The organism is Paraburkholderia sp. UYCP14C (assembly GCF_004197395.1).
In the GTDB taxonomy this organism is placed as follows: Bacteria; Pseudomonadota; Gammaproteobacteria; order Burkholderiales; family Burkholderiaceae; genus Paraburkholderia.
Map to the genome: position 1 here is coordinate 226350 of NZ_SELS01000001.1, position 114960 is coordinate 341309.

Here is a 114960-nt window from a genome sequence, read left to right on the forward strand (position 1 = left end):
GATCGAGGCCGCGCGCGACGCGGCCGGCGGCAAGGTGCCGGTCGTCGCGGGCGTCGCCGAGTTCACGACCGAGTTCGCGCGGCAGACGGTGCGCGAAGCGGCGCGGGTCGGCGTCGACGGCGTGATGGTGATGCCGGCGCTGGTCTATTCCGCGAAGCCGCACGAAACCGCCGCGCATTTCCGCTCGGTCGCGAGCAGCACCGATTTGCCGGTGATGATCTACAACAACCCGCCGATCTACAAGAACGACGTGACGCCGGACGTGCTGATCGCGCTGCAGGACTGCGAGAACATCGTCTGCTTCAAGGATTCGTCGGGTGACACGCGGCGCTTCATCGATCTGCGCAACGCGGTGGGCGACCGCTTCGTGCTGTTCGCCGGCCTCGACGACGTGGTGGTCGAGAGCATCGCGGTCGGTGCGGAGGGATGGGTGTCGGGCATGTCGAACGCATTCCCGAAGGAAGGCGAGACGCTGTTCCGCCTCGCCAAGCAGAAGCGTTTCGATGTAGCGCTCGCGCTGTACAGCTGGTTCATGCCGCTGTTGCACCTCGACGCACGCCCCGACCTCGTGCAATGCATCAAGCTGTGCGAGGAACTGCTCGGCCGCGGCAGCGCCGTCACGCGTCCGCCGCGTCTCGCGTTGCAAGGCGACACGCTCGCCGAAGTCAAAGACATCGTCGCCAAGGCGCTCGCCAGGCGGCCGACGCTGCCGGACGTCGGTCTCTAAGCACAGCGCTTCAATACGAGCCCAAAAAAACATCGGCATCCTGTCCGCCGCGCAGGCGGAACAGGATGCCGAGACACCAATCGCAAGCGCGCCAGTCTCAGCTCGCCGTCAGCACCGGCGCAACCGCCGCCGGATCGCTGATACTCGGCCGGCCGTTCTCGACGTGACCGGCAAGGCGGCGCGAGAAGCTCGCATCGTCTTTGCTCGTCACCGTCAGGTCGTACCAGTGATGGCTCGACGCCAGCACCCACCCCTCGTCGATACGCGCATTGGCCGGCACGGCCACGTTGCGCGGGTGTGCGCCGTACGCGTTGTCGATCACCGTCAGATGCGCGACGCCAGCGCCGCTGTTGGTGAACTTCAGGAACACGTTGCCATTCGCGACGTCGTATTGCGCGGTCACTTCAGGCTGAGCCGGCTTGTTGTTGCCATGACCGTTGCCATGCCCGTTCTGCGTGCTCGCCTGGGCGTTGCCCGCGAACTTGCGCACGAAGCCGTTCGGGCCGAACACGTCGAACGCGTACACGCCGTTCGTCGTGCTCAGGTCGAACGTATCGCTGAGCGACTTGCCCGCTTCGACCGTGTAGCGCCACGGACCGTCGGTGCGATTCGTCGCGTACACGTAGAAGTGCGCGCCCTGCTCACCGGTGTTGCCGATGGTGATTTCGAACGTGTCATTGCCAGCGTTCGCCGCGCCGTTCACATGCAGTTCATACGGCAACGCGCGCGCGAAGCGGATGCCGGCTTCCTGCGCGTCGACCGGAGTCGGCGTCGCCGGCACGGTCGGCTTCGGCTGCGTCTTGCACTGGTTGTCGGCCATGCTCATGTAGTTGCTGGTGTCCGGCAGCGGCGGCATCTTTGAATCCGGTGTGCGGAAGTCGAACGCGGTGGTCAGGTCGCCGCACACCGCGCGACGCCACGCCGTGATGTTCGGCTCATGCACGCCGAAGCGCGTTTCAATGAAGCGGATCACCGACGTGTGATCGAACACCTGCGAGCACACGAAGCCGCCCTTGGTCCACGGCGACACGATCGTCATCGGCACGCGCGGGCCGAGACCGTACGGATAACCGTCGGCGGTATAGCTGCCGCCGCGTAGCGGATTGACGACATTGTGGATCTCGCCGTCGGTCGTCACCGTCGACTTTCCTTGCGTGGACGTCGTCGGCGGTTGCGGCGGCACCAGGTGATCGAAGAAGCCGTCGTTCTCGTCGTACATGATGAACAGCACGGTCTTGCTCCACACCTCGGGATTCGACGTCAGCGCGTCGAGAATCTGCGACGTGTATTCGGCGCCGTACGCGGGCGTGTAGCTCGGATGCTCCGAGTACGCGGCCGGCGGGCACAGCCACGACACCTGCGGCAGCCGGTTCGCGAGCACGTCGGCTTTCAGGTCGTCGATCGTGCGAACGGTTTGCGCGCGCTCGTAGAGCGGCGAGCCCGGCTGCGCGTTGATGAAGTTCGTGAAGTTCTGCAGGATGTTGGTGCCGTAGTTTCCGTTCAGCGGATCGACACCCGTCGTGCCCTGCTGATAGATCTGCCACGAAATGCCCGCGGCCTGCAGACGCTCCGGATACGTGGTCCACGACAGCAGCTGATAGTTCGGCGGACCATCGCCGTCCACCCAGTCGTTGTTGTCGAGCAGCGGGCCGCCCATCGTGCCGGTCGGGTCGACCATGCCGGTCATCAGATACGCGCGGTTCGGGTGCGTCGGTCCCGGCAGCGAGCAGAAGTACGCATCGCAGATCGTGAACGCGTCGGCGAGCGCGTAGTGGAACGGGATGTCGCTACGCAGGTGGTAGCCCATCGTCATGTCGGTCTTGTTGGCGGGCCACTGGTCGTAGCGGCCGCCGTCGATCGCGTAGTGGGTCTTGTACCACGTGTGATCGAGATCGCCGACGCACTGTGCGCTGGTCGTGGCGGTGTTCAGATGGAACGGCAGCACCGGCCTGGTCGGGTCTTCCTTCGACGGCTGATTCCACACCGGCAGGCCGCTCGGCAGCGGAATCGGGAAGCGGTCGTTGTAGCCGCGCACCCCGCGCAGATGGCCGAAGTAGTGGTCGAACGAGCGGTTCTCCTGCATGAACACGACGATGTGCTCGACATCGTTGATCGTACCGGTGCGAGAGAACGCCGGCACGGCGAGTGCGCTGCGGATCGACTCGGGCAACGCGGTCATCGCGGCGGCGGCGCCCGCGGATGAAGCCACGGTTTGCAGGAAACGGCGACGGCTAGTTGATGTCATCGAATATCACCTTCTGCGTAGGGGAAGAATAGCGCGGGTGAACGCGCCGTTGGGATCGTTTCGGTGTCGGTTACGGGTTGCTCTGGCCGATCGGTTGCGGGCTAGTTGTTCGCGCTGTCGCCGGGCGCATAGCGCATCACCGGCGCGACCTGCTGGCTGTCGGCCGCGAGACTGGCCTGCATGTTTTGCGTGATCGGGTCGGTGGCGGCCGCGCCACTTGTCGCGTTGCTCGCCGTGCTATGCGCGGTGTTGTTCGCCGTGTTGTCCGCGAACGGCGCGGAGGCATTGGGAACGGCCGCCGCCGTGGTGGGCTGTTGTGCCGCGTCGTTCGGCGCAGTGGCGGTTGTCGAGGCGTTGCTCGCGGAAGGGGAGTCGTCCGCGCCGCAACCGTTCAACGCTATCGTGGCGAGCACCAGCCATGCGGCGCTCGCGATGCACGTGGTTCTTCTCATGTCCGCATCCGGTTCGATGAAAGCGGGTGCAGTCTCCATATCTTTCAAGAAATAATTGTGAAACGTTTGCGCGCGGCATAACTTTCGATAAATCGTCAGTTGATCGAAAGAAAATGGAAAGTATCGGGAAGGTCGATGTTCATGGGGATGCCATCTGCGCTATGTTTGGTGCTTCAAGGTTCGCGCAAGAGCACGATTCAATGACTCGTATCGATTCACCCATCGACATCTCGCGACTCGAAGACGAATGGCTCGAAGCCGACGGCTTCGGCGGCTTTGCGTCTGGCACGGTCGGCACGCTGCGCACGCGTCGCTATCACGCGCTGCTGCTCGCCGCGACACGCGCGCCCGGCGGGCGCATGGTGCTCGTCAACGGCATCGAGGTATGGGTCGAGGCGGGCGGCCAGCGCTTCCCGTTGAGCATGCAACGCTATGAACCTGACGTGATCTATCCGGATCTGCGCGGCAGCCTGGCCAGTTTCGATACCGTGCCGTGGCCGACATGGCGCGTTCAACTCGATACGCATACTGCGGTGATCGCCGACGCGTTCGTCAGCAGGGCGACGTGCGAAACGGTGTTGCGCTGGCGGCTCGAAGGCGGCGAACTCGATGCGCCGGTGTTGAAGGTCAGACCGCTGCTGTCGGGCCGCGATTATCATGCGCTGCATCACGAGAATCCGGCTTTCAATTTCAGCGCTCAGGTCAGCGCCGACCGATCGTGCGCGAGCTGGCAACCGTATGGCGGGCTGCCGGTCGTGCGCGCGGCGACGAACGGCGCCTATACGCATGCGCCCGACTGGTATCGCAACTTCTGCTACGTGCGCGAGCAGGAGCGTGGCCTCGATTGCAGCGAAGACCTCGCGACGCCCGGCGTGTTCAGCTTCGATCTCGCCGCAGGCGAAGCGGTGATGATTCTGAGCGCGTCGGGTGCTGCCGCCACGGAAAGCACGCACGACAAATCGCAAACCACCACCCACGCCGCCGGCCTCGCCGACACCGAACAACAACGCCGCGCCGCGCTCGGCTCGCGGCTGCAACGCTCGGCCGATGCCTACGTCGTCACGCGCAACGAAGGCCGCACGATCCTCGCGGGCTTCCCATGGTTCACCGACTGGGGCCGCGACACCTTCATCGCGATGCGCGGCCTGCTGATCGCGTCGAACCGTCTCGACGACGCCGAAGCGATCCTGCTCGAATGGTCCGGCACGCTGTCCGAAGGCATGCTGCCGAACCGTTTCCCCGACTATTGCGACGCGCCCGAATACAACTCGGTCGATGCGTCGCTATGGTTCATCGTCGCCGTTCACGACTATCTGGTGACGCCGCACGCGAGTTCGCAAACGCGCGCGCATCTGCAGCAAGCGGCCGAAGCGATCCTGACCGGCTACACCAACGGCACGCGCTTCAAGATCGGCGCCTGCGCCGACGACGGCCTGCTGCGCGCCGGCATGCCCGGCGTGCAACTGACCTGGATGGACGCAAAAGTCGGCGACTGGGTCGTCACACCGCGCATCGGCAAACCGGTCGAAGTGCAGGCGCTGTGGATCAACGCGCTGCGCATCGCGTCGGCATGGAACCCGCAGTGGCGGCAGGCTGCCGAGCGCGCGACACTCGCGTTTCGCCGGCGCTTCGTCGATCCGGCCACGCAGACGCTGTTTGATAACGTCGATGTCGATCATGTACCCGGCACGGTCGACCGCGCGATCCGGCCGAACCAGATCTTCGCGATCGGTGGCCTGCCGTTTCCGTTGCTCGAAGGCGAGACGGCGCGCGCGGTGGTGGACCATGTCGAGGCGCAATTGCTGACGCCGCTCGGCTTGCGCTCGCTCGCGCCCTCCGATCCGGCCTATCGCGGTCACTATGGCGGCGCGCCGCGCGAACGCGACGGCGCCTATCATCAGGGCACCGTGTGGTTATGGCTAATTGGCCCGTTCGTCGAAGCGTGGCTGCGGGTCAATGGCGCAAACGCCACGAATCTCGCGCAGGCGAGGGCGCGCTTTCTCGCCCCGCTGTACGTGCATCTCGATCACGCGGGCCTCGACCATCTGTCCGAGATCGCTGACGGCGACGCGCCACATGCGCCCGCCGGCACGCCGTTCCAGGCCTGGTCGCTCGGCGAATTGCTGCGCGTCGAAAGTCTGCTTGCCCGATTGGAGCGCAACGGCGCGTAAACCGCGCTACGATGTGGGTCCCACCGCCAGGCCTGTTGCAAGGACGTTCTCATGCCTCCGCTGCGCGCTGCCAATCTGCTTGCCACGATCGAAGGTTCCCGCCTGCATTCGGCCGACTGCGGCCACTGGCAGCGCTGGGGGCCGTACCTGAGCGAACGCCAGTGGGGCACGGTGCGCGAGGATTACAGCGCGAACGGCACCGCGTGGGACTCGTTTCCGCACGACCATGCGCGCAGCCGCGCCTACCGCTGGGGCGAAGACGGTATCGCCGGTTTCGGCGACGACCGGCTCAGCTGGTGCGTTTCGCTCGCGCTGTGGAACCGCAAAGACCCGATCATCAAGGAGCGTCTGTTCGGCCTGACGAACTCGCAGGGCAATCACGGCGAGGACGTGAAGGAGCTGTACTTCTATCTGGACGGCACGCCCACGCATTCCTACATGCGCATGCTGTACAAGTATCCGCAAGCGGCCTATCCGTACCAGGACCTGATCGACGAAAACGCGCGCCGCGGCGGCGATATGCCGGAGTACGAAGTACTCGATACCGGCGTGTTCGACGATCTGCGCTATTTCGACGTGCTGGTCGAATACGCGAAGCACACGCCCGACGACATCGTGATGCGCGTGACGATCGAAAACCGCGCGGACGAGGCGGCGTCGCTCGATGTGCTGCCGCAGATCTGGGCGCGCAACTCGTGGTCGTGGCGGGAGAACAATGACAAGCCGAAGCTCGTCGCGGGCACCGATCATGACGGCGCAGTGCATCTGCTGGGCCATCACCATGTGCACGAGCCGATCGTCGTGACCGCCTGGTCGAAGGACGCGCCGCAGCTCGCATGGCTGTTCTGCGAGAACGACACCAACGTGAAGCGGCTGTTCGGCGTGGACGGCGTGGGGCCGTTCAAGGACGGCTTCAACGATTACCTCGTGCACGGCGACGCGAACGCGATCCGTCGCGATGCGGGCACCAAGGCCGCCGCGCATGCGGCGCTCGAATTCGGGCCGCATGGACGCGCGGTCGTCTATCTGCGCTGGCGCCCGCAGTCGGCGGCCGATGAAGCGCCATTCGACGCCGACGCGTTGATCGCGCGCCGCCTCGCCGAGGCCGACGAATTCTATGGCGCGTTGCAACACGAATTTACCGATCCCGATGCGCGACTCGTGCAGCGTCAGGCGCTCGCCGGGATGCTGTGGTCGAAGCAGTACTACCAGTACGACGTGCAGCGCTGGCTCGACGGCGATCCGCTGCAACCGAGCCCGCCCGACTCGCGCAAGCAGGGGCGCAATACGGACTGGCGGCATCTGTGCAATGCGGACATCGTGTCGATGCCGGACAAGTGGGAGTACCCGTGGTACGCGTCATGGGACCTCGCGTTTCATGCCGCCGCGTTCGCGCTGATCGATCCGGCCTTCGCCAAGAAGCAATTGCTGCTGCTCGTGAAGGACCGCTACCAGCATCCGAACGGCCAACTGCCGGCGTACGAATGGGCGTTCAGCGACGCGAACCCGCCCGTGCATGCGTGGGCCGCGTGGCGGGTGTACGAGATCGACCGCGCGCTGACCGGCAAGGCGGACCGCGATTTCCTCGAACTCGTGTTTCACAAGCTGCTGCTGAATTTCTCGTGGTGGGTGAACCGTAAGGACGCCGATGGCCACAATATCTTTCAGGGCGGTTTTCTCGGGCTCGACAACGTCGGCATCTTCGACCGCTCGTCGCCGCTGCCGACCGGCGGCCACATCGACCAGGCCGACGGCACCGCATGGATGGCCGCGTATGCGCTCGACCTGATGCGTATCGCGCTCGAGCTCGCGTACGCGAACCACGTGTTCGTCGATATCGGCGTGAAATTCTTCGAGCACTTCCTGTACATCGCGGAAGCGGTCAGTTGCGACGACGGCTGCGAGACGGGCCTGTGGGACGGCGACGACGAGTTCTTCTACGACAAGCTTCGGCTGCCCGACGGCAGCAACATCCCGATGCGAGTACGATCGATCGTCGGACTGATTCCGCTGTTCGCCGTGCACGTCCTCGAGGAGCGTCTGCACGGCGGCTTGCCGGGCTTGCGCGATCGGCTCGTGTGGTTTCTCAGGCATCGGCCCGATCTCGCCGGGCTCGTGTCGCGCTGGAACGAGCCCGGCAAGGGCAACACGCTGCTGCTGTCGCTGCTGCGCGGGCATCGAATGAAAGCGTTGTTACGGCGCGCGCTCGACGAAAGCGAATTTCTCTCCGATCACGGCGTGCGGGCGTTGTCGCGTTTTCATCGCGATCATCCGTTCGTGTTCCAGCACGACGGCAACAGCTTCTGCGTGAAGTATCTGCCGGCCGAATCGGATACCCGCGTGTTCGGCGGCAATTCGAACTGGCGCGGGCCGGTATGGATGCCGGTCAACTATCTGCTGATCGAATCGCTGTACGAGTTTCACCGCTATTACGGCGATAATTTTCGCGTCGAGTATCCGACCGGTTCGGGGCAAAAGTTCTCGTTAAGCGAAATCGGCGACGAACTCGCGCGCCGCGCGACCACGCTGTTCCTGAAGGACAAAAATGGCGAGCGGCCGGTGATGGGTGCATATCCGCTGCTGCAGGCGGACCCGCGTTCGCAGGATCTGGTCCTGTTCCACGAGTATTTTCATGGCGACAACGGGCGCGGCGTCGGGGCCTCGCATCAGACCGGCTGGACCGGGCTCGTTGCGTTGCTGTTGCAACCGCGCGCGATGGCGTTGTCCGGCAACGTGCCGCTCGCGGGGGAACCGGCTCCGGCGCCCGCGCCGATTCCGGTGGGCGCGGTGCCGGCTTCCGTATCCGCAGCGGCGGTGACGCCGGCGGCAGCGAAAGAGCCAGCCGTGGCCACGACGACGAAGTAAGCAACCCGCACGCGTTTGCGCGAACGGGATTGAACTGTACAGCTGTGGCCGTGGTCTTTCACGTATCGCCACGGTCGTCCTATCGGCTTACCCAGGTCCAAGTGAATCCCATGTCGACTACACCGAACCCTTCCGCCGCTTCCGATCAACCCGATGCGACCCCCCCGTTGAGTTGCAAGCTTGGCGCGAACCCGCAGGACGCGCCGCCGTCGCCGGCCGGCAAGAAGCCCGCGCCGCCGTGCACGGTCGTTATCTTCGGCGCGGCTGGTGATCTGACCAAACGCTTGTTGATGCCGGCGCTGTACAACCTCGCGGTCGATGGCCTGCTCGACGACAGCATGAAGATCATCGGCGTCAATCACGGCGAGCGCGAGACGCGCGAATGGTGCGACGAGCTGCATACGGCGATGCAGCAGTTCGCCGCCGACAAGGCCAGCACCTTCCATGCCGGCAAGCTTGACGACAACGCGTGGAACTGGGTCGCGCAGCGCCTCGAATACATGGCGGGCGAGTTCGAATCCGACGACACGTTCGCGAAGCTGAAGCAAAAGCTCGATCAGTCGACTGGCGGCAACGCGATCTTCTACCTCGCGGTCAGCGCGCGATTTTTCAAACCGATCGTCGACCGCCTCGGCAAAGCCGGCCTGCTGAAGGAGGGCGACGGCGCGAACGGCCGCTTTCGGCGTCTCGTGATCGAGAAGCCGTTCGGCACCGATCTCGCGTCGGCGCGCGATCTGAATGCGCACATCCTGTCGTATGCGCGGGAACCGCAGGTGTACCGAATCGACCATTTTCTCGGCAAGGACACCGTGCAGAGCATTCTCGCGGTGCGCTTCGCGAATGCGATGTTCGAGCCGCTCTGGCGGCGCGAGTACATCGACTTCGTGCAGATTACGGCGGCCGAAACGATCGGCGTCGAAGGGCGTGGCAGGTTCTACGAGCAGACCGGCGCGTTTCGCGACATGGTGCCGAACCACCTGTTCCAACTGCTCGGCATCGTTGCGATGGAGCCGCCGAATTCGTTCGACGCGGAAGCCGTGCGAAACAAGAAGGCCGAGCTATTCGACGCGGTCCAGCCGCTGGCACCCGACGACGTCGTATTCGGCCAATACGAGAAGGGGCCGGCGGGTGTGGGCTATCGCGAGGAGCCCGACGTCGCACCCGGCAGCACCACGGAAACCTATGCGGCGGCGCGCGTGTTCGTCGAGAACTGGCGCTGGGCCGGCGTGCCGTTCTATCTGCGCACCGGCAAGCGGCTCGCGGTGCGCCGCACCGAGATTTCGGTGCAACTGAAGCCGGTGCCGTTCCGCCTGTTCCGCGATACCGCGGTCAATGCACTGACGCCGAACGCGCTGACCATTCGCATCGATCCCACGCACGGCTCGAGCTTCGATCTCAACGTGAAGGTGCCGGGGCCGGTGATGCAGATCGGCGCGGTGCAGTCGTCGTTCGACTATGACGACTTCTTCGCCGAGACCGCGAACGTCGGCTACGAGACGCTGCTCTACGACTGCATGCTTGGCGATGCGACGTTGTTCCAGCGCGCGGACGGCATCGAGACGGCCTGGTGCGCGGTCGACGACGTGCTGCATCCGAAGAGCGGTGGCGCGGTCCCCGTGCACGGCTATGCGGCCGGCAGCGAGGGTCCGACCGAAGCCGACGCGCTGCTCGCGCGCGACGGCCACGCGTGGCGGCCGTTGCAGCAGAAAACGCCCGGCGGCAAGTCGTAACGACGCCTTTGAACGGATGCCTCGAACCAGCACGCAGACACGCAACGCAACCGCCTCAACCCAATCGGGGGAAATCGTGACGACACGCAAGAAGAGCACAGCAAAACAGAGCGCGCCGAAAAGCGGCAGTGAGAACATTCTCTCGATCGACGTCGGCGGCACCGGCCTGAAGGCCGCGATCATCGACGCTGATGGGCAGATGAAAACCGAGCGTGTGCGCGTCGCGACGCCGCATCCGTGCACGCCGGATCAATTGGTGGACGCTCTCGCGGAACTCGTTGCGCCGCTCGTCGAGCAGGCGCCGCCGGCCCGCATCTCGATCGGATTTCCAGGTGTCGTGCGCGATAACCGCATTCTGACCGCACCGCATTTCGGCGTCGAAGGCTGGCACGACATTCCGCTCGCGGATTCGCTCGCGCAGCGCCTGGGCGGTCTGCCCGTGCGGATGATCAACGACGCCGAAGTGCAGGGCTTCGCGGCGATCGAAGGCCACGGCCTCGAATTCGTGCTGACGCTCGGCACCGGCGCGGGCACCGCGATGTTTCGCGACGGCGAGCTGATGCCGCACCTGGAGCTCGCGCATCATCCGGTCAGCAAGAAGGGCGTCGCGTATGACGAATACATCGGCGAGGCCGCACGCGAGCAGGTCGGCAACAAGCGCTGGAACCGGCGCGTCGAGAAGGTGATCGGTATTCTCGATTCTCTCGTCAACTACGACAAGCTGTGGATCGGCGGCGGCAACTCGGCGCGTATCAAGTTCACGTTGCCGGCGAACGTGGCCACCGTATCGAACGACGCGGGGATCGAGGGCGGCGCGCGCTTGTGGCATCCGCTGTCGGTGCGCGAGACGCGGCAGTATCCGGAAGCGATGCAAAAGACCGGGCGATTCAAGCCGAAGTGACGGGTCGCGCTCCTTCCCATTCCCTCAGCAACCCCCCAAGCCGGAAACGCTCAATGACTCGCATCCACCTGAATCTCGCGCGGCGTCTGCTCTCCGTCAGCGCATGCGCGCTGCTCGCCTACGCGAGCGCGCATGCGTACGCGGCCCAGGCCTTCGCAGTGTCGTCGCCGGGAATGGCCGATGGCGGCACGCTCGACGCGCGTCACGCGGCGAGCGCGAACAACTGCGGCGGCGGCAACGTGTCGCCGGCACTGCAATGGCATAACGCGCCGGCCGGTACGAAAAGTTTCGCGGTGACGGTCTTCGACCCCGACGGCGCGAAAGGCCTCGGCATCGTGCACTGGATCGTGTACGGCATCGCGCCGGGCGCGACCGGACTCGCCGAGGGCGAAGCCGCGCCGCCGGGCAGCGTCGCCGGCACGAATCGCACCGGCGGCCCCGGTTATTACGGCCCGTGTCCGCCCGTCGGTGAGGTGCCGCATCACTACGTCGCGCAGGTCTATGCGCTCGATCTGTCGCCCGACGCGTTGCCGGCCGGCTTGACGCGCGACGCGTTTCTCGCCGCGATCAAGGATCACGTGCTTGCCGCGACGAGCACCGTGCTGCGCTACGGGCGATGAAGCAGCGCGGCCCGATGCCGGGCCGCGCCTGACTCGATACGCCGCGCGGAACTAGCGCGCCGCATCTCCCCAGCGATACTGCACGCTCGCTTCATCGAGCTGCGTTTTGATCGCGTCGTCGAGCGTGAACTCGGCGGCCGCGAGCGTATCGCTCAACTGTTCCGCGCGGCTCGCGCCAATGATCGCCGACGTGATCAGCGGATTCGCGAGCACCCACGCAAGCGACACCTTCGCCAGCGACTCGCCGGTCGGCGCGGCGATCGCCTTCAGCTTTTCGATCGTGTCGAATTCGGGCTGATGCCAGTAGCGCTGCTGATACATCGCGCCAGCCTTGCCCACGCTTTCGGTGAAGCGCCCTTCGGCGGGCGTCGCGTCGAGCCGGTGCTTGCCGGTCAGCAGGCCGCCCGCGAGCGGGTTATACGGCATCACGGCTAGCTGCTCTTCGGCGGCCAACGGCAGCAGTTCGCGCTCGATCTGGCGAAACAGCAGGTTGTAGCGCGGCTGGACCGACACGAAGCGCGCGACGCGCAGCACGTCCGCGCGACCCAGTGCGCGAGCGAGCCGGTAAGCGAGAAAGTTCGACACGCCGATATAGCGCGCCTTGCCCGAGCGCACGATCGCATCGAGTGCTTCGAGCGTCTCGTCGAGCGGGGTTTTCGCGTCGTCGGAATGGAGCTGGTACAGGTCGACGTAGTCGGTGCCGAGGCGCTGCAAGGACGCGTCGATCGCATCGAGCAGGTGCTTGCGCGACGCGCCCTGGTCCCACGCGGCGGGCCCCATCTTGCCGACCGCCTTGGTCGCGACGATGAAGCGCTCGCGCTTACCCTTCAGCCAGCGTCCGACGATTTCCTCGGTGCGCCCGGCCTGATTTTCGTCACCCCCGAGCGGATAGACGTTCGCGGTATCGATGAAATTGACGCCGGCGTCCGCGGCCGTGTCGAGGATGCGGTGCGAAGCGGCTTCTTCGGTTTGCAGGCCGAAGGTCATGGTGCCGAGACACAGGCGCGAAACGGTCAGGCCGGTGCGGCCGAATTGGCGATATTGCATAAAGTCGACTCCAGAGGGGGACGAAAGTGCTTGCCGGGAGGGCGGGACTGCAGTGTTGTATGCAGTGTTGTAAAAAGGATAAACGGACTCGCGATTCGATGTGCGCGATCATTTGAACAATGCGTTATTCAAATGAAAGAAAGTGTGTAAGGTTGGTTTGGCTCATGAGCCTGTCAGTAATATGCTTTTTGCAAGAATCCAGTTGCGTTCAGTAATAAATCTGCACGAAAAACGGACTTCAAATTACAGTTGCCTTTCGTTGGTAAAAAAGCGAAACAAATCCCTTACGCGAAGTAAATGCACGCCGCGATTGATGCCTCCTTATGCGTGTGGAATGATAGCGATTCTCATTTAAACCTAGCCAGCCATCCCGTCATCTCCATCCCACACAACGGAGAGCGGCAGCCAGCCATTTGCGGCTTTGTCATGAATTCGACGTCAGCGATGCGAATTTGACAGGCGCATTTCTGACGGGATTTCCATGCTCAATCACACGCCGCTCGCGACGGCGCTGGCGCTCGCTTTTGCCATTCCTTATGCGCAACCGGCGCACGCGCAAAGCGCACCGCAAAGCGCGTCGCAACCGGTCGCCTCCAGCGCGCCGCAAAACGCACAAACCAACGCTCAGAACAACGCGCCCGCCGCCGATGCGCAGACGCTGCCGACCATCGGCGTGCAGGCTCAGGCCGTTCAGCAGGACTTTCAGGCGGAGAGCGCGACCATCGGCGCGAAGACGCCGACTGCGTTGCGCGACATTCCGCAGACCGTCACCGTGATCAACCGCGACCTGCTCGCGTCGCAGGGCGCGACGTCGTTTACGGACGCGTTGCGCAACGCGCCCGGCGTGACGATCGGCGCGGCCGAAGGCGGCCAGATCGGCAACAACATCAACCTGCGCGGCTTCACCGCGCAGAACGACATCTACCTGGACGGCTTTCGCGACCGCAACCAGTACTACCGCGACACGTTCGACCTTGAATCGCTCGAGGTGCTGTACGGTCCGTCGTCGATGCTGTTCGGCCGCGGCTCGACCGGCGGCGTGATCAACCAGGTCAGCAAGAAGGCGAACCTGACGGACTCGGCGGAAGTCTCCGGCATGATCGGCACCGACGACCGCTACCGCTCCACCGTCGACGTGAACCACAAGCTCACCGACACCTCGGCGATCCGCCTGAACGCATTCGGCCAGAGCCTCGGCTCGACGCGCGACGTGATGAAGAACAAGGACTTCGGCGTCGCGCCGGAACTGCGCTTCGGCATCGGCACGCCGACCGAAATCACGCTGTCCGCGCTGATCCAGCATAACCACGACATGCCCGACTACGGCATCCAGGCGCTGAACGGCCGCCCGTCGCCGGTGCCGAAGAACACGTTCTACGGTTTGACCAGCGACCGCACGATCCAGGACGTGCAGATCTTCAACGCGGCGATCAAGCACAAGTTCTCCGCCGACCTGACGCTGACGAACCAGACGCAGATCTCGCACTCGATGACCGACGCGCGCGAAACCGCGCCGCAAGCGGTACTGACCGGGCCGCTGGCGTCGAGCCCGGCGCTGAGCAACGGCAATTTCACGACGCTGTCGCCGTCGCAGCTGTTCATCAAGCTGCAGAGTCATGACCGCGTGATCGAGAATCATGCGATCTACAACGACACGATGCTCGAATACAAATTCGACACCGGGCCGATCAAGCACGATTTGATCGCCGGTGTCGAAGTGGGCCACGACAGCTATACGAACCAGGCGTACACGCGCAACAACCTGCCGATCGTGCCGATGCTCAATCCGCCGATCATGGGCACGCCGTCGAACGTAACGACGACGGTCGGCAACTACGCCGATTCGAGCTCGAACGAAATCGCCGCTTACCTGAACGACACGATCACGCTGACGCCGCATTGGAAGCTGATCGGCGGTGTGCGCTGGGATCGCTTCTCGGCGGAGATCCACAACACCGTCAGCTTGCCGGCTTACGCGAGCCAGACCAACTACTTCACGAGCGTGCGCACCGGCGTCATCTATCAGCCGACCGACTGGCAGTCGTACTACGTGTCGTACGGCACGTCGTTCAATCCGTCGCTCGAAAACCTGACGGTCACGAACCTCACGCAGAATCTCGCGCCGGAATCGACGAAGTCGTATGAAGTCGGCGGCAAGTGGGATCTGTTCGGCGGCAACATTTCGCTGACCTCGGCGATCTTCCGCCAGGAAATGGACAACGCGCGCACCCAGGTCTCGCCGACCGAATACGAGCTGGCCGGCGACATTCGCGTCGACGGCTTCCAGGCGGGCGTGACCGGGCACATCACCGACAAGTGGCAGATTTTCGGCGGCTACACGTACATGGACGCGACGATCCTGAAAGCGGCCGACGGCACGCAGGGTCACACGCCGGCCAACACGCCGCGCAACACGCTGACGTTCTGGACCACGTATGCAATCACGCCGCACTGGGAAATCGGCGGCGGCCCGATCTATATGTCGCCGCGCTATGCGTCGAATACGAACTACGTGAAGGTTCCGGGCTACACGCGTTGGGACGCGACCGCGGCCTATCACGCGAAGAAGTACGACGTGCGCCTGAACCTGCTGAACCTCACCAACAAGTACTACTACGACGCGTTGATTCCGTCGGACGGCGGACGTTCGGTGCCGGGCATCGGCCGCACGCTGCTCGCGACGTTCGATTACCGCTTCTGACAGGCGCTTTTGCGACGCGCTGAGCGCATGCGTTAGGCTTGCCGCTTTGCAAACGGCAAGCCGACTCGAAGGACACACTATGCTGCTGCACATTCCGAAGGTACTCGACGCCGAGCAATTGCGCTTCGTGCGCGAGCGGCTCGATCAAGCCGGCGACGCGTGGGTCGATGGTCGCGCGACCGCGGGCTATCAGGGTGCGCCGGTCAAGCGCAATCAGCAGATCGCCGAGCACTCGGCAGTCGCGCGCGAACTCGGCGACGTGATTCTCGCGACGATCGAGCGCAACCCGCTGTTCATCAGCGCGGTACTGCCCAACCAGGTCTATCCGCCGCTCTTCAACCGCTACGAAGGCGGCATGCAGTTCGGTAGCCACGTCGATGGTGCGGTGCGCGTGTTGCCGAACGGCGTGAAGCTGCGCACCGACGTGTCGATCACGCTGTTTCTGAGCGCGCCCGACGAATACGACGGCGGCGAACTCGTGATCGAAGACACCTACGGCGTGCAGCAGGTGAAGCTGCCGGCCGGCGACATGATCGTCTATCCGGCGACGAGTCTGCATCAGGTGACGCCGGTCACGCGCGGCGCGCGCGTGGCGAGCTTCTTCTGGGTCCAAAGCCTCGTGCGCAGCGACACGCATCGCGCGCTGCTGTTCGACATGGACACCGCGATTCAACGGCTCAATGCCACCCATGCCGACGAGGCCGCGCGACGCAGCCTCGTCGGTTGTTATCACAATCTGCTGCGTACCTGGAGTGATACGTGAGCGTATCGGACACCCTCGACATTCAACCGCCCGTGGCCGGCGAACAAGACGTACACACGCCGCCGCGGCTCGATGGCGATGAGCTGAAATCGCGCCAGCAGCGCTCGCGTCGCGCGACCTTCATCAAGTGGCTGCGCAAGGTGCACGGCTGGGTTGGCCTGTGGGGCGCGGCGCTCGGCCTGCTGTTCGGCACCACGGGGTTCTTTCTGAACCATCGCGGCGGGCCGCTGCGCGTGTCGACCGGCGAGCCGCAGGTGTCGGTGATGCAGGTGCCGCTGCCGCAACCGGCACCGGAAACGCCGCGCGAGCTCGCGAAGTGGCTCAAGCAGGAGCTGAAGATCGCCGGCACTCCGGGGCGCGTGCAGAAGGAACCCGAGCATCCGGTGGCATGGGGCGATCGCAGCGTCGTGCAGCCCGAGCACTGGCAGCTGAATTTCGCGTCGCCGAAAGAAAACACCTCGGCCGAATACTGGGTCGGCAATAGCACCGTGACGGTCAAGCGCAGCGCCAACACCTTTCTCGCGATGCTGACGAACATGCACAAGGGCGTGGGCTTGAGCGTCGGTTGGGTGCTGCTGATCGACACGCTTGCCGGCAGTCTGATCCTGTTGTCGCTGACAGGCGTGCTGTTGTGGACCGAGTTGAACAAGCGCAAGACGGTGGGGCTCGTGCTCGTGGCGGGGTCGATTGCGGCGGCGGTGGTGTTGGGGACGATGTAAGGGCGCGACGCAACGCTTCGAGCGAAGCTTGCGCGCTCGCAGGCAAGCTTCCAGCGGTAAGCGCTAGAATCGTCGCAGATCCACTTTGCTGGCTCTGCCGCCATCCGCCGATGACCTCTTCCGCGAACCCCGTCGACACCGCGCTGACCACGCGGCGCTCGGTGCGCGCCTTTCTGCCGACACCAGTGCAGCGCGCCGACATCGAAGCCATTCTCGAAGCCGCCAGCCGCGCGCCGTCGGGCACCAACACGCAGCCATGGAAGGTGTATGTGCTGACGGGCGAATCGCTCGCGCGTCTGTCGCGCGATCTGCTCGCGGCCTACGACGATCCGCAGCGCGACGAGCTGTACCAGGAAGAGTACGCGTACTATCCGCGCCAGTGGCAGTCGCCGTTCATCGACCGGCGCCGCAAGGTCGGCTGGGACATGTATGGCCTGCTCGGCATCGAGAAGGGCGACAAGGCGCGCATGCACGAGCAGCGCTTGCGCAATTTCCGTTTCTTCGACGCGCCCGTCGGCCTGCTGTTCACGATCGATCGCAGCCTCGAGCGCGGCAGCTGGCTCGACTACGGCATGTTCCTGCAGGCGATCATGACGGCCGCGCGCGGACGCGGCCTCGACACCTGTCCGCAGGCGGCGTTCACGAAGTTTCACCGGCTGATCGCCGAACATCTCGGCTTGCCCGAGAACGAGCAGTTCGTGTGCGGCATGTCGCTCGGCTTCGCCGACCCCAACGCGCCGGTCAATACGCTGCGCACCGAGCGCGAAGCCGTCGAGCGCTTCACGCGCTTTCTCGATTGAACGCAGACCTCCGTCCCCACCCAGAGGCAAACCAAAATGAAAGTATCGCGCCGCCATTTCCTGCTGGTCAGCGCGGGCGTCGGCTCGTCGCTCGCGCTGTCCCGCGTCGCCTTTGCCGCGACCGTTCCCAATGCGTTGAGCGAGAGCGATCCGCAGGCACAGAAGGTCGGCTATACCGAAGATGCGTCGAAGGTCGACAAGGCCCGCTTCCCGAGTTTCGCGGCCGGGCAGTCGTGCGCGAACTGCTCGCTGTTCCAGGGCAAGGCGTCGGACGCGTACGGCGGCTGCACGCTGTTCGGCGACAAACAGGTCGCCTCGCGCGGCTGGTGCAGCGCGTACACGAATATGTGAGCACGCCGCCGCACCTTTCGCGGCTGCTACAACAGCGCCTTCAGCACGAGCTCGTGCGAGTGCCCGATCCACACGGCGGCGTCGCGATGATCGCGCAGCGCGTCGCCGGTATTCGGATGCAGAAAGACATCGAGCGCGCCGTGATTGAGCGTGAGCCAGCCGACCACGTCGGCGAACTGCGCGTGCGCGAACGCCAGCTGATACGACCACATCGGATGCGGGCCGACCGGCCGTTCGTGAAAGCGCCCGATCTGCAGTTGGTCGCTCCAATGCGCGTCGATCTGCTCGCGAAACGCCCAGGCGGCGTCGCGGCTCGCCGCGTCGAAATAGATGTGCGCGTGCCAGCTTTGAATCGCTGAAGCATCGCGAAAGGTCGTATCAGAGTTCATTGCCAGGCTCGTTCCGTATCAGTCTTTATCCGACATTCGTTCTGCTTCGCTTTCCGCCGACGCGCGCGCTGCAACGCGCATGTGAAACTGTGTCTGATCCTCGCCGACGATCTCGAAGCCAAGACGATCGTACAGCCGTTTCGCGGGATTGCCCTTGAGCACCTGCAAGCTGACCGGCAGCGCTTCGGCCGCCGCGGCGCGCAGGATCGTGCGTAGCACCTGCTCGCCGATGCCGCGTCCCTGCAGCGCCGGCGCGATTTGCACCTGTACGACGAACCATTCGTCTTCGTTGCGATGCGCCTTCAGCAGACCCGCGGGCGCGCCATCGATGCAGATCACCTGGGCCGCGTCGTAGCGATGCAGCAGGCGCGCGCGATGGGCGTCGTCGTCGATCGGCTCGCCGGCGCGCGCCAGGTGTTCGGTCATCGTCGTCTTGCGCAGTTCGAGCAGGAAGGCTTCGTCGGCGGCTTGCGCGGGGCGCAAGGTCAACCCGGATCGTTGGGCAGGCAGTTGGACGGACATGTCGGCAAGGTCGTTGCGCGTGATCGGGCACGCGAGGATCGTGCGAAGCGCGAGTAAGAATTGTCGTCGATTGTCGCGCGGGCTGCGCTTTTTTACCACGCGGCTATGTTGCCGCCGATGCGCACGGCTTCGTCGCTGCCCGATCGGCTAGCCGTCGCCTTGCGCGTTGTGTGGCATGCGCTTTGCTAAAGCTTGCTTCGCGCTTCGCTGGCGCGGTCGTCGGCTCATCGCGCTCGCGCTATGCGTACCACCGTACGAACAGACAAAACGAGGCCACCTACGATTGGCGTGACACATGCGCGACGGCACGTCCGCCGCACGTGTCGCCCGACGCGCCGCGCGTGGCCGCCGGTGCGAGCGTCAGACGATTTTCCGGGGACGTTCGCGTCATAGGGCGAGCGTCGTAATCAATGTTGCGAGGTGGGGTATGACGATGATCGAGGCGGTACCCAGCGTCTCGGCAGATGGGCTGGCGGTGATTTTCCAGCTTTCGTCGCGGGGACGAGACCTTGAATGCGCGGTCACGCGCGAGGCGCTCGAACAGCACTTCTGGCTGCAACGCGGCGCGGGCGAGGCGCGCGTTCTGAAGACGTTCGCGGATGGACGCAAACGTATCACCGCGATCGCCGAACGGAAAATACTCGCGCGTCCCGGTGAGAAGGTCTTGCTGACGATCGACGATTTCGCCACTCCCGGGTGACCGCGTGGCGCGGCGCGCGTCATCGCTCGACGCTGCGCACGCGATGACGCCGGCGCGACGGCACTGACCTCGCTCATTCTGAACGCGGCCGGCTTCGCACTTCGCGGTTGTCCTTCATGCTTTTGCGGCACCGTTTCGGTGCGATCGCTGCTGTCACATCGAGCCTTTCCATTCCTGCCATATCCGGCGAAAACCGGCTGTTACATCGATTCGCCAAATTAGCCCGCCAAAGCGCCTCGCTTCGCGCAATTGCCTTCGCGCGTGCGCGACTACACTCTTTTCCATGGAGCGACGAATCACCGAACTCCATCGATGCGATCTTCCCCTCGTGTCGGATTTGAACCGTACCGTTGATGAGTAGTCTGCAGTTCGCAGTTCGCAATTTGTAGTGAGTAGCTGGCAGTCGGCAGTCGGCAGTTGACGCAATACAACCGCGCAATGCATCGAGCACGAGCGCGAAGCAACAGGGGTAGCGGCCAGGTGTAGCAAGTAACGAGGACCGGCCCACATGCAGTCGCAATTGAAGTGGTGGTTTGAATCGACAGTTTGAAGGTTGCTGTCGAGCGGTAGAATTTGCCGGTGCAGTAGACGTAAGCAAAAAGCTTTGCAGGTTAGGTGGTTATAGGTTGGTAGGGCATCCACGCGCCTCCCGACTGTTCCATCCTGTCAGCCCTGTTCCTCGCGGAACAGGGTTTTTTTTCGTCGCAACGAAGCGGGCTTCTTGTTTCTGGCGGGTTCGAACCGATATGCGGGCATTGCGTTCTTCGATAGGTTCGAAGAACGGACGCATCGCATAGCGTGAACTGTCGGGCGCGAAATGCGTCGGACGATTGAACGCGGCGATTGCCGCCGTCGCGTGCCGAAGTCCGGGCGCGCTGCCGCAAGAAGGAGATTGAATCGATGCCCAACAAATCGCGAGTTCGCAAGCCCGGCCGCACGGCCATGTCACCGTTGTTGCGTTCCCTGACCCAGAGCCGCACCGCGCACGCGCCGGTCACGCAGACCATGTTGTTGCAGGCCTACGGCGCGCTCGATGCATTGCGCCGCGGCCGCGGCGCGCGGATTCTGCACACGACGCTGAGCCGGCATTTGCTGGTGTCGCAAGAACTTGCGCGCGTGGGGCTGGGCGACGACGTGCGTGCCGACATCGAAAGCGCGCATGCGGCGATGGTGCGACTCGACGTGCGCGAGCGCGACACCGGCCGCTGGTCGCTCGAAGACGACGACTACGCAAGTCTTTGCACGGCGCTAGCGATTTTCGACGGGCAGTTGGCGGCGGCGTCGCTGAGCGAGCTGGCGAGCGCGGAAGCGAAAATGATCGAAGGTTTGATGCGCTCCGCGCAGCTGCGGGCGCTGGCCGAGGCGGCGGTTTGAGCGGCACGCAAAGAAGCGCCCCGGTGGGGGCGTTTTTCGCATCTGGCGGCGCGCATTTCGAAAGAAAGCGCGCACAGCAAACGCTAGTCGTTGTACTGCGTGATATCGAGGTACACGGTCCCGTTGCGTCCGCCGCCCAGCTGAATGAGCCGTGAGCCGCCCGTCGTCAATGCGGGGAACGGGCAGTTCGTGCAGGCTTGCACGCCAGCCGAATTGACGCCCGCATTTACCGTCGCCTGATATTGCCCGACCGTCGTGTTGTTGGCGGGACCCACCGCGAACCCGTTCACCTGCTCGACACCCGCCGAAATTTGCGCGGTGGCCGCGATCCCCGTCGACGTGACCGGATACGCGAGACTCAAGCCGACGTTCCCGAGACTCGACCACGTGACGCTCAGCGCGTACTGCACATCGGCGAGCGCCGTGCCGGGCGTCAGGAACTGCGTGGTTGCGTCGTTCATCATCAGCGTCGGCCACGGGATCGAACTGCCCGCCACCGCATTGAGCGGACTGCCGGGGTTGATGACCGACGACTGGCCGAGCTGCGCGCCGTTCATGTCGTAAAACGTAACCGTGTAGGTCGAATAGAGCGGCACGCTGCTCGCGTCGAGCGATTGCGCGGCGTAAGAGCCCGTCGAGGCGGGCGGCGTGAAATTCGCCGTCGACGATAGCGACTGCCACGACCAGCGATACTGCGAAGTGTTGCTGGCCGTCGTCGCGGGCGTCACCGGCGGCGCGCTCAATGCGCTATCGGCCAGACCGAGCGAGTGGCTGCCCGCTGAGATGCGCGGCATCAGCCACACGGGCGCGGCAAGACCCGGCCCTGTCACCGACGCCGAATACACGCTCGGGTTCGACGCGGTCGGGATCGTGATATCGAGCCCGGACTCATAGCGGTTCACGTCGTTCAGTCGCGTATCGAGGAAGGTGCGGCGTTGAATGTTCGACATGATCGCCACCGCGAACGACGACTGATCGCCGATCAGATTCCAGCCGAGTTGCGTGCCGTTGGCTAGCATGACCGGCGTCGCGAGCGGCTGCGCGATGCTGTATAGCAGACCCGGCGTGCCGCTCGCGAGCGTGAACGGCAGTTCCACGAGTGCGAGCTGCTTGCCGTTGCGCGTGAAAAACGCGAGCGTCTTCGGCGAACCGAACACCGCGCCGGTCATCGCCGATTCGGTCAGGCCGTGTGCGGTCGCGAGATCGGTCGAGCCGCTTTCCTTGAATCCGGCGTCGATCGCGGGCGAGCACGATGTGTTGTTCAGCGTGCCGTTCGCCGCGCATGCGGTGAGCAGCGACGCGAGCGGCTCCAGATAGTTCGCGGCGACCTGTGGTGCGGCCAGCACGACGCCCTGAGCGGTCTTGTTGTTCAGTGCGATGGTCGTGCCCGGCGCCGCGTTCGATACCAGCATGCGGCCCCCGTTGGCTGCCGTGGGGACCGATACCGAGTCGATCACCGCATCGGCGCCCGTGTGATTCGGCGTGAACGCAGTGCCGACCGGATCGAAGCCGGCCGTCTGAAGCCCGTTCTGCTTGAGCAGGTTCGCGAGGATCGTGTCGAGCGTGATGGTTGCCAGCTGGACCGACTGCAGCGTCAGCTTGGCGAGCGTGCCGCTCGAAGCGAGTTCGATCGGATTGCCCGAGGTGGTCAGCATCGCGGCGAGCGCGGTGGTGAGTGTGGTCACGTTGACCACGGCGGGCGCGGTGCCGGTGGGCAGCCTCGCGATCACGGACGACAGCGGTGCGGAAAGGCCGCCCGCGTCGCTCGCGATGATGAAGAACGGCAAGGTCATGCCCTTCACCGAGATGCTGTATGCGCCTTGCGTATTGGTCGTCGCGGTGGCTTGCGCACCGGTCGCGTCGATCAGCGTGACGTTCGCGCCGACGAGCGCGCTGCCGGCCGCGACGGTGCCGCTCACCGACGTCGTAGTTGCCGGCGACGTGCTGGACGAGCCCGAGCCGGAATCGCCGCCGTTGCCGCACCCGCCGAGTTGAAAGAGGATGCAGGCGCCGGCGGCTGCGATGCCGCTGCGCACGATCGGTCGATGCATGAATTTCCCCGCTGCTCGAATAATTTGAATGATGCGTTCGTCGAACGGCTGAAACGGCCGTTTCAGCGCGGACGTGAATGGATTCCGGAGAATACTTGAAAGCGACACCGACGTGTCGCGAACGGCGCGCTCGATACGCCCGGCGCGGCCGCTTACGAGTGTCCGTAGAGGATTGCGCGCGCCGATCCGCGTGTGCCCGCAGAACACGCGAGCAGCCCCCGTACCCCCAGCTGGGCGCGTTTGCCGCTGTCTTTCCCGCTTGCTAGACTGCGCGTGCTTGCTACCTGAATGCCATCTGTCATCTGCCTGCCGTCGAAGCCAGGCGCCGCCGGCGTCGGTGCGATGCCGACCCGCGCAGACAACCGAGCCCTATCGGAGACGCCATGTCCTACATGCTGCTGATCGTCGAACCCACGGAGCAACGCGAGGAGCGCGGCGAACCCGCGGGCCGCGACCTCTACGACCAGATGGTGCGTTTCGCCGGGAATCTGAAGGAGCGCGGCAAGCTGCTCGCGGTCGAGTCGCTGACGTCGCAGAAGGACGCCGTGCGGGTGCAGGTCCGCAATGGCCAGTCGAAGCTCGTCGATGGGCCGTTCGCCGAGGCGAAGGAGATGATCGGCGGCTTCTTTCTGCTGAACTGCGACAGCCGCGAAGAGGCCGTGGCGATCGCGCAGACCTGCCCGGCGGCGGCGTGGTGCACGGTCGAGGTGCGCAAGATTGGACCGTGCTTCATCTAGCCACGCGACTCCCACCTCATCTGCTTCGGTGTTTTCCCTGGGAGGCCGGGACCGCCGTGCGTGTCGATCCGGCCGTGCATCGCGCGTCGTGCGAGTAAGGGGCGAGCCGGCGTGGCGCCCTCGAGCGATTCACACGAATCCACTCACGACGAAACCCTAACAACAGGGAGCAACGACATGCGATTCATGATCATCGTCAAGGCCACGGCCGCGAGCGAAGCCGGCGAGATGCCCGAGCCGTCGCTGATCGCCGCGATGGGCGCGTACCACGAAGAACTCGCGAAGGCCGGCGTGCTGCTCGACGCGACGGGCTTGCAGCCGAGCTCGAAAGGCTGGCGCGTGCGCTATAGCGGCGGCAAGCGGAGCGTCGTGGACGGGCCGTTCACGGAAACCAAGGAGCTGATCGCGGGCTACACGTTGATCCAGGTGCGCTCGCGCGACGAGGCGATGGAATGGGCGCGGCGTTTCCCGGCGCCGTTCGGCGAGCATGCCGATGGCGAAATCGAGGTGCGGCAGCTGTTCGAACTCGACGACTTCGAGCCGGGGCCGGAAGTCGAGCGCTTTCGCAAGCTTGAAGAAGATCGAGGCTGATTTCATGGTCCTGAATGCGCAACCGTCGGCAGCAGGTGAAGGCTAGCGCCGTGACGATACAGGCCACCCATCGTGCGATCGACGCTGTCTGGCGGATCGAATCCGCGAAGGTCATCGCTCACGTCGCGCGGATCGTGCGCGACGTGGGGCTCGCCGAGGAACTCGCGCAGGACGCGCTGGTGGCCGCGCTCGAGCATTGGCCGGACGCGGGCGTGCCCGACAACCCCGGAGCCTGGCTGATGACGGCCGCGAAAAACCGCGCGCTCGACCGCCTGCGCCAGGAAGCGCTGCATGCGCGCAAGCGTGAGGAGCTCGGCCACGATCTCGACGCGATCGAAGCGCACGTGGTGCCCGATTTCGTCGATGCGCTCGATGCCGCGCGCGCCGACGACATCGGCGACGATCTGCTGCGGCTCATCTTCACCGCGTGCCACCCGGTGCTGTCGACCGATGCGCGCGTCGCGCTGACGCTGCGTCTGCTCGGCGGCCTCACCACCGACGAAATCGCCCGCGCGTTTCTGGTGCCCGAGCCGACCATCGCGCAGCGGATCGTGCGCGCGAAGCGCACGCTGTCGGCGGCGCGCGTGCCGTTCGAGGTGCCGCAGGCGGACGCCCGCGCGGCGCGGCTCGCGTCGGTGCTGCAGGTGATCTACCTGATTTTCAACGAAGGCTATTCGGCCACCGCCGGCGACGACTGGATGCGCCCGGCGCTATGCGAGGAAGCGCTGCGGCTCGGGCGCGTGTTGAGCGGACTCGTAGCCGACGAAAGCGAAGTCCACGGTCTCGTCGCGCTGATGGAGATTCAGGCGTCGCGCACCCACGCGCGCACCGACCCGCAGGGGCGTCCGGTGTTGCTGCTCGAACAGGACCGCAGCCGCTGGGACCTGCTGCTGATCCGCCGTGGCCTCGCCGCGTTGGACAGCGCGCATGCGCTCGGCGGCGCGAGCGGGCCGTATGCGTTGCAGGCGGCACTCGCCGCCTGTCATGCGCGGGCGCGCCGCGCCGAGGACACCGACTGGGTGCAGATCGTCGCGCTCTACGATGCGTTGGCGCAGGTCGCGCCGTCGCCGGTGGTCGAGTTGAATCGCGCGGTTGCGGTAGGGATGGCGTTCGGGCCGGCGGCCGGACTCGAGATCGTCGATGCGCTCGCCGCCGGTTCGGCGCTCGCGAATTATCACTGGCTGCCGAGCGTGCGCGGTGATCTGCTGGTCAAGCTGGGACGCGTCGACGAAGCGCGCGCGGAGTTCGAGCGCGCCGCGGCCATGACGCGCAATACGCGCGAGCGCGAGCTGTTGCTGGAGCGTGCGCGCGGGCTCGCGCATTGAGATCCGCGCGTACGTCAGTACCGCCTCACCGAATCAGCTGGCGCAGCCCCAATGCAACGATCAAACCGCCGCACACACGATCGACCCACATCTTGCCGCGCCGATACGCCGACGCGATCCGCTCATGCGACAACGCGAGCGCGACGAACCCATACCAGCTGCTCGCAACGACGAACACCATGCCGAGCATCGCGGCAAACGTGCCGGTGCTCACATGCGCGGGCGCCGCTGATGAGAACACCGCGGCGAAGAACGCCATCGACTTCGGGTTCGCGATGTTGGTCGCGAAGCCCTGCGCGAACGCTTGCCGGAAGCCACCCGCCGGTGCCTTGACGAGCACCGCTTGCCTTGCCGCCGACGAATTGAAGATCAGCCGCCCGCCGAACCACAGCAGATAACACGCGCCGACGATCCTGACCACCAGCGCGAGCCACGGGAACGCGGCGAATACGATGCCGACGCCGAGAATCGCGCAGCTCGCCCAGAACAGATTGACGAGCACGATGCCCGCGACCATCGCGAGCGCTTCGATGCGCGTCGCCGAAGCGGCCTTGTGCGCGACCGCGACGAAGTTCGGCCCCGGACTCACCACGCCCGCGATATACACGGAAAACACGCCGACCACGGCGGACCCATCGATCACGACACACTCCCTGCTGCAACGCTCTGGCTGAAAGAAGACATCCGATACATCGCGCTCATAGCCCGAAAAATGCCGCGCCCGCGGTCAGGACGCCGGCTCCCGCGATGCAGTACGACAGATTGCGCAGCCAGTTCTTGCGGGTGAGCAGCGTGATCGCGCACAGCGCAATCGCGACCTGAATCAGCAACGTCGCCTGAGCCCAGCGATGATGGCCGTGCAGCAGCCCTTCGCTGCGCGTGTCGGCGGCGACGACCTGTTTCTCGATGGCTTCGGCGTTCGCGCGGATCGGCTCTTTCTGCTGCTTGTATTTCTCGACGTCGGCGACGAACTTCGCGTGCGCGTCGCTATTGGGCGCCGACAGCGCCGCGCCGAGTTCGGCGAGGTTTTCCTTCTCGCCCTTCGCCTGGTAGTAGCTCCACTGGTTCGACGCTTCGGTCTTCTTGATCGCCGCTTCGTTCTTGTAGAACAGCGCGAGGTTTTCGGCGTTGCCGCTCTGGTACGCGCACAGCGCGCCGATCGTCGCGAGGATCGCGGTCATCACGGCCATGCGGCTCGCGAACGGATCGGCGTCGTGATGCCCGGCTTGGCCGGCGTGTTCGACGGCATGGTCGTGCGGACCATGCACTTCATATTCTTCAGACATCAGATTCTCCGAGGCAATGCTTTTATCGTTCTCGCCGGGCGGCGCGGGCACCCGGCGGCCTCAATCTTAGCGTGTCGCGGGCGGCCTGAGGCCGCGGCTTCAGTGCAGTGTCGATGAAAGCCAGGTGCGCACGAACGGAATCAGATGCTCGCCGCCGACCATGCCGAGCAGGCCGACGAGCGCAACCGTCGGCGGCGCGGCGACCTCACGGCCATCACGTTGTAGATCACCCCGACCAGCACGCCGGCACCGAGCGACAGAACATACGCTTTCGTGTTGCGGATTCCTGTGTGACAGAGGGACGGTTATTGCATGCGAATCACGACGCGCCCGCGCGTGCCGGCGGCGACCGCCTCGTAGGCTTCGCGCGCGCGGGCGAGCGGGAATTCCTGCGCGATCGCCGGGCCGCTCAGCTTGCCGTCGTCGAAGCCCTGGACGAGCGCCGTCATCAGCGGCGCCGATTCCGCGACGCCGAGCTTCGCGCTGTCGACGCCGAGCAGTTGCGTCTCGTTGTGATAGAAGTCGATCAGATCGAACTCGACGCGGCGCTTGCCGGTCGCGCTGATTTCGAGCACGCGGCCGCGCCGCTTCGCAAGGCTCAGCGCGGTCTCGAACGCGACGCCGCCGACCGAGTCGTAGACGACTTCCGCGCCCGCGCCGCCGGTGAGTTCGCGCACGCGTTCGGCCGCGTGTTCGTCGAGCGGCACGTAGGCGTCCATCAGGCGGCCGGCGGGTGAGGCCGGATCGAGCGGCCGGCGGTCGACGGCGATCACGCGCGCGCCGCGTGCTTTCGCGATCTGCACGACCGCGCCGCCGACACCGCCGCCCCCGCCAAGCACGGCGAGGGTCTCACCGGCCTGCAACTTTGCGTATTCGACGGTGCCGAGCCACGCGACCACGAAGTTCACGCCGATCGCCGCCGCCTCGGCGTGGCTCAAGCCGGCAGGCTTGCGCGACAGTGCCGCGACCGGAATCCGGATGTATTCGGCGTGCGTGCCGTCGCGCGTGAAGCCGATGTCGCCGCCGGTGCCCCACACCTCGGCGTTCAGCCACCCGGCCGGGCCGTCCACCACCACGCCGCTGAAGTCGCGCCCGGGTATGCGCGGCAGCACCGTGTGCTCGAAATGGCCGGACACGTTCTTCACGTCGCTCGGATTGACCGAGGCCGCCATGACCCGCACGAGCGCATGTTCCGCGTCGGCTTGCGGCGTCGGCAGATCGACGTATTCGAGCACTTCAGGGCTGCCAAAAGTCTTGAACTGGATCGCGTTCATCGTGCGTGGCTCCGGTTGGTCTTGCGCCGCGCTGCGCGGCGAATGCGAATGCACCGTAGTCTAGGTGACGCGCGAAAAGGCATCAGGACAACGGCTTTCGAATTTCGGACAACCCGCGCGCCGGGTACGCAAACACCCAGGCCTAACCCGCCTGACCCGCTTCGCCGGCCTTCGGCGCCTGCGCATGCCGCTGGTGATCCGCAGCCAGAAACATGTACATCGCCGGCACCACGAACAACGTGAACAGCGTGCCGATCGACATCCCCGTGAAGATCACGAGCCCCATCGCGTTGCGGCCCGCCGCGCCCGCGCCCGACGCGATCACGAGCGGCAGCACGCCGAGCACCATCGCCGCGGTCGTCATCAGGATCGGGCGCAGCCGCACGCCGGCGGCTTCCTCGACCGCTTCGCGCTTGGTGCGGCCCGCGCGCTGCAATTCGTTGGCGAACTGCACGATCAGAATGCCGTGCTTGCTGACGAGCCCCATCAGCGTGACGAGGCCGACCTGGGTGTAGATGTTCAGCGTGGTCAGGCCGATGTTGATGAAGATCAGCGCGCCGAACAGCGCCATCGGCACCGAGATCAGGATCACGATCGGATCGCGGAAGCTCTCGAATTGCGCAGCGAGTGCGAGGAACACGATGATCGTCGCGAGCAGCAGCGTGATGACGAAGCCGCCCGACTCCTGCACGAACTGGCGGGACTCTCCCGAGTAATCGGCCGAATAGCCGGCCGGCGCGACCTGCGCGGTGGCTTTGCGCAGAAAATCGAGCACCTGGCCTTGCGACACGCCCGGCACGATCACGCCGGAGATCGTCGCCGAGTTCAACTGCTGGAAGTGATTGATCGATTCGGGCACGACGCTGTGCCGCAGATGCGCGACCGTCGAGGCGGGAATCACACTGCCGTCCGGTGTGCGCAGATAGTAGTCGAGCACCTGCGACGGATTGAGCCGGTCGGTCTGCAGCACCTGCGGAATCACCTTGTACGAGCGTCCCGCAATCGAGAAGTAGTTGACGTAGCCGCCGCCCAGCGCCGAACCGAGCGCCTGTCCGACGTCGCTTTGCGACAGCCCGAGCGAGGCCACCTTGTCGCGGTCGACGACGAGCACCGCTTCCGGCTTGTCGATCTTCAGGTCGCTGTCGACGAAGAAGAACATGCCGCTCTCGCGCGCTTTTTCGAGCACCGCTTGCGACACCTCGTTGAGGTTTTCGAACGGCTCGGTCGTGCTGATCACGAACTGCACCGGCAAGCCCTGCGAGCCCGGCAGCGGCGGAAACTGGAACGCCGCGACGCGCGCGCCGGCGATCTGATTCCACTTCTGCTGCAACTCCTGCTGCAGCACGGTCGCGTTCTTGCCGCGCTGATCCCAGGTCTTGAACAGCACACCGCCGATGCCCTGGTTGATGGTGGGCGAGCCCGTCAGCTGGAACATCTGCGAGTATTCGGGCAGCGACTTCGACGCGTCGAACACCTGGTCCGCGTAGGTCTGCATCTGCTGGATCGTCGCGTTCGGCGGTCCGATGATCTGCGACAGCACGACGCCCTGGTCTTCCTGCGGCGCGAGTTCCGACTGCGAGGTCATGAACAGATACACGGTGCCGCACAGCAGCAGCGCGCCCATGATCACGAACACCGGCCAGGTATCGAGCGTCGCATGCAGCAGGCGGCCGTAGCCGCGATGCACGCGCTCGAACTGGCGGTCGACGAAACGCGCGAAACGCCCCGACTCCTGCTCGGTGCGAAAGAAGCGCGAGCACATCATCGGCGACAACGTGAGTGCGATCACGCCCGACACCGTCACCGCGCCCGCGAGCGTGAACGCGAATTCGGTGAACAGCGCGCCCGTCAGCCCGCCCTGGAAGCCGATCGGCGCGTACACGGCGATCAGCACGACGGTCATCGCGAGGATCGGGCCGCCGAGTTCGCGCGCGGCGATCAGCGCGGCGTCGAACGGCGTCTTGCCTTCGTGCTTCATGTGCCGATCGACGTTCTCGACGACGATGATCGCGTCGTCCACGACGAGCCCGATCGCGAGCACGAGCGCGAGCAGCGTCAGCAGATTGATCGAATAGCCGAGCGCCTGCATCACGAAGAACGTGCCGATCAGCGACAGCGGCATCGCGATCAGCGGCACGATCACCGCGCGGAAGCTGCCGAGAAACAGGAAGATCACGATCGTGACGATCACGAGCGCTTCGACGAGCGTCTTGATCACTTCCCTGATCGCGGTGTTCACGAAGTCGGTCGCGTCATAAACGATGTCGCCCGTCATGCCGGTCGGGAACTGCTTCTGCAGATCGGGGAACACAGTTTTCACGCGCTTGGCCACGTCGAGAATGTTCGCGTCGGGCGCGACCTTGATACCGATGAACACCGAGCGCTTGCCGCTGAACGCGACGTTGAAGTCGTAGCTGTCGGCGCCGAGCACGACGTTCGCGACATCCTCGAGACGCACGATCGAGCCGTTCTTCTGCTTGACGACGAGCTGCTTGAAATCGTCGACGGTATGCAGGTCCGTGCCCGCTTCCAGGTCGACGCTGACCATCTGCCCCTTCGTCGTGCCGAGCGTCGCCAGGTAGTTGTTGTTGCCGAGCGCGGTGTACACGTCGCTCGCGCTCACGCCGTGCGCGGCGAGCCGCGCCGAGTCGAGCCACGCGCGCATCGCGAACTGCCGGCCGCCGAGCACTTCGGCGGTCTGCACGCCCTGGATCGAATCGAGCTTCGGCTTGACCACGCGCAACAGGTAGTCGGTGACGTTGTTGCTCGGCAGCACGCTGCTGTAGAAACCCATGTACATCGCATCGGTAGTCTGCCCGGTCTGCACCGTCAGCACCGGCTGCTGCGCCTGCGGCGGCAACTGGTTGCGCACCGAGCCGATCTGCGTGTTGATCTCGGTCAGCGCGCGGTTCGCGTCGTAGTTCAGACGCAGCGTCGCGATGATCGTCGACACGCCCGTGATGCTCGTCGACGACATGTAGTCGATGCCCTGCGCCTGCGCGATCGCCGCTTCGAGCGGCTGCGTGATGAAGCCGGCGATGGTGTCGGAGTTCGCGCCGTAGTAGGCCGTCGTGATCGTGACGACCGCGTTCTCGGTCTGCGGATACTGGCTGACTTTCAGCACCGCGAGCGCACGCACCCCGAGCACGAGGATCAGCAGGCTCACGACCGAAGCGAGTACCGGCCGGCGGATGAAGATGTCCGTGAACATGATCGGGCGGCCTCGCTTATTGTTCCTGCGGCGTCGGATTCGGACTGTCCGACGGCTGGACGCGGTTGTCGATGATCAGCGGCGTGCCGTTCTTCAGCTTGATCTGGCCGCTCGTCACGACCTGCGTACCGTCGTCGACACCCTTCAGAATCGCCACCTGGTCGCCGCGCGTCGGCCCCGGCGTCACGAACACCTGCTGCGCGACGGGCAGCGTCTTGCCCTGCGCGTTGGGCTGCGTGCCCGGCTTCACGACGAACACGGTCGCGCCGTACGGGTTGTACGTGATCGCCGTTTGCGGCAGCGTCAAGTGGCGCTCCTCGGCGCCCGAGTCGATCTTCACGTTCGCATACATGCCGGGCAGCAGCTTGCGCTCGTGATTGTCGACGCTCGCTTCGATCTGCACGTTGCGCGTCGCGCTGTCGACTTTCGGGCTCATCGACTGGATCTTGCCGGTGAAGGCTCGTCCGCTGTACGCGTTGGTATCGACGCTGACGGTTGCGCCGATCGCGAGCTGGCCGAGCTGCTGTTGCGGCACCGAGAAGTCAGCGTAGATCGGATCGATGGCCTGCAGCGTGACGATCGCATCGCCGGGATTCAGGTATTGCCCCGGATTGATCGTCGTGATGCCGAGGCGTCCCGCGAACGGCGCGCGAATCGTCTTCTTGTCGACGAGCGCCTGCTGTGCCGCGACCTGGGCCTTCTTGCCCTTGAGGTCGGCCGCGTCGGCGTCGAGTTGAGCCTTGGCGATCGCCTTGATGTCGTACTGCGCGCGGTCGCGCTCGTAGACCGTCCGCGCGAGTTCGGCCGCGGCCTGCAGCGATTGCAGCAGCGCGACGTCGCCGTCGGCGTTCAGTCTGACGAGGATCTGCCCGGCTTTCGCTTCCTGCCCCGACACGAACGCGACCTCGCGCACGAGTCCGGCGACTTCCGTCGTCACGTCGACGCCGCGCACCGCGCGCAGGCTGCCGACCGCCGTGAGCTGCGGCTGCCACGACTGATAGCGGACCACCACCGCCGATACGGTCGCGGGCGGCGCGGTGTTGCCCGCCATGAACTTCGCGAACATGTGCGCGCGGAACAGGTTGAAGCCGACCAGCGCGGCGAGCAGCAGGCCGACGCAGATCAACATGATCACCATCCGCTTCGTCATCGGTTTTCTTTCGGCCATCGTGATGTCCTTGCTCGGCTTGGGGCGAGGGCTGAGGGTTGCGTCAGGGCACGGTCAATGTGGCGTTGCGGCGGTTGCTGTGGTTGCTGACGACGAGTTCGATACGGTCGCCGACGCGGCCGCCGGTGCGGCCGCCGACTCGGGCGCCGCGGCATTCCACCAGCCGCCGCCGAGCGCCTGGAACAGCGCCGCCGTATCGGCGTAGCGCGCTGCCTGCGCCTGCGCGAGACTCACGACCGTTTGCTGATACTGGCGTTGCGCGTCGAGCAGCGCGATGTAGCTGACGCCGCCGACGCGATACTGGCCACGCGTCAGTTCGAGCGAATCGCTCGCGGCGCGCGATGCGTCGGTTTGCGCCTTGAGTCCGGTCGCGTCGTGTTCGAGCGCGCGCAGCGTGTCGGCGACGTTCTGGAACGCGAGCAGCACCGTCTCGCGGTATTGCGCGCCGGCCTGCTCGTAGGCGGCTTCGGCCGCGCGCTTCTGCGCGCTCAGCTGGCCACCGTGAAAGACCGGTTGCAGCAAGCCCGCGCCGATGCTCCAGATCGTGCTGCCCGCCTTGAGGACGTCTGCCGGCCCTAACCCCTCCGCGCCGTAGCTCGCGGACAGCGTGATTTGCGGATACATCGCCGCGGTCGCGACGCCGACCTGCGCGCTCGCCTGATGCAGCGTGGCGTCGGCGGCGAGGATGTCGGGGCGCTGGCGCACCAGCGACGACGGCAGGCTCACGGGCAGCGTGTCGGGCAGCGAGAACATGTCGAGCGTGAACTCGGGCACGCCGGTGTCGCTGGGCAGCTTGCCGGCGAGCACCGCAAGCTGATGGCGCGCCTGATCGAGCTGCTGGGCGAGCGGCGGCAGCGTCGCGCGGGTCTGCGCGAGCAGCGTTTCCTGCGCGAGCACCGCCGCGCGGCTCACGCCGCCGAGCGAGAATTGCTGGTCGAGCAGGTTCAGCTGCTGCTGTTCCTCGGTGGCGATCCGCTCGGTCGCGTCGATCTGCGCGCGCACCGACGCTTCCTTGACCGCCGCGGTCACGATATTGGCCGAGATCGCGAGCCAGGCGGCCTGCAGCTGGAAGCGCTGATAGTCGATCTGCGCATGCAGCGCTTCGAGTTCGCGCCGCGCGCCGCCGAACACGTCGAGCTTGTACGAGACGTTGACCGACGCGTTGTAGAGAGTCAATTCCTCGACGAGGCCGGGCTCGCCGAACGAGATGCCGTTCAGCTTTTCGCGCGTGGCGCCCAGTTGCGCGTCGACGCTCGGCAGCAGGGTGCCGCCCGCCTGCGCGGTGTAATTCTCGCGGGCCTGGCGCAACGCGGCCTGGGCCGCGGCCATGTTCGGACTATTGCCGATGGCCTCGCGGATCAGTGCGTCGAGCGGCTCGCAATGAAAGAGCGTCCACCACGCGGCGGGAATGTCCTGGGCCGGTGCGAAACGCTGCGGCAGGCCGGCGGGGCCGGGCGCGGAGGCAGTCTGGTCGGGCAGTGGCGTGGCGGTGAAGGTGTCGGTGGCCGGCGCGGGCGGCGCGTGATAGTCGGGGCCGACCATGCAGCCGGCCAGCGCGACACAGCCGCACAGCGCAACGTAGAGGCGCCGCCAGACAATACGCTGACTCACGTCGATCATCGATCTACCTTGTATCGCCAGTGGCGGGTGGACCGGACGGAGATGTTCAGGTCACCCGAACGTTCTTGGAGTTGTCTTGCCGACGCTGGAATTTACCATGCACGGCGCGAACCGCGCTTGGCCTCGCGTGCGCTGGCCGACGAAGGCGGATACGAGATCACGTAGGAGGGCGGTGAGGCCGGGCGGCGCTGCCCGCTGTCTGTCGCGACCGGCGGGCATTCAGGAAAAATTTACGGTTTCGGGCGCGCTATATGAACTCGCTCGAACCGGCGCCGGCGGTCGTCGGGTCTGGTGTGATGAATCTGATCGGCGTGCTGGTCGGCGGCATTTCGGTGGCGTTTGCGCTCGTCACGATTCCGCCTCCCGACGTATTGACCCCGTGGCGCCCGAGCCCAACGTCACCCCCGGCTCGAACGCGGTCGGCGCCGCGCCCAGTTCGCGCCGGAACATATCGTCGCGCTACGCGCTGCGCCGGGATCGCGGACCGTTCTGGTCCGTTTGCGAAGCATAGCGCGGCGGCCGGACGGACCGCATCCCGCCCTCAGCTTTGATGCCCCATCAGCATGAGCAGCAACGACAGCGTCACCACCGAACCGATCGTCGAGAGCAGGATCGTGCGCGACGTAATGTGCGCTTCGCGCTGATAGAACTCGGCGAGCATGAATGGGCCGGTGCCGGTCGGCAGCGCGGCGAGTACGACGGCCATTTCGACCAGCATCGGCGCAAGCCCGAATACGCGAGCCGCGAGCCACCATGTCAGCGCCGGCTGCACCACCAGCTTGACGCCGGTCAGCAGCAACGAGATGCCGCCGGCGCCCGCTTCCGGTTCGGTTTGGTTCGGACGCTTTTCCGCAAGGAACAGCCCGAGGCTCACGAGCGCGCACGGACTCGCGGCGCCGGCCAGCAGCTTCAGAAATGTCTCCGCGCTCGCGGGCAGCGTCACATGCAGACTCGCGACCGCGACGCCCGCGAGCGGCGACACGATCAGCGGATTGCGCGCGAGCGAACCCAGCACCTTCAGGCCGAGCTTGTGCGGCGTGCGCTCGGTCTGCAGGCCGATCTCGATCAGCACGATCGCGACCGCGAACAGCACGCAAGCGACGAGGATCGTCGCGATCGTGGTCGGCGTCAGGCTCGCATGGCCGAACGCGATCACGCCGAGCGGAAAGCCGATGTAGCCGGTGTTCGGATACGAGGCCGCGATCGCGTCGACGCTGGCGTCGGCCAGATGCCGGCCGCTCAGAAGACGCAGCGCGAGGATCAACGTGAACACGCTCACGCACGCAATCGAAAATGTCGCGACGAAAGCCGGCTGATACAGCTGGTGCCATGTGGCGTGCGCCATCGTGTCGAACAGCAGCGCGGGCAGCGCGAGCCAGACGACGAAGCGATTCAGTTCGGACGCGGAGTTCGGTCCGAGCACGCCGCGTCGACGGCACGCGAAGCCCGCGAAAATGAGGCCAAAAACGGGAAGCAGGATTTCGAGCGTGGCTAGCATCGGTGCAAAAGGGGACGTTCGGGCGTGCGCGGAACGGGCACGGAACTGAAGACCCGCCAGCGTAGCGAATTGCGTTGATACAATCCAATACTGTGTTGAGGGGCCGACAATACCTTTTTTGCATCGTCAATCCACGGGGGTGTCGTGATCGATGTCAAACCACTGCGCTACTTCGTGACGCTCGCCGACACGCGTCATTTCGGCCGGGCGGCGGCGCGGCTCAATCTGTCGCAGCCGCCGCTGAGCCGGCAGCTCGCGGCGCTCGAAGCGAGCCTCGGCGTCACGCTGATCGAGCGCAGTCCGCGCAGCGTCACGCTGACCGCGGCGGGCGAGCGCTTTTACGCGGATGCGAAGGCGATTCTCGCGTCGCTCGAACAGGCAGTCAGTAACGCCAGGGCCGCCGCGCACGGCGAGGCCGGCAAGCTCGAAATCGGCTTCACGATGTGCTCGGCTTACAGCGTGGTCCCCGGCTATGCGCGAGTGTTCGGCGCCGCGTATCCGGAGGTCGAGCTGAAGCTGCGCGAGGTCGTATCGAACGATCTGGCCGCGCAACTGCTCGCCGGCCACATCGACGCGGCGATCATGTTCCCGACCGTGCCCGACAAGTCACTCGCGACGCGCACGGTGCTCACCGAGCCGCTGTGCGTCGCGCTGTCGCGCAGCCATCCGCGCGCGCGGGCGCGCCGCTTGAAGATCGCGCAGCTGGCGGGCGAGCCGTTCGTGCTCGCCCTGGAAGAAGTCGCGCCGGGACTGCGCGCGACGATTGTCGAGCATTGCCGCTCGGGCGGCTTCGAGCCCGACATCCGCTTCGAAGTGCAGTTGCAGCAGACGGTGCTGAGTCTCGTCGACGAAGGCGTGGGGGTCGCGCTGGTGCCGTCGTCGATGCGCAAGGCGCAGCTTGCGGGCGTGGTGTTCCGGCCGCTCGCCGACGCGCCGCTGATCGAGCAGGTGCTCGCGTGGTCGCCGGCGAATCGGAATCCCTGCTTGGCGAGGTTTCTGGAATTGGCGTGAATGGGGCGCTGGCGCAGTCGGTCACGCACGCGCCGGCGAACTCGCGGGCGCGGGCTCGTCGGCGGGATAGCGCTGCGCGTCCTGTTTGATGCGCCGGCGAATCAGGAACGTCCACAGCGTCAGCGCCCCGTACACACCGTAACGCAGCGCCATGGATGCGAGCGCCGAGCGCGGATCGTTCGGCCATTGCAGCACGATCGCGCTGCGCACGATGTTCTCGCCGATCATGCCGACACCCCACACGAGCGTCATCAGACGGATATAGGCGGCGAGCGTCGGACGATTCCGCCAATGTTGCTCGAACAACTCGGCGCTGCGATGGTCTTCGCGCGACATCGTCGAGCGCGCCAGGTAGAACACGATCGGCTTGCGCAGCGCGAGCGACGCGAGAAACGTGATGCCGATGAAGCCCGACACCATCGGATCTTCGATCAATAGCAGACGCGCGTCGCTGAAGACGAGGCTCGTGGCAAGCGCCGGCAGCACGCCCGCGAGCACGAGTGCGCTCAGCGCGTCGACATGGTGATAACGCAGCAAATCCACCGTCATCCATGCGATCAGCGGCAATGCCGACGCGGCGAGTGCCCCCACCTGCCCCCAGTGCGGAAATGCGAGCCGGTAGGCAAGCCAGGGTAGCGCGACGTTGACGAGCAATGCGCTCAGGTAGCGCAGGCGGGATTTCATCGGCTGGGCTGTAGCGGTATGGAAGAAAGCACGCGTTGCGCATGCTGGTGCCGCGGTGAAAATCGGGTCGGCACGGGGGCGCGAACGTATGTGGGCAGTGTAGGGCGAAGTTGCTTTGGCTGCCGGGGTTGGCGGCGCGCAGCGAAAGGCTGGCGGAAGCGCGCTTCGCCGGGCGCGCGTCGTTATCGTTCGGATCCCGTAGCATCGGGGCGTCCGCAGGGGCGCGCCGCGTGCGGGTGCATCGGCGGCGCGCTGATTCGGTCGTCTGGTTTTAGCGGGCCTCGTCCGCCGCGCGACGCTGCGCGATCAGATCGGCGAGCCGCTCGACCTGTTGCCCTTGCGCATCGAAATTGCCCGCGTCGAGCCACTGCTCGTAGCACGAGCGCAACGCCGGCCATTCGCTGTCGATGATCGAAAACCATGCCGTGTCGCGATTGCGCTCGCGGTAGACGATCGCCTGGCGAAAGATTCCCTCGAACGTGAATCCATAGCGCAGCGCGGCCTTGCGCGACGGTTCGTTCAGCGAATCGCACTTCCATTCGAAGCGCCGGTAGCCGAGCTTGTCGAACACTTCGCCGAGCAGCAGGTACATCGCCTCGGTCGCGATGCGCGTGCGCTTGAGCAACGGCGAATAGGTGACGTGGCCCACTTCGATCACGCCGTTGGCCGGATCGATCCGCATCAGCGACAACGTGCCGACCGGCTTGCCCGTCGCGAGGTCGATGACCGCGTAGTGCAGCGGATCTTTTGATGCAGCCATCCGCGTCAGGTGCTCGCGATAGGCCGCGAGGCTGTCGAACGGGCCGACCGCCAGATAGGTCCAGTCGCGGCCGTCGGCGGCCGAGCGGTACGCGTCGAACAGGTCGGCCGCGTGGCGCGCGACGTCGACCGGCTCCAGTCGGCAATAGCGGCCGCTCAGCGGCTCGCGGCCCGGCGGCTGCGCGCCGTGCCAGCCCGGCACGGGCTTGCCGATCGCCTGGCCATAGTCGTTGCGTGTGGGTTCCATGTCTGTTCTCCTGTCGATGAATGGGCGATGCCGGAGGATGCCGATGCGTGTCGATGCGGGAACGATACGGCAAACGTGGTATGTTCAAAAGATCCACGACACGCTTATTCGATAGGTCCAGCCACCATGATCGAAATCATCGGACCGCTCGTCCATGCGGACGACGTCTTCGCCCCGAGCGGCGCCAGGGGGGCCACGCGGCCCGCGCCGCTGCAAAAGCAGCTGATCGAACGTCTGCAGCAGGCGATTCTCGCCGGTCGTCTGCCGGCCGGGTCGCTGCTGCCGTCGTCGCGGCTGCTTGCCGCCGAAATGGGCGTGTCGCGCAATACGGTCGTGATCGCTTACGAGCATCTCGCCGCGGTCGGCTATGTGATCGCCGATCGCCAGGGCACGCGCGTGAGTCCGCTGTCGAGCCCCGCCGCGCGCGGCGAGCGGGCCGCGGCGTCGGCCGCGCCGGAGGTCGCGTACGCGGCGCGCGTCGAGCAGTTCGCGGCGTCGCACAATCACGCCGACGACGCGTATGCGCTGACCCCCGGCACGCCCGCGCTCGACCGTTTCCCGCTCGCGGCATGGCGGCGCGCGCTCGAACGGGCGATGGAGCGCGCCTTGCCGCGTGCGCTCGGCTACGGCACGCCGGCTGGGGAGCCCGCGTTGCGCGACGCGATCGCCGCGCATCTGCGGATGGCGCGCGGCGTGCGCTGCGATGGGACGCAGGTCGTGATCACCGAGGGCGCGCAGGAAGCACTGAACCTGTGCGTGCGGCTGCTGACCAATCCCGGCGATATCGCATGGGTCGAGGACCCCGGCTATCGCGGCGCGAAGGCCGCTTTCAACGCCGGCGACTTGCGCATGCTGCCGATTCCCGTCGACGCCGAAGGCATGGCCGTGCCGGCCGACGCGTGGCGCACGCATCCGCCGAAGCTGATCTATACGTCACCAGCGCATCAGTATCCGACGGGCGCGGTGCTGTCGGTGGCGCGGCGGCTTGCGCTGATTACCGAGGCACGGCGCTGCGGCGCGTGGCTGATCGAGGACGATTACGACGGCGAGGTGCGCCACACCGGCGAGCCGATCGCGAGCATGCAGGGACTCGTCGACGGGGCGCCCGTGCTGTACGTCGGCTCGTTCAGCAAGACGATGTTTCCGGCGCTGCGGATCGGCTTCGTGGTGCTGCCTCGCGCGATCGCCGCGCACGCCGCTGTTGCGCTGCAAGAGATGCTGCGCGGCGGTCATCGGCTGGAGCAGCTGGCGCTCGCGCATTTCATCGAAAGCGGCGAGTTCGGGCGGCATCTCGGCCGAATGCGTCGGCTGTACCGCGAGCGCCAGCAGGCGCTGCGCGACGCGCTGGCCGAGCATTTTCCGGCGGCGACGATTCTCGGCGGCGATTGCGGCATGCATTTGACGCTGCGGCTGCCAGCATCGCTCGACGATCGCGCGCTCACGGCGCGGGCGCAGGCGCGGGGGCTCAGTCCGCGTGCGCTGTCGGGCTTCGCGATGGCGGCGTCGGAGCAGACGAATGGGCTCGTGATCGGGTACGGCAATACGGAGGCTGAGCGCCTGGGACCTGCGGTGGAAGCGCTGGCGGAACTGGTGCAAGAGATGCAGGGAGAGGCGCGACCGGCTGTGAAGCGAGCGGCGAAACCGAAGGCGAAACCGGCGGCGAAACCCACCGGGCAAGCCGCCGGAAAACCCGGCTCCCAGCCCCGCAAAAAGCCCACCCCGCAACGCCGTACGTCCGCCAATCCGGACATGTAAGTTTTACGTTTGTCCGCCTGGCCCATGTCGCGCTATCGTGTCGTATGCGCGGCGAATTCGCAGTTCCGATGTGCTGGTTTGCCCGCATGTGCCGCGGTTGGCCGGCCCGTCGCGGGGCGTGCCCGCGCGACAGGCGGAGCGCCCGCCGCGTCGTGCGCGTAGCGCCGGCGATGGGCACGAACAATGCATTGACTGTGGTTATCGATGACGATCTATCCGACCGGAGACGACATGAAGGAAATCGAACCGACCCCGTGGTTTGACCTTGCCATCCATACGCCCGCACGCGAAGGCTGGTACGAGGTGCAGTTGGCGAGCGGGGACACGGCGTTTGCAAAATTTGGCGACGGCGTGTGGACCGAAAAGCCGTTGCTCGTATTCACGCATTGGCGCGGCCTGTCCGCCGATCCGTCGAAAGCCGCGGACGGCGCGGCCGAATCGGTCAGCGCCGAAGCCACCGCGGCGCAGGGCGTGCGTGCCGCCTGGAACGCGTTCTTCCCGGGACTCGGCGACGAGCAGCACAAGCCGCTCAATGCGGTGCCGAACGGCAAGGCGCATCATTGAGGGTGCCTTGAAGTTCGCTTGAAGTCTGGTCGGGCGGCGGCTTGGGGCTGCTGCCCGGCAGCTCGATTCGTCCGTCATTCGCGCGCGGTTTCGCGGTTCGATTCGCCCCCGGAGTCACTTTCTCATCGCTCGGCCTTGCGCCGCACCGCATTTGTCCTGTCCCGCTACAATCGGCGTCATCCCTCCGACGCAAATCACGATGCCATGAACGCCACCCGAGAACCCGTGGAACTGTCGCGCGCGACTCAACTGCTCAATCACGGACCGGTCACGCTGATCACGAGCGCGCACGCTGGTCGATCGAACGTGATGGCCGCGTCATGGGCGATGCCCCTCGATTTCAATCCGCCGAAGGTGGTGGTCGTCGTGGATAGCCGCACGCTGACGCGCCGCCTGATCGAAGCGAGCGGCGTGTTCGGGCTGCAACTGCCGAGCCGCGGTTTTGCCGCGCAAACGCTCGCGGTCGGCTCGCACCCAGGTATCGAACTCGACAAATTCTCCGCGTTCGATCTCAAGACCTTCCCCGCGCAGGAAATCGACGTGCCGATGCTGGACGGCTGCATCACGTGGATGGAGTGCAAAGTGATTCCGGACGACAGCCAGCGGCACGATCTGATCATCGGCGAGGTGGTGGCCGCGTATGCGGATAGCCGCGTGTATTCGCACAACCGCTGGCATTTCGGCGACGATCCCGATCTGCGCACATGCCATTACGTGGCCGGCGGCACCTTCTTCGCGACGGGCGATGCGTTCGAGGTGGCGCCCGTCGCAGCCCCGGTGCGGTGAACGGGCTTAGGTGCTTCGTTCGGTTTCGCCTTCGGCGAATGCTTTGAGCGCGTCGCCCGCGAGACGGTAACGCACCCATTCGCTCTGCGGCTCCGCGCCGATCGACTTGTAGAAGCCGATGGCCGGCTCGTTCCAGTCGAGCACGCTCCATTCGAAGCGGCCGCAGCCCGTTTCGCAGGCGATTTGCGCGAGATGGCGCAGCATCTGTTTGCCCGCGCCGCTGCCACGCGAGGCGGGCGAGACGTACAGGTCTTCCAGATAAAGCCCCTGCTTGCCGAGCCACGTCGAATACGAAAAGAAGTACACGCAAAAACCGACGGGCTCGCCGTTCATTTCGCAGATCAGCGCTTTCGCGGGCACGCCCTCAGAAAACAGGCTCTTCTCGATGTCTTTGACGCCGGCGACGACTTCGTGCTCGGCTTTCTCGTAGATCGCGAGTTCGGTGATGAAGTGCAGGATCAGGGTGGCGTCGGAAGCGGTGGCGGGGCGGATGTGGATCGTCAAGGCTAAGTGCTCGGTGAGTTCGGTGGTGACTCCTGCCGGCTGGCGGTACGCGCCAAATGCGCCGGCGTCGGAACAGACTCACATCGTAGCAAAGTGTCGAAGGCCCCGCCTCGAACGGACGGGGCCTGGGGGTGTTTCCTACAGACCCGAAGGCTCGCATTTGGTGTAGTAGGCAATAAGAGTGCAGCAATTCCAAGTCGGGAGATCGAAGCGGCTCCCGCCCGCTTCATCCTTTCGGCAACTCAGACTTACCGCGCCGCTTTCGTGGCTTGGGCTCCACGCCCACGCGCGGATCACGCTGCAGCACGAGCGCCGTGAGCTGCTCGACAGAGTCTTCGAACGAAGGATCCTCCTGCGGCACATAAAGCCATTTCCCGAGCACCGGGTGAGGCCTCAACGCAGGCATCTCGGCAATCAGAGCCGCGTGGCGATCCTGCGACGTACAGACGAGCAGCCCATTCCACGGCTTGTCGCGATCGGCGGCAACCAGACACAACAGGCCGTCGATATACGCGGCATCGCTACCAAACATCCGCCGACGCACATAAGTCGGATCGCGTTCGAACGCGTCGAAGATCCAGAGGAGCGAATTGCTGATCGAAGAGGGCATCGGCGGAAAATCTCGGGCAGCGGGTGGAATGAAGACGAGTTTACGTAATTTCTCCGAGCTCGGCAGCGAGCCGATTGAAGATCGAGCAAGTGCGGCTAGGTAAGATGTGCCCAACCTCGGCGACCATATCGGAACTCGCACGATCCAGACCATGCTAGCTCACACAGACGCCACCGCTGCCTACACGAAGCGCTTCGAAGCCGTTCTCGCCTATATCGACGCAAACCTCGACGGCGATTTGTCGGTAGACGCGCTAAGCCGCATCGCAAACTTCTCGAAGTTCCATTTTCATCGACAGTTTGCCGCGTACGTCGGCGTGCCGGTCGCACGCTACGTGCAATTGATGCGCTTGCGTCGCGCGGCTCGCCGTCTCGCGTCGCAGGCGTCCTGCTCGGTTCTTGATGCCGCGCTTGACGCGGGCTTCGACAGTCCCGAAGCCTTCAGTCGCGCGTTCAAGCGTGTGTTCGGCATGTCGCCGAGCGCGTTTCGACGGCATCCGGCATGGCATATCTGGAGTGCGAGTTTTATCGTTCCCTATCTTTCGAGGAAACTGACCATGCAAGTGAAAATCGTCGAATTTGCGGAAACTCGCGTTGCCGCGCTCGAGCATCGTGGTTCACCTGGACTCGTCAATCAGAGTGTGCACAAGTTCATCGATTGGCGGATTCAAAGCGGACAATCTCCAGTGGAGTCGAGCAGGACCTTCGGCATTCCGCACGGCAATCCGGACACGTTGCCAGCTGAGGAATTCCGCTTCGATATCTGCGGGGAGATCGACGTACCGGTCGCGCCGAATGATTACGGCGTGCGCGAACTCGTGATTCCGGGCGCACGGTGCGCGGTGGTTCGGCACATCGGATCGACCGATCACATCGGCGAAACGATCTACCCGATCTATCGCGACTGGCTGCCTTCGAGTGGAGAAGAGTTGCGGGATCAGCCGCTGTTTTTCCACTACCTGAGCGTCTATCCTGAGACGCCGCTGGATCAGTGGCAGACCGACATCTACATTCCGTTGATGTGATTGAGGGGTGGGGCTAATGTCCGAAACCACAGTTAGTTCGAACTCCAATTCAATTCTGACATCGGTATCAGTTGCATTGAGGTGATGAATGCTGAATTGCTCATTCGGAAAAAAATGCAATTGCGAAATGTACCTTGGGAATAGGGCCCCGGTCTCTGCGAATAGTGCGTCGAATACGGGTTTATATCGATCCAGGCTCAAGGCCATGACAGTAGCCGAAAAGGCGGTTCCGCTTTGCACACCTTGCGTCATCACTGGAACCACCCAATACACGCACATGTCAATAAAAGATGTCACCCTTCCATTTTGGGGAGATATCAAATGGCTGCCACGCAATCTGGGGCAATGTCCCTCTCCGATGCGGACGCTCGGCGCCAGTTGCGCCGCGCTGTCATTGCCAGCACGATCGGTACCACGATCGAATGGTATGACTTCTTCCTGTATAGCACCGTCACAGGTCTGGTATTCGCGAAGCTGTTTTTTCCTGAATCGGACCCGCTCGTCGGCACCTTGCAGGCTTTTCTAATTTACGCTGTCGGCTTTATTGCGCGACCGGTGGGCGCGGCGATTTTCGGCCACTATGGCGATCGCATCGGACGTAAAGCCACGTTAATCGTGACGCTATTGCTGATGGGACTCGCGACGTTTGCGGTGGGTTTTGTTCCGACCTACGCGACGATCGGCATCTGGGGGGCAATCGCGCTCACGGTGCTGCGTTTCATTCAGGGTGTGGGCGTAGGAGGCGAGTGGGGTGGATCGGTGTTGATGTCGATGGAATGGGCACGCACCAACAAGCATCGCGGTTTCGTCGCGTCCTGGCCGCAGTTCGGCGTACCTGCCGGATTGTTCCTTGCGAATCTGGTGGTGTTGGCCACGAGCCAGATCTCTGGCAGCGCGTTTCTCACGTGGGGCTGGCGGGTGCCGTTTTTCCTCAGTATCGCGCTCGTCGCGATCGGCCTATATATCCGCTTGAGCATCCTCGAGACGCCGATCTTCGCGAAGCTTCTCGCCGAGCACAGAATCGAAAAGGCGCCGATGCGCGAAGTATTGCGCCGGCAGCCTAAAGACATTCTTCTGTCGGCTCTTGCGCGCATGGCGGAGCAGGCGCCTTTCTATATTTTCACGGCCTTTATCTTCACCTATGGTGTGATGAGTCTGGGCGTCACGCGCGATCTGCTGCTCACGGCGGTGCTGGCCGCTTCGGTGCTGGAATTCGCCATGATTCCGCTGTTCGGCCACGTGTCAGATCTGATCGGCCGTCGGCGCATGTACGTGATCGGTGCAGCTGCTGTCGGGCTATTCGGCTTCCTGTACTTCTTTATGGTCGGAACGCGTAACCCGATGTGGATCTTCGCGGCCATCGTGCTTTCGCTGGTGCCGCATGCAATGATGTATGGTCCGCAGGCCGCGTTGATCGCCGAATCGTTCACCGGGCGCTTGCGCTACAGCGGCGCGTCGATGGGTTATCAGTTGGCTTCCGTGATCGCTGGCGGTCCGGCACCGTTGATTGCGACTGCGCTCTATGCTTACTTCCATTCAGGATTTGCGGTGGCGTGGTATGTGTTCGGGTGTGCGGTGATCAGCGTGGCCGCTGCCATGCGATTGGGCGATTACACAAATAAAGACATTTCGCAGGAATACGACGACGTGCATGCGTTGCATGCCCATAGACATGCCACTCCTTGATCGATCGAGCGGATGGCCGGTCATAGCGGCCATCCGCCGAATCAACCATCAACTTTTCAGCGGCAACCAGACTTCGACTCCACCCATTCCCGTCACCGGATCGAAATGCTCGCCATAGCGTTCGAAATGCGGTGCATCGGCAGGCACGTGCCCCGAGGCGGGCAACCACTGATTCCAGATCGTGTTCATCGTGCGACGAATGCCCGAGATATGCTCGCGATGACTAAACACCGCGTAGCGTTGCGCGGCGATGCGCACACGGCTCAACTCCGGCGGCAACGCCGAAAAATCGCTGACTTCGACGCCGCACATGTAGTCGAAGTTGCCCAGTTCATCGGCGTTATAGCCAACGCCATAAGCGACCTTGCCGACCTGTCCCGGCACCCTGCCGTACCAGGCGCCAAAGCGCTGCCATTGGGATGGAATCGCCTTGCTGCTGTCGCACGTATAGCGCTCGCTCAGTCCGGCGATGAGAAACGGCTTGCCGTCTTCGAAGCGCGGCGGTTCCAGATGAGTCAGAAGGGTTTCGTCCATTTTGATCGGCTCCACGATGCTCAGGTTGTCGAGATGACCCCGCGCGCGCAGCGCGTCGGGCGTGAGCCCGAACTGCTCGCGAAACGCACGCGTGAATGCTTCGTGAGAGCCGTAGCCGGCGTCGATGGCGACCGCGAGGATGTCGGGCGCACCATCGGCGAGACCTCGTGCTGCCTCGCTCAAACGCCGTGCGCGAACGTAGCGCATCACCGGCATTCCGGTGGCCGCTTCGAACGCGCGCGCCAGATGAAAGCGCGATACGCAGCCGCAGCGGGCGATGTCATCGAGCGTCACCTCGCCGGCGAAGTGGCTTTCGATATACCAGAGTGCTTTTCCAACCGGGTTCATCTCGGCTCTCATGTCAGCATGAAGCCAGCATAGTGGGCGGCGAACTTACGCATTTGATCGCGCTTGCGGTTTTGCAGTCGCGGCGGAGGGCGCAGCCGAATCCGCCACGTCACCGTGCACGCTCGCAGCGCCACCCGCCTGCCCCGTTCTCAACAACGCTCCACCCAATACGCCGGCCGTCGCCGCAAAAACCGCCCCGAACAGAAACGCGGCGTGATACCCGCTGTTCAGCGCAACCGCCGCGCTCGACGACGTCAACATCGTCTCGGTACGCGCCGCGGCAACACTCGCGAGCACCGCGAGCCCGAGCGCCCCGCCCATCATGAACGACGTATTGACGATGCCGGAGGCGAGGCCCGAATCTGCGGGATCGACGTCGCTCATCGCGGCGAGCAGCAGCGGATTGAAGGCGATGCCGGCACCGAAGCCGAGCAGGATCATGCCGGGCAGCACGTCGGGCACGAAGCTGCCGTCGACGGGTGCACGCGCAAACAGCGCCAGCCCGCATGCCGCGATCAGCAGGCCCGCCGCGAGCGGCCCGCGCAGGCCGAAGCGCATCACCACGCGCGCCGACACACCCAGCGAAAAGAGTCCCATGATCAGGTTCGCGGGCAGAAACGCAAGCCCGACCTGCAACGGCCGATAGCCGAGCACGCGCTGCAGATACAGCGCCGAAATAAAGAACCATGCGAACATCGCTGCTGCCCACAACACGCCGACCACATTCGCGGTCGCGACATTGCGCAAGCGCAGCAGACCGAGCGGCATCAACGGATGCTCGACTCGCGCTTCGATGATGAGGAACGTGGCCAGCAGCGAGAGCGCGATGAGCAGCAGGCCGAGCGTTTGCTCCGAGAGCCACCCCGCTTCGTTGCCGTTGACGATCGCATAGACCGCGAGCATCAGCGATGCGGTCACGCTGAGCGCGCCGGCCACGTCGAGCCGTTCACCGTGGGCGTGCCCGCGTGCGGCGGGCAGTAGCGCGAGGCACAGCGCGTATACCGCAATGCCGATCGGCAGATTGACCAGAAAGATCCAGTGCCAGCTCAACAGATTGGTGAGCAGTCCGCCGAGCAGCACGCCGATGCTGCCTCCGCCCGCGCAGACGAAGCCATATACACCCATCGCCTTCGCGCGTTCGCCGGGTTCAGTGAACAGATTCATGATCAGCGACAACGATACCGCCGAGACGATCGCACCGCCGAGACCTTGCACGGCGCGCGCTGCGACCAGCAGCACTTGCGAATTCGCGAGGCCGCAGGCGAGCGATGCGAGCGTGAACAGCGTAATGCCGCACAGGAACAGCTTGCGGTGTCCGTACAGATCGCCGAGCCGTCCACCGAGCAGCAGACAGCCGCCGAACGTCAGCATGTAGGCATTGACGACCCATACCAGCGAGGTTTCGCCAAAGCCGAGGTCGGCGGCGATGGACGGCAGCGCGACGTTCACGATGGTCGTGTCGAGCACGATCATCAGCACGCCGAGGCAGAGCACCATCAGCGCGAGCCAACGTTGTCTGCCATGCAGGGAATGGGTCATGCGGGTGCCTCTTTGCGCGGATTCGGTCGATTGCCGACGATTGGCTTTCGAGTCTAGCACCGGCACATTTCGCGTCCAACTACGAAATCCTGGGCGGCGGCGCGCCGTCGCGCGTCAGTCGCCGCCGAGAATGTCGTACTTGCCGCCGCGTTCGAGCGCGCGCTGATACGCGGGCCGCGCGTGGATGCGCCGCAAGAACTCGCCTATCGCGGTCAATTGCGCGGCCACGGCGCCGCGTGCGGTGGCGGCTTCGAGGGGGAAGCTCATTTGCACGTCGGCGGCGGTGAAGTCGTTGCCGGCGAACCAGCCGGTTGCACCGAGTTCGCTGTCGATATAGCCGAGATGCAGTCGCAATTGCGGATCGACGAAGTTCGCCTGCAAGCTCGTCGCGATCTTGCGCGCAATCGGCTTCGCGAAGAACGGCATCCGCGCACCGCCGATGCGTCGGGCGATGAGTTTGAGCAGCAGCGGCGGCATCGCGGAGCCTTCCGCGTAGTGCAGCCAGTACGTATAGCGTAGCCGCTCCGGCGTGCCCGGCGGCGGTGCGAAACGCCCCGCGCCGTACCTGTCGACGAGGTACTCGATGATTGCGCCGGACTCGGCGATCGTGAGGCCGTCGTCGGTGATGACGGGCGACTTGCCGAGCGGATGGACCGCGCGTAGTTCGGGCGGCGCGAGCATCGTGTCTGGATCGCGCTCGTAACGCTTGACCTCGTACGGCACGCCGAGTTCTTCGAGCAGCCACAGCACGCGTTGCGAGCGGGAGTTGTTCAGATGATGGACGGTGAGCATGAGCGGCGCACGGTGATGGTTGGAGCGCTACATGATAGGCGCGTTGTGTGGAGGCGGGCTTCTAGTCGATGCCGCTATACACGAAGAACGGCTATCGAATCGCCTCGCGTCAGTTAAAGAAATGCTTCGGAACCCGAAGTGGCGATGCAAATGCGACGAACAACGCGTATGACCTCAGCATCACGTTTGCGGCAACGACGTGTACATATAGCGGCATCTCCATGACGGGAATGGCGCTTTACGATTCCACCGACTCGACGCTTTATGGCGCGACGTCAAAGGTCGATCAAACCGCGGGGATCGTTTTCGTGGTGAAGAAGACGTCGACGTCCTGATCGGCAACGGTCTTCCGCAACGAACATCTTCGACGGCCCGGGATTCCATTTCGAGCCGTCGAAGACAATGCACCATCAAACCTTCGACCTATCCCCCATCAACCCATTCGACGGCAACGTCTCATCGAGCAACTTCCTCGCACTTTCGATCCCCGCCACCGGCAAGCCATCGGGATTGAGCAGCCCCACCTGCACGAGCACCGAAGCCTGATCCCAGTAGATGTGCTCGTTGTACAGCTTGTCGCCGCGGAAGCACACGACGGCGAGCATCGGCACCTCGAAGTACTTGCCGGTCGGCGCGACGCCCGGCAGCAGCCAGTCGATCTCGCAGCTATGCGTGCAGCTGAAAATGAATTCGTCGACGATGCGGTCCGAGCCGATCGTGCGCGAAATCGGTATCAGTTTGGTGTCGGGCGGATTCGAGTTGACGAAGTGACGTGTGTAAAAGCGCTTCAGCTTGTCGTGCCCGACGCCGCCCGTCATCGTCGGTACGTGATTGACGTAGGGCTCGGCGACCATCGTCGGCATCACCGCGTCGACGTCGCGGGTCGCGAACTCGTGATAGCAATGCGCTTCCCACAGCGCGTTCAGGTCGTATACGGGACCGAGCACCTTGCGCAGCAGCGCCAGCGTGCGCGAGTACGCCATCATCGCGGCGGGCTTGTCGTATTGCTTGCGCTGCGGCGCGGCGAACGCATGATCGCAGCCGGGATACACGTATTGCTCGATTTGCGGCCGCGTGCGCAATGCGACGCCGATGCGCTCGCGCGTTTCAGGCGGGCAGTGCGCGTCGTTTTCAGGGAAGTGGAACACCATCGGGCAGTTGATCGCCGATACTTCGTCGAGATGCGCTTCGAGGCCCACGCCGTAGTAACTGACCGCGCAATCGACGTCGGTGCGCGCCGCGCTCAGAAACGCGAGCTTGCCGCCGAGGCAGTAGCCCACCACGCCGACCTTGCCCGCCTGCTCGGGTAATTCGCGCAATGTGGCGATCGTGGCGGCGATGTCCTTGACCGCGACATCGGCGTCGAACTGGCCCAGGTAGCCGAGCGCTTCTTTCATGTCGGCGTCGCTGTAGCCGAGCGAGATGCCGGGCTTAATGCGCCAGAACAGATCGGGCACGAGCACGACGTAGCCTTCTTCGGCGTAGCGATCGGCGGTCGCTTTCATCGAGTCGTTGACGCCGAAGATTTCCTGCAGCAGCACGAGCCCCGGGCCCGAGCCCTGCGCGGGCCGCGCGACGTATGCGTTGAAACGGTCGCCATCGTGGGCGACGACTTCGATGAAAGAGCCGGCCATGCAGTCTGCCTCCAGTCTCACGAAAGATAGGGGTTACGCCATCATGCGCAACTCGAAACGTTTGAGCTTGCCGGTTTCGGTGCGCGGCAGCGCACCGACGAACGTGATGACGCGGGGATATTTATAAGGTGCGACGTTATTCTTAACGAAATCCTGCAGTTGCGCGACCAGTTTATCGTCGGCCGTGTAGCCGGGGTTCAGCACGACGAAAGCCCGCACGATCTGCCCACGCGTTTCGTCGGCCACGCCGATCACGCCGCATTCGGCCACCGCCTCGTGCTGCATCAGCACGCTTTCCACTTCGGGACCGGAGATGTTGTAGCCGGCCGACACGATCATGTCGTCGGCGCGCGCCTGGTAGAACACGTAGCCGTCCGCGTCGAGATAGACCGAATCGCCCGGCAGGTTCCAGCCGCCGCGCACGAAGCGCTGCTGTCGTTCGTCGGCCAGATAGCGGCAGCCGGTCGGGCCGCGCACCGCGAGTTTGCCGATCGTGCCGGGCGGCACGGGTTGCATGTCGTCGTCGACGGCTTGCACGACGTAGCCCGGCACCGCGCGGCCGATCGCGTTCGGCCGGATCTCCGCGCCTTGCGACGAAATGAAGATGTGGATCAACTCGGTGCCGCCGATGCCGTCGATCATGTCGATGCCGGTCGCCTCACGCCACTGACGCCGCGTCGAATCGGGCAGCGCCTCGCCGGCCGACACGGTCTTCTGCAGCGAGGACAGGTCGTGTTGCGCGACGAGCCGCGCCATCTGCCGATAGAACGTCGGCGCGGTGAACATCACGGTCGCATGAAAACGCTCGACCACCTCGAGCAAGGTCTGCGGCGTGAGCTTTTCGACGAGCACCGTCGACGCACCGACGCGCAGCGGAAAGCACAGCAGCCCGCCGAGCCCGAATGTGAACGCGAGCGGCGGCGTACCGCAGAAGATGTCGCTCGAGGAAGGCTTCAGCACGTGACGCGGGAACAGATCGCACATCGCGATCATGTCGCGATGGAAATGCATGCAGCCTTTCGGCGCACCGGTCGTGCCGCTCGTGAACGCGATCAGGCAGACGTCGTCGGCGGCGGTGTCGCATGCGGTGAAGTGCTCGGGCTTGTTGACGGCGAGCGTTTCGAGCGAATCGGAGGAGTCGTCGTGAAAGCGGCGTGTCTGCTTCAGCACCGCGCAGTAGAGCTCGTCCTGTGGATTCGTGCAACGTTCGAGTTCCGCGGTCAGGCGCGTGTCGCAAAGCGCGGCGCTGACCTGCGCTTTCTCGATGATCTGCTTGAGCTCCTTCGCGCGCAGCAGCGGCATGGTCGGCACGGCGACGAGCCCGGCCTTCAGCGCAGCGAGTGTGGCGACGGCCATCTGCAACGTGTTCGGCCCGCGCAGCAGCACGCGGTTGCCGGGGCGCAAGCCCATTTCATCGACGAGCACATGCGCGCTGCGGTTCACCAGCGCGAGCAGTTCGCCGTATGTGGTTGCTTGCGGCTTGCCGTCCACGTCGGACCAGATCGCCGGGCGGTCGCGATGTCCCGCCTCGATAGTCCGCTCCAGCAGTTCGGTCGCGCAGTTCAGCCGTGCTGGATAGGCGACGTCCGGATTGTCGAGCAGAAAGACGGGCCATTGATCCTGTGGCGGAAGATTGTCGCGCGCGAAAGTATCGACGTGTGCTGACGGTTCCATCATGGTCTCCCGGGGCGATGAGCCGGAAAATGCGCTTCGTTCTGTGTGAGGGACTTGCGTGTGGGTTCGGTACTTGTACGACGTTCAGTGGGGAATCACCGCGGTGGCTTCGATCTCGACCTTCGCGCGGTCCTCCATCAGCGCCACGACCTGCACCGCGCTCATCGCGATGTCGTAGTCGCCGATCAGTTCGCGAAACGCTCGGCCGATGTCCTTCAGCGACGCGAGGTATTCGCGCTTGTCGGTCACGTACCACGTGAGGCGCACCAGGTGTTCGGGCTTGCCGCCCGCTTCGCGCAGCACGGCGAGCAGATTCTTCAGCGCCTGCTCGGACTGCTGCGCGAAGTCGTCGGTATGGAACTGCGCCTGTTCGTCCCAGCCGATCTGGCCGGCGATGAACACCTGCGTGCCGGTCGCCGCGACGCCGTTCGCATAGCCGCGCGGTTTGACCCAGCCGGCGGGAAGGAGAGCTTTTTTCATCAGCGATCAGCCTCGATGGAAGAGGACGATGGGGCATACGCCGCGAGCGCGCTCGCGATGTCGCCAGGAATATCGATCGATTTGCCGCTGTCGAACGACATGAACACCAGCACCTGTTTCGAGCGAAAGCGCGTTTCGCCGTTGCAATGGCCGTGAATCTCGATGCCGAGCGAACTGCGGCCGATGGTGCGCACCTCGAGCGTGAGCAGGATCGTTTCGCCCATGCGGCTCGGCCGCGAGAACTCGCAGTCGAGTTTGACGGTCGGCAGGCCGACGCGGCGCTGCGCGATCATGTGCGCGTAGTCGATGCGCAGGCCCTCGTTGAACCAGTCTTCGACGAGCACGTTGGTCATCACGAGGTACTGCGGGAAATAAACGATGCCGGCGGGATCGCAGTGCGAGAAGCGGATGCGTACCGGCCGCTCAAATGACTGGCTCATTGCGCGTTCCCATTGGCGGCGGCATGCGCCTTCAACAGATCGCGGCCGACGACCAACTGCTGCACCTCGGTCGCCCCTTCGTAGATGCGCAGCGCGCGGATCTCGCGGTACAGCATCTCGACCGCGGTGCCGCTTTGCACACCCATGCCGCCGTAAAGCTGCACGGCCGCGTCGATCACCTGCTGCGCGCCTTCGCTCGCGTGCCACTTCGCCATCGCCGCTTCGCGTGTGACGTTTTCGCCCTGGTCGCGCAGCCACGCGGCACGATAGACGAGCAGCGCGCTGCTGTCGATCGTCAACGCCATCTGCGCGAGCTTCGCCTGCGTCAACTGAAAGTCGCCGAGCGTCTGGCCGAACATCTTGCGCGACGCCGCGCGTTCGAGGCCTTCGGCCATCGCATGACGCGCAAAGCCGAGCGATGCGGCGGCCACCGACGTGCGGAAAATATCGAGCGTGCGCATCGCGATCTTGAAGCCTTCGCCGGGCGCGCCGAGCATCTGGCTCTTCAGCACGCGCGCGTTCGCGAAGCGCAGGCGCGCGAGCGGATGCGGCGCGATCACGTCGATGCGCTCGGCGATCTCGAGGCCCGGCGTTTGCGCATCGACGATGAATGCGCTGATGCCGCGCGCGCCCGGTGCTTCGCCGGTGCGCGCGAACACCACGTAGAAGTCCGCGATGCCGCCGTTCGAAATCCACGTCTTCTCGCCGTCGAGCACGTAGTAGTCGCCACCTTCGCGCGCGGCCAGCGCCATCGCCGCGACGTCCGAGCCCGCCTGCGGCTCCGACAGCGCGAACGCGGCGATCGCCGTGCCGCTCGCGACGCGCGGCAGATAGCGCGACTTCTGCTCGTGCGTGCCCGCGAGCGAGATCGCGCCCGAGCCGAGCCCTTGCATCGCCAGTGCGAAATCGGCGAGGCCCGAATAGCGCGCTAGCGTTTCGCGCAGCAGGCACACGGCGCGCGTGTCGATCGTGTCGCCGTGACCGCCGTACGCGACGCCGCCGACACCGTATTTCAGCCAGCCGGCCTGGCCGAGTTCGCGCACCAGCAGACGGCAGGTTGCATCGGTGTCGCCATGTTCTTCGTGCGTCAGATGCGCGCGGCACCATGCGTCGATGCCTGCTGCGAGTTCGCGATGACGCGGCTCGAAAAACGGCCACGCGAGCGGACTGTGCAGATCGATCGAGGTGTTCCGATGGTCGGCGCTCAACTCAGTCTCCTTCGAACACGGGACGCGTCTTTGCCGCGAACGCGTTGTACGCGCGCTCGAAATCGCGCGTGCCCATGCAGATCGCCTGCGCCTGCGCTTCGGATTCGATCGCCTCGTCGATGCTCATGCTCCATTCCTGGTGCAGCATCTTTTTCGTCATGCCGTGCGCGAAGGTTGGGCCGGATGCGAGATCGGCGGCGAGCTTCCGGGCTTCTTCGAGCAGCGCGGCCGGATCGCACAGGCGGTTATAGAAACCCCATGCGTGAGCTTCGTCGCCGCTTGCCGAGCGGCCGGTGAACAGCAACTCGGCGGCGCGTCCCTGGCCGATGATGCGCGGCAGCATCGCGCACGCGCCCATGTCGCAACCGGCGAGGCCGACGCGTGTGAACAGGAACGCGAGCTTGCTGCGCGCGGTGGCGAGGCGCAGGTCGGAGGCCATCGCGAGGATCGCGCCGGCGCCCGCGCAGACACCGTCGACGGCCGCGATGATCGGTTGCGGGCAATGGCGCATTGCCTTGACGAGGTCGCCGGTCATACGCGTGAACAGCAGCAGCTCGGGCATCGGCAAGTCGATCAGCGGCGCGATGATGTCGTGCACGTCGCCGCCCGAGCAGAAGTTTTCCCCCGCGCCGTGCAGCACGACGGCTTTCACGTCGGTCGCGTAGGCGAGGTCGCGGAACAGGTCGCGCAGTTCCGCATACGATTCGAAGGTCAGCGGGTTCTTGCGCTCGGGGCGGTTCAGCGTGATCGTCGCGACCTTGCTGGTCACCGACCAGCCGAAATGCTTCGCCTCGTAGCCTGCCAGGGTCAGGCGGTTGCCGGCCAACAGCGCGTCGGCGGTGGATCGTGTCATGTATTCCTCCAGTGCGAAGTCAGCTTTTCAGGCTGTCGAGCAGATGCTGCTTGAGCTTGCCGAGGTCCTGATGGGTCTGCATCTTCTCGTCGAGGTTCAGCCCACCGAACATTTCGACGACCCATTGCTCGTGCGCGACGGCCATTCGGTCGAACGCCTTGCGGCCATCGGGTGTCAGGCACACGCTGATCGAGCGGCGGTCGTTCGGATCGGTATCGCGCGCGACGAGCCCTTCTTTTTCGAGCTGATCGGTGATGCCGGTGACGTTGCCGCCCGTCACCATCAACCGGCGCGACAGTTCGGTCATCTTCAGGCCTTCGGGGTGACGTTCGAGCTGCGCCATCAGGTCGAAACGCGGCAGCGTGGTGTCGAATTCGGAGCGCAGACGTTTGCGCAATTCGGCCTGCACGAGGTTGGTGGTGGTCAGCATGCGCAGCCACAAGCGCAGGCCCATGTGGCTGTCCGCACCGGTGCTCATTTCGAGGTCCACGACGTTCTCCGCAGGTTGGGCGATGCCTTTGCGCGACGGCTTCGCATCGGATGCCGACTTCTTTGCTTGCGTTGATTTGCTCACATCACTTCTCCACCCGAAATGGAAATGGCTTGCCCCGTGATCGCATCCGAGCCGGGTCGGCACAGCCACAACACCGCGTTCGCGACCTGCTCCGGACTCACGAAGCGGCGCTGCGGATTCGAGCGCAGCAGCGTTTCGCGTGCCTGTTCTTCGGTGCGCGAGGTCTTGCTCGTGATCTGTTCGAGCGATGCATGCAGCAGCTCGGTTTCGGTGTAGCCGGGGCACACGGCATTGACGGTGATGCCGCGCGTCGCGGTTTCGAGCGCGAGCGAGCGCGTGAGACCGATTACGCCGTGCTTCGCGGCGCAATACGCGGCGACGTACGCATAGCCGATCTGTCCCGCGGTGCTCGCGACGTTGACGATGCGGCCATGGCCACGCTCGAGCATGCCCGGCAGCACGGCGCGGGTGCCGAGAAACACGCCGGTCAGATTCACGTCGAGCATGCGTTGCCACAGCGCGATATCGGTGTGCGTGAACGGCGCGGCCTGCGCCTGGCCGGCGTTGTTGACGAGGATATCGACGGCGCCCGCCTGATCGAAGGCGCGCGTCACTGAGTCTTCCTGCGTGACGTCCACGCTGATACATGCGACGTCGCCGAGCGCCGCGCATTGCTCGCGCTGCGCGTCGAGCCGTTGCGCGTTGCGGCCCATCAGCGTGACGCGCGCGCCGACGCGCAGCAGCGCCTGCGCGATCGCCGCGCCGATGCCGCTGCCGCCGCCGGTGACGACCGCGTGTTGTCCGGCGAGAGAAGTGTCTGAGGTGTTCACACGGTTCCTTCGGCGCGTTGCGCGCGTTGTTGCGCCGTCAGGCTGGCATTGGCGATGGCCTGCGCGCGCTCGCGTTCGAGGTTGCGTTCGAGCTGCATTTTCGCGGCGGTGTAGGGCTTCGGCCACGCGACGTCGAGATAGCCGATCTTGGCTGCTTCGTTCAACGTCCACGACGGATTCGCGAGATGCGGACGCGCGATCGCGCACAAGTCCGCGCGACCCGCTGCAATGATGCTGTTCACGTGGTCCGCTTCGGAAATCGCGCCGACCGCGATCGTCGCGATGCCGGCTTCGTTGCGCACGCGATCGGCAAACGGTGTCTGGAACATGCGGCCGAACACGGGCTTCTCTTCCTTGCTGACCTGGCCCGACGACACGTCGATCATGTCCGCGCCGGCTGCCTTGAATGCTTGCGCGATCTTCACGGCATCGTCGGGCGTATTGCCGCCTTCGACCCAATCGTGCGCCGAAATCCGCACCGAGATCGGCTTGTCTTGCGGCCACACCGCGCGGATCGCGCTGAATACCCGCAGCGGATAACGCAGACGGTTTTCGAGCGAGCCGCCATACGCGTCGGTACGTTGATTCGTGAGCGGCGACAGGAAGCTCGACAGGAAATAGCCGTGCGCGCAGTGCAGTTCGAGCCAGTCGAATCCGGCTTCGATCGACATGCGCGTCGCCTCGACGAACTGCTGCTCGATGGCGCGCAACTCCTCGTGGGTGGCTTCGCGCGAATGCTGGCTGATACCGCGCAGATACTGCTGCGGCGAGGCCGAAACGAGCGGCCAGTTGCCTTCGTCGAGCGGCTGATCGATGCCTTCCCACGCGACTCGCGTCGAACCTTTCGCGCCGGAATGGCCGAGCTGGATGCCAATCTTCGCGTCCGATTGCAGGTGCACCAGATCGACGATGCGTTTCCACGCGGCCAGATGCTCGGGCGCGTACATGCCGGGACATCCCGGCGTGATGCGGGCTTCGGGCGACACGCAGGTCATCTCGGTCATCACGAGCGCGGCGCCGCCCATCGCACGCGCGCCGAGATGCATCAGGTGATAGTCGCCGGCCACGCCGTCTACCGCGGAGTACTGCGCCATCGGCGAGACCATCACGCGATTTTTCAGCGTGACGCCGCGCACCGTGAAGGGCGTGAACATCGGCGGAATCGAATGCCTGTCCGTTGCGCGCTCGACGCCCGCGCGCTTCGCGAGCCAGTCCTCGAAGCCGGACAGATACTGCGAATCGCGCTCGCGCAGGTTCTCGTGCGAGATGCGCTGCGAGCGCGTGAGCAACGAATACGCGAACTGTTCCGGCTCGAACGACGTATAGCGGTCGACGTGCTCGAACCATTCGGTCGAGTTGCGCGCGGCGTTCTGGATGCGCAGCACGTCGACGCTGCGCACTTCGGTGTAGTGCTTCAACGCGGCGGCCAGATCGTCCTGATGCTCACCCGGGTGCGCGCTGATGCTGTTTGCGAGTTCGATCGCGTCTTCGAGCGCGAGCTTGGTGCCCGAGCCGATCGAAAAGTGCGCGGTGTGCGCGGCGTCGCCCATCAGCACGATCGGCGTTCGCGTGCCGTTCGCATTGCTGCGCCAATGCACCCACTCCTTGTTGACGACGCGCGGAAATCGGATCCATTGCGACGAGCCGCGCAGATGCGACGCGTTCGACATCAGCGCGTTGCCGTCGAGGTACTTCGCGAACAGCTTCTCGCAGAACGCGATGCTGTCTTCCTTGCTCATTTCGTCGAGACCGGCCGCGCGCCACACGCGTTCCGGTGTTTCGACGATGAAGGTCGAGGTTTGATCGTCGAAGCGGTAAGCGTGCGCCTGGAACCAGCCGAATTCGGTTTCCTCGAACGCGAACGTGAACGCGTCGAACAGCTTCTTCGTGCCGAGCCACACGAAGCGGCAGTCGCGCACGTCGATGTCGGGCTGATAGGTGTGGGCGTATTTCTGGCGCACGACGCTGTTCAGGCCGTCGCTCGCGATGATCAGGTCCGCGTCGTAGGTGCTGTCGTCGACGACCTGGGTTTCGAACACGAGCTTTACGCCGAGTTCTTCGCAACGTGCTTGCAGGATATTCAGCAGACGTTTGCGACCGATGCCGCAGAATCCGTGGCCCGACGAGCGCACGCTGCGGCCGCGAAAGTGAATCTCGATGTCGTCCCAGTGATTGAACGCGTCGAGAATCGCTTCGGCGCTCGGGGCGTCGGCGGCGCGCAGATTGCCGAGCGTCTGGTCGGAGAACACGACGCCCCAGCCGAAGGTGTCGTAGGGGCGGTTGCGCTCGATCACCGTGACTTCATAGCCGGGGTTGCGCTGTTTCATCAACAGACCGAAGTACAAACCGGCCGGACCGCCGCCGATACAGACTATGCGCATGCTGGTTCCCCAAAAATGGACGCTGCCGTGGGATTAATTTAGGTTTTGATAGTTTAGATGTCAAGTAAATGTTGAGAAGCCCCAGCGCCTTCCGTCCGACATCTCCATCCAGGGTATACCCAATTCGCAAGCCGATTTGCGTGCGAACCTATTGCGCAAATAAATTTGCGAGAAGATACTCATCGCAAGTCGGTTTGCCGTTGTTCTTCAACCCCACTTCGAAGAGGTCGTCATGAAACTCGTAGCAAAGCTCGCCGCGGCTGCACTCGTCGCTGTCTCTGTCCTCGGTCATGCCGCGCGGGCCGACACTTTGCTGGTCGCCTGCGACACGGCGTTCGTGCCGTTCGAATTCAAGCAGGGCGACAAATACGTCGGCTTCGACATCGACCTGTGGGAAGCCATCGCGAAGGACCTGAAGCTCGACTACAAGCTCCAGCCGATGGATTTCAGCGGCATTCTGCCGGCGCTGCAAACACATAACGTCGACGTCGCGCTCGCGGGAATCACGATCAAGGACGAGCGCAAGAAAGTGATTGATTTCTCCGACGGCTACTACGACAGCGGCTTCACGCTGATGGTGCCGGCCGCGAGCACGATCAAGGGCCCGGACGACCTGAAGGGCAAGTCGCTTGCGATCAAGACGGGGACCTCGGCGGCGGATTATGCGAAGGCACACTTCGCGGGCACCGATCTGCGCCAGTTCCCGAACATCGACAACGCGTATCTGGAGTTGCAGACAGGACGCGTCGATGCAGCGATGCACGACACGCCGAACGTTCTCTACTTCATCAACACGGCGGGCAAGGGCCGCGTGAAGGCGGTCGGTCCGCAGATGATGGCGCAGCAATACGGTATCGGCTTCCCGAAGGGCAGCCCGCTCGTGCCGAAGGTCAATGCGGCGCTCGCGAAGATCAAGGCTGACGGTCGCTATGCGGCGATCTACAAGAAGTGGTTCGGCGTCGAGCCGGCGAAGTCCTGATAACACAACGGCTGCGGGAGGCAAGTCATGCAGTTCGATCTGTCAGTCATCGTCGATGCGTTGCCGGCACTCCTGCAGGGTGCGAAGCTGACGGTGCTCATCACCATCGCGGGTCTTGTGGGAGGCCTGGCCGTCGGCTTTCTGTTCGGCTTGATGCGCGCGTACGGGAACGCATTCCTGCAGAAGATCGCGTTCGCGTACGTCGAGTTCGTGCGCGGCACGCCGATCGTCGTGCAGGTGATGTTCATCTACTTCGCGCTGCCCGTGCTGCTGAACGTGCGCGTTGATGCGTTGACGGCCGCCATCGTATCGATCATCGTCAATTCGGGCGCGTATATCGCCGAGATCGTGCGCGGCTCGTTTCTGTCGGTGCCGCGCGGGTTGAAGGAAGCGGGACTCGCGCTGGGCATGCCGATGTGGCGCGTGCTCGGATTCGTGGTCGGGCCCGTTGCGATTCGACGCATGACGCCTGCGCTTGGCAACCAGTTCATCGTGAGCCTGAAAGATACGTCGCTCTTCATCGTGATCGGCGTCGGCGAACTCACGCGTCAGGGTCAGGAAATCATGGCGGCGAATTTTCGGGCGGTTGAAATCTGGACGGCCGTGGCCGCGATCTATCTGTGCATGATCGGTGTGCTGACATTCTGTCTGCGCACGATGGAAAAGAGGATGCGGATACTATGAGCGCGCTCGATATGGTGCAGTTCAAGCAGGTCACGAAGCGCTTCGGGCAGACCACCGTGCTAGATGGCGTCGATCTGAACATTCGCGCGGGCGAAGTCGTGGTGCTGATCGGTCCGTCGGGCTCGGGCAAGTCGACGCTGCTGCGTTGCATCAACGCGCTCGAGCATATCGACGGCGGCGATCTGATCGTCGATGGCATCAGCGTTCATGGCGGCTCGAAGAAAGTGCGCGAGATTCGCCGCGAAGCGGGCATGGTGTTCCAGCAGTTCAACCTGTTCCCGCAACTGACGGCACTCGAGAACGTCGCGTTCGGTCCGCGTCAGGTGCGCGGCATGAGCAAGGCCGAGGCGGAAACGCTCGCGCACGAACTGCTCACGAAGGTGGGCCTGGCGGGCCGCGTCGGGCACTATGCCAGCGAGTTGTCGGGCGGCCAGCAGCAACGCGTCGCGATTGCGCGTGCGCTGGCCGTCAAGCCGAAGCTGATGCTGTTCGATGAGCCGACTTCCGCACTCGATCCCGAACTGCGGCAGGAAGTGCTGCGTGTGATGCAGTCGCTGGCGGAAGAGGGCATGACGATGGTCGTCGTGACGCACGAAATGACGTTCGCGCGCAAGGTCGGCACGCGGCTGATCTTCATGGAGCACGGCCATATCACCGTCGACGGGCCGCCCGCGCAGTTGCTCGACAATCCGCCGAATCAGCGCCTGCGTGATTTCCTTCAACACGTCGAGTGATCTCGTACCGATGCCTTCAATTGGATTCATCGAAATCTCCGGTTCGCCGTTTGACGCGGGCGAGGCGTTAGGGCGCTTCGGCGCTTCGGCCGTGCATCGTCACCTGGTGCAGTCGGCCGCCTGGCGCGACGTGATGCAATGGCGTGGCACGCCGCTCGCCGCCGCGCTTTCTGCACATACGCAGCAGCGCTTTCCGCGCATCTGGGCGGAATTGCAGGGGCTGGCCGTCGGCCTTGGACTGCCCTTCGACGATGTGTTCCTGTGGAACTGTCGCGGCGACGTGTGGGCTGCGTCGCCCGACGGATGCACCACGGTGCAATTGCCATCGGCTGATCGCAGGCGCATCTGTCACAACGAAGACGGGGACCCGGGCTTCGCGGGGCACTGCGCGATCGCCGCGTGTCGTATCGACGGCAGTCCGGGCTTTGCGGCGTTCGTGTATCCGGGCTCGCTGCCGGGCCATACGTTCGCCGTGACGGACGCGGGTCTTGCCGTCACCGTCAACAATCTGCGGGTGCGCGAGATCGAGGCGGGCGTGCCGCGCATGGTGCTCACGCGCGCCTTGCTGGATGCGCGCGATCTCGATGCGGCCGTTGCCGTCGTGCGCGACAATCCCCGCGCGGGCGGTTTCCATCTGACGCTTGCGCATCGGGCGAGCGCGCCGTTGCTGAGCGTCGAGTACAGCGCGCGCGGTTGTTCCGTGCAGGAGATCACGCAGCCGTCGTTGCATGCGAATCACGCGATTCATCCACGAATGAGTGGCTTTGCTCAGGTCGTGACGGATTCATCGCGTCGTCGGCAGGCACGCGGCGATGAGATGTTGCGGGACGCAAGCGAAGCGCGGCATGCGCCTGAGCCGCTCGTGATCCTCGCCGACACACATGACGCATCCCTGCCGATCTACCGCGCCGACCCCGCCGATCCCGACGACGAAAACACGCTCGCAACCGCTGATATCGTGATCAGGGCGTCTCACATAGAATGGGACGTTTATGAACAACCAGGGACGCCGCCGCGATATCGTTTGATCAATGGACACAAACCCACGCACGAAGCGCCGCAAGTCGGCGAACAATGACGAGGCGAGCGCGGCTGAAGCCGTCGCTAGCGCGCCGCGCAGCGTCGATGCGCTGCGCGAACTGGTGGTACGCATCGGCCGCGACGAGGCGGGCCTGTCGCTCGGAGGCAAGGCGCACGCCGTGCTGGCGTGGCTGCTCGAACGGCCGGAGGAAGTGGCCGTGCGGACCATCACCGATCTGGCAGCGGCACTCGACGTCAATGCGTCGACGCTAACACGGCTCAGCACGAAGCTTGGCTATACAGGGTTCGCGGATTTTCAAAGTGTGTTTCGCGATTCGCTGGCGGAGCGTCACAGGCATTTCTATACCAATCAGGCGGAGCGGCTCGTCGCAGGGAAAAAGCAGCGTGCGCACACGCCTGTCGATGGCGGAACGTCGCCCGAAGTTGACGTCGTCGTGCAACTTGCGCACGAATCGATCGTCAACGTGGAGACGTTTCTCGCGCGGCTATCGGCTGACGATCTGCGCAGCGCGGCCGCGTTATTGGCGGGGGCATCGCGCGTGCGCGTGCATGGCTTGCGGCAGTTCAGCGCGCTCGCAAGCTTTCTTTGCTACGGGCTCGGGATGATCCGCACCGACGTTGCGTTGCTCGATGCACAAGGGCTCGGCGTGGCTGAAGGACTCGCGCAGTTGCAACCCGGCGATGTGGTGGTCGTCACGAGCGTCTCGCCCTATACGCGCAGCGTCGCTGAAGCTGCCAAGGCCGCCGCCGAGGCGGGTATGACGGTCATCGCGATCACGGATACGCTCGCGTCTCCACTGGTGCCGCCCGCGCGCCACGCGTTCCTGATTCCGCATGACAGCAGTTTCTTCAGCAATAGCATGGGCGCGTATCTGATCTTTTGCGAAGGCCTGCTCAATCTGGTCGCGACGCATTTGGGGAAGCGGTCTTTGCAGGCGCTATCGCGGCGCGAAAGATTGATTACCGCATTGGGGATCGAGACGGACTGATCTCCGGCCATTGGTCTTCGAAATCGCAGGCGCGCCAGTCGAACATCCCGATCTGGCGACGGTCATGGTTTTCGCAACTTCCTGAAACACAGGTGCGCTTTGTCGCTGCGTGGGTCAAGGTGATGAATCTGGACCGCTTCGACCTCGTCTGACGAGAGTAGCCTTCGTTCTGCGAAAGCCGCGAGCGCGATTCGCCACTGAGCTGGTTGCCGCAGCAATGCATATGGACCAGCAGACTGGAAGTCAGTCTGTTGGACAGAAGGCGAAGTTCACGTGCGTGCAGGCGCGCGATGGACTTCGTTCAGGTCCTGGCACCCGCTTGAGCTCGCAATGTCGAAACGCCCATCACACGCCACGCTACGTCCCGCTCCCGATGTACCATTGCTGCGTGAATCTCGCGCCGGATACCGTGGAGTACATCATGAGAAGCGAATGGAAACGCCGCTTCAAACTGCTTGTCCAGCGGTTCTGGCAGCCAACCAGCGCGTGCATGACCTGTATGCCGGGAAGCTGGGGCAACATCATGAGTCTGGCTCACTGGGGGATCGCATTCAAAACCGGGCTGCTGACCGGCGTGCTCGCGTTGCTGCTGACGTTCACGCCAGCAGCGAAGTGGTATGGGAATCGCTATAGCAACGCGCTACTCGTCGGCTCCCTGACCGCAATCGGCGATGCCTACTCGCACATCAGCAACTATCGCTTTCATGTTGTCGAACACGTCGTGACGGGGGTCATGTCAGGCCTGTTTGCGCTCGCTGCGTCGTACCTGCTCGAGGACCGCGCGCGCCGGGTGCGCGCGGTCTGGGCGCGTTTGTTCGGATAATCGAACCTGGATCACGAATCGATGTGCACCGACACGCCGCCCGACGAATAGACGGGCGTCGCCTTGTGGCCGTCGACCGTGATCGTCGTGAACTGCTTCGTCGCCCCGCTGCCATCGATCAGATCGATGGTGTCGCCGGCCTTGGGCGCATAACCGTTGACGAACTTCACATGTAGCGTGCCGCCGGCGATGGTCAGCTGATTCCCAACACGCAATTGGCCGGCGCCTTTGCCGTCGATGTCGAGTTCGAGCGTCGTGCCGGCGAGCTGCGTGTACTTGCCGACGATGGACACGGGCGAAGACGCCGCGATGGTGACACCGCCCGCACCCACATACACGTCGCCAGTGCCGAACGCATTGGGGGAGTCGGCCTCGAGCACGCCGCCGCTGACCTGGGAGCCGCCCGACCAGCTGTTGTTGCCGCCGAGCTTCAACGTGCCGCTACCCTGCAGCGTCAACTTCCCCGAGCCGGAGATATCGTTGCGCCACAGATCCGATGCATTGAATCCGCCTTGGGACGCATCCATCGAAACGATCACGCTACCGTAGAACGCACCATACCCGTCCCCGGCTGCAAACATGTTCAGGCGGCCCCAACCTTCCGCGTCGTCCATCACCGGATAGCCGGAAGGAAGCTCGGTCGTTTTGAGCACCACGCGGCGCTGGGCAGCACTCAGATACGGAAAGCGCGTTTCCAGCAACACCTCCGCACCCTTCGGCACGACGGCAGGCGCCGTGGTGGATTCAATCGGCGCAAAGCCGAAGGTCATGCGGCGAGTGAAGTCCGCTTTGTTCGTCGCATAGTCGGCGAAGCGGTCCGTCGCTGCCGTGCCGGAGTGGGCGAAAGCAGCGAAGCTCGTCGAATCGGTGTTCGTCGACTGCATCAGGGCGGCGTGCGCCTGGCTAAATGCGGCGCTCTTCAACGTGGCGTTGCCCGGATCGGAAAGATTGGCGGCCGTCGCCGCAAGTGCAAACATTCGGCCGGCAATGACGTCGAGCGGCGAATGCATACCGGCGAAGATGCGGTTTTCGCCAAGTTCGAGGCCGCGGCTTGCCATTTCCTGGAACCGTTCCGGCAGCACGTAGGCCATCGTCATTGCGTCGCGCATGGCTTCCGCCTCGTGACCGCTGATATATCCGCCATCGGTCGAAGGCGTGGTGCTCTCGGCGGGTACCAGCGTCGGATCCACCACGACACTCGTGCTCCAGCGGTATGGCCGCGCGTATTTGTAGAAACGCTTGGCCGGTTCGGTGGATGCGTTGTTGCCCATGTTGTTGAGCAGGTCGACGACCTGGCCGAAATTGGCGTTGCCGCCACTGCTGCCGACGCCAATGTTGTTGCCGCTGTCGTTGTACAGAACCGTCGTCGCATCCGCCGGAATCGACGTGATGGTCGTTGTCTGCTGCGCCGCCGTGCGCCACGCATTGGTGAGCGGCCCCATGCCATCGGTCACGCTGTAGCCTTTGCCGCGCCGGTCGTCGTAATAGGCCGCATCGGCCTGCGCCTGGGTCCGGTTGGTCGTCTCGGCGACTACGAACTGAATGTTCGCAGCATGCACGGCGCTATTCACGACAGCCCCACCCGGCGTGCCGTCATTCGGTAGTCCTGTCCACGTGGACTGTACGACAGCCGGAAAGGAGCCATTGGCGGGGGCGGAGACGCCCGCATCGACAATCTCGGTCAGCGGTTGCCAGATGTCGAGGAATCGCGAGACGACACGCACGCCCGCATTCGTGGCGAGTGTTGCATATCGCGCATCGCCGCGCTGGTTGGTCGCAATCGTATCGACGAACGCGGGCACGGCGGGGATTGCGGCGTTGTCGACAAAGCCGGGTTCGGCAGGGGGCGCCGGAATCGAGGCTGTCGCCGTTGTCGTCGAAGTATTCGACGCAGTCGGCGTAGGAGAATCGTTGCTGCCGCCGCATGCGGAGAGCGCCGCTACGCTTGCGAGCACCGTGAGGCGCAGAGGGAGAGGGACGCGGAAATGTGGCATCACGAGACATTGTTGTGGTTGTCGGTGGCGTCGCATTGTGCGGGCGAATTATTACGCGATTATTGCGGCGTATTGCGTACTCCTTGGTAGGGGAATGTGTGGCGAGATGGGCAAGCAACGCGCACGAGCATCGCCGACGCATTTCATGCAGTCGGTGCGGATGCTGGCGTCGGCCATGACAAGAGAGCGTGCGGGACTTCCGCACGCGGGTGGCGCTGCGGTTCCTCTATCACCGCGCTCTCCAGGATCGAGTGAGACGGTCGGCTCGCAGAAGGTACCACGCAGCTATCCCGATCAATACAGAGTACATGCCACACAGACGTGCGAACGCCCAGAACTCGTCAGTATGTTTCATTACGGCTCACCCACAATTGCAAAGCGTGCGAAAGACTTTTAATCCACCAGAGGTTGATTCAATGTTGCTTTGGAACGAACGCGACAGGGTGAATGTCTGTCGGACGACCGTTTGGCGCGAGCCTAAAGCCAACCCTTTACCGTCGCAACCCGCCAGACGACGAACGTTACGAGGCCTATCGACGCGGCGGCCAATAAAACTAAATCAAACGAGCGCACTAGCTTTTTCATATCAATGTTGAATCGGACGTTCGACTTCCGCTGCGTCCAAAGCGCGCTTGCGCGGATTGTCGAAGGCTCATTAACACATCAGTGATGGGAGAAAAGTGCCTTATCCATCGGCGTTTCGGTGGACCCGCGATGTCCGGATTGTGAATTCACCAGCGGGCTCGAACCGTAGTCGTTACTCGAACGCGCCTGCGCGGACCTGGTCGCGTCCGGATAGTGCACCTTCGACTGATGCAACGTGCCGTTCTGTTCGGCTTGTGTGACCGACGACTCCACATCGGAACGGGTGACCGGCTGCGCCCATGAGACCGCTGGAATAGCGATCGCGGTCGCAAGGATGGCATGAGCGAAAAGTACTTTCATGAGCTGACTCCGTCGTGAATAGGCAAGCGTCGACTGTTGGATCGGACGACGCTGAGTGCACCGCAGGCGAGAATTGATGTTCATGCTGGCGTAGATCGCGATCAGGTAACGGTCTACGGATCGCCTGGTATTCGGTGCATGAATATCAAGTTACGCCTGCAACCTTAAAAGCCGCTTATCCCGTTCTCGATACTCCGTCTTTCTTTTTCTTTCAATCACCTTCATCGCGTGGGCTTTGGTGTTAAGCGGCAGTTAAGCATTGCTCGACCAGACTTCCCGGCATGGCGATCGAGCCCTCTGTCAGATGTGATCCACATGGCAGGGTGGTGAGGGGGCTGATGCCCGCTATCTTCTGACCGGTATCTGGAGACTGTGAATGCCGAGACTTCCCATCGGGCCGATGAGCCCCATGCTCAATAAGGTTCCGACGGTCACCATGACATTCTGGATCATCAAGATCATGTCGACGACGGTCGGTGAGACCGGCGCGGATTATCTCGCGGTCCACGCGGGGCTGGGCGTCGTATTGACGGACGCCATCATGGCGAGTTTGCTGGCCGTGGCACTCATTACGCAACTCAAAACCCGGCAATACGTTCCGTGGATCTACTGGACGACAGTGGTGCTACTCAGTGTCGTCGGAACGCAATTGACCGACGCACTGACCGACGGTCTTGGCGTAAGTCTTTATCTGAGTTCCGCATTCTTTGCGGTGTGCCTCGCTTCGGTATTTTATGTCTGGTATCGGACCGAGCGAACGCTGTCGATTCAGGCGATCACGACGACACGTCGCGAACTGTTCTATTGGACCGCCGTTCTCGTGACCTTTGCACTCGGTACGGCCGCGGGCGACCTCGCGACCGAAGCGCTCGGGCTCGGTTTCAGCCTTGGCGCTGTTGTCTTTAGCATCCTCCTTCTCGCGATGGCCTGCGCAACACAAATCGGCGCAAATCGAGTGACGACCTTCTGGCTCGCCTACATCCTGACGCGGCCGTTCGGTGCGTCGCTTGGCGATCTGCTGTCTCAGTCACGTACATACGGTGGTCTCGGAATGGGGAGCGTATCAACGAGCATCTGCTTTTTGTTGGTGATCGTCGCGCTCGTTGTCTTTGTCAGCCTCCCGGGAATCCGGTCAGGCCGAACTTGATTTTGGTGCTTCTCGACGAGGTCGGATCCCATGGGGCCGCCTTTTCTCACAGGAGATTCGCAAATGAGATTATCCAGGCTGTCTGCTGCCTCAGCGGCCGCGCTCTTTTCTGTTGGTGCACTCACTGGTTTGGGCTTTGGACATGGCGACAGTCCGTTCCAGGTCATCGCGGCGGCACACGCCGCGACGACCTCAAAGCTGGGCGACCTGTCGCCTTTCAGGGCGATCGTGGTCGACACCGCAAAGTTGGTCGATAAAGGCGATTTAGTCGGCGCGAAGAACCGCATCAAGGATCTGGAAACCTCGTGGGATGAAGCAGAGCCTTCGCTGAAGCCGCGCTCGGCGGCGGATTGGCACGCAATCGACAAAGCCATCGACAATGCCCTCGACGCGTTGCGGGCAAAGACACCCAATCAGGCTACCTGCAGGCAGGCGCTCGCGCAGGTGCTAACGACGATGGGATAGCGTCGGCGCGAAGACCTGAGCAGCTGGATCACCTTGGAGTTATGGCAACGCCGTGCCTCCGGGAGTCCGCATCGACTGTGTCAAAGCCGATCTGATGATGCAGCGCCTGCCTTGGCGCTTGTGTCGTCAGTTGTTCCCATCCGCCCCGCTCCGATAGGTCCTATCTTCACCAGTCCCGGGATTCCGGAGTAGGGTGACCTGATCTCGGGGCGACAGAATTTCCGTGTTCAAGCTGGGTTGAAATTAAACGGTTCTTCCCTTGTTGCCGATCTGTCTCTACGGTCAATAAGTCACTTGAAAAACCAGCAAGCCACCTTTTTCCAGTTCCCGACAGCGGACGTGATATGTCTTCGGCGCCCGTTTGAAGTTGACGTTGAAGTGGATGTAGGGGTCCGGCTTGCGAGTGGCATTCCCCAAGCCTCCTTCATGGGCCGTGGCGGTACATGTCCACGTTGAACCGCTCATCCGTTCAAGCAATGCATGTGCAGACACAATGTTGGGCAGGTTGGCCGCATTGTGCATTTTGTCGGAGCGGCTCAGGAGGGAGTAAATCATGTCAGGCCGTAGTTTTTGATAAGACGGTCCACCCTCCAGCGGGAGGTGCTTTGCCGAAGGGAACTGCTTTCTGCTCTCGTCGTTGAAAAAAACGGACGGCTCGAGGTACTGTTCGAGGACCTTGTTGCGACGCTCCGAGGCCATGCTCAACCTCCTGTCAATCGATTCGATTCATATTGAGAGCCAGACTTTACCGGCGTTCAAAGGCGGAGAAGTCGAAGCCTCGAGTCTCTTCCTTTGCAACGTGTGGTGAGGACTCGGCAAAGCGGTGCAACTTCTTCAGCGCGACGAATAGTCAGGGTAGCTTCGTGCGTTCGGCTTGAGCGGGTGGACTGACGCGGCTGTATCGTGCCGGGACCCAACCTGACCCGCGCCAATCACCGATATCCGAAGCCGGCCGGCAAACCGTGCCATCATGGCGAGCATTCAGCAGACGTTTTCGCGCGGACCGAAGCCGCCTTTGTTGCAAGTGCTTCAGTACCGCGCGCTCCGACGCGCAGCATCGACCGGCCGAAGCGAAACGCCCAGTCGGCGGCTTCCGGCCACGCTGTACAGCAGTGCTGCTTCGTCTACCAGTCGGACGAGGAGGTCATCATGCTCGCAGTTCACAAGGCGGTGTTTCCGGTCGCGGGAATCGACACGCGCTTTCTGCCGGCCACGAAGGCGAGTCCGAAGGAGATGCTGCCGGTCATCGACAAGCCGCTGATTCAATATGCGGTCGAAGAAGCGGTTGCCGCGGGCATCACTGAGCTGATTTTCATCACGGGCCGCGGCAAACGCGTGATCGAAGATCATTTCGACAAATCCTACGAAGTCGAACACGTGCTGCGGGCGCGCGGCCTGCAGAGCCTCGTCGAGCTAGTGCAAAGCATCAAGCCGCCCAACGTCAACTGCATTTATGTTCGGCAAGCCGAGCCGCTCGGTCTCGGTCACGCGGTATTGTGCGCGCAAAAACTGATCGGCGACGACCCGTTCGCGGTCGTTCTCGCCGACGATCTGCTCGAGGGTCGGCCGCCTATTCTCGAGCAGATGGTGCATATCTTCAGCCATTACGATTCATCGGTGATCGGAGTCGAGGAATTCGAAGCGGACGGCGCCTGCTCGCATGGCGTGATCGGCGGACGACACTGGGACGAGCGCGTGATCAGCGTGTCGAGCATCGTCGAAAAGCCCGCTCCGGAAAAAGCGCCGTCGTGCTTCGGCGTCGCGGGGCGCTATGTGTTGATGCCGGCGGTATTCGACCATTTGCGCGCGGTGCGGCCCGGCCCTCATGGCGAGATTCAACTGACGCCTGCCATTCATTCGATGCTCGAAGAGGAGCAGGTGCTCGCCTACGAATTTATCGGCAAGCGCTACGACTGCGGGACCAAACTCGGTTATCTGCAGGCGACCGTCGACTTCGCCCTGCGGCATAACGAAGTGCACGACGCATTCGGGGCGTGGTTGCGCAAGCGCGTGGACGGCGAGACGGGCGCGCCGGCCATCACGCATTAGCGGCACCTATTTAACGACGCAACGGTCTGATCAAATCAGCGCCCGGTAAATCTGTGCGCTGTCGCACACACGCGGGCGCGTCGAATGGTCATGATTTACCGATAAACGTCTTTTGCCTTAAGCCGTGATCCGCGGATGGCAAGCCGGACCGATTTCGACGGGTGTCAACATGGGCGTGCGCATAACGCGCTATATTTGAAATCTCACCGCGCGATGCGGCGATGCGCTACCTGCCGCGCGAGTATGCGCTTCGAAAGCTTCATCAATCGTTGTGAGCTTTGTTGTTGTTCAATCCCGAGATTATCCGGGCCCGTGTAGGACCGCTGCAGACAGGCCTCGCTCGGGTCTTCCGCTTAACCACGACTTCACAGGACGGCAATATGTCACTTCGTATCAATGACACCGCGCCCAACTTCACCGCGCGGACCACGCAGGGCACCATCGATTTCCACGACTGGATCGGCGACCAATGGGCGATCCTGTTCTCTCATCCGAAAGACTTCACGCCGGTTTGCACGACCGAACTGGGCTACATGGCGAAGATCGAGCCGGAATTCACCAAGCGCAACGCGAAGCTGATCGGGTTGTCGGTCGATCCGGTCGAAGACCACGAAAAATGGGCCGCTGACATCGAGGAAACGCAGGGCGCCGCCGTCAAGTATCCGATGATCGGCGACACCGATCTCGCGGTCGCCAAGCTGTACAACATGCTGCCGGCCGACGCGGGCGATACCAGCGAGGGCCGCACCGCCGCGACCAATGCGACCGTGCGCTCGGTTTTCGTCATCGGTCCCGACAAGAAGATCAAGCTGACGCTGACTTACCCGATGAGCACCGGCCGCAACTTCGACGAAATCCTGCGTGTGCTCGATTCGATCCAGCTGACCGCCAAACACAGGGTCGCGACGCCGGTCAACTGGAAGCAAGGGGAAGACGTGATCATCACGTCCGCGGTCAGCAATGACGAGGCGCAGCAGCTATTCCCTGGTTTCAAGACCATCAAACCGTATCTGCGCACCACCAAGCAACCGGGCTGATAGGTGTATAGCGGCGGCCGTTCGCGGCCGCCTCGCCGACTTTTCCAAGGGATGCAGATGATTTTCCGTCAGCTGTTCGATCCTGTTTCGTCGACCTATACGTACCTGCTCGGCGACAGCGGCGAGGCCGTGCTGATCGATCCCGTCTACGAGCAGGTGCCGCGCGATCAGGCGCTGTTGCGCGAGCTGGGCCTGTGGCTGCTCACCACGCTCGATACCCACGTGCACGCCGATCACGTAACCGGCGCATGGCGCATGCGTTTGCGTTGCGGCAGCGAGATCGGGCTTGCCGGGGTCGTCGGGGCGAAAGGCGTGACGCGACCGCTCGCGCATGGCGATCGGATCGACTTCGGCACGCGTCATCTGAGCGTGCGCGCGACACCCGGCCACACGAACGGCTGCCTGACCTACGTGCTCGACGATCAGAGCATGGCCTTTACCGGCGACAGCCTGCTGATTCGCGGCTGTGGCCGCACCGATTTCCAGCAAGGCAGTCCGCAGCAATTGTTCGCGTCCGTGCGCGAGCAGATCCTGTCACTGCCGAACAGCTGCCTGCTTTATCCCGCGCACGATTATCGCGGCATCACGGTGACGAGCGTGAACGAAGAGCGGCGTTTCAATCCGCGCCTGGGCGGCGACGTAGACGTCGGCGATTTCGCCGGCTACATGAACAACCTGAATTTGCCGCATCCGAAGCAGATGGCGGTCGCGGTGCCCGCGAACATGCGTTGCGGGCAGCCGGAAGGCGGGGCCGAAGTTGCGACCGAAACGCCGGATTGGGCACCGTTGACGCTACGCTTTAGCGGCGTGTGGGAAATCGAGCCGATGGCGCTGCTCGAGCATGGCGCGGCGTTTCAGATCGTCGATGTGCGCGAGGCGCCCGAATTCATCGATCGTTTGGGTCATCTGCCGGGCGCAAAGCTGGTGCCGCTGTCGCAATTGACAGGGCGGCTCGATGAACTGGATCGCGAGCAGCCGGTGGTCGCGGTGTGCCGGTCCGGCGTGCGTTCGGCGCAGGCGAGCGTATTGCTGACGAAGGCGGGGTTCGGCAAGGTGGCGAATCTTGCCGGTGGGATGCTGCGGTGGAGGACGGAGGGGTTGCCGGTTGCGTCGGATAGTGTTTGAAGCGGAACCGACGCTGCGGACCCCCCAAACTCAGGCTTGGCCTTGCTGACAGCCGCGGCCCTGACCCAAAGCGGCGCCGGCTCTCGCATGACCGGCGCTGCGCCGCGCCGAGCGCGTAACCAGCCAGATCCCCGCGCAGACGAGCACCAGCGCGACGAGATTCTTCAATTCCATGATGTTCTCGTCCAGACATATCGCCGATAGCACGGTGCCGAACACGGGCACGAGGAAATTGAAAACGGTGACCTTGCCGACCTGGTTGTATTTCAGCAAAAGACTCCACAACGTGAAGGCCACTGCGGACAGCAAAGCCAGATAGCCCAGCAATGCCATCGAACCCAGCGTGAACGTGTGCAACGAACCACCGATCGCGTACCCTGCCGCAAGCAGGACGGCACCGCCAAACCCGAGTTGATAACCCGTCATCACCATGACGTCCATGCTCTGCGAAACGCGCTTTCCGTAAATCGATGCAGCGGAAAGCACGAATGCGGCAACGACGATGAAGCCTTCGCCGAGCAGGGAGAACGCAAATTCGAACAGGCCGTCGCCGAAATTGACGAACATCACGCCGACGAATCCCAGCAGGCATCCAAGGGCCTTGCGTGGCGAGACCTTATCGTTCTTATAGATGAAATGGGCCAGCAGCACGCTGAAGAAGGTCGTCGTCGAGTTCAGGATCGAACCGCGAACGCCGGTCGTGTAGGCGAGACCGATATAAAAGAAAACGTATTGAATGGCCGTTTGCGTGAAACCCAATAGCATCAGCTGTCCGCTGTTGCGGCGATTCAAATCGAAAACCGGCTTCTTCGAGAAGGCGGCGAGTATCAGCAACAACAGTCCCGCAAGCACGAACCGGTAGCCTGCGAAGATCAGCTTTGAGGGAATATCGTTTTGCGTGATTCCGAGTAAGGCGTAGCCGATTTTAATTGCCGGGTATGAACTGCCCCAAAGCAGGCAGCATACGGTCGCCAGGATAACGAGCACTTTCGGTTGGGTGAAAAACCGCGCGGAATCGCGCGATCCGGTTATTGCTGAAGGCACGGACATATTTCGAGTGATGTTGTCTTTGTGCACCGTGTGGGTGGACCACACCAGTGCTTTTTATTGCTGTACTGCCTTTCTGCTGTTCGGCGATACCGAATGAAGGCTTTGCGAAATTATACGCAAATGCAAATGTAATGTCAGGCAGCACTCACCGACAGCCATCGGCCATCGATCGAAATGCCACGGGCGACCGGACGTTACGCCGGCTGCTATGTGCGCATCACTGTGTCGGGCGATCTTCCGACCATGCGCTGGCGAGTGGTGCGCACCTTCACACCTGCGGCGCAGGCACCCGTGGGTTCGATCATTGTGCGCCGATCGCGCGATGCTCGCCCGCATGGCTTCACGCGTCGATCGGTCATGATGGAAGCGGACGCCGATTGTCGATCCGCACGCGATTCGTTCGTCGTATGGATGAAACCGATCAGATTCATCGACCAGGAGCACATCATGCGCAAGCACATCGTTTCCATGTTCCTCAGCCTCGATGGCGTCACGCAATCCCCCGGCGCGCCAACGGAAGATCCCAGTGGCGATTTTCGCCTCGGCGGCTGGACCGTCCCTTACGCGGACGAGTCCAGCGGTCAAAACGTGCGCGAGTTACTCGCGCAGCCGTTCGAGTTGCTGCTAGGGCGTTGCACGTACGACATATTCGCGTCGTATTGGCCGCACGTACCGGCCGATTCACGCAGCCGCGGCTTTGCCGACAAGCTCAACCCCGTCGCCAAGCACGTGGCGACGCATCGACCCGACACGCTCGATTGGCACAACAGCCATGCGCTGAAGGGCGACCTGGCCGACGCGGTACGCGCGCTAAAACATCAGGACGGTGCCAATCTGTTGACGTTCGGCAGCGGCGACATGGTGCGCCAGTTGCTCGCGGCTGGTCTCGTGGACGAACTCCGGTTGCTGATTTACCCCGTCATGCTTGGGCACGGCAAGCGCATGTTCGGCGACGACGCGCTGGCGTCCGCCTTCACCCTCGCACACGCGACGAGCACGCCCCGCGGCGTGCTGATCACTCGCTATACGCGCAACGGCGAGGTGCGCACCGGGACGTTCGAGTAACTCGAATCACACGCGATGCGGACGGTGCGCGCGAAGCCTAAGCCTCGGACCCACGCTTGCAAACCAGGCACTACGTCTTCTTCACGTCCCGCGCCCGCCTGCCAGTCGTCACCGAATCCGCGAACAGATCGACGACCACCTCGCGCAGCCAGCGATTGCCTTCGTCCTGATGGACCCGCTCGTGCCACAACAAATGGATCGGCGCGGCGGGCAGCGTCATCGGCAGCGCGCGCAGGCTCAGCGAGAACGGCGTGGCCAACTCCAGAGCGAGGCGCTCGGGCACCGTGGCGATCAGATCGGTACGTTGCAGGATGTAGCCCACGCTCATGAAGTGCGGCACCGTCAGGCGCACCTGACGCCGCACGCCGCGCCGTTTCAGCCATTCGTCCACCTGACCGTGGCCGGTGCCGGCCGACACCACCACCAGATGTTCGGCTTCGCGCCACGCGGAAAGCGTGAGCGGAGCGTCCTCGAGCGGGTGGCCGCGTCTGAACAGACAGACGTAGCGCTGATCGAACAGACGTCGCTGATAGAACCCCCCCTTCAACTGCGGCAACAGGCCGATTGCCAGATCGACGCGGCCTTCGGCCATCTCGTTGCTCAGATTGACGCTCGTGTTGCGTACCGTATTCATCGCGATGCCGGGCGCGACGCGCGACAATCGTTCCAGCAGGGCGGGCAAAAACACGACTTCGCCGATGTCGGTCATACCGATCGTCATGGTTCGCATCGCTCGCAGCGGATCGAAGCCCGTCACCGGATTGAGCGCGGCGTGCAGGGTGGCGAGCGCCTGCGAGACCGGATCCGCGAGACGCAGCGCGAACGGGGTAGGTACCACGCCGCCCGGCGCCCGCACGAACAGCGGATCGCCCAGCAGGCGGCGCAGCTTCGCAAGCGCATTGCTGACGCCCGGCTGGCTCATGTTCATCTGCTCGGCGACCCTCGCCACGCGCCGCTCCTGCATCAGCCGCTGGAACAGCAGCAGCAGGTTGAGGTCGAGATCGCTCAGTTCCATGGTTTCGGCATGACCTAAGGTCATTCATTTCAGTGATGAAGGAGATTCATTTCATCTTATTGAGCAATGAAGGTCTAGTGCTGAAAATACCGACACGGTATCCGCATGCAGCGCGCCGACCGCGCGTTCCACAGCGACCCGAATCGAGAAACCCGAAATCGGAGACACAATCATGACCCGGATGAATCTGAGCATCGCGATCGTCGGCGCTGGCATCGGCGGCCTGACGCTGGCGCTTGCACTACGCGAACATGGCATCGATGCGCAACTCTACGAGCAGACCGACGAGTTGCGCGAAGTGGGCGCGGCAGTCGCACTGTCGGCCAACGCGACGCGCTTTTACGAGCGCATGGGACTACGCTCCGCGTTCGAAAACGTGTGCGCGGAGGTGCCCGGGCTGATCTATCGCGACGGCCGCAGCGGCAGTGTCATTGGACATCATCGCGGCATGCCCAGCTATCGCGAGCAGTTCGGTGGCTCGTATTGGGGCGTTCATCGCGCCGATCTGCAGGCGGTGCTGTCGAAGGCCGTCGGTCTCGAGCACATCAATCTCAGCCATCGGCTGGTCGATCTCGTGCAGCATCCCGATCGCGTGACCCTCGCGTTCGACAACGGTCGACGCATCGACGCCGATCTCGTGATCGGCGCCGACGGCGCACGCTCGATCACGCGACGCTGGATGCTCGGCTACGACGACGCGCTGTATTCCGGCTGCTCGGGCTTTCGTGGCATCGTGCCGGCCGAGCGCATGGACCTGTTGCCCGATCCGGAGACGATCCAGTTCTGGGTCGGCCCCGGCGGCCATCTGCTGCATTATCCGATCGGCGACAAAGGCGATCAGAACTTCCTGCTGGTCGAGCGTCATCCGTCACCGTGGCCGTCGCGCGACTGGGTCATGCAGTCGACCGAGGGCGAGCAGCTGCGCCTGTTCAAGGACTGGCATCCGGCCGTCGTGCAGATGATCACGGCCGTGCCGATCAGTCAGCGCTGGGGCCTGTTTCACCGTCCGCCGCTCGGCCGCTGGAGCAAAGGTCGCGTGACGCTGATCGGCGATGCCGCGCATGCGCTGGTGCCGCATCACGGCCAGGGCGCCAACCAGTCGATCGAGGATGCCGTGGTGCTGGCCGCGCAACTGGCCAAGGCGGGCGCGGGCAACTGGCGCGAAGCGCAGGAAGCCTACGAGCGTCTGCGCCGGGGCCGCACGCGCAAGGTGCAGTACGCGTCGATCACCACCGCGGACGTGCTGCATCTGCCGGACGGACCCGCCGCGCAGGAACGCAACGCGCGACTAGGTGCGCGCGATAGCATGCTGCATCACCTCGACTGGATTCACGACTTCGATGCGCTCGCGCAGGAGCCGAGCGAGCGGCAAGGGGGCACGTGGCTTTGAGCCTCTGTGTGAGGCTGCAATAGAGAGGCGCTTGGCCGCATGCTAATGCCGGACGCCGCGATCCTTCAATGGGGAGGATCGCGGCGCCAGCGAGTCCGGCGCCACACATGCCATAGTGGTTGTCGGTGCGGCGCTAAAGCACCCTGGTGCCGGTAAGCTGATTCGACAGGCGACTAGTGATGGTCTCGACCATCTGTTCAACCGGAAGTTTAGCTGTATCGTTCGCGGCTGACCTGTCATCCTTACTAGCGGTTAATGGCCGGTAGCGGCTGGCGACACCACGCTCGGGGTCGCCAGCGTGTTGTTGGTCTTGGGAGCCGGGGCGGTGTCGGACGTCGAACCGGTGTTGTTGCTCGGCAGGCCCGAGTTCGGCGCTCTGGCGCCCATGCCGCTGTCCGAGTTGGTGGCGCCAGGCATGCCGTAGCCGCCCGTGGTTGCGCCGTTCATCTGGTTCGACGGACTCGCCGTGCTGCCGGCGGTGCCGGTCGAACCGCTGCCGTTCTGGCCTCCGGCCGCCTGCGCATAAGCGCCGCCAGACAGCGAGAGTGCGGCGACGGCCGCGACTAATGTGATGGTTGCCTTGTTCATGATCCGCCCCTCCTTAATTGAACTGGAAGAAAGACGCAGACAGTTGCCGCCTGCGCTACAGAAGTGCCGCAATCAGCGTGCCGCGCGCTTTTGTCGTACCGAAACGACCGGCGTCACACGGAGCGGGCCGTATCAGTCACGTAGTGCAGCGGCGCCGCCTCGGGCAATTTCGACGTGGGCCGCAGGCGGGCGCTTTTATCCAGACGAGTTCAGCCGTTGCGATCGCACGAGATCTGCCACGAAATAAGCCCCTCTCCACCGGAATAAACGCCGCGCCGTCCTCGTTCATTGACCGTGAGGTCCATTGGGCAGAACAAGGAGTGCGGTCATGAAGTCTCTACTCGCTCTATTCGGCGTCGTCGCGTGCGGCGCGGCCGTCGCGACTCTCGTGTCATGCGGCGGCGGAGATGGCGGCGGTGGCTCGAGTTCGAACGGCGCAAGCCAACTCATCCAGTCGTCGTTCGCGGTGACCGCCCTCGTATCCGATGGCGCGTTGCCCGCTGCGCATCCCGACGCAAATCTGAAAAACCCTTGGGGCGTCGCCTTCAATCCCAAAGGGTTCGTCTGGGTCGCGGACAACGGCTCCAATGTCGCGACGCTCTATGACGGCAATGGCGTGCCGCAATCGCTGATCGTCACGATACCCGATGGCAAGAACGGATCGGCATCGCCCACGGGCGTCGTTTTCAATGGAACGCAAAGCTTCCTCGTCACGGAAAACGGCAAGTCTGGCGTCGCTGCATTCATCTTCACGGGCGAAGGCGGGACTATCACCGCATGGGCGCCCGCGGTCGGGCCGACCAATGCGTTCGTTATGTACGACGACGGCACGGGCGGCGCCGTCTACAAGGGTCTCGCGCTCGCTGCGACGAGCAACGGCAACTTCCTCTACGCGACGGACTTCCACAACAACAAGATCGACGTCTTCGATACCAAGTTCACGAAGGTCGCGATGCCCGGCGGCTTCAAGGACCCGGCGATTCCAGCCGGTTTTGCGCCGTTCGGCATTCAGGCGATTGGCTCGAATCTGTTCGTCACCTACGCGATGCAAGACACAGCCAAACACGACGACGTCGCGGGCGCGGGACTCGGCATGGTCGACGTGTACGACACCTCGGGCAACCTGAAGCAACGCTTCGCGACAGGCGGTCCGTTGAATGCGCCGTGGGGCATTGCGCAAGCGCCCGCAAACTTCGGCTCGATGGGCGGCGCAATCCTGATCGGCAATTTCGGCAATGGCATGATCAATGCGTTCAATGCATCGAGCGGGCAGTCGATGGGGCAGGTCAGCGGCCCGAACGGCAGTCCGATCGTCGAGCGCGGCTTGTGGGGCATCGCGTTCGGCAACGACCTCAGCAATCAGCCTTCCAGCACGCTCTTCTTTGCGGCGGGGCCGAATGACGAAGCCGATGGCGTCTACGGAAGAATCGATCTGAATACGATGTCGAGCTCAGGCACGACCACGGGGACGAACACAGGTTCGAGCGTGGGCGGAGGGATGAGCATTGGAATGTAGCGCTGAACGCGCGATAGATTGGCGCCGCCCTCGACGCGAGGGCTCAACCCGCGAGAGCGGGATCAATCTCGTTGTGTGTCAGACCGAATCCCGCCATGCGAGCACGATGGTCCGGTGAGCCTAGATAGGAACGAAGGGCTTTGTTGACTGCCTGGATCAGCTCGCTGTTTCTTCTATTGAACGAGAATGCCCCGAGCGGAGGCTTTTGCTGCTTGCCCTTCATTTCCGGTTCGTGCTCAACGGCTTCGAGTTTGAATCTGCGATCCGGTTCGCCACTATCCGATTTCCCAGCGCCGTGCTCGCATATGCATCGATGGCGCCACAGAGAACCGCTTCGAGAGTGTCGGCCTGATGCTCGAAGACGGCTATCTGGTGTTCGCTCACCCCTGACGCTCTCGCTGTCTCGTGCTGCACCTGTCCGGCTATGATGCCAAGGCGCGCATCCGGGCGTTTGGCAAGTGACACGTAGCTGTCGAGCGCTTTCGGGTTGCCGGTCCGAACCAGAAAGCCGTCCGCGATTCCCCACACCGGGATGCTGAAAGCAAGCCTGTCTGCGCGTTCACGAGTGACGAAGAGCGGAACGTTCATATCCCACCTGCCTGCTTCAACGCCGGGTAAGAGTTCACTACGACGTCAGACGATGCTCGATCCGGGTTACACCGATCGTCCGAAGAACCGCGTCGGCCAATTCGATGTCGGTGCCCGTAGCAGTACCATCTGCTTCCGTCCAGCCGAACGGGGGTTCTTCGATGTACGCAATCGTTACCTTCATCGCTGAGTCTCGCGAACTGGGAACGGCCATCAAATCCAGCACCGATTGCTAGCGATTCTACTTGTATGCGCGATTGTCGCTTTTTGACCGTGCTCTGCCGGATCTGCCGAAAATGACCGTCGCGGCTTTCGTTGCACCGAACGCGGTTATGCTTGGACCGGGCGCGACGCCCAAGGACGTTGGCTGGATTCCGAGGCATCGCTACGGAAACGCACCCACTTCTTCCTGTTACTTGATGGCCACGATCCCTTTACGCACTGCTTCGAGCGCACCGGCAGTCGCTCGACGAAATATTTCTCGCGCTCGCCACAATATTCGCGCGTCTGAAACGTCTTCAGGCGCATGGAACCGCCACGCACCTCGCACCCGATGACCGACCGAGACAGCGACATCACCGCAACCGTGGTGCGTGAGCGCACGAGGCTCGTCAATTTCATCCGGCGTCGAATCCGCGACCCGGACGACGCCGAGGACATCCTGCAGGATGTGTTCCACGAATTCGTGCAGGCTTACCGGCTTCCCGCTCCGATCGAACAGGCGAGCGCGTGGCTTTTTCGTGCCGCACGTAATCGCATCATCGATCGCTTTCGCAAGAAGAAAGAGCAGCCGCTGACGGATCTGCCCGGCGTCGAAGACGACGCCAGCAGCGAGTATCGCCTCGACCTCGCACTACCGGCGCACGATGCGGGTCCCGAAGCCCTCTACGCTCGCGCTCTGTTGCTCGAGGCCTTGCAGGATGCGCTCGACGAGTTGCCGCCGAATCAACGGGAGGTATTCATCGCGCACGAGCTCGAAGGGCGGTCCTTCAAAGACATGGTGGCGGAGAGCGGGGTCACGCTCAACACGCTGCTCGCGCGCAAACGCTACGCGGTGCTGCATCTGCGCGTCCGACTGCAGGCCATTTATGACGAACTGGATATTTAGAGGAGTCGACGGATGAAGTTTCGAATCAGATGTATGGGTAAAGCACTGCTGGTGCTGGTCGCAATTGGCGTGCTCGGGTGGGTGGTCATGACGCTATGGAATTGGGTGATTCCGGCGCTATTCGTTGGCGCCCGTGCGATCGATTACGCACATGCGTTGGGCTTGCTGGTTTTGAGCCGCATCCTGTTTGGCGGATTCCGCGGACATGGCGGCTGGCGCGGACGGCGTCACTGGCGCAAATGGGAAGCGATGACGCCTGAAGAACGCGAGCACTTTCAGACGGCATGGCGATCGGGCCGCGACCGGCGCGCGGGAGACTGAACATGCGCGACAAATCGACGGGCGACTGCAAACAGAAGCCGGGTGTGATTGCGCCCGTCGTCGACCTGAAACGCTGCGAAGGCAAGGGCGATTGCGTGGAGGTTTGTCCCGAGAATGTGTTTGAGATCCGCCGCATCGATGAGGTTGACTATCTCAGCCTCGATCTGATGCATCGCCTCAAGCTACGCGTGCATCGGATGAAAGTCGCCTACACACCGAACGCGCACGCCTGCCGGTCGTGCGGTCTTTGCGTGACGGCATGCCCCGAACACGCGATCAAGCTGGCCAGAACGGCATAGCTGCATACGTCATCAGCATGATCGACCTTGTCAAGGAGCGCACATGGCTTCATCAACGACAGACCTTCTGCGACGGCTTCACGAACAGAGCCAGACAGAAGTGATAGCTCGCGCACGCGCGCAGTTCCAGGGATCGAGCGAGGAGTTTCTGACTCTCGCGGAGGAATACGAAACGCTCGTACCTCGACTCCGCGGACGGTTTCTCGAAACGCTCGGGCTATCAGGCGAGGACTTCGAATCCTCGCAAGGCACTCCGTTATCGTTAGCCGTGTCGGCGGAAACGGGCAGGTTTTTGCGCAACATGGTCCTTTCGCACAAACCAGCCCGAATTCTCGAACTCGGCAGTTCCTGCGGCGTGTCCACGTTGTATTTCGCCGAGGCTCTTCGCACATTGGGCAGTGGCATGGTCGTAGCAACGGAACTCGATGCCGACAAGTGCGCACGACTTCGGACCCACGTCGCAATGTCGGGCGTAGGCGCTTATGTCGACGTGCGGGAGGGCGATGTATTCCAGACCGTTGCCGGACTGGACGGCACTTTCGACATGGTATTTATCGACGTATGGGCCGATACCTATCTGCCTCTGTTCAGGCAGATCGAGCGCCTGCTGCGCCCCGGATCTATCGTCCTCGCCGACAACATGTACACAGCCGAGGACGCCGTTCGGCCATACAAGCGCTATCTCGACGACGATCCACGCTTTTCGACCACGACGCTGGACTTTGAATCGGGAGTCGAGTTTACGGTCGTCGTGTCTTAGGCTGATGAAGGAGTGGACGCGGTCCGGAAGCCGGTTTACTCAGAAAGAGCCCGGACCCGCCGCGATGCCGCGCGCATCCGTTGGTACTTCTGTTCTTCTAACCATTGCAGCGATTCCTGCACGACCTCGGCCGGAACCTCGCTGAATGACGCGCCGCGAATCAGTGCCGCGCTTGCGGCAATGTCGTTGAACTGCCCTAGCTTGTCCTGCACGGATGTCAACTGCCTGATAGTGCGACCGCGTCCGCCTTTGATCACGGGTTGAAAAAACTCGAGCAGATACCTTAGCTTTTTGCCCGCCTTTCTAACATCGTGAAGATGCTCTTCGTGAGTGTCCTCGCTACGTGCCGCGCGTCTGCTGCGCCTTTGAAGTGTGCGCTGCGCCAGACGGACGCGCTTCTCGGCGAACGCCCGAATGGTTAGACCGTCGCAGCGCGACAGCAGTGTGGTTTGTGCGCGAAACAGGACATCGTTCAGGAACGCCTCGACATCGTCGCTTTTGATCATCGTCTGGCTATGCTCCACCGCCTGCGCGCGCTTCTCGCGCGCTGCGGTCACGAGCAGTTCGATCGAGGCGCCGGACGCCTGGGCGGCTCTCAACAGATCGCCTGCGATGTCCCAATCGCGCGTTCCGCCTGCCACGGCCGCAAGACGCTTGAATTCTTCGGTGGCTTGCGCGGTCGATTCCTCTCCGAGGTATGGGGAGTACGCCCAGTACAAAGCCCGAAGCTTCCTGAAAGCGACGCGAAGCTGATGAAACCCTTCTGCATCGCTCTGCGTGGATAGCTCTTTTGCCCTTTGCACGGCTTCGGCCACCACCGGCGCCGCCAGCGACGAGAAGGTACTGGCAATGGAACTCGTCTTTGAGAGTGAAGAACCGGTCGGCCGACGGTTGACTTTGAAGAGAGTGTTTGGCCGTGGCAATGACCAGTCACCATCCATATCCATTGCAGCCTCGCGTCGAATAGAAAATATTCGTGCCCAGACATTACCACACCGAATTCGGACACCGCTATTGTGACGCGCCGATGACACACTTTAAAAGTGCTGCGCGCCTACCATTTTTTCTACTCGAAAACATCACCGGTTTTTGCAGTTCTGTATTAGGATACGCAACTATGTCTAGCGTCGCCCGATCCGCTGCCGCGTCGTGCGCACCTTGAGAATTGCTCGGGCATAAGTGGGAGTTCGGTTTGAAGAAACGCGCCACCGTGATTTGTCGCAGAGGTAAGCGAATCCTCCTGGTCGCACGAAGCCCATCGAAGTGGGCTTTGCCGGGTGGAATTCTCAAGCGCGGAGAACATCGCACGGACGCCGCACTTCGAGAACTCAAGGAAGAAACTCAATTATCCGGGAAGTCAGCGAAGCACCTCTTCGACTTCCGAGGCAAGCAGAAACACCATCACGTGTTTTCCTGCGAAATCCCGAATCGCGCCAAAGCCCGTCCGAGTAACGAAATATCCAGGTGTCGCTGGGTTCACATGGACGACCTCCCTCGCCTGATGACCAGCGGGCCGACGACCGATATCGTGAAGCTGATGCGGCGCATGAAATAATCTGGATATCCAACGGGACACGCGGTGTCCTACTGCGCCAGGTATTACCGATTGCACTGTCAGAACCTAACCGGGCGAGACCGGCGTCCCGTTTCGCCCGGCATTTCAAAAGCCCGAAAACTACGCCGCCAACTTGAGCGCCTGGGCAAAATCCGCAATCAGATCGTCGGTATCCTCGATGCCCGCCGACAGCCGCAGCATGCCGTCGGAAATACCCATCGCCTTGCGCGTTTCCGCCCCGGCTTCGAAAAAGATCGTCGGCGCGACGGGAATGATCAGCGTGCGCGTATCGCCGAGACCGGTCGCCTTGACCGGCAGCTTGAGCGCGTTGACGACTTCGATCATGCGATCCGCGTTGAGCAATTCGAACGACAGCAGCCACGACGCGCCCTTGAACAGCGTCTGTGCGATCTCGTACTGGGGATGGCTCTTCAAGCCTGGATAGAACACTTTGCCGATCGCTTCGTGCCCTTCGAGAAACTGCGCGAGTGCGAGCGCGTTGTTGCTGCTTTGCTTCACGCGCAACGCAAGCGTTTCCGCGCCCATCGCGATCGAATGCGCCTGCTCGGACGACAATGATGCCCCCATGTCTCGCAGGCCCTTCTTGCGAATCTGCAGAAGACCCTGATCTTTCGCCGGCGAGCGCCGATAGTCGTCGGCGATATTCGGATAGGTGCTCCAGTCGAACAGGCCCGTATCCGTCACCGCACCGCCGAGCGCGGCGCCATGACCCGCGATCGTCTTCGTCAACGAGTTGATGACGAGGCTCGCGCCGACCGCCTTCGGCTTGAACAAGGCGGGCGACGTAATCGTGTTGTCGACGAAGTACACGATGCCGCGCTCGCGACACACGTCACCGATACCTTGCAGGTCGGGAATCTGCGTGCCCGGATTCGCGATGGTTTCGACGAACACCATGCGCGTATTCGGCCGGATTGCGTTCTTCACGTCGTCGGCATTGCATGCGTCGACGGTCGTGACTTCGACGCCGAGCCCCCGCAACGTGCCGAACAGACTGTTGGTGTTGCCGAACACGTAACGGCTCGATACCAGATGATCGCCCGCGCGCAGCAGCGTGAAGAACGTCGCGGTGATGCCGGCCATGCCGGTGCTGAAGCAGACCGTGCCGACGCCTTCTTCGAGGCTGGTGATCTTGCGTTCGAGCGCGGCGGTCGTGGGGGTGCCCTGCCGTGCGTAATTGAAGCCGCCTTTCTTCGTGCCCTGGAACACGCCGATCAGGTCCTCGACGCGCTCGAAACCATATTGCACGGACGTATGAACTGGCTGACGCAGGGCGCCGTGCTCGGTGCCCGCGATTCTGTCGCCGTGAACGATGCCAGTGGTGAAACCTTGCTTGTCCATTCCTTCTCCGCTTTTTCAGATCGATTGCTCCGACCGATTATCGCCTGTAACCGTGCGCCCGCGAAGTCTTTGGCGCCCCGCCGGGCGGCGCCGGGCACCCCGCATGGGCGAAGCCCACCCCGGGATGTCGCGCGGCTGGCGGTGTTCCCCGAGCCTCGACCGACGGCCGACGAGGTTGCCAGCTTGCCGGCGTCCGACTACCTTTTCCGTGGATGCAAGGTTTTTGCCAGCAAAGCGTACGTCTTCTCCGGGGTCGACTAGCCCCGGTGGCACACGAACAGACCCTGGTCACTGCCGACCAGCACGGGAGCGAACATGGCCAACCCGGATCACCCTGGTAGCAAGCCGACGACGGCGCACGTCATCGCCGCGCAGGCGAGCCCGTGCGACGAACTCGTCATCCGCTCGCAGCCCACCAAAACCGACCGCCCGTGCCAGCGCAAGCGGCTCGCGCTCGCAGCGACGATCGCCGGTTCGAGCATGGCGTTCATCGATGGCTCCGTCGTCAACGTCGCGCTGCCGTCGATTCAGAGCGAACTCGGCGCGAGCGTCGCGGCGATGCAGTGGGTCGTCAACGCGTATCTGCTGTTTCTCGGTTCCCTCGTGCTGGTGGGCGGATCGATGGGCGACTTGCTGGGCCGGCGCACGGTGTTCATCGCGGGCGTCGGGCTTTTCACGCTGGCGTCGGCCGCTTGCGGGTTCGCGCCGAATACGTCTGCGCTGGTGGCCGCGCGCGCGGTTCAAGGCATCGGCGCGTCACTGCTCGTACCCAGCAGCCTCGCGATCATCGGCGCGGTGTTCGATGACGCGGCGCGAGGGCGGGCGATCGGCACCTGGGCGGGCGTCGGCGCGATCACGTCGGCGCTGGGGCCGGTGGCGGGCGGCTGGCTCGTCGACGCGTGGTCGTGGCGCGCGATCTTCTTCCTGAACCTCCCGCTCGCCGCGCTGACGATCGCGCTCGCCATCGTGGCGGTGCCCAACAGCCACAAGCCCGATGCGCCTCGACAGCTCGACTGGCCCGGCGCGCTGACCGTGGCCGCGGGACTGGCCGCGCTCACGTTCGGCCTGACCGAGGCAGCGGCGAGTGGCTTCGCGCATCCGCTCGTATCCGGTTCGATTGGAGTGGGCGTGCCGCTGCTCGCGGCATTCGTGATCATCGAAGCGCGCAGCCCTAACCCGATGGTGCCGCTCGAGCTGTTTCGCTCGCGCGATTTCATGGGCGCCAACCTCGTCACACTGCTGCTTTACTTCGGCCTTGGCGGCGCGTTCTTCTTCCTGCCGTTCACGCTGATCCGCGCGCATGGCTACACCGCGACCGAAGCGGGCGCGGCGCTGTTACCGGTGCCCTTCATCATCGGTTTGCTGTCGCGCTTCACTGGCGGTCTGACGAGCCGCTTCGGTCCGCGTGCGCTGCTGACCGTTGGCCCGGGCGTCACCGGAATCGGCTTCACGTTGCTCGCGCTGCCGTTCGTGCGCGGAAGCTATTTGACGGGGTTTTTCCCTGCGCTCGTCGTGCTCGGGCTCGGTATGACGATCACCGTTGCGCCGCTCACCACGACCGTGATGGGCGCGGTGCCGAGCGACCGCACAGGGGTGGCGTCCGGCATCAACAACGCCGTGGCGCGCGTGGCGGCCCTGCTGGCGATTGCGGTGCTCGGTATCGTATTCGTGTGGTCGCACCAGGCGGCACTATCGGCACGCCTCGACGAACTGCACGTGCCGCAAGATGCACGCCAGGCCGGACAACTGCTGGCGCCGGTCGAGCAAGGCGGAGCGACCGCGAGCGCCACTCATCCGCCGCGCGAGACAGCCGTGGCGCGCGCGCAAGCCGACGCGATCACCGACGCGCTGCGCGCCGTCGCGCTCGTCTGCGCCGCGTGTGCGTTCGCCGGAGCGGGGCTTGCGACAGCCACCATCCAGCCGCTGAAACGGCCGGCGACAGCGCGCGCGGAGTGAGCTACGAAACTCAGTGGTGAACGGGCCGCATCGCCGATCCCGTCGGCCGGATCACCGCGGCCGCTCGCGCCTCGATTCTTGCCGCGGACGAGGTGGGTTGCGGCGGATTGGTTGCGCTGTCGTACCCGTTCATCTGTTCATCGATGATGAAGTCCGCGACTCTCATCGCATCCATCGAGTTGCCGTCCACGTCGTACCACTCGCGCATCGCGCGATTGACTTTGGTTAGCGCGGTGACGGCAAGCAGTATCGCGTCGGTCTCGGTGATCTTGCCTTCGAGATCGTCTACGAGGTAATCCGCAACCCGTAGAGCCGCGTCGATCAGATTGCTGTCGTCGCTCAAGTCCGTCAATACCGCATGAACCACTGCGAGGCAAGCATCTTTGCGTGCAAGTGCGATGTCTGTCATGAGGCTCTCCAGAGTCGAGGGAACGGGTTGGCGAACTGTGGCGTTGCCTTTACCAGCGCTGGTGGACGTGAGGCGCGATATGGTGCCGATAGACTTCCCGCGCGCGTTGCATGACCTCGTCGGACAGCGGCGCGAGGTTTGCGGCCGATACGTTCGACGCCGCCTGGGCCGCGTTCTTGCTGCCGGGGATGATGACGGAGACCGCCTCGTCCATCAGGATCCAGCGCAGAGCCAACTGCGCCATCGAGGCGCCCACAGGTACCAGGCCGCGCAATTCGTCGACCGCCTTCAACGCGACGTCGTAGGGTACGCCGGAGAAGGTTTCGCCGACGTCGAACGCCTCGCCATGCCGATTGAAGGCGCGATGGTCGTCCGACGCGAAAACCGAATCCGCGGACATCTTGCCGGTGAGCATGCCGCTAGCCAGAGGCACTCGCGCGATGATCGCCACGTCTTTCTTTTGCGCCTGCCTGAAGAACAGATCGGCAGGACGTTGACGGAACATGTTGTAGATAATCTGCACCGAAACTACGTTCGGATATTCGATCGCCTTCAGCGCTTCTTCCACCTTTTCGACCGACACGCCGTAGTAGCGGATCTTGCCTTTGGCGACGAAGTCGTCCATTGCGTCGAATACCTCGGGACGGTAGTAGACCTCCGTCGGCGGGCAATGCAGTTGGACCAGGTCGAGCGTGTCGACGCCCAGGTTCGACAGACTCCGGTCGATGAAAGCTTCGAGCCCGCTCCTGTTCAGATAGCCGCTGGTCACATGCGGGTCGAGTCGGCGACCGAGCTTCGTGGCGACGATCGGACGGTCGCCGCCTCGTTGCCGCAGTACGTCCCGGATGATCCGTTCCGACCGACCGTCGCCGTAGACATCGGCCGTGTCGATGAACGTGACGCCGTTATCGAGCGCGGCATTCAGCGCGGCCTTGGCGTCATCTTCCGCAACGCTGCCCCACGAACCGCCGATCGCCCATGCCCCAAAACCGATTTCGGACACATTCCAACCGGTACGGCCAAATTTTCTCGTCGAAAGCGTCATCTGGATGCTCTTCCTCTATTTTTTTGCGGAGTTACGTCGCAGGCGCCCGATCATCCCTGCGGGAGTGCCGGCGACCTTTGTACATAGTGTAGCAAGTGGTCAGGGCCGTTGACGTGGTGTGTGCGTCGGGGCGGAGTCGATGATCGCCCGGGAGATGCGATGAAGTATGATTTCCATGGCTTCGACGCTGTCGCTCCAACAACAGGACGTGGAACCCGTATAAAGGTGGTGTAATGACAGGCAACGCAGGTTCTGGCGGCATCGCGCACGACGGCCTCGGCGGCACGCGCGAAGAGCGCACGAGTGCACGGATCCCGGCCATCGCGCCGTCGCGAACCGCGCTGATCGTCATGCACTACCAGACCGACATTCTCGGACTCTTTCCATCGGTGGCGCCGGCGTTGCTCACCCATACGCGCAGGTTATGCGATGCGGCCCGGAGCAAAGGCGTCGGCGTCTATTTCGCCAATCTCCGCTTCAGTCCGGGCTATCCGGAAATCAGCCCGTTGAACAGGAATGGCCAGGGAATCAAAAGTCTCGGCCTGTTCCTCGAAGACCGTACCGCGCCCGAGTTGGCCCAGCGGGACGACGAACCGCTGGTCATCGCGCATCGTGCGAGCGTGTTTTTCGGCACCGATCTGGAGGCGCAACTTGCCGGGCAAGGTATCGATTCGCTGATCATGGTCGGTATCGCGTCGACGGGAGTCGTGCTTTCCTCGGTCGCCTACGCGAGCGACGCGGACTTCCGCCTGTATACGGTCAAGGATTGCTGTTACGACCCGGATCAGGTGGTACATGAGCATCTGTTCTCTACCGCATTCGATTCACGCACGACGGTGCTGTCACTCGCGGATGCGCTACGGCTGCTCGCGTAGACCGCCATGCCCACTCCACTCAGTCCCGCCAACTGGCTAACCGCTCGCCGCGATGCCGAAACCGGCATCGAGAGCCTGCGCGCGCATTTCAGCGGCCACGCCTACGATCCGCACGATCACGACGACATGTTGATCGGCTACACGGAGCAGGGCGTGCAGCGCTTCCAGTGCCATCGGTCGTTGCACACGAGCGTGCCGGGCCGCGCGATTCTGATCGAACCGGGCGCGCTGCACGACGGCCACGCGCCCGAAGCGGGCGGCTTCACATACGCGATGCTGTATCTGCCGCAGGCCTGGGTCGAACGCGCGGCGCGGCGGCTCGATCTGCCGGGACTGGCCGGCGTCGAGGCGGCGTTCGGCCATACGCTCGTCGATGACCGCGCGCTCGTCGATGCGATCCGGCAAGCCTTCGTCGCGATTCACGGCAACGAGGGCCGGCTCGCGCGCGATGAGACGCTCGATCGTCTGCTGCTGCAACTCGGCGCCCAGCTGCGCGACCCGCCGCTCACCGGCGATGCCGCGGCGTCGCCCGCGATCGCGCGGGTGCGCGATCTGTTGCACGAACATCTGGACGGCAACCTCGGGCTCGACGAACTCGCCGAAGCTGCCGGCATCGACCGGTTCCGGTTGACGCGTCTGTTCCAGCGCGCGTTCGGCACGTCACCGCACGCGTATCTGGTGCGCGTGCGCCTGCGCGCCGCGCGGCGCCTGCTCGCAACCGGCCGCACTCCCGCGCAGGTTGCCGCCGAAGTCGGCTTTGCCGATCAGAGCCATCTTGGCCGCTGGTTTCGTCGCGCGTACCGGATGACGCCGGCGGCGTACCGGCAGATGTGCACAAACGTTCCAGACTGATCGCGCGGCATCGTCGATCATGAGCGGCTCAACGAGGAGTCATCATGTTCGATACCAAAGTGGCGCTGATCGTGCGCAGCGATCTCGCGGTCTGGCAGAAGCTCAATGTGGTCGCGTTTCTCGCGACCGGCGTCGCGGCGGCGGCGCCCGATGCGCTGGGCGAACCCTACGAGGATGCCGCCGGGCACCGCTACGGCCGCATGCTCGGCCAGCCGATGATGGTGTTCGCCGCCGACAGGTCCGGTCTGCAGGGCGTGCATCGGCAGGCGCTGTCGCGCGAACTCGGAATCGTGCCATATGTGCACGCAATGTTTTCGACGGGGCATGACGCGGCGAATCGCGCAGTGTTTCGCGCCGAGGATGCGGCGAATCTCGACCTCGTCGGTCTCGCACTGCACGGACCGAAGAAAGCCGTCGATAAAGCCGTGAAAGGCTTGGCCTTGCACGAATGAGTCAGCGAGTGCGCGAGCCGCTCGATTGTCGACGTTATTCGCGCAGAAGCTCAAAAAAAGAGAAACATTTGCCGCCCCGCACGCGAATTGCGTTAAAACAAAAATGCTTATTCGGCGCATCCGCGGGGCATCAATTGCCGTTTCATTTCACTGCGTTTCGAGTCTCGAAACCGCATCGCGCTGAAAGCGCTGGTCCATCCAAAGGGCATAGGCCAGAAAGGCACGAGTAACGCACCCCCGTCAATAGCGGATCGTGCCGCCGTCGTGGCAATGGGATCGCAAGCCTTTGTCGAACAACGAATTGTCGGCGATTGCACCCGGGCGATTACCAACTCGGTTCAAATGGTTATTTGCAAAAACGGCTTTTCTATAGCATGGACATGCTCGCAAGAAAACCTTGCATATACGTTTCATTCTGAATTTGGCCTCAGTCAGAATTGAACCTGTGGTGTTACACTGCATCCCGCTGGATGCCATTCTGGCAAAGGGCTTTGGTGTTTCCAGCTCAACTGTGGTTTGAAGCGCGTCCACGACTTGTCGCTGGTGTCGTGCGCGCGGCAGCCATTCACTGGACTTCTCCAACACCCTGCTGCGTTCCCGGATTCCTCAGGTACTAATACCGTGTACTCTCAAACGCAAATCGACCCGGTGGTCAGCTTCCGCAACTCGCAGCGCGAGCATGTGCGAGGGACGATCATTAACCTCCAGAGAAAGTCGTTGGTCATGGAGGTCTATAACCCCTATTCCATCGTGCAGGTCAGCGAGGTGTTAAGCGAGCTGAGCGTGCGCATGGGCACCAAGAATGCCTATCTCGGCAAGGCGGTGGTGGTGAGTCTGGTGAACACCGGTCTCACCGCGGTGGTCTCTCTGGCGCTGATCGACGAATGGCGCGAGCTCAGCGTTCTGCCCAATGAAGCGAAGTCGGTCGGACGGGAAGCGGAACTGTTCATTAGCGACTGGGACGCGCGCTTCAATATCCGGCGCGACTATCAGATCGTCGTGAACGAGATGCGCGCGTTCCTGTCGGAAGTGTCGCGCTGGGTCGAGCAGGTCGATCTGACCGAGAGCTTGCCGAAGGCTGAAGGAGGCAGGCTGCGCGAGGACCTGTTCTACGAGCTTGCCACGCCGATCATGCTCAAGATCAAGTTCTTCCTCGACCGTCTCGAAGAAGAGGCCCAGCGCGTCGACGTCGAAACCGCACCCGTGCATCGCACGTATGCACAGTCGGCACTGCATCCGTTGCTGCTGCGCGCGCCGTTTGTCTATCGCACGTTCACGAAGCCGCTCGGTTATGCGGGCGACTACGAGATGGTCAACCAGATCCTCAGCGATCCGCAGCAGGGACCGACCACTTACTTCCAGATCGTCAATACCGCGTTCCTGCAGGCAGCGGTCGCGACCGCGCACCGCAACCGCATCACGCTGCTGATCGACTACCTGACGCGTCAGGCCGAGGCGGCGCGCGCGGCCGGCAGAACCTTCCGCATCCTCAACGTGGGTTGCGGGCCCGCTTTCGAGATCCAGCGCTTCGTGCGCGAATATCCGCATCCGGAGCTGCTGTCGTTCGAGCTGGTCGACTTCAGCGAGGAAACGCTCGCGTTCACGAAGGACGCGATCGAAAGCTCGGCTCATGCCGCCGGCCATAAAGCCTCGGTGCAAATGGTGCATCAGTCGGTGCACGAGCTGCTCAAGCGTAAGATTTCATCGGACCCCTCCGCGCGCGAATTCGACGCGGTGTACTGCGCGGGTCTGTTCGACTATCTGTCGGACAAGGTCTGCGCGCGTTTGCTGAGTTATTTCGCCGCTCGCACGCGACCCAATGGCCACTTGCTGGTCACCAACGTCCATTCGGCGAATCCGGAGAAGTACGGGATGGAGCATTTGCTCGAGTGGTATCTGATCTATCGGAACGAGAGCGGCATGAGTTCGCTGCTTCCCCCCAACTCCACTGACCAGAAGCTCTATGTCGACGAGACCGGGGTGAATGTGTTCGCGGAAGCCACGATCCTCTGAAACCGTGTCGACATCTTTGTCCATGACTACCAGTCCTTTGCAGAGCGGCTATCAAACCGAGCTGGCCGACTTTCGCGTCACGTTCAGCCGGGGCGGCGCGTGCACCGCGATCGCGCTGGTGCTGCTCGGCGTAGGGCTGGATTACGCGCAGTATCCGCAGCATCAGACGTCGTTCGCACTTGCGCGTCTGCTCGTGTCGTTGATGATCGGCGGCATCGTGGCCTTGCTCGACACCAGCGTGGGGCGGCGGCTGACTCCGTGGCTGACGCTGTCCTGGCTGCTGCTGCCGCAGATGATGATCTCATGGATGATCTGGTGCACCGATGGTGTTCTGTCGCCCTACTATATGGGCCTGAACCTGGCCATCTTCGCGTCCGGCATCGCGTTGCCATTCGGCTTGTGGCAAAACCTCGTGTTCGGCGTGCTGTCCTGCTTTCTGTATCTGCTGGCCTGTCTGTTGCCTCCGCATAACGGTGTGCCGCTCGGCACGATGACCGTCAATGTCCTGCTGCTGCTGTTCGCCGCTGCCGCGAGTGCCGTCTACACCTTCTTCAACGAACGCGTTCGCTTCATGCTGTTTCGCCTGAAGGCCGAGGTGTCCGAGAAGAACGCGGAGGTGTCCGCGAAGAACGCAGAGGTGTCCGCGACGAACGCCGAGCTCGAAGTGACCAATCGCCAGTTGCTCGACATCAAGGGCCAACTGTTGCAGCAGGAAAAAATGGCGGCGATCGGTACGCTCGCGGCGGGCTTGCTGCATGAAGTGAACAACCCGGTGAACTTCTGCCTGATGGCGATCGAGGTTGCGATCGAAGAGCCGATGGCGAAGAAGGAGCCGACGCTGCTGGAATGTCTGGTCGATGCGCGGCAGGGCATGCAACGCATCCAGCACATCGTGTCGGACCTGAAGACGTTCGCGTATCGCAAGCCCGGCGTCGAGGCGGAGCTGGGCACGCCGTTCCTGTTCGAGAAGGCGCTCGATTCGGCGATCCGGCTCGTCGGGCATGAATTGCGCGGCGTCACCGTGACACGCGAGCTGCCTGCGGATACGCTGGTGCAGGGCGACGAGGCGGCCATCATCGGCGTGCTGATCAACCTGCTGTCGAATGCGGTGCTGGCGATGCGCAAGGCGGGCACGCCCGCGCCGGCGATTCATGTCAACGTGAGATGGACGGAAGAGCGCCTGCATGTGACGGTAAAAGACAACGGGCCGGGCATCGCGCCGGAAAATATCGCGCGCGTGTTCGAACCGTTCTTTACCACCCGCGAAGTGGGCCAGGGCCTCGGCCTCGGGCTGTCGATCAGCTATGCGGTGATCGAGCGCCACGGCGGCCTGCTGTTTGCTGAAAGCGAGCTGGGAAGTTGGGCGGCATTCAGTTTCGATCTGTCGCCCGCACCCTGAGAAACACCATGAACGACATCCGACAAACACAGCCCACGCTTCTCTACGTCGACGACGAAGAGCTGGCGTGCAAATATTTCGCCCGCACCGTCGGTGCGGATTACGAAGTCCTGGTCGCGACGAGCAGCGACGAGGCCATCGCCATCCTCGAGCAGGAGAATGCCCGCATCGCGGTGCTGGTCACGGACTTCCGCATGCCGGGGCGCGACGGCGGCGACCTGCTGCGCCAGGTGGCGCTGGAATATCCGCACATCGTGCGGATTCTGGTCACGGCTTACGCAGACGTCGAGATGCTATTGCAGACGGTCAACACCGGCGAAGTGTTCCGCATCCTCGAAAAGCCGCTGAAGCCGGCGGCGGTGCGCGATACGCTGCAACTGGCGTTCGATCGTTACCACGAACGTGCGATGCAGAATCAGCGCCTGATCGCCATCGACGAAACCCTCGCGTTCATCGCGCACGAACTGAACACGCCGCTCGCGGCGATCGCGTTGAACGCGCACAGCATCGAAGATCGCACCGACGCGGAGCGCGATGCGGAAGGCGAAATTCTCGGTGCCGCGAAATCGATGCGCGAGAGCGCGCAGTACTGCATGGCCGTGGTGTCGTCCTTCTGGCGCTCGGTCCACAACGGGCGGCGCAGGCAACTGGAGGGCGACGAGGCGCGCATCGAGAGCACCGCGCATGGGCTGATCGCGGCGTTGCTCGACACGTATCCGCTGACGACCGCGCAGCGCGCGTGGGTGAAGGTCGAGGTCGACAATGACTTTCCCATGGTCACGCAACCGAATCTCGTGGCGCTCGTGCTGTCGTCGCTGTTGTCCAACGCGTTGCGCGCGCTCGCGGATGTGCCGTCGCCGTCGGTGCGCTTTACCGTGACAACGGAACCGCACCCGAGCATCGGCATCTGCGACAACGGGCCGGGGATTCCGCCCGAGATCAAAGACCGCCTGTTGACGGACCCAATTACAACGCACGCGAAATCTGGGGGAAACGGCTTGGGCCTGATTCTATGCAACCGTGTCATGCAGTCCTGTGGCGGCGGACTCAGAATTGAGTCCACGTCGGGGGGCGGCACCACCGTCGTGCTGGATTTCCCCCATATCAAAGGTCAAACGCACAGGAGTTGTTGATGAACGAAGCAAAAGCCACAGAGGAGTTGGCTCCGGCGATCATCTTCGTCGATGACGAAGCTACCGCCGTAAAGTACTTCCAGCGTGCCATCGGAAGCCTGGCGCCGGTCCTGACTGGCGGCTCGGTGGAAGAGGGCAAGGCGCTGCTCGACGAGCACGGCGACCGCGTGGGAGTTCTTGTGTCCGACCAGCGCATGCCGGGCGAGTTCGGCAACGAGCTGCTGCGCTATGCGAGCGAGCGCTTCCCGCATGTCGTGCGGATTCTGACCACCGCGTATTCGGAAATCGATCAGACCGTCGCGGCCGTCAACCTCGGTCACATCCATCGCTACATCAAGAAGCCGTGGGACATTACGGCGTTGCGGATGGAGCTCAAGCAGGCGCTCGAGCTGGCCGAGTTGCGCAAGGAGCGCGATACGCTGGTGCGCGAGAAGCTGGGCGTGCTGCAAAAGCAGGTGGTCGCCACGCGCATCGGTCTGGTGCGTTCGCTGTCGGCCACGCTGATCGGACCCGAGCGCTTCCAGCCGGTCGAAACCTATCTCGCCGCGGCGGTACTCGCCAACGTGCCGAACTCCGAGCCGGACTGGCTGCTGCAGGACTACTCCGATCTGATCGCGGCCGAGAGTGCCCGCAGCGGCGCGTTCGGTCATACGGTGGCGGCGCATCTCGCCACGCTGCGTAATCGTCACGGCGGCGCGAACGTGACCGCGAGCGACGCGCTGGCGGCTCTGGCCGGGTCGCTTTCCGAGGCTGGCATCAATGTGCGCCGCGAAGGCGATGGTCTCGTCTGCGACCAGCCGGCCACACTCGCGGAGTTTCTCGCGGAGCCGGGCAATAACGCGGTGTCCGCCGGACACGCTGCATGGCTGGCGAGCCTTCTGTGGCTCGACGGCAATGACGTTGCATTGCAGCCCGCACGTGAAGGCAATGCGATTGCGTTCCGGCCGGCGCAGCGCGGTAGCGAATTCGCCGCCGATCGCCTCGCCACGTGGATCGAGCAATTCTGATTACTACGCATCGACGGCGCGGCACCTGACGCGCCGATACTCGCACCGGCTTCGCGCTGCAGTCCGCCTCGGCTAGCAGCGCGTCGCTCACCACGGCTCGCACGAGCCGTCCCGACTTCAGTCGCTTCCCCTCGAGCTGCATTCGTCGCAGCAATTCCATTCATTGACAGCCACCCGGCACAGCCGCGTCTGCCGACTCCATCCCTGCGCAACGTCACATTCAATCGAGATATGCTTGGCGCATAATCGCGTCACGCGTCACGTGCGCAATTAACAGACCGACATTTCCGTACGATGAATCATGCACTTTCCATTCAGGTGGAATGGTGACGAACTATTTCATTAAAAATTCCATGTCATAAAAGGGGAACATTGCCGCTCAATAATCCCGCTGCAGAAAAATCATGGATTAGTTCCATTCGGGCGGAAACAGTAGTAATCCAAATCAGCGAGGAATCCCACAATGTCGGTCAGTCCAACATCACGCACAAATCTGCTTCTCACTTCAATCGCGGCTGCCTGCGTCCTCGCAGCCTGCGGCGGCGGCTCCAGTAGCAACGGCACGGCGAGCACCGGCAACAACAACACCGGTACGACGCAACCGACGACTTTTTCGGGTGTCGTGACCGCTGCCAACTTCGTGCCGGGCAACACGTCCGGCAATCCGACCATCAATGCGGGCTATTACGCTGGCGCGACCGTCTGCCTCGATGCGAACGGCAACGGCAAGTGCGATTCGGGTGAAGCCAGCACGACGACCGACAGCAAAGGCCACTTCTCGTTGCAATCGAGCGCGAATGGTCAGCTGATTGCCGACGTCAGCACGAAGGCAACCAACACTGCGAGCGGCTCGGCTGTCGCGAGCCACGTGATCCTGCGCGCCTCGGCTGCGCAGATCGCCGACCAGGGCTCGGCGAACGTCGTGATCAGCCCGATGTCGACGGAAGTGCAGCGTCTGGTCGAAGCGAACGGCACCAGCTACGCGACCGAGAAGGCCAACCTCGCGGCGCGTCTGACAGGTCCGGCGCTAGGCGCGTCGTCGGTGACGGTGAGCGCGACCGATGCGCTCGGCGACGTGAACAAGCTGTCGGGCGCCGAGCAGCAGGCCGTGCTGTTCGAAGCCAACCAGCTCGCGAACCGCTATACGTATGCGACGACCAAGCTCGATCGCGGCGACATGTACCCGGACAACCTCGCGGTAGCGGGCGGTGATCCGTCGATCGTCGGCGTCTCGGGCGTGACCGCGCTGACGGCCGTGAAGTCGACGCAGACGCAAGCGCCGATCACGTACGCGCAGTCGCAACAGGCAGCGTTCAACGTCGAAGGCATTCCGCGTTACGACAACGTGTTCGTGATCATGCTCGAGAACCACAGCGTGGGTCCGGTCACGGGCACGCCGGGTATTCTCGGTTCGACGAACGCGCCGTACATCAACACGTTCCTGAGCAGCAACGCGCAGTTCACGACCTACTACTCGACCGGCAATCCGAGCGAGCCGAACTACACGGCACTCGGCGGCGCGGACGACTGGGGCATCGTCGACGACAACTGGTGGGGCTGCGGCGCGGGCACGACCGGCGCAAACGCACCGACCGATGCAGCATTCGCAGGCGGTACCGCTTCGGATGGCGCACCGCTCGTCGCGACCGGCGCGCTGCCGCCGCTCGACACGGCGCACCTGACGGGCTACACGACGACCGGCGCCTGCTCGACGACTTCGATCGCGAACCACAACGTTCCGGCGCCGAACCTGTTCACGCTGCTGTCGCAAGCGGGCATGACGTGGCGTACCTATAGCGAGTCGATGAACCCGGGTCAGGATCCGCGCGCGGACAGCGTTGCCGAGCCGACGATTTCGGCCGCCTACACGGGTCCGGGCAGCACGGGTACCGCGTTCCCGATGCCGGGCGCGCTGTACAAGACGAAGCACCATCCGGGCATGGCGTATCAGCAGACGCGCAACCTGCCGGAGTTCCACGCCGACAACCGCACGATCTTCGGTACGCAGTACTCGGCCGCCGACCTGGCGGGTTCGAAGGCTTATGCGATCCCGGCGAACTACAACTACGACCAGTTCAGCACCGACCTCGCGACCGGCGACGTGGGTAACGTGAACTTCATCATGCCCGACCAGTGCGACGACATGCACGGCACCGGCTCGGATCCGTCGTGCCTGAGCGGCAGCACCGCGATCGTGCAGCGCGGTGATGACTACGTGCGCCAGGTGGTCGCCAAGATCCAGGCTTCGCCGCTGTGGACCAACCCGAACCGCAAGGTCGCGATCGTCGTGATGTTCGACGAAGGTGAAGGCAGCTCGACCGCATGCTGCGGCTGGAACCCGGTCACGTCGAACGTGAACCAGCAACCGCTGACGTTCGCGAACGGCAAGTACACGCCGACGACGACGGTGCTGTACAACCAGGGCAACCATGGTCACGGCAACTCGGTGTTCGGTGTCGCGACGAACCAGGCGAACCCGAACATCGTGGATAGCGACGAGTACAGCCACTTCTCGTTCGTTCGCACGCTGCAGGACATGTTCCAGATCGCTGACCCGCAGCAGCCGAACACGTACCTCGCTCGTGCGAAGTACACGGAGTCGTTCATCGCTGCGAACATCGCGAACCTGCCGGAACTCGCGGGCAGCTCCGATACGCACTTCGACTCGGTCCGCCCGATGAACCACGCGTACATCACGCCGACAACCTACACGCAGAAGCTGAACATGGTCGACGTGACGAGCACGTCGCTTGCATCGCGTGCCGCTGGTCCTGACGCTTCCCAGACCAACATCTGGTCGCTGAAGTCGGCGAAGTAAGGAGCCGATCCGTATGCGATACGAGCCGGTTCGCCGTCTCGTATCGCAGCCAGATGCGAGTACCGCCTGCTGCCGGGCCACGTATCGAGTGGTCCGGCAGCTTTCCATTTTCGTTCGTCCCATTGCCGCGCGGCCTTAGCGGTACGCGCAGTTAGCCAGGCTTTGCACGAGGCCCAGCCAGGACCGCCCGGCAATCGGACTCAGGTATTAACAAATCGTCATGCGAACACTTACATTGAGCGTGCTGTGCGCGCTCTCCCTGATATTGACCGCGTGCGGCGGCGGTGGCAGCGGCAGCGATGGTGGCGGCGGCTCGAGCCAGACGTCGTCGACGTCGGGCAGCGGCGGCGCGTCGAGCGTGGCGCCGCCCGCGACGGTCACACTGAGCGCCGCGGCGCAGGTCGGCAAACAGCTGTTCTTCGACCAGAATCTGTCGGGCAACAAGAACATGGCCTGCGCGACCTGTCACAACCCGCAATACGCGTATGGGCCGCCCAATAGCCTCGCCGTGCAGCTCGGCTCCGATCCGTCGCTGGCGGGTCAGCGCGCGGTGCCTTCGCTGCGCTACAAGTCGATGACGCCGCCGTATAACGACATCGCGGACAACCCCGACGGCATCACCCAGAATGCGCCCGGCGGCGGCTTCATGTGGGACGGACGCGCGACGACGCTCGCCACTCAGGTATCGTTGCCGCTGCTCAATCCGCTCGAAATGAACAACGCGTCGGCGGCCGACGTCGTGAAGGTCGTGCAGGGCGCGTCGTACGCGTCGCTGTTCCAGCAGGCGTTCGGCTCGGGCGTGTTCGCCAATAGCGACACCGCGTTCACCGACATCGGCCTCGCGCTGCAGGCGTATGAGACGGAAGACCCGAGCTTCGCGCCGTATTCGAGCAAATTCGACCTGTTCGAATCCAACAAGGTGGGCGGCACGTTGACGGCGGCCGAACTGCGCGGCCTCGAACTCTTCAACGACACCGACAAGGGTGCCGGTTGCGTGGCCTGCCACTACGCGGGCGCGAACTTCAACGGCTCGGTGGGTCTGATGACCGACTTCACGTACCAGGCGATCGGTGTGCCGCGCAACGACACGTCGATTCCGGATAATCCCGACCCGATCCCGAGCAACACCAACGCCGCGTTCTACGACCTGGGTCTGTGCGGTCCACTGAATACGATTCACACGCCGGGTACCGCGACGAGCGGCGCGGGTCCGGATTCGCTCACCGGCGTGAACGTGCCCGATCCGTATTGCGGCCGCTTCAAGGTACCGACGTTGCGCAACGTCGCGACGCGCACCGCGTTCTTCCACAACGGCGTGTTCCATTCGCTCGTGCAGGTGCTCAACTTCTACAACACGCGCGATACGAACCCCGAGTACTGGTATCCGAGTACTGGCGGCGATAGCAGCAACATCGTGCAGAACCCGTCGTTTGCGCTGTTCCCGAGCGCCGCGTCCGGCGCGACGGCCACGCCGTTCAACGATCTGCCGGTCGCCTACCAGGGCAACATCGATGAAGAACTGCCGATGGGCCAGGGCCAAACCGATGCGGGCGGCACGACCGCGGCCGACGGCGCTAAGGCGCGGGCGGTTCACTCGACGCCGCAGTTGACGCAGCAGAACATCGCGGATCTGGTCTGCTTCCTGAACACGCTGACGGACGGCTATCAACCGCCCGCCACGGCACCGACCAGCGGCGCCTGCGTGAACTGACGACATTCAACAAAGCAACTCAACCTGAGCAACAACGACATGATGCGACGCTCCACCGCCGCCCGCCTCGCAGGCGGCGCGCTTTCCCTGCTGGCCCTGACGCTGTTCGCCGGCTGTCACGACAAGAGCCAGGACGCGAACCAGGCGAACTTCACGGCCACCATCAACGACTACCTGGCCAAGCGCGGTCACCTGTGCCTCGCCAAATACGACTGGCCGATCTACACGACGACCGAAGACCGCGCCAACGGCACGCGCGACGCGGTGCAGATGCCGGTGCTCGAAAAGCTCGGTCTGGTGGTGGGCAAGGACATGCTGGTCGAACGCGTCGATGCGGATGGCAAGAAGATCACCGCTTCCGCGCGGCAGTATCAGCTGACGCCGGAAGGGCAGAAGTACTATCTGCATATTCCGGAGGTTGTCGCGACTGCTACGTCGCGGGTTACGCATCCGGCGGATCTTTGTGCGGCTTCGTTGTCGCTGGATAAGGTCGTGGGGTGGGAGCGGCCGATGCAGATGGATGGGAAGACGGTGACTTCAGTGATCTATACGTACAAGATCGATCCGGCGCCTTGGGCGAAAGACGCGGACGCGCAACGTGTCTTTCCGATGGTTAAGCGGGTGATCGAAGGGGCGGGGACCATGCAGTTGCGGGAAGGAGTTCATCTGACCGATGAGGGGTGGGTTGCTGATGAGGTTTTTCAGCGGTGATGTAGGGGTGAGCTAGCCCTTGGGCAAGGTTGGGCCTTTTTTCGTTGTTCTGAGTTTCTTGGCCTTTCCTTGCTTTGGTATCGGTTTATTTGCGTTGCCCCTGTGCGGGGCGGCACCTACTTTCTTTGCTGCTGCAAAGAAAGTAGGCAAAGAAGACAGCTTTATACCGCTAGCTCTTAAGCGGGGACCCGGGTTTGCGTGAGGTAGTGGTGCATCTGGAATCTGTGTTCCCGCACATTCAGCCCCGGTGACAAGGCAGTCATTCTTCCGGCGGCGCTGCGCGCGCCGATGCCTTGTTCAGGACCATCAGGCTTTTTTGGCGCATCGCCGAGGCGCTTCTCAAGTCTGATTCTTGGCAGTATTCTCCCTCCCGTCCTCCTGGCGATGCTCTCCAGTTTGAACGGCTTGCGCTTGCCGTCTTCCACCTTTTCAAGAAGCAGGAGCAGCAACTTCAACGCCTGACTATGCTTGGAACCTAATTGTTCAGGATTCCTCCTGTAATAGCGGAAGAAAGTGCGAACAGGAAGCTTCTCGAAGTCGCGCTCGACGCAAAGGACGTCCGAACCGCCGGCTCACGCCTCGCGACGCAGCAGACCTTTTAGTTGACGTGGTGCGAGGCAAAAACGTCAAACTGACGGCTTTGAGTCGATTCGTCAATAATGGGCTAAAGGGCATTTATTCATTCAAGATGCGGCGACTCAATGGCGCCTATTTTTATTGAACTGCGACATCGCCAAGATGCATCTGAAACTGAGAAATCCGAAGTCATCGCAAATTTTTGTCAAATCAGCTTTATCTTGAATTAATGCGGTTGACTGTGCCACCTCTAGACGGTTAATTAATCGAATGTTTCCAAGCGGCGTTGAGGACACCGAGGCCCGCGTGCGGCGAATCAGAACCAAAGCCGCGCGACAACTAACTCTCGAAATCTGTAGGAGAACGTGATGCGAATTTCTGTAGCAAGGGACAACGACTCGACTACGACTGGCGGAATGGTCATTGCAGTAAGCGCGACGATGCGCGACAACGGGAAAAGGCTGGCCTTGGAAGGCGAGCACGCCACCTGCGGCAACTGTAAGGGATCTTGGCCAATGCACGGAACCGGCGACGGGATGAAAAACCGTGGAAAGCGGGTCGTGGTTGATGATGATCGTGTGCTATGCCCCTGCGGAAAGAACCGCGTTATAGCGGGCGCGGATGCCCGCTGTTTCATCAACAAGTCGACCGGCGTAGCGGCAGATAGCTCACCACGGCAAGCTGCGCAAGATGGGCTCTATAACGAGCAATTTACCCTGCTCGATGAAGCACGCCGCCCGCTCGCGGACGTGCGATATCGGATCGTTGTTGATGGAGAACGGGCGATAACGGGGATCACGAACGGCAGTGGTCAAACTGAACGTGTGGCTACGCGCGGCCCATCAATCCTTAGACTTCAACTGGAGAAGTAGGAATGCCGGACACTGCAAGTTGGGTAACGGTTCACGACACTGCATGTACAAACACAAATCCGAACTCATGCGTTGAAGTTCGCATTGCATTGAACCTGTTGTCATGGGAAATTCCGGATAATAGATACGGTGACAAGTTGCCGGTGATTCCATCGTCCGCACGTGTGCACCACGGAAAGATTCTGTACCACCTGCCGATCAAAGCCACAGTCAAAAGCCGCGGCGGCGCACCGCTTTCCGGCCGCATTTTATCGATCAAGAGTAACCGTACGAACGACCACGTACGGTTTGCAAGGCCAACCGATTCGAACGGTTGCGCGATGGTCGTTCTCGAATCGCGGGAACCGGGAGACCTGACGTTATTGGTAGAGGACGAAGATATAACCGCGGTTCCTCTCCGCATAATGCTGAAAGAAGCGTGGTATGAATCTGGTTTTCACATTACGCATTAATTGCGGACGAGCGCGATGCGCACGGCCCATTGGTGCAAGCACGCGGCGTGTCTGGTAGTCACCGCCAAGATTTCTTATACGGAGCGGGCGGCGTACCAATGCAGGGAACGGGCGAAACGTTGGATCATCGCTTTGTCCGTTGGGATGGCGGCGGCGGTGGATGGCATCACAACGCGGCCGGGAACCCGGATATCCTGAAGCATCCCGCTCAAGCGCGGCTGAGTGAAACAGACGCTGCGCACGGTCGATTTGCCGATGTTGTTGCCAATCGATCGATCGCTGTTGATCCGACCGTTATTCCAGGGCGGTCACAGGTTCGCTTCTAGCGACGGTAGCCGGGTTGTCGGTGAGCGGTCGGCAGACGATACGGGCGGGGGTATTCGCGGCGCACATATTGACCATTTCAGCGGTGCGGGGAGCGCAGCCACACGCGAATGGCAGGCGTCAGGTGGTGATCTGCAAAATGCGCGGGTCAAATTCTTGGGCTATTAGATGAAAATTCTGCTTCCTCTTTTGTTGTGCCTCCCGCTTTCCGCTTTCGCGCTAGACGGTACGGGGTCGATAGATTTCAACTCAGCGATCATGCCGCTATTGAATCAGCGCGCGGTCCTGAGGGAATTGGTGCTGTGCAACTTTGATATTGTCAGCGACCCAATGGGGACGCGGATTGGAGACGTTCAATCGAAAGCTTTAGGAGGGGCCAGAATTGGGCCTTATTCCATGTGGGCAAACTGGCACGGGAACTCGGGCTCAAGGCCGGTGGTTCTCACGATAAACACGCGTACAGATTTTGTCGACTCACGCGGTAGGAAGATCAGCGGAAGCTTGCGAAATGCAGTCCGAATCGAAGAGCATATCGAGAGCGTGACCATAGGACCAGCGGAACAAGGGCAGCCGGAATCTGTCCCCGGTGGACTAAAGCACAGTGTAGATTTGCGGACGTGCTCCTCAAAATCCGCCTCTTAAATTGCTGCCGATCCCGCTCCTGCGGTTTTTTCCCTCCGCGGCACAAACCGTCGCGTCCGAATCCATTTGGTCGCCACCCACTTGTCCCCCGCCCGCAGCGGTGTGCTCGCATGCAATGAACTCGGATCGCACAGTCCGAACCGATTTCCATATTCAAAATAAAGCGCATGGCCGCGCTGCGGGGCGATCGACCAACCCAGCTGCGGAAACACCGTCTCTCCACCGCCTTCCACATCTTTCAGATACATCAGTAGCGTGCCCATGCGCTGGCCGCTGCGCGCGATCGACTCGCGATTCGCCTCGTTGCCTGTGATCAGATAGTCGACGTGCGGCGTCGATTCCGCGCCTTCTTCGTAGTGCAGCATTTGCAGCCCCTCGCCATTCTCGACCGGCGTGCCGGTCAGCAAGGCAATGCGCGCTTCGATGCGCGCGATCAACGGCGTCTCGCCCAACCGGAAAAACATCCCGTGACTGCTGCGATGACCCGCAACCACGTTGCGCCCAGTCACCGGATCGACCACGGTCGAGCGGTCGAGCCGCGGTTGCGCAAGCGCGATCAGCTGCTCGCATTCGTCGCCGCTTAGGAAGTTGGCCAGATGCACGGCAGCCGGCCGTTGTAGCCGCGACAGCACGCGCACCTTGCGCTCGCCGAGCTGGATCAGCGGGCCGTCGGGCACGCGCAGCGGTTCGGGCTCATAGCTGAGCGGCGCGCCACCGACTTCGAGCTTGTCGCCGGGCAGCGGCGCGCCATACAGAAACGCCGACGACACCGCATCGACCATCGCCGACGCCAGCTCGGCCGCGTTGTTGCGGGCGACCATCTCGTTGACGATCGCTTGCGGTGCGACGCCCCGCGTGAGGTTGGCGGCGATCCAGTCGCGGACTTCGACGGGGAAATTGACGGTGATGGCCATCGGGCTGACGTTCAAGGATGTTCGTGACGGTCGGTCGCGGCGCGCGCGACGCTGGCTTGGGATGTTAGCGGTCGATTGTGACGATTCTGGACGGACGCCCCACTTTTCATTTGGCTGTCGTCTGTTACCGCATATTGCGATGCCCCGCCACGCCCAACACTCGACCCGTCTGGGTGTCCGCTCCCCTTGTACCGCGAGGTCGATGTCCCCGACCCTTCCACCGGCCAACTTGTTGCGCCCCTGTAACTCAAGCCCGGCGCAAGCCGGTTACATTCACGCATGCCCGTATTCAAGCCATCGCCCGTTTCCTTACGTCTTCATAACAACGCGTTCAGAGGGCTTCGACTGATGACAACGCGCGTGAACCATGGCACTTTTGCGCAGTCCCGTCAGAGGACGAGCTTCCATCCGAATCTCAACACTAATATCCGCCGCCGGAGAACAACATGAGCGAAACCGTGTCCCCGCCGCCAAAGCGCTCCCGACGCGGGCTCATCGTCTTCGCGGTTATCGTGCTCGTGCTGATCGCGCTGGTCGTGGTTCACCTGCTGACACGCAAGAAGCCTGTGCGCGAGAACGCGGCGATCGTCGTCACCGTCGCGCAGGCGACGCTCGGCTCGATGCCGGTCACGTTGAGCGAACTCGGCACCGTCACCCCGATCGCAACCGTGACCGTGCTGCCGCAGCTGAGCGGCTATCTGACCGAAGTCGGCTATCACGAAGGACAGGAGGTGCAAAAAGGCCAGTTCCTCGCGCAGATCGATCCGCGCCAGTATCAGATCAGCAAGCAGCAGGCGGAGGCGACGCTCGCGAAAGACCGCGCGTCGCTCGCGCAGGCGCGTGCCGATCTCGAACGCTACACGCAGTTGAACGAGCGCAAGTCGATTGCGCAGCAAACCTACGCGGATCAGCAGTTCCTCGTGCAGCAGGACGAAGCGGCCGTGAAGGTCGATCTCGCCAACATCGCGCAATTCGATCTCGACCTCGCCTATTGCCGCATCACCGCGCCGATCGCCGGCAAGGTGGGCTTGCGGCTCGTCGATCCGGGCAACTATGTGACGGCTTCCTCGACGACCGGCATCGTCGTCATCACGACCGTGAAGCCGACCACGGTGCAGTTCACGGTGCCGCAAGATTCGCTCGCCTCGATCGTGCAGCGCCTGTCCACCGGCGCGAAGCTGCCGGTCACCGCGTATTCGAGCGACAACTCGCGCGAGATCGCGACCGGCACGCTGTACGCGGTCAGCAACCAGATGGCGACCGCGACCGGCACCGTCACGTTGCGCGCAACCTTCGCGAACGACGACGAAGCGCTGTTCCCAAGCGAGTTCGTCAACGTGAAGCTGCTCGTCGACACGATGCAGAATGCGGTGCTCGTGCCGACCGCCGCGGTGCAATCCGGCGCGCCGGGCGACTTCGTCTACCTGGTCAATGCGGACAGCACGGTGTCCGTGCACAAGGTCAAGCTGGGCCCCAGCGACGGCAGGAATACGGTGATCGTGTCGGGACTCGCGGCCGGCAACGAGGTCGTGACGGACGGCACGGATCGTCTGAACGACGGCGCGAAGATCCAGCCGGCGCATCCGAAGTCCGCCGCCGCGGCGAGCGACGCGGCCGCCAGCGGCACCTCCGCCAGCGGCACGAAGGCGCCCGCCGCTGCGTCGGAAGCCGCTTCGTCGTAACGGACCGCCGCGCCGATGAACATTTCCCGCCTGTTCATTCTTCGCCCGGTCGCAACGCTGCTGCTGATGATCGCGCTCGTGCTCGTCGGTCTGATCGCGATGCGGGTGCTGCCGGTGTCGTCGCTGCCGAACGTCGACTATCCGACGATTCAGGTGCAGACCTTCTATCCGGGCGCGAGCCCGACCGTGATGGCGACCACCGTGACCGCGCCGCTCGAGGTGCAGCTCGGCGAGATTCCGGGCCTGCAGCAGATGACCTCGTACAGCTCGGACGGCGCGTCGGTGATCACGCTGCAGTTCGATCTGTCGCTGAACCTCGACATAGCCGAGCAGAACGTGCAGCAGGCGATCAACGCGGCGAACAGCTATCTGCCGTCGGGCCTGCCGGCGCCGCCGACCTACGCGAAGGTCAATCCCGCCGACCAGCCTATTCTGACGCTCGCGGTCACGTCGAAGTCGATGTCGCTGACGCAGCTCGAAGACGTCGCGAACAACCGCTTGGGTACGAAGATCTCGGAGGTGTCGGGCGTCGGCGTCGTGACGACGAGCGGCGGCAACGTGCCCGCGATCCGCGTCGAAGCCGACCCGCACAAGCTCGCCGCCTACGGTCTGAACATCGACGATCTGCGCACGCTGCTCAGCTACGTGAACGTGAGCCAGCCGAAGGGCAATTTCGACGGGCCCGACCTGGACTACACGATCAACGGCAACGATCAGATCACCGATCCGAAGGACTATCTCGACACGGTGATCGCCTATCAGAACGGCTCGCCGGTCTTCATGCGCGACGTCGCGCGCGTGAGCCAAGCCGCGCAGGACGTCGAGCGCGGCGCCTGGTACAACGGCTCGCCCGCGATCGTGCTGAACGTGCAGCGCCAGCCGGGCGCGAACGTGATCCAGACGGTCAACCAGATCATGAAGGAGCTGCCGCAACTCGAATCGACGCTGCCGGCCGGCATGAAAGTGACCGTCGTATCGGACAGCACCGGCGTGATCCGCGCGTCGGTCGCGGACGCCGCGTTCGAGCTGATTCTCGCGATCGTGCTGGTGGTCGCGGTGATCTTCGTGTTCCTGCGCAACGTGCCCGCCACGCTGATTCCGAGCATCTCGGTGCCGGTCTCGCTGATCGGCACGCTCGCGGTGATGTACCAGCTCAACTACTCGATCGACAACCTGTCGCTGATGGCGTTGATCATCGCGACCGGCTTCGTGGTTGACGACTCGATCGTGATGATCGAGAACATCGTGCGCTATCTGGAAGAGGGCATGTCGCCGCTCGAAGCCGCGCTCGAAGGCGCGGGGCAGATCGGCTTCACGATCCTGTCGCTGACCATTTCGCTGATCGCGGTGCTGATTCCGCTGCTGTTCATGGGCGGCGTGATCGGGCGCCTGTTCAGCGAGTTCGCGGTGACGCTCGCGGTCACGATCGTGATTTCGGCGGTCGTGTCGCTGACGGTGGTGCCGATGCTATGCGCGCGGATGCTGCGCGCGCAGGCCGAGCGCCATCCGAGCCGCTTCGAGCGCATCAGCGAGAGCCTGTTCGACAAGACGCTCGCCGCCTACGAGCGCGGCCTGCGCTGGGTGCTCGATCATCAGACGCTGACGCTGATGGTCGCGATCGCGACCGTCGTGCTGACCGGCCTGCTGTATGTGGTGATTCCGAAGGGCCTGTTTCCGGTGCAGGACGTCGGCGTGATCCAGGGCATCAGCGTCGCCGACAACTCGGTATCGTACGCGGCGATGGTGCAGCGTCAGAGCGCGCTTGCCGATGCGATCCTGAAGGACCCCGACGTGGTGTCGCTCACGTCGTACGTCGGGATCGACGGCACCAATGCGACGCTGAACAACGGCCGCTTCCTGATCAATCTGCGCGATCGCGACAAGCGCTCGGACACCGCGCAGGAAATCGCGCGACGGCTCGCGCAGGAAGTCGCGCACGTACCCGGCGTGAAGCTTTTCATGCAGCCCGAACAGGACCTGACGCTCGACACGACCGTGTCGCCGAACCAGTACAGCTTCGTGTTGCGCGGACCGAGTCAGCAGGCGTTCCAGAAGTACGTGCCGGAACTCGTCGCGCGTCTGAAGCAGATTCCGTCGCTATCGGACGTGCAAAGCGACCTCAACACCGACGGCCTCAGCCTCAACGTCGAAGTGAACCGGCAACTGGCCGCGCGCTTCGGCATCACGCCCGCGACGATCGACAACGCGCTGTACGACGCGCTCGGCCAGCGCATCGTGTCGACGATCTTCGAGCAGTCGAACCAGTACCGCGTGATTCTGGTCGCGAAGCCGGAAACGATGCCGACCGTGCAGTCGATCGGCGATCTCTATCTGCCGAGCCAGACCAGCAGCACGGGTCAGGTGCCGCTGTCCGGCATCGCGAAGATCGAAATCAGAAAGGCGCCGCTCGTCATTAGTCATCTCGCGCAGTTTCCGGCGGTGACGGTGTCGTTCAATCTCGCGAAGGGTGCGTCGCTGAGCACCGCGGTCGCGGACATTCACCAGGCCGAGCAGGCGATCGATCTGCCGCCGTCGATCACGTCGTCGCTGCAAGGCGCGACCGCGGCGTTCGAGGATTCGCTGTCGAGCGAAGTCTATCTGCTGATCGCGGCGCTGGTGGCCGTCTACATCGTGCTCGGCGTGCTGTACGAGAGCTTCATTCATCCGGTCACGATCCTGTCGACGCTGCCGTCGGCGGGCATCGGCGCGTTGCTGTCGCTGATGCTCGCGGGTATGGATCTGGACGTGATCGGCATCATCGGCATCGTGCTGCTGATCGGTATCGTCAAGAAGAACGCGATCATGATGGTCGACTTCGCGCTCGACGCCGAACGCAATCACGGCAAGGCGCCGCGCGAGGCGATCTTCGAGGCGTCGCTGCTGCGCTTCCGGCCGATCCTGATGACGACGCTCGCCGCGATGCTCGGCGCACTGCCGATGCTGCTCGGCACCGGCACCGGTTCCGAACTGCGCCGGCCGCTGGGTCTTGCGATCATCGGCGGTCTGACGCTAAGCCAGGTGCTGACGCTGTTCACGACGCCGGTGATCTATCTGTTCTTCGACCGGATGGCCACGCGCGTGAACAACTGGCGCGCCGAGCGCGCTAAGCGCAACGACGGCGGCGAGCCGGGCGGGCGCCCGCCGCAAGGCGGCGCGGAGGGCACGCGGTGAACATCCCGGCGCTCTTCATCCGGCGACCGGTCGCGACGACGCTGCTCGCGATCGCGATCCTGATCTCCGGCACGCTCGCGTATTTCCGCATGCCGGTCGCGCCGCTGCCGAACATCGCGTTTCCGGTGATCGTCGTGCAGGCCAACATGGCCGGCGCGAGCCCGAGCATCATGGCGTCGACGGTGGCCGAGCCGCTCGAGCGACGGCTCGCGACGATCGCCGACGTCGAGGAGCTGACCTCGATCAGCTACGTCGGCTCGTCGATGATCATTGTCGAGTTCGGTCTGAAGCGCGACATCAACGGCGCCGCGCGCGACGTCGAAGCGGCGATCCAGGCCGCGCGCGCCGACCTGCCCACCACGCTGCGCAGCAACCCGAGCTACCGCCAGTACAACCCGGCCGACGCGCCGATCATGGTGCTGTCGCTGACGTCGGACACGTTGACCAAAGCGCAGCTCTACGACTCCGCCGATTCGGTGATCCAGCAGCAACTGTCGCAAGTGCAGGGCGTCGGCCAGATCACGCTCGGCGGCGGCGCGTTGCCGAGCGTGCGCGTCGAGTTGCAGCCGGGCAAGCTCAATAGCTACGGCATCGGTATGGAGGACGTGCGCGCGGCGATCAGCGCGGCCAATGCCGACAGCGCGAAAGGACATCTCGAGGTCGGCGATCAGCGCTACGTGGTCACGTCGAACGATCAGATCACCAAGGCGGCGCCGTATCGCGATCTGGTGGTCGCGTATCGCAACGGTGCGCCGGTGCAGTTGCGCGACGTCGCCCAGGTACGCGACTCGAACGAAAACATCCGCAATGCCGGGCTCTTCAACGGCAAGTCGGCGATTCTCGTGATCGTCTATCCGATGCCGGGCAGCAACGTGGTCAGCACCGTGCAGCAGATACGCAACGTGCTGCCGGCGATCGAAGCGACGTTGCCGAGCAGCGTGCACGTGGATGTCGCGATCGATCGCTCGCAGTCGGTCACGTCGTCGGTCAGCGATACCGAGCGCACGCTGTTCATCGCGGTGCTGCTGGTGGTCGGCGTCGTGTTTATCTTCCTGCAGTCGCCGCGCGCGACCCTCGTGCCGGCGGTCGCGTTGCCGCTGTCGATCGTCGGTACCTTCGGGCCGATGTATCTGCTCGGCTATAGCATCGACAATCTGTCGCTGATGGCGCTGACCATCGGCACCGGTTTCGTCGTCGACGACGCGGTCGTGGTGCTCGAAAACGTCGTGCGGCACATGGAGCTGGGCTTGAGTCCGAAAGACGCCGCGGTGAAGGGCGCGGGCGAAGTCGGCTTCACGGTGATTTCGATGAGCCTTTCGCTGATCGCGGTGTTCCTGCCGATCATCCTGTTCCCCGGCATCGTCGGACTGATGTTCCATGAGTTCGCGATCACGCTGTCGATCGCGATCCTGATTTCGCTGGTGATCTCGCTGACGGTCACGCCCGCGATGTGCGCGTACGTGCTGAGCCGCAACGATGCCGGTCAATCGAAAGCGCGCTGGGCGCAGTGGATCGAGCGGCAGTTCGATCGCTTCAAGGATGTCTACGCGAGCTCGCTGACGGCCGTGCTCGATCATTCGCTGCTGGTGATTCTGCTGCTGTTCGCGCTGCTGGTCGGCAACGTGTTCCTGCTCAAGCTGGTGCCGGCCACCTTCTTTCCCGAGCAGGACACCGGCATCCTGATCGGGCAGATCATCGCCGACCAGAGCATTTCGTTCACGGCGATGCAGAAGAAGCTCGTGCAGTTGCAGTCGATCGTGCAGCGAGACCCGGCGGTGCAGTCGGTCGCGGGCTTCACCGGCGGGCGCGCGCTCAACACCGCGAACGTGTTCATCGAGCTGAAGCCGCTGTCGCAGCGGCACGCAACCGCCACCCAGGTGGTGAACCGGCTGCGGCCGAAGCTCGACGAAGTGTCGGGCGCGCGGCTCTTTCTGCAGGCTCAGCAGGATTTGCGCATCGGCGGGCGGCAGTCGGCGGCCGAGTATCAGTACACGCTGACGAGCGACGATTCGGCCGCGCTGTTCACCTGGACGCCGAAGCTCGTCGCCGCGTTGTCGAAGGAGCGCGGGCGGATGCTCGACGTGAACTCCGACTTGCAGCAGAACGGCCTGCAGACCTATCTGTCGATCAATCGCGCGACCGCCGCGCGCTACGGCTTCGCGCCGAACCAGATCGACAACGTGCTGTACGACGCGTTCGGCCAGCGCACCGTGTCGACGATCTACAACCCGCTGAACCAGTACTTCGTCGTGATGGAGGTCGCGCCCGAGTACTGGCAGTATCCAGAGACGCTGAGCCAGATCTATCTGAGCACGTCCGCGGGCAATCCGACCGGCACGGCCGCGACGCAGATGCCGCACGGCACGGTATCGGCGAGCACTACGGCGAGCACGACCAGCACGGCGTCGAACACGAACTCGCGCAACTCGGACGCGCAGTCGAACGCGACCAACAACAGCATCGCCAACAGCAAGGGCGGCAGCTCGACCGGCAGCGCGGACAGCACGGCCGCCGAAACGATGGTGCCGCTTTCGGTGCTGACGTCGTTCAGGAACAGCCATACGTCGACCCAGGTGAACCACCAGAGCGGCCTCGTCGCCGCGACGATCTCGTTCAACCTGCCGGCCGGCGGATCGCTGAGCCAGGCCGGCGCGGCGATCAACGAAACGATCCGCGAGATCGGCATGCCCGCGAACATCCACGGCTCGTTCGCGGGCGCGGCGGCGGCCTATTCACAGTCGATGGGCGTGGTGCCGCTGCTGATTCTCGCCGCGCTCGGCGTCGTCTACATCGTGCTCGGCGTGCTGTACGAAAGCTCGATCCATCCGCTGACGATCCTGTCGACGCTGCCGTCCGCGGGCATCGGCGCGACACTCGCGCTGCTGATTTTCGGCACGCCGTTCTCGGTGATCGCGATGATCGGCATCATCCTGCTGATCGGTATCGTCAAGAAGAACGGCATCATGATGGTCGACGTCGCGATCCAGTTGCAGCGCCAGGAACAGATGCCGGCGCGCGACGCGATCCACGCGGCCGCGCTGATCCGTCTGCGGCCGATCATGATGACGACGTTCGCGGCCGTGCTCGGCGCGGTGCCGCTCGCGATCGGCATCGGCCAGGGCGGCTCGCTGCGTCAGCCGCTCGGTATCACGGTGATGGGCGGGCTGATCCTGAGCCAGATGTTTACGCTCTATACGACGCCGGTGATTTATCTGTATCTCGACCGTCTGCGTGCAAGGCTGGTCAGATGGTCCGCGGGGCTGCGCTGGAACCGCGACGCGACGCCGGGACAACCGGATACGAAGGCATGACGATGAAGATTTCTTCCGAACGAATGAGAGCGGCGCGCTTTGGGGCGACCCGCTTTGGGGCGACCCGCATTGGGGCGGCCGCTTTGGTAAGCCCGCGCGCTGGGTTGCCGAGTGTCGCGACGCTCGCCGTCGCGCTGCTGGCGCTGTTCAACGCCGGCTGCATGGTCGGCCCGGACTATCACCGGCCGCAGGTCAGCGTGCCCGCCACTTACTCGGAGCTGCCGGGCTGGACCCAGGCCGAGCCGAATGCGACCGGCCCGAAGGGCACGTGGTGGACCGCGTTCAACGATCCGCTGATCGACGAACTCGAACCGCTCGTCGCGGTGTCGAACCAGACCGTGCGTGCGGACTATGCGAACTACCAGCAAGCGCTGGCCGAAGTGCGCGCCGCCCACTCAGCCCTGTTCCCGACGATCGGCGCGACCGGCTCGGCGACGCGCGAGCGCGCGAGCGGCGGTACGGTCAGTTCATCGGGAAGCTTCATCAATGGCACGACGGCACGCATCGTCAATGCGGGCTCGCTGGAAGGAAACGTGAGCTGGGCGCCGGACCTGTGGGGCCAGGTGCGCCGCACCGTCGAGGAAAACGCGGCGAGCGCGCAGTCGAGCGAAGCGACGCTCGCGAATGCGACGCTCTCCGAGCAGGTCGCGCTCGCGACCGCGATCATCGAGCTGCGCACCAGCGACGCGAACATCGACCTGCTGCAGCAAACGGTCGTCGCGTATCAGCACTCTCTCGACGTCGTCAGCGAGCAGGATCGCGCGGGCACGATTCCGCCGAGCGACGTGATCACCGCGCGCAGCCAGTTGAATACCGCGAAGTCCGATCTGATCGCGCTCGGCGTCGCGCGCGCGCAGAACGCGCATGCGATCGCGGTGCTGGTCGGCAAGAACCCGGAAGAGCTGTCGATCACGCATAGCACCGCGATGCCGGCGCTGCCGTCGGTGCCGGTCGGCGTGCCGTCGACGCTGCTCGAACGGCGCCCCGACATCGCCGCCGCCGAGCGCAAGATGGCCGCGCAGAATGCGGCGATCGGTGTCGAGGTGGCTGCGTATTACCCGGACATCTCGCTGTCGGCGGCGGCCGGGTTCACGCAGTCGCCGCTGAACGGACTGCTCAAGGCCGCGAACTACGTGTGGTCGCTCGGCGGCAGCGCGACCGAGACGCTGTTCGACGGCGGCCTGCGCAGCGCCGACGTCGACGCGGCGAAAGCGGCCTACGACTCGGCCGTCGCCAACTATCGCGGCACGGTGCTGGGCGCGTTCCAGAACATCGAGGACGATCTGTCCGGCCTGCGCATCCTCGCCGACC

Annotated in this window: 101 protein-coding genes and 2 pseudogenes (2 of these 103 running past the window's edge); 60 read left to right on the plus strand and 43 right to left on the minus strand. The window is 63.5% G+C overall.

The genetic code is table 11. The features are described 5' to 3' along the window. Positions 1-727, plus strand: the 3' portion of a protein-coding gene (locus tag EVC45_RS01040; RefSeq protein WP_129956186.1) for a dihydrodipicolinate synthase family protein. The gene continues 191 nt to the left of window position 1, outside the view; only the last 727 of its 918 coding nucleotides appear in the window; the start codon falls outside the window, past its left edge; it ends in the stop codon at positions 725-727. A gap of 97 nt (positions 728-824) precedes the next feature. On the opposite strand, the gene EVC45_RS01045 is transcribed toward EVC45_RS01040, so the two are convergent. Together EVC45_RS01045 and EVC45_RS01050 are read right to left on the minus strand one after the other, a co-directional pair. Next, entirely contained in the window at positions 825-2972 is a 2148-nt protein-coding gene (locus EVC45_RS01045; protein ID WP_129956187.1) for a phosphocholine-specific phospholipase C, read from the minus strand. Between the two features lie 101 nt (positions 2973-3073). Continuing rightward, positions 3074-3424 carry a hypothetical protein gene (locus EVC45_RS01050; protein WP_129956188.1) on the minus strand — a complete coding sequence of 117 codons (351 nt, stop codon included), beginning with the start codon at positions 3422-3424 and terminating at the stop codon, positions 3074-3076. A 200-nt stretch (positions 3425-3624) separates the two neighbouring features. On the opposite strand from EVC45_RS01050, the gene EVC45_RS01055 reads away from it, so the two are divergent. The 5 genes from EVC45_RS01055 (at position 3625) to EVC45_RS01075 (ending at position 11711) form a co-directional block, all read left to right on the plus strand. Further along, positions 3625-5595, plus strand: a complete 1971-nt coding sequence (locus tag EVC45_RS01055) for an amylo-alpha-1,6-glucosidase (RefSeq protein ID WP_129956189.1) — start codon at positions 3625-3627, stop codon at positions 5593-5595. Positions 5596-5646: 51 nt separating this feature from the next. Then, positions 5647-8460 carry a glucosidase gene (locus EVC45_RS01060; protein ID WP_129956190.1) on the plus strand — a complete coding sequence of 938 codons (2814 nt, stop codon included), beginning with the start codon at positions 5647-5649 and terminating at the stop codon, positions 8458-8460. Between the two features lie 110 nt (positions 8461-8570). Next, on the plus strand, positions 8571-10190 hold the full coding sequence (gene zwf / locus EVC45_RS01065; protein WP_129956191.1) for a glucose-6-phosphate dehydrogenase: 1620 nt from the start codon (positions 8571-8573) through the stop codon (positions 10188-10190). A gap of 76 nt (positions 10191-10266) precedes the next feature. Then, positions 10267-11091 carry an ROK family protein gene (locus EVC45_RS01070; RefSeq protein WP_129956192.1) on the plus strand — a complete coding sequence of 275 codons (825 nt, stop codon included), beginning with the start codon at positions 10267-10269 and terminating at the stop codon, positions 11089-11091. 53 nt (positions 11092-11144) lie between these two features. Then, positions 11145-11711, plus strand: coding sequence for a YbhB/YbcL family Raf kinase inhibitor-like protein (locus tag EVC45_RS01075; RefSeq protein WP_129956193.1), 567 nt, complete (start codon positions 11145-11147; stop codon positions 11709-11711). 51 nt (positions 11712-11762) lie between these two features. Here the strand turns inward: EVC45_RS01075 and EVC45_RS01080 are convergent, their stop codons facing one another. After that, positions 11763-12758: an aldo/keto reductase gene (locus tag EVC45_RS01080; protein ID WP_129956194.1), complete on the minus strand. Its 996-nt coding sequence runs from the start codon at positions 12756-12758 to the stop codon at positions 11763-11765. Positions 12759-13239: 481 nt separating this feature from the next. On the opposite strand from EVC45_RS01080, the gene EVC45_RS01085 reads away from it, so the two are divergent. The 5 genes from EVC45_RS01085 (at position 13240) to EVC45_RS01105 (ending at position 18092) form a co-directional block, all read left to right on the plus strand. Further along, positions 13240-15459 (plus strand): TonB-dependent siderophore receptor, encoded by a 2220-nt coding sequence (locus EVC45_RS01085; protein WP_129956195.1) that lies wholly within the window; start codon positions 13240-13242, stop codon positions 15457-15459. 79 nt (positions 15460-15538) lie between these two features. After that, positions 15539-16222 (plus strand): Fe2+-dependent dioxygenase, encoded by a 684-nt coding sequence (locus EVC45_RS01090; protein WP_129956196.1) that lies wholly within the window; start codon positions 15539-15541, stop codon positions 16220-16222. Beyond that, the gene (locus EVC45_RS01095) at positions 16219-16941 is read left to right on the plus strand and encodes a PepSY-associated TM helix domain-containing protein (protein ID WP_129956197.1); all 723 of its coding nucleotides are present in this window, start codon (positions 16219-16221) and stop codon (positions 16939-16941) included. Before EVC45_RS01090 ends, EVC45_RS01095 begins: the two co-directional genes overlap by 4 nt. Positions 16942-17051: 110 nt before the next feature. Continuing rightward, entirely contained in the window at positions 17052-17741 is a 690-nt protein-coding gene (locus EVC45_RS01100; protein WP_129956198.1) for a nitroreductase, read from the plus strand. A gap of 36 nt (positions 17742-17777) precedes the next feature. Further along, on the plus strand, positions 17778-18092 hold the full coding sequence (locus tag EVC45_RS01105) for a high-potential iron-sulfur protein (RefSeq protein WP_129956199.1): 315 nt from the start codon (positions 17778-17780) through the stop codon (positions 18090-18092). A 26-nt stretch (positions 18093-18118) separates the two neighbouring features. Here the strand turns inward: EVC45_RS01105 and EVC45_RS01110 are convergent, their stop codons facing one another. Together EVC45_RS01110 and EVC45_RS01115 are read right to left on the minus strand one after the other, a co-directional pair. Then, positions 18119-18481, minus strand: a complete 363-nt coding sequence (locus EVC45_RS01110) for a DOPA 4,5-dioxygenase family protein (RefSeq protein WP_129956200.1) — start codon at positions 18479-18481, stop codon at positions 18119-18121. A gap of 18 nt (positions 18482-18499) precedes the next feature. Next, positions 18500-19003, minus strand: a complete 504-nt coding sequence (locus EVC45_RS01115; protein WP_129956201.1) for a GNAT family N-acetyltransferase — start codon at positions 19001-19003, stop codon at positions 18500-18502. A gap of 427 nt (positions 19004-19430) precedes the next feature. Here EVC45_RS01115 and EVC45_RS01120 point away from each other — a divergent pair, with 427 nt between their 5' ends. Both EVC45_RS01120 and EVC45_RS01125 read left to right on the plus strand, forming a co-directional pair. After that, a complete protein-coding gene (locus tag EVC45_RS01120) occupies positions 19431-19703 on the plus strand; it encodes a DUF1488 domain-containing protein (protein WP_129956202.1) in 273 nt (90 codons plus the stop codon). 900 nt (positions 19704-20603) lie between these two features. Continuing rightward, positions 20604-21077 (plus strand): hypothetical protein, encoded by a 474-nt coding sequence (locus EVC45_RS01125; protein WP_129956203.1) that lies wholly within the window; start codon positions 20604-20606, stop codon positions 21075-21077. 83 nt (positions 21078-21160) lie between these two features. On the opposite strand, the gene EVC45_RS01130 is transcribed toward EVC45_RS01125, so the two are convergent. After that, positions 21161-23128: a hypothetical protein gene (locus tag EVC45_RS01130; protein ID WP_129956204.1), complete on the minus strand. Its 1968-nt coding sequence runs from the start codon at positions 23126-23128 to the stop codon at positions 21161-21163. A 383-nt stretch (positions 23129-23511) separates the two neighbouring features. Here EVC45_RS01130 and EVC45_RS01135 point away from each other — a divergent pair, with 383 nt between their 5' ends. The 3 genes from EVC45_RS01135 (at position 23512) to EVC45_RS01145 (ending at position 25781) form a co-directional block, all read left to right on the plus strand. After that, positions 23512-23865 (plus strand): YciI family protein, encoded by a 354-nt coding sequence (locus tag EVC45_RS01135; RefSeq protein WP_129956205.1) that lies wholly within the window; start codon positions 23512-23514, stop codon positions 23863-23865. A gap of 177 nt (positions 23866-24042) precedes the next feature. After that, positions 24043-24456, plus strand: a complete 414-nt coding sequence (locus tag EVC45_RS01140) for a YciI family protein (protein ID WP_129956206.1) — start codon at positions 24043-24045, stop codon at positions 24454-24456. A gap of 50 nt (positions 24457-24506) precedes the next feature. Further along, on the plus strand, positions 24507-25781 hold the full coding sequence (locus EVC45_RS01145; RefSeq protein WP_129956207.1) for an RNA polymerase sigma factor: 1275 nt from the start codon (positions 24507-24509) through the stop codon (positions 25779-25781). Between the two features lie 25 nt (positions 25782-25806). Here EVC45_RS01145 and EVC45_RS01150 read toward each other — a convergent pair whose 3' ends face one another. The 8 genes and pseudogenes from EVC45_RS01150 to EVC45_RS01185 all read right to left on the minus strand — a co-directional run bounded on the left by EVC45_RS01150 (position 25807) and on the right by EVC45_RS01185 (position 35838). Beyond that, positions 25807-26424: a LysE family translocator gene (locus tag EVC45_RS01150; RefSeq protein ID WP_129956208.1), complete on the minus strand. Its 618-nt coding sequence runs from the start codon at positions 26422-26424 to the stop codon at positions 25807-25809. A 55-nt stretch (positions 26425-26479) separates the two neighbouring features. After that, a complete protein-coding gene (locus EVC45_RS01155) occupies positions 26480-27067 on the minus strand; it encodes a DUF4337 domain-containing protein (RefSeq protein WP_129956209.1) in 588 nt (195 codons plus the stop codon). A gap of 99 nt (positions 27068-27166) precedes the next feature. Beyond that, positions 27167-27351, minus strand: a pseudogene (locus tag EVC45_RS01160) (DUF1427 family protein). A gap of 21 nt (positions 27352-27372) precedes the next feature. Next, positions 27373-28341, minus strand: a complete 969-nt coding sequence (locus EVC45_RS01165) for a zinc-binding alcohol dehydrogenase family protein (protein ID WP_129956210.1) — start codon at positions 28339-28341, stop codon at positions 27373-27375. Positions 28342-28483: 142 nt separating this feature from the next. Then, positions 28484-31552 carry an efflux RND transporter permease subunit gene (locus tag EVC45_RS01170; protein ID WP_306770728.1) on the minus strand — a complete coding sequence of 1023 codons (3069 nt, stop codon included), beginning with the start codon at positions 31550-31552 and terminating at the stop codon, positions 28484-28486. 16 nt (positions 31553-31568) lie between these two features. Continuing rightward, positions 31569-32720, minus strand: a complete 1152-nt coding sequence (locus EVC45_RS01175) for an efflux RND transporter periplasmic adaptor subunit (RefSeq protein ID WP_129956212.1) — start codon at positions 32718-32720, stop codon at positions 31569-31571. A 54-nt stretch (positions 32721-32774) separates the two neighbouring features. Then, positions 32775-34340, minus strand: coding sequence for an efflux transporter outer membrane subunit (locus EVC45_RS01180; RefSeq protein WP_129956213.1), 1566 nt, complete (start codon positions 34338-34340; stop codon positions 32775-32777). A 541-nt stretch (positions 34341-34881) separates the two neighbouring features. Next, positions 34882-35838 carry an AEC family transporter gene (locus EVC45_RS01185; protein ID WP_129956214.1) on the minus strand — a complete coding sequence of 319 codons (957 nt, stop codon included), beginning with the start codon at positions 35836-35838 and terminating at the stop codon, positions 34882-34884. 144 nt (positions 35839-35982) lie between these two features. Here EVC45_RS01185 and EVC45_RS01190 point away from each other — a divergent pair, with 144 nt between their 5' ends. Continuing rightward, complete coding sequence (locus EVC45_RS01190) at positions 35983-36849, plus strand: LysR family transcriptional regulator (RefSeq protein ID WP_129956215.1); 867 nt, start codon at positions 35983-35985, stop codon at positions 36847-36849. 21 nt (positions 36850-36870) lie between these two features. Here EVC45_RS01190 and EVC45_RS01195 read toward each other — a convergent pair whose 3' ends face one another. Further along, positions 36871-37533: a VC0807 family protein gene (locus tag EVC45_RS01195; RefSeq protein WP_129956216.1), complete on the minus strand. Its 663-nt coding sequence runs from the start codon at positions 37531-37533 to the stop codon at positions 36871-36873. A gap of 271 nt (positions 37534-37804) precedes the next feature. Next, entirely contained in the window at positions 37805-38539 is a 735-nt protein-coding gene (locus EVC45_RS01200; RefSeq protein ID WP_129956217.1) for a GNAT family N-acetyltransferase, read from the minus strand. A 126-nt stretch (positions 38540-38665) separates the two neighbouring features. On the opposite strand from EVC45_RS01200, the gene EVC45_RS01205 reads away from it, so the two are divergent. The 3 genes from EVC45_RS01205 (at position 38666) to EVC45_RS01215 (ending at position 41644) form a co-directional block, all read left to right on the plus strand. Then, on the plus strand, positions 38666-40294 hold the full coding sequence (locus tag EVC45_RS01205; RefSeq protein ID WP_129956218.1) for a PLP-dependent aminotransferase family protein: 1629 nt from the start codon (positions 38666-38668) through the stop codon (positions 40292-40294). 231 nt (positions 40295-40525) lie between these two features. Beyond that, a complete protein-coding gene (locus EVC45_RS01210; RefSeq protein WP_129956219.1) occupies positions 40526-40858 on the plus strand; it encodes a hypothetical protein in 333 nt (110 codons plus the stop codon). Between the two features lie 204 nt (positions 40859-41062). Continuing rightward, on the plus strand, positions 41063-41644 hold the full coding sequence (locus tag EVC45_RS01215) for a flavin reductase family protein (RefSeq protein ID WP_129956220.1): 582 nt from the start codon (positions 41063-41065) through the stop codon (positions 41642-41644). Between the two features lie 6 nt (positions 41645-41650). Here the strand turns inward: EVC45_RS01215 and EVC45_RS01220 are convergent, their stop codons facing one another. Both EVC45_RS01220 and EVC45_RS01225 read right to left on the minus strand, forming a co-directional pair. Next, a complete protein-coding gene (locus tag EVC45_RS01220) occupies positions 41651-42148 on the minus strand; it encodes a GNAT family N-acetyltransferase (protein WP_129956221.1) in 498 nt (165 codons plus the stop codon). 226 nt (positions 42149-42374) lie between these two features. Then, positions 42375-42758, minus strand: coding sequence for a hypothetical protein (locus EVC45_RS01225; RefSeq protein ID WP_129956323.1), 384 nt, complete (start codon positions 42756-42758; stop codon positions 42375-42377). A gap of 151 nt (positions 42759-42909) precedes the next feature. Between EVC45_RS01225 and EVC45_RS01230 the strand changes: the two genes are divergently transcribed. Beyond that, positions 42910-43782, plus strand: coding sequence for a GyrI-like domain-containing protein (locus EVC45_RS01230; protein ID WP_129956222.1), 873 nt, complete (start codon positions 42910-42912; stop codon positions 43780-43782). A gap of 321 nt (positions 43783-44103) precedes the next feature. Then, on the plus strand, positions 44104-45468 hold the full coding sequence (locus EVC45_RS01235; protein ID WP_129956324.1) for an MFS transporter: 1365 nt from the start codon (positions 44104-44106) through the stop codon (positions 45466-45468). Between the two features lie 48 nt (positions 45469-45516). Here the strand turns inward: EVC45_RS01235 and EVC45_RS01240 are convergent, their stop codons facing one another. The 3 genes from EVC45_RS01240 to EVC45_RS01250 form a co-directional block, all read right to left on the minus strand. Continuing rightward, on the minus strand, positions 45517-46350 hold the full coding sequence (locus tag EVC45_RS01240; protein WP_129956223.1) for an AraC family transcriptional regulator: 834 nt from the start codon (positions 46348-46350) through the stop codon (positions 45517-45519). A 45-nt stretch (positions 46351-46395) separates the two neighbouring features. Continuing rightward, positions 46396-47889, minus strand: coding sequence for a DHA2 family efflux MFS transporter permease subunit (locus EVC45_RS01245; protein ID WP_129956224.1), 1494 nt, complete (start codon positions 47887-47889; stop codon positions 46396-46398). Between the two features lie 114 nt (positions 47890-48003). After that, positions 48004-48681, minus strand: a complete 678-nt coding sequence (locus EVC45_RS01250) for a glutathione S-transferase family protein (protein ID WP_129956225.1) — start codon at positions 48679-48681, stop codon at positions 48004-48006. Between the two features lie 68 nt (positions 48682-48749). Here EVC45_RS01250 and EVC45_RS01255 point away from each other — a divergent pair, with 68 nt between their 5' ends. Further along, positions 48750-49016 (plus strand): hypothetical protein, encoded by a 267-nt coding sequence (locus tag EVC45_RS01255; RefSeq protein WP_129956226.1) that lies wholly within the window; start codon positions 48750-48752, stop codon positions 49014-49016. A 75-nt stretch (positions 49017-49091) separates the two neighbouring features. On the opposite strand, the gene EVC45_RS01260 is transcribed toward EVC45_RS01255, so the two are convergent. The 9 genes from EVC45_RS01260 to EVC45_RS01300 all read right to left on the minus strand — a co-directional run bounded on the left by EVC45_RS01260 (position 49092) and on the right by EVC45_RS01300 (position 58695). Further along, positions 49092-50315: a dienelactone hydrolase family protein gene (locus tag EVC45_RS01260; RefSeq protein WP_129956227.1), complete on the minus strand. Its 1224-nt coding sequence runs from the start codon at positions 50313-50315 to the stop codon at positions 49092-49094. A 33-nt stretch (positions 50316-50348) separates the two neighbouring features. Then, positions 50349-51989 (minus strand): AMP-binding protein, encoded by a 1641-nt coding sequence (locus tag EVC45_RS01265; RefSeq protein WP_129956325.1) that lies wholly within the window; start codon positions 51987-51989, stop codon positions 50349-50351. Positions 51990-52073: 84 nt separating this feature from the next. Then, positions 52074-52469 carry a RidA family protein gene (locus tag EVC45_RS01270; protein ID WP_129956228.1) on the minus strand — a complete coding sequence of 132 codons (396 nt, stop codon included), beginning with the start codon at positions 52467-52469 and terminating at the stop codon, positions 52074-52076. Then, a complete protein-coding gene (locus tag EVC45_RS01275) occupies positions 52469-52909 on the minus strand; it encodes a thioesterase family protein (RefSeq protein WP_129956229.1) in 441 nt (146 codons plus the stop codon). Before EVC45_RS01275 ends, EVC45_RS01270 begins: the two co-directional genes overlap by 1 nt. After that, positions 52906-54117 carry an acyl-CoA dehydrogenase family protein gene (locus EVC45_RS01280; protein ID WP_129956230.1) on the minus strand — a complete coding sequence of 404 codons (1212 nt, stop codon included), beginning with the start codon at positions 54115-54117 and terminating at the stop codon, positions 52906-52908. The genes EVC45_RS01275 and EVC45_RS01280 overlap by 4 nt, the downstream gene beginning before the upstream one ends. Before the next feature lies 1 nt (position 54118). Further along, positions 54119-54970 (minus strand): enoyl-CoA hydratase family protein, encoded by an 852-nt coding sequence (locus EVC45_RS01285; protein ID WP_129956231.1) that lies wholly within the window; start codon positions 54968-54970, stop codon positions 54119-54121. 19 nt (positions 54971-54989) lie between these two features. Then, a complete protein-coding gene (locus tag EVC45_RS01290) occupies positions 54990-55544 on the minus strand; it encodes a MarR family winged helix-turn-helix transcriptional regulator (protein ID WP_129956232.1) in 555 nt (184 codons plus the stop codon). Then, entirely contained in the window at positions 55541-56314 is a 774-nt protein-coding gene (locus EVC45_RS01295; protein ID WP_129956233.1) for an SDR family NAD(P)-dependent oxidoreductase, read from the minus strand. Before EVC45_RS01295 ends, EVC45_RS01290 begins: the two co-directional genes overlap by 4 nt. Continuing rightward, positions 56311-58695, minus strand: coding sequence for a bifunctional salicylyl-CoA 5-hydroxylase/oxidoreductase (locus tag EVC45_RS01300; RefSeq protein ID WP_129956234.1), 2385 nt, complete (start codon positions 58693-58695; stop codon positions 56311-56313). Before EVC45_RS01300 ends, EVC45_RS01295 begins: the two co-directional genes overlap by 4 nt. A gap of 232 nt (positions 58696-58927) precedes the next feature. Between EVC45_RS01300 and glnH the strand changes: the two genes are divergently transcribed. The 6 genes from glnH (at position 58928) to EVC45_RS01330 (ending at position 63945) form a co-directional block, all read left to right on the plus strand. Further along, positions 58928-59674, plus strand: coding sequence for a glutamine ABC transporter substrate-binding protein GlnH (glnH, locus tag EVC45_RS01305; protein ID WP_129956235.1), 747 nt, complete (start codon positions 58928-58930; stop codon positions 59672-59674). Between the two features lie 27 nt (positions 59675-59701). Next, positions 59702-60358, plus strand: a complete 657-nt coding sequence (gene glnP, locus EVC45_RS01310) for a glutamine ABC transporter permease GlnP (RefSeq protein ID WP_129956236.1) — start codon at positions 59702-59704, stop codon at positions 60356-60358. Then, positions 60355-61092 (plus strand): glutamine ABC transporter ATP-binding protein GlnQ, encoded by a 738-nt coding sequence (gene glnQ / locus EVC45_RS01315; protein WP_129956237.1) that lies wholly within the window; start codon positions 60355-60357, stop codon positions 61090-61092. Before glnP ends, glnQ begins: the two co-directional genes overlap by 4 nt. Before the next feature lie 10 nt (positions 61093-61102). Beyond that, positions 61103-62170: a C45 family peptidase gene (locus EVC45_RS01320; protein ID WP_129956238.1), complete on the plus strand. Its 1068-nt coding sequence runs from the start codon at positions 61103-61105 to the stop codon at positions 62168-62170. Continuing rightward, a complete protein-coding gene (locus tag EVC45_RS01325) occupies positions 62124-63122 on the plus strand; it encodes a MurR/RpiR family transcriptional regulator (RefSeq protein ID WP_129956239.1) in 999 nt (332 codons plus the stop codon). The genes EVC45_RS01320 and EVC45_RS01325 overlap by 47 nt, the downstream gene beginning before the upstream one ends. Before the next feature lie 421 nt (positions 63123-63543). After that, positions 63544-63945 (plus strand): hypothetical protein, encoded by a 402-nt coding sequence (locus EVC45_RS01330; RefSeq protein WP_129956240.1) that lies wholly within the window; start codon positions 63544-63546, stop codon positions 63943-63945. An 11-nt stretch (positions 63946-63956) separates the two neighbouring features. On the opposite strand, the gene EVC45_RS01335 is transcribed toward EVC45_RS01330, so the two are convergent. Further along, positions 63957-65939, minus strand: a complete 1983-nt coding sequence (locus EVC45_RS01335; RefSeq protein WP_129956241.1) for a phosphatase PAP2 family protein — start codon at positions 65937-65939, stop codon at positions 63957-63959. 663 nt (positions 65940-66602) lie between these two features. Further along, positions 66603-66884: a DUF4148 domain-containing protein gene (locus EVC45_RS01340; protein ID WP_129956242.1), complete on the minus strand. Its 282-nt coding sequence runs from the start codon at positions 66882-66884 to the stop codon at positions 66603-66605. A gap of 376 nt (positions 66885-67260) precedes the next feature. On the opposite strand from EVC45_RS01340, the gene EVC45_RS01345 reads away from it, so the two are divergent. Both EVC45_RS01345 and EVC45_RS01350 read left to right on the plus strand, forming a co-directional pair. Next, positions 67261-68031 carry a hypothetical protein gene (locus EVC45_RS01345; RefSeq protein WP_248294996.1) on the plus strand — a complete coding sequence of 257 codons (771 nt, stop codon included), beginning with the start codon at positions 67261-67263 and terminating at the stop codon, positions 68029-68031. A gap of 63 nt (positions 68032-68094) precedes the next feature. After that, positions 68095-68496, plus strand: coding sequence for a histidine kinase (locus EVC45_RS01350; protein WP_129956243.1), 402 nt, complete (start codon positions 68095-68097; stop codon positions 68494-68496). A gap of 282 nt (positions 68497-68778) precedes the next feature. Here the strand turns inward: EVC45_RS01350 and EVC45_RS01355 are convergent, their stop codons facing one another. Next, positions 68779-69195 carry a hypothetical protein gene (locus tag EVC45_RS01355; RefSeq protein ID WP_129956244.1) on the minus strand — a complete coding sequence of 139 codons (417 nt, stop codon included), beginning with the start codon at positions 69193-69195 and terminating at the stop codon, positions 68779-68781. 450 nt (positions 69196-69645) lie between these two features. Between EVC45_RS01355 and galU the strand changes: the two genes are divergently transcribed. The 3 genes from galU (at position 69646) to EVC45_RS01370 (ending at position 72707) form a co-directional block, all read left to right on the plus strand. After that, positions 69646-70545 carry a UTP--glucose-1-phosphate uridylyltransferase GalU gene (galU, locus tag EVC45_RS01360; protein ID WP_129956245.1) on the plus strand — a complete coding sequence of 300 codons (900 nt, stop codon included), beginning with the start codon at positions 69646-69648 and terminating at the stop codon, positions 70543-70545. Between the two features lie 380 nt (positions 70546-70925). After that, positions 70926-71582 (plus strand): peroxiredoxin, encoded by a 657-nt coding sequence (locus EVC45_RS01365; protein WP_129956246.1) that lies wholly within the window; start codon positions 70926-70928, stop codon positions 71580-71582. 57 nt (positions 71583-71639) lie between these two features. Beyond that, complete coding sequence (locus EVC45_RS01370; protein WP_129956247.1) at positions 71640-72707, plus strand: rhodanese-like domain-containing protein; 1068 nt, start codon at positions 71640-71642, stop codon at positions 72705-72707. Positions 72708-72737: 30 nt separating this feature from the next. On the opposite strand, the gene EVC45_RS01375 is transcribed toward EVC45_RS01370, so the two are convergent. Further along, positions 72738-73757 (minus strand): DMT family transporter, encoded by a 1020-nt coding sequence (locus EVC45_RS01375; RefSeq protein ID WP_129956327.1) that lies wholly within the window; start codon positions 73755-73757, stop codon positions 72738-72740. A 447-nt stretch (positions 73758-74204) separates the two neighbouring features. On the opposite strand from EVC45_RS01375, the gene EVC45_RS01380 reads away from it, so the two are divergent. Beyond that, positions 74205-74822, plus strand: a complete 618-nt coding sequence (locus EVC45_RS01380; protein ID WP_129956248.1) for a dihydrofolate reductase family protein — start codon at positions 74205-74207, stop codon at positions 74820-74822. A gap of 70 nt (positions 74823-74892) precedes the next feature. On the opposite strand, the gene EVC45_RS01385 is transcribed toward EVC45_RS01380, so the two are convergent. After that, a complete protein-coding gene (locus EVC45_RS01385) occupies positions 74893-75837 on the minus strand; it encodes a LysR family transcriptional regulator (RefSeq protein WP_129956249.1) in 945 nt (314 codons plus the stop codon). A gap of 172 nt (positions 75838-76009) precedes the next feature. On the opposite strand from EVC45_RS01385, the gene EVC45_RS01390 reads away from it, so the two are divergent. Further along, complete coding sequence (locus EVC45_RS01390) at positions 76010-77227, plus strand: FAD-dependent monooxygenase (RefSeq protein ID WP_129956250.1); 1218 nt, start codon at positions 76010-76012, stop codon at positions 77225-77227. 252 nt (positions 77228-77479) lie between these two features. Here EVC45_RS01390 and EVC45_RS01395 read toward each other — a convergent pair whose 3' ends face one another. After that, positions 77480-77815 (minus strand): hypothetical protein, encoded by a 336-nt coding sequence (locus EVC45_RS01395; protein WP_129956251.1) that lies wholly within the window; start codon positions 77813-77815, stop codon positions 77480-77482. Between the two features lie 328 nt (positions 77816-78143). Here EVC45_RS01395 and EVC45_RS01400 point away from each other — a divergent pair, with 328 nt between their 5' ends. Continuing rightward, the gene (locus EVC45_RS01400; protein WP_129956252.1) at positions 78144-79331 is read left to right on the plus strand and encodes a TIGR03118 family protein; all 1188 of its coding nucleotides are present in this window, start codon (positions 78144-78146) and stop codon (positions 79329-79331) included. A gap of 43 nt (positions 79332-79374) precedes the next feature. On the opposite strand, the pseudogene EVC45_RS01405 reads toward EVC45_RS01400, so the two are convergent. Further along, a pseudogene (locus EVC45_RS01405) lies at positions 79375-80103 on the minus strand (transporter substrate-binding domain-containing protein). 342 nt (positions 80104-80445) lie between these two features. On the opposite strand from EVC45_RS01405, the gene EVC45_RS01410 reads away from it, so the two are divergent. The 4 genes from EVC45_RS01410 to EVC45_RS01425 are packed head-to-tail and all read left to right on the plus strand — an operon-like array spanning position 80446 to position 82407. After that, the gene (locus EVC45_RS01410; RefSeq protein WP_211193352.1) at positions 80446-81027 is read left to right on the plus strand and encodes an RNA polymerase sigma factor; all 582 of its coding nucleotides are present in this window, start codon (positions 80446-80448) and stop codon (positions 81025-81027) included. 12 nt (positions 81028-81039) lie between these two features. Continuing rightward, complete coding sequence (locus EVC45_RS01415) at positions 81040-81348, plus strand: hypothetical protein (protein ID WP_129956254.1); 309 nt, start codon at positions 81040-81042, stop codon at positions 81346-81348. A 2-nt stretch (positions 81349-81350) separates the two neighbouring features. Further along, the gene (locus tag EVC45_RS01420) at positions 81351-81647 is read left to right on the plus strand and encodes a 4Fe-4S dicluster domain-containing protein (protein WP_129956255.1); all 297 of its coding nucleotides are present in this window, start codon (positions 81351-81353) and stop codon (positions 81645-81647) included. 43 nt (positions 81648-81690) lie between these two features. After that, positions 81691-82407, plus strand: a complete 717-nt coding sequence (locus EVC45_RS01425; protein WP_129956256.1) for an O-methyltransferase — start codon at positions 81691-81693, stop codon at positions 82405-82407. 35 nt (positions 82408-82442) lie between these two features. On the opposite strand, the gene EVC45_RS01430 is transcribed toward EVC45_RS01425, so the two are convergent. Continuing rightward, on the minus strand, positions 82443-83354 hold the full coding sequence (locus EVC45_RS01430) for a CHAD domain-containing protein (RefSeq protein ID WP_168991376.1): 912 nt from the start codon (positions 83352-83354) through the stop codon (positions 82443-82445). Between the two features lie 245 nt (positions 83355-83599). Between EVC45_RS01430 and EVC45_RS01435 the strand changes: the two genes are divergently transcribed. Continuing rightward, a complete protein-coding gene (locus EVC45_RS01435; RefSeq protein ID WP_129956257.1) occupies positions 83600-83962 on the plus strand; it encodes an NUDIX hydrolase in 363 nt (120 codons plus the stop codon). Positions 83963-84082: 120 nt separating this feature from the next. On the opposite strand, the gene EVC45_RS01440 is transcribed toward EVC45_RS01435, so the two are convergent. Further along, the gene (locus EVC45_RS01440) at positions 84083-85324 is read right to left on the minus strand and encodes a cystathionine gamma-synthase family protein (RefSeq protein ID WP_129956258.1); all 1242 of its coding nucleotides are present in this window, start codon (positions 85322-85324) and stop codon (positions 84083-84085) included. Positions 85325-85639: 315 nt separating this feature from the next. On the opposite strand from EVC45_RS01440, the gene EVC45_RS01445 reads away from it, so the two are divergent. Continuing rightward, positions 85640-87280, plus strand: coding sequence for a DHA2 family efflux MFS transporter permease subunit (locus EVC45_RS01445; RefSeq protein WP_129956259.1), 1641 nt, complete (start codon positions 85640-85642; stop codon positions 87278-87280). A gap of 10 nt (positions 87281-87290) precedes the next feature. Here EVC45_RS01445 and EVC45_RS01450 read toward each other — a convergent pair whose 3' ends face one another. Together EVC45_RS01450 and EVC45_RS01455 are read right to left on the minus strand one after the other, a co-directional pair. Further along, a complete protein-coding gene (locus EVC45_RS01450; protein WP_129956260.1) occupies positions 87291-87689 on the minus strand; it encodes a hypothetical protein in 399 nt (132 codons plus the stop codon). Positions 87690-87738: 49 nt separating this feature from the next. Further along, positions 87739-88734, minus strand: coding sequence for an aldo/keto reductase (locus EVC45_RS01455; RefSeq protein ID WP_129956261.1), 996 nt, complete (start codon positions 88732-88734; stop codon positions 87739-87741). A gap of 233 nt (positions 88735-88967) precedes the next feature. Here EVC45_RS01455 and EVC45_RS01460 point away from each other — a divergent pair, with 233 nt between their 5' ends. The 10 genes from EVC45_RS01460 to EVC45_RS01505 all read left to right on the plus strand — a co-directional run bounded on the left by EVC45_RS01460 (position 88968) and on the right by EVC45_RS01505 (position 101705). Next, positions 88968-89609, plus strand: coding sequence for an isochorismatase family cysteine hydrolase (locus EVC45_RS01460; protein WP_129956262.1), 642 nt, complete (start codon positions 88968-88970; stop codon positions 89607-89609). A 6-nt stretch (positions 89610-89615) separates the two neighbouring features. After that, on the plus strand, positions 89616-90461 hold the full coding sequence (locus EVC45_RS01465) for an AraC family transcriptional regulator (RefSeq protein WP_129956263.1): 846 nt from the start codon (positions 89616-89618) through the stop codon (positions 90459-90461). A 44-nt stretch (positions 90462-90505) separates the two neighbouring features. Beyond that, complete coding sequence (locus EVC45_RS01470; RefSeq protein ID WP_129956264.1) at positions 90506-90913, plus strand: DUF2000 domain-containing protein; 408 nt, start codon at positions 90506-90508, stop codon at positions 90911-90913. A gap of 621 nt (positions 90914-91534) precedes the next feature. After that, a complete protein-coding gene (locus tag EVC45_RS01475) occupies positions 91535-92926 on the plus strand; it encodes a class I SAM-dependent methyltransferase (RefSeq protein WP_129956265.1) in 1392 nt (463 codons plus the stop codon). A gap of 22 nt (positions 92927-92948) precedes the next feature. Then, a complete protein-coding gene (locus EVC45_RS01480) occupies positions 92949-94325 on the plus strand; it encodes a sensor histidine kinase (protein ID WP_129956266.1) in 1377 nt (458 codons plus the stop codon). 8 nt (positions 94326-94333) lie between these two features. After that, positions 94334-95458 (plus strand): hybrid sensor histidine kinase/response regulator, encoded by a 1125-nt coding sequence (locus EVC45_RS01485; RefSeq protein ID WP_129956267.1) that lies wholly within the window; start codon positions 94334-94336, stop codon positions 95456-95458. Continuing rightward, positions 95458-96465 carry a response regulator gene (locus EVC45_RS01490; protein ID WP_129956268.1) on the plus strand — a complete coding sequence of 336 codons (1008 nt, stop codon included), beginning with the start codon at positions 95458-95460 and terminating at the stop codon, positions 96463-96465. Before EVC45_RS01485 ends, EVC45_RS01490 begins: the two co-directional genes overlap by 1 nt. Positions 96466-96928: 463 nt before the next feature. Further along, positions 96929-99283: an alkaline phosphatase family protein gene (locus EVC45_RS01495; RefSeq protein ID WP_129956269.1), complete on the plus strand. Its 2355-nt coding sequence runs from the start codon at positions 96929-96931 to the stop codon at positions 99281-99283. Positions 99284-99503: 220 nt separating this feature from the next. After that, positions 99504-100994, plus strand: coding sequence for a cytochrome-c peroxidase (locus EVC45_RS01500; RefSeq protein WP_129956270.1), 1491 nt, complete (start codon positions 99504-99506; stop codon positions 100992-100994). Positions 100995-101033: 39 nt separating this feature from the next. Further along, positions 101034-101705, plus strand: a complete 672-nt coding sequence (locus EVC45_RS01505; protein WP_129956271.1) for a hypothetical protein — start codon at positions 101034-101036, stop codon at positions 101703-101705. Between the two features lie 176 nt (positions 101706-101881). On the opposite strand, the gene EVC45_RS01515 is transcribed toward EVC45_RS01505, so the two are convergent. Continuing rightward, entirely contained in the window at positions 101882-102160 is a 279-nt protein-coding gene (locus EVC45_RS01515; RefSeq protein WP_129956273.1) for a hypothetical protein, read from the minus strand. A gap of 489 nt (positions 102161-102649) precedes the next feature. Here EVC45_RS01515 and EVC45_RS46120 point away from each other — a divergent pair, with 489 nt between their 5' ends. From EVC45_RS46120 to EVC45_RS47865, 3 genes are all read left to right on the plus strand, one after another. Further along, on the plus strand, positions 102650-103153 hold the full coding sequence (locus EVC45_RS46120; protein WP_211193353.1) for a PAAR domain-containing protein: 504 nt from the start codon (positions 102650-102652) through the stop codon (positions 103151-103153). A 2-nt stretch (positions 103154-103155) separates the two neighbouring features. Then, the gene (locus EVC45_RS01525; RefSeq protein WP_129956274.1) at positions 103156-103605 is read left to right on the plus strand and encodes a hypothetical protein; all 450 of its coding nucleotides are present in this window, start codon (positions 103156-103158) and stop codon (positions 103603-103605) included. Between the two features lie 255 nt (positions 103606-103860). Then, on the plus strand, positions 103861-104097 hold the full coding sequence (locus EVC45_RS47865) for a 3D domain-containing protein (protein ID WP_373682970.1): 237 nt from the start codon (positions 103861-103863) through the stop codon (positions 104095-104097). A 470-nt stretch (positions 104098-104567) separates the two neighbouring features. Here EVC45_RS47865 and EVC45_RS01535 read toward each other — a convergent pair whose 3' ends face one another. After that, entirely contained in the window at positions 104568-105485 is a 918-nt protein-coding gene (locus tag EVC45_RS01535) for a 2OG-Fe(II) oxygenase (RefSeq protein ID WP_129956329.1), read from the minus strand. Between the two features lie 446 nt (positions 105486-105931). Here EVC45_RS01535 and EVC45_RS01540 point away from each other — a divergent pair, with 446 nt between their 5' ends. The 4 genes in view from EVC45_RS01540 to EVC45_RS01555 are tightly spaced (at most 15 nt apart) and all read left to right on the plus strand, a layout consistent with a single transcriptional unit that may run on beyond the window. Continuing rightward, the gene (locus tag EVC45_RS01540) at positions 105932-107167 is read left to right on the plus strand and encodes an efflux RND transporter periplasmic adaptor subunit (protein ID WP_129956276.1); all 1236 of its coding nucleotides are present in this window, start codon (positions 105932-105934) and stop codon (positions 107165-107167) included. A gap of 15 nt (positions 107168-107182) precedes the next feature. After that, on the plus strand, positions 107183-110338 hold the full coding sequence (locus EVC45_RS01545) for an efflux RND transporter permease subunit (RefSeq protein ID WP_129956277.1): 3156 nt from the start codon (positions 107183-107185) through the stop codon (positions 110336-110338). Further along, complete coding sequence (locus tag EVC45_RS01550) at positions 110335-113649, plus strand: efflux RND transporter permease subunit (protein WP_129956278.1); 3315 nt, start codon at positions 110335-110337, stop codon at positions 113647-113649. The genes EVC45_RS01545 and EVC45_RS01550 overlap by 4 nt, the downstream gene beginning before the upstream one ends. Continuing rightward, positions 113646-114960: the 5' portion of an efflux transporter outer membrane subunit gene (locus EVC45_RS01555; RefSeq protein WP_248294997.1), read on the plus strand. Its footprint extends 380 nt past the window's final position; only the first 1315 of its 1695 coding nucleotides appear in the window; it begins with the start codon at positions 113646-113648; its stop codon lies off the right edge, out of view. Before EVC45_RS01550 ends, EVC45_RS01555 begins: the two co-directional genes overlap by 4 nt.

What these genes read in the sequence shown, in the direction of transcription:
- EVC45_RS01075 (WP_129956193.1), top strand. Translation starts at nt 11,145, where the DNA reads ATGACTCGCATCCACCTGAATCTCGCGCGGCGTCTGCTCTCCGTCAGC.
- EVC45_RS01195 (WP_129956216.1), bottom strand. Translation starts at nt 37,533, where the DNA reads ATGAAATCCCGCCTGCGCTACCTGAGCGCATTGCTCGTCAACGTCGCG.
- EVC45_RS01380 (WP_129956248.1), top strand. Translation starts at nt 74,205, where the DNA reads ATGCGCAAGCACATCGTTTCCATGTTCCTCAGCCTCGATGGCGTCACG.
- EVC45_RS01060 (WP_129956190.1), top strand. Translation starts at nt 5,647, where the DNA reads ATGCCTCCGCTGCGCGCTGCCAATCTGCTTGCCACGATCGAAGGTTCC.
- EVC45_RS01375 (WP_129956327.1), bottom strand. Translation starts at nt 73,757, where the DNA reads ATGTCCGTGCCTTCAGCAATAACCGGATCGCGCGATTCCGCGCGGTTT.
- EVC45_RS01495 (WP_129956269.1), top strand. Translation starts at nt 96,929, where the DNA reads ATGTCGGTCAGTCCAACATCACGCACAAATCTGCTTCTCACTTCAATC.
- EVC45_RS01340 (WP_129956242.1), bottom strand. Translation starts at nt 66,884, where the DNA reads ATGAAAGTACTTTTCGCTCATGCCATCCTTGCGACCGCGATCGCTATT.
- EVC45_RS01410 (WP_211193352.1), top strand. Translation starts at nt 80,446, where the DNA reads ATGGAACCGCCACGCACCTCGCACCCGATGACCGACCGAGACAGCGAC.
- EVC45_RS01300 (WP_129956234.1), bottom strand. Translation starts at nt 58,695, where the DNA reads ATGCGCATAGTCTGTATCGGCGGCGGTCCGGCCGGTTTGTACTTCGGT.
- EVC45_RS01415 (WP_129956254.1), top strand. Translation starts at nt 81,040, where the DNA reads ATGAAGTTTCGAATCAGATGTATGGGTAAAGCACTGCTGGTGCTGGTC.
- EVC45_RS01140 (WP_129956206.1), top strand. Translation starts at nt 24,043, where the DNA reads ATGCGATTCATGATCATCGTCAAGGCCACGGCCGCGAGCGAAGCCGGC.
- EVC45_RS01320 (WP_129956238.1), top strand. Translation starts at nt 61,103, where the DNA reads ATGCCTTCAATTGGATTCATCGAAATCTCCGGTTCGCCGTTTGACGCG.
- EVC45_RS01480 (WP_129956266.1), top strand. Translation starts at nt 92,949, where the DNA reads ATGACTACCAGTCCTTTGCAGAGCGGCTATCAAACCGAGCTGGCCGAC.
- EVC45_RS01120 (WP_129956202.1), top strand. Translation starts at nt 19,431, where the DNA reads ATGACGATGATCGAGGCGGTACCCAGCGTCTCGGCAGATGGGCTGGCG.
- EVC45_RS01485 (WP_129956267.1), top strand. Translation starts at nt 94,334, where the DNA reads ATGAACGACATCCGACAAACACAGCCCACGCTTCTCTACGTCGACGAC.
- EVC45_RS01540 (WP_129956276.1), top strand. Translation starts at nt 105,932, where the DNA reads ATGAGCGAAACCGTGTCCCCGCCGCCAAAGCGCTCCCGACGCGGGCTC.
- EVC45_RS01205 (WP_129956218.1), top strand. Translation starts at nt 38,666, where the DNA reads ATGATCGAAATCATCGGACCGCTCGTCCATGCGGACGACGTCTTCGCC.
- EVC45_RS01165 (WP_129956210.1), bottom strand. Translation starts at nt 28,341, where the DNA reads ATGAACGCGATCCAGTTCAAGACTTTTGGCAGCCCTGAAGTGCTCGAA.
- glnQ (WP_129956237.1), top strand. Translation starts at nt 60,355, where the DNA reads ATGAGCGCGCTCGATATGGTGCAGTTCAAGCAGGTCACGAAGCGCTTC.
- EVC45_RS01155 (WP_129956209.1), bottom strand. Translation starts at nt 27,067, where the DNA reads ATGTCTGAAGAATATGAAGTGCATGGTCCGCACGACCATGCCGTCGAA.
- EVC45_RS01285 (WP_129956231.1), bottom strand. Translation starts at nt 54,970, where the DNA reads ATGACACGATCCACCGCCGACGCGCTGTTGGCCGGCAACCGCCTGACC.
- EVC45_RS01330 (WP_129956240.1), top strand. Translation starts at nt 63,544, where the DNA reads ATGAGAAGCGAATGGAAACGCCGCTTCAAACTGCTTGTCCAGCGGTTC.
- EVC45_RS01085 (WP_129956195.1), top strand. Translation starts at nt 13,240, where the DNA reads ATGCTCAATCACACGCCGCTCGCGACGGCGCTGGCGCTCGCTTTTGCC.
- EVC45_RS46120 (WP_211193353.1), top strand. Translation starts at nt 102,650, where the DNA reads ATGCGAATTTCTGTAGCAAGGGACAACGACTCGACTACGACTGGCGGA.
- EVC45_RS01055 (WP_129956189.1), top strand. Translation starts at nt 3,625, where the DNA reads ATGACTCGTATCGATTCACCCATCGACATCTCGCGACTCGAAGACGAA.
- EVC45_RS01425 (WP_129956256.1), top strand. Translation starts at nt 81,691, where the DNA reads ATGGCTTCATCAACGACAGACCTTCTGCGACGGCTTCACGAACAGAGC.
- EVC45_RS01080 (WP_129956194.1), bottom strand. Translation starts at nt 12,758, where the DNA reads ATGCAATATCGCCAATTCGGCCGCACCGGCCTGACCGTTTCGCGCCTG.
- EVC45_RS01400 (WP_129956252.1), top strand. Translation starts at nt 78,144, where the DNA reads ATGAAGTCTCTACTCGCTCTATTCGGCGTCGTCGCGTGCGGCGCGGCC.
- EVC45_RS01395 (WP_129956251.1), bottom strand. Translation starts at nt 77,815, where the DNA reads ATGAACAAGGCAACCATCACATTAGTCGCGGCCGTCGCCGCACTCTCG.
- EVC45_RS01110 (WP_129956200.1), bottom strand. Translation starts at nt 18,481, where the DNA reads ATGAACTCTGATACGACCTTTCGCGATGCTTCAGCGATTCAAAGCTGG.
- EVC45_RS01355 (WP_129956244.1), bottom strand. Translation starts at nt 69,195, where the DNA reads ATGGCCTCGGAGCGTCGCAACAAGGTCCTCGAACAGTACCTCGAGCCG.
- EVC45_RS01270 (WP_129956228.1), bottom strand. Translation starts at nt 52,469, where the DNA reads ATGAAAAAAGCTCTCCTTCCCGCCGGCTGGGTCAAACCGCGCGGCTAT.
- EVC45_RS01185 (WP_129956214.1), bottom strand. Translation starts at nt 35,838, where the DNA reads ATGCTAGCCACGCTCGAAATCCTGCTTCCCGTTTTTGGCCTCATTTTC.
- EVC45_RS01260 (WP_129956227.1), bottom strand. Translation starts at nt 50,315, where the DNA reads ATGGCCGGCTCTTTCATCGAAGTCGTCGCCCACGATGGCGACCGTTTC.
- EVC45_RS01445 (WP_129956259.1), top strand. Translation starts at nt 85,640, where the DNA reads ATGGCCAACCCGGATCACCCTGGTAGCAAGCCGACGACGGCGCACGTC.
- EVC45_RS01450 (WP_129956260.1), bottom strand. Translation starts at nt 87,689, where the DNA reads ATGACAGACATCGCACTTGCACGCAAAGATGCTTGCCTCGCAGTGGTT.
- EVC45_RS01215 (WP_129956220.1), top strand. Translation starts at nt 41,063, where the DNA reads ATGAACGCCACCCGAGAACCCGTGGAACTGTCGCGCGCGACTCAACTG.
- EVC45_RS01090 (WP_129956196.1), top strand. Translation starts at nt 15,539, where the DNA reads ATGCTGCTGCACATTCCGAAGGTACTCGACGCCGAGCAATTGCGCTTC.
- EVC45_RS01175 (WP_129956212.1), bottom strand. Translation starts at nt 32,720, where the DNA reads ATGGCCGAAAGAAAACCGATGACGAAGCGGATGGTGATCATGTTGATC.
- EVC45_RS01100 (WP_129956198.1), top strand. Translation starts at nt 17,052, where the DNA reads ATGACCTCTTCCGCGAACCCCGTCGACACCGCGCTGACCACGCGGCGC.
- EVC45_RS01240 (WP_129956223.1), bottom strand. Translation starts at nt 46,350, where the DNA reads ATGAACCCGGTTGGAAAAGCACTCTGGTATATCGAAAGCCACTTCGCC.
- EVC45_RS01490 (WP_129956268.1), top strand. Translation starts at nt 95,458, where the DNA reads ATGAACGAAGCAAAAGCCACAGAGGAGTTGGCTCCGGCGATCATCTTC.
- EVC45_RS01325 (WP_129956239.1), top strand. Translation starts at nt 62,124, where the DNA reads ATGGACACAAACCCACGCACGAAGCGCCGCAAGTCGGCGAACAATGAC.
- EVC45_RS01545 (WP_129956277.1), top strand. Translation starts at nt 107,183, where the DNA reads ATGAACATTTCCCGCCTGTTCATTCTTCGCCCGGTCGCAACGCTGCTG.
- zwf (WP_129956191.1), top strand. Translation starts at nt 8,571, where the DNA reads ATGTCGACTACACCGAACCCTTCCGCCGCTTCCGATCAACCCGATGCG.
- EVC45_RS01235 (WP_129956324.1), top strand. Translation starts at nt 44,104, where the DNA reads ATGGCTGCCACGCAATCTGGGGCAATGTCCCTCTCCGATGCGGACGCT.
- glnP (WP_129956236.1), top strand. Translation starts at nt 59,702, where the DNA reads ATGCAGTTCGATCTGTCAGTCATCGTCGATGCGTTGCCGGCACTCCTG.
- EVC45_RS01345 (WP_248294996.1), top strand. Translation starts at nt 67,261, where the DNA reads ATGCCGAGACTTCCCATCGGGCCGATGAGCCCCATGCTCAATAAGGTT.
- EVC45_RS01525 (WP_129956274.1), top strand. Translation starts at nt 103,156, where the DNA reads ATGCCGGACACTGCAAGTTGGGTAACGGTTCACGACACTGCATGTACA.
- EVC45_RS01365 (WP_129956246.1), top strand. Translation starts at nt 70,926, where the DNA reads ATGTCACTTCGTATCAATGACACCGCGCCCAACTTCACCGCGCGGACC.
- EVC45_RS01440 (WP_129956258.1), bottom strand. Translation starts at nt 85,324, where the DNA reads ATGGACAAGCAAGGTTTCACCACTGGCATCGTTCACGGCGACAGAATC.
- EVC45_RS01170 (WP_306770728.1), bottom strand. Translation starts at nt 31,552, where the DNA reads ATGTTCACGGACATCTTCATCCGCCGGCCGGTACTCGCTTCGGTCGTG.
- EVC45_RS01420 (WP_129956255.1), top strand. Translation starts at nt 81,351, where the DNA reads ATGCGCGACAAATCGACGGGCGACTGCAAACAGAAGCCGGGTGTGATT.
- EVC45_RS01130 (WP_129956204.1), bottom strand. Translation starts at nt 23,128, where the DNA reads ATGCATCGACCGATCGTGCGCAGCGGCATCGCAGCCGCCGGCGCCTGC.
- EVC45_RS01335 (WP_129956241.1), bottom strand. Translation starts at nt 65,939, where the DNA reads ATGCCACATTTCCGCGTCCCTCTCCCTCTGCGCCTCACGGTGCTCGCA.
- EVC45_RS47865 (WP_373682970.1), top strand. Translation starts at nt 103,861, where the DNA reads ATGTTGTTGCCAATCGATCGATCGCTGTTGATCCGACCGTTATTCCAG.
- EVC45_RS01250 (WP_129956225.1), bottom strand. Translation starts at nt 48,681, where the DNA reads ATGCTCACCGTCCATCATCTGAACAACTCCCGCTCGCAACGCGTGCTG.
- EVC45_RS01370 (WP_129956247.1), top strand. Translation starts at nt 71,640, where the DNA reads ATGATTTTCCGTCAGCTGTTCGATCCTGTTTCGTCGACCTATACGTAC.
- EVC45_RS01390 (WP_129956250.1), top strand. Translation starts at nt 76,010, where the DNA reads ATGACCCGGATGAATCTGAGCATCGCGATCGTCGGCGCTGGCATCGGC.
- EVC45_RS01105 (WP_129956199.1), top strand. Translation starts at nt 17,778, where the DNA reads ATGAAAGTATCGCGCCGCCATTTCCTGCTGGTCAGCGCGGGCGTCGGC.
- EVC45_RS01535 (WP_129956329.1), bottom strand. Translation starts at nt 105,485, where the DNA reads ATGGCCATCACCGTCAATTTCCCCGTCGAAGTCCGCGACTGGATCGCC.
- EVC45_RS01135 (WP_129956205.1), top strand. Translation starts at nt 23,512, where the DNA reads ATGTCCTACATGCTGCTGATCGTCGAACCCACGGAGCAACGCGAGGAG.
- EVC45_RS01210 (WP_129956219.1), top strand. Translation starts at nt 40,526, where the DNA reads ATGAAGGAAATCGAACCGACCCCGTGGTTTGACCTTGCCATCCATACG.
- EVC45_RS01385 (WP_129956249.1), bottom strand. Translation starts at nt 75,837, where the DNA reads ATGGAACTGAGCGATCTCGACCTCAACCTGCTGCTGCTGTTCCAGCGG.
- EVC45_RS01470 (WP_129956264.1), top strand. Translation starts at nt 90,506, where the DNA reads ATGTTCGATACCAAAGTGGCGCTGATCGTGCGCAGCGATCTCGCGGTC.
- EVC45_RS01265 (WP_129956325.1), bottom strand. Translation starts at nt 51,989, where the DNA reads ATGGAACCGTCAGCACACGTCGATACTTTCGCGCGCGACAATCTTCCG.
- EVC45_RS01500 (WP_129956270.1), top strand. Translation starts at nt 99,504, where the DNA reads ATGCGAACACTTACATTGAGCGTGCTGTGCGCGCTCTCCCTGATATTG.
- EVC45_RS01245 (WP_129956224.1), bottom strand. Translation starts at nt 47,889, where the DNA reads ATGACCCATTCCCTGCATGGCAGACAACGTTGGCTCGCGCTGATGGTG.
- EVC45_RS01115 (WP_129956201.1), bottom strand. Translation starts at nt 19,003, where the DNA reads ATGTCCGTCCAACTGCCTGCCCAACGATCCGGGTTGACCTTGCGCCCC.
- EVC45_RS01045 (WP_129956187.1), bottom strand. Translation starts at nt 2,972, where the DNA reads ATGACATCAACTAGCCGTCGCCGTTTCCTGCAAACCGTGGCTTCATCC.
- EVC45_RS01460 (WP_129956262.1), top strand. Translation starts at nt 88,968, where the DNA reads ATGACAGGCAACGCAGGTTCTGGCGGCATCGCGCACGACGGCCTCGGC.
- EVC45_RS01350 (WP_129956243.1), top strand. Translation starts at nt 68,095, where the DNA reads ATGAGATTATCCAGGCTGTCTGCTGCCTCAGCGGCCGCGCTCTTTTCT.
- EVC45_RS01125 (WP_129956203.1), top strand. Translation starts at nt 20,604, where the DNA reads ATGCCCAACAAATCGCGAGTTCGCAAGCCCGGCCGCACGGCCATGTCA.
- EVC45_RS01505 (WP_129956271.1), top strand. Translation starts at nt 101,034, where the DNA reads ATGATGCGACGCTCCACCGCCGCCCGCCTCGCAGGCGGCGCGCTTTCC.
- EVC45_RS01200 (WP_129956217.1), bottom strand. Translation starts at nt 38,539, where the DNA reads ATGGAACCCACACGCAACGACTATGGCCAGGCGATCGGCAAGCCCGTG.
- EVC45_RS01465 (WP_129956263.1), top strand. Translation starts at nt 89,616, where the DNA reads ATGCCCACTCCACTCAGTCCCGCCAACTGGCTAACCGCTCGCCGCGAT.
- galU (WP_129956245.1), top strand. Translation starts at nt 69,646, where the DNA reads ATGCTCGCAGTTCACAAGGCGGTGTTTCCGGTCGCGGGAATCGACACG.
- EVC45_RS01255 (WP_129956226.1), top strand. Translation starts at nt 48,750, where the DNA reads ATGCCGCTATACACGAAGAACGGCTATCGAATCGCCTCGCGTCAGTTA.
- EVC45_RS01050 (WP_129956188.1), bottom strand. Translation starts at nt 3,424, where the DNA reads ATGAGAAGAACCACGTGCATCGCGAGCGCCGCATGGCTGGTGCTCGCC.
- EVC45_RS01180 (WP_129956213.1), bottom strand. Translation starts at nt 34,340, where the DNA reads ATGATCGACGTGAGTCAGCGTATTGTCTGGCGGCGCCTCTACGTTGCG.
- EVC45_RS01275 (WP_129956229.1), bottom strand. Translation starts at nt 52,909, where the DNA reads ATGAGCCAGTCATTTGAGCGGCCGGTACGCATCCGCTTCTCGCACTGC.
- EVC45_RS01430 (WP_168991376.1), bottom strand. Translation starts at nt 83,354, where the DNA reads ATGGATATGGATGGTGACTGGTCATTGCCACGGCCAAACACTCTCTTC.
- glnH (WP_129956235.1), top strand. Translation starts at nt 58,928, where the DNA reads ATGAAACTCGTAGCAAAGCTCGCCGCGGCTGCACTCGTCGCTGTCTCT.
- EVC45_RS01455 (WP_129956261.1), bottom strand. Translation starts at nt 88,734, where the DNA reads ATGACGCTTTCGACGAGAAAATTTGGCCGTACCGGTTGGAATGTGTCC.
- EVC45_RS01225 (WP_129956323.1), bottom strand. Translation starts at nt 42,758, where the DNA reads ATGCCCTCTTCGATCAGCAATTCGCTCCTCTGGATCTTCGACGCGTTC.
- EVC45_RS01230 (WP_129956222.1), top strand. Translation starts at nt 42,910, where the DNA reads ATGCTAGCTCACACAGACGCCACCGCTGCCTACACGAAGCGCTTCGAA.